The 115343-nt window shown below is 37.3% G+C and carries 117 protein-coding genes and 1 pseudogene (2 of these 118 running past the window's edge); 49 read left to right on the top strand and 69 right to left on the bottom strand.

Annotated features, from left to right (window positions below):
* From ilvB to PSF86_RS07015, 5 genes are all read left to right on the top strand, one after another.
* Window positions 1–1709 carry the 3' portion of a biosynthetic-type acetolactate synthase large subunit gene (gene ilvB / locus PSF86_RS07035; protein ID WP_277899348.1) on the top strand. The gene continues 25 nt to the left of window position 1, outside the view, so the window shows 1709 of its 1734 coding nt (coding positions 26–1734); its start codon lies off the left edge, out of view; its stop codon occupies window positions 1707–1709.
* A 123-nt stretch (window positions 1710–1832) separates the two neighbouring features.
* Window positions 1833–2360, top strand: coding sequence for an acetolactate synthase small subunit (ilvN, locus tag PSF86_RS07030; RefSeq protein ID WP_277899347.1), 528 nt, complete (start codon window positions 1833–1835; stop codon window positions 2358–2360).
* A 39-nt stretch (window positions 2361–2399) separates the two neighbouring features.
* A complete protein-coding gene (ilvC, locus tag PSF86_RS07025; protein WP_277899346.1) occupies window positions 2400–3869 on the top strand; it encodes a ketol-acid reductoisomerase in 1470 nt (489 codons plus the stop codon).
* A 108-nt stretch (window positions 3870–3977) separates the two neighbouring features.
* Window positions 3978–5240: a threonine ammonia-lyase IlvA gene (ilvA, locus tag PSF86_RS07020; RefSeq protein ID WP_277899345.1), complete on the top strand. Its 1263-nt coding sequence runs from the start codon at window positions 3978–3980 to the stop codon at window positions 5238–5240.
* Between the two features lie 116 nt (window positions 5241–5356).
* On the top strand, window positions 5357–6958 hold the full coding sequence (locus PSF86_RS07015; RefSeq protein WP_277899344.1) for an NADP-dependent glyceraldehyde-3-phosphate dehydrogenase: 1602 nt from the start codon (window positions 5357–5359) through the stop codon (window positions 6956–6958).
* A 91-nt stretch (window positions 6959–7049) separates the two neighbouring features.
* On the opposite strand, the gene PSF86_RS07010 is transcribed toward PSF86_RS07015, so the two are convergent.
* Together PSF86_RS07010 and PSF86_RS07005 are read right to left on the bottom strand one after the other, a co-directional pair.
* A complete protein-coding gene (locus PSF86_RS07010; protein WP_277899343.1) occupies window positions 7050–7289 on the bottom strand; it encodes a putative signal transducing protein in 240 nt (79 codons plus the stop codon).
* A gap of 9 nt (window positions 7290–7298) precedes the next feature.
* A complete protein-coding gene (locus PSF86_RS07005; RefSeq protein ID WP_277899342.1) occupies window positions 7299–8015 on the bottom strand; it encodes a hypothetical protein in 717 nt (238 codons plus the stop codon).
* A gap of 473 nt (window positions 8016–8488) precedes the next feature.
* Here PSF86_RS07005 and PSF86_RS07000 point away from each other — a divergent pair, with 473 nt between their 5' ends.
* Complete coding sequence (locus tag PSF86_RS07000; protein ID WP_277899341.1) at window positions 8489–8917, top strand: SRPBCC family protein; 429 nt, start codon at window positions 8489–8491, stop codon at window positions 8915–8917.
* Here PSF86_RS07000 and gloA2 read toward each other — a convergent pair.
* The 7 genes from gloA2 to PSF86_RS06965 all read right to left on the bottom strand — a co-directional run bounded on the left by gloA2 (window position 8914) and on the right by PSF86_RS06965 (window position 16037).
* Window positions 8914–9309 carry an SMU1112c/YaeR family gloxylase I-like metalloprotein gene (gene gloA2, locus PSF86_RS06995; protein ID WP_277899609.1) on the bottom strand — a complete coding sequence of 132 codons (396 nt, stop codon included), beginning with the start codon at window positions 9307–9309 and terminating at the stop codon, window positions 8914–8916. The genes PSF86_RS07000 and gloA2 overlap by 4 nt on opposite strands.
* A 20-nt stretch (window positions 9310–9329) precedes the next feature.
* Window positions 9330–9992 (bottom strand): alpha/beta hydrolase, encoded by a 663-nt coding sequence (locus PSF86_RS06990; protein WP_277899340.1) that lies wholly within the window; start codon window positions 9990–9992, stop codon window positions 9330–9332.
* Window positions 9993–10011: 19 nt separating this feature from the next.
* Complete coding sequence (locus PSF86_RS06985) at window positions 10012–10335, bottom strand: magnetosome magnetite crystal formation protein family (protein WP_277899339.1); 324 nt, start codon at window positions 10333–10335, stop codon at window positions 10012–10014.
* A 61-nt stretch (window positions 10336–10396) separates the two neighbouring features.
* On the bottom strand, window positions 10397–11665 hold the full coding sequence (locus tag PSF86_RS06980) for a dihydroorotase (RefSeq protein ID WP_277899338.1): 1269 nt from the start codon (window positions 11663–11665) through the stop codon (window positions 10397–10399).
* On the bottom strand, window positions 11662–13572 hold the full coding sequence (locus PSF86_RS06975) for a BatA domain-containing protein (protein WP_277899337.1): 1911 nt from the start codon (window positions 13570–13572) through the stop codon (window positions 11662–11664). Before PSF86_RS06975 ends, PSF86_RS06980 begins: the two co-directional genes overlap by 4 nt.
* Before the next feature lie 95 nt (window positions 13573–13667).
* A complete protein-coding gene (locus PSF86_RS06970; RefSeq protein WP_277899336.1) occupies window positions 13668–15158 on the bottom strand; it encodes a S10 family peptidase in 1491 nt (496 codons plus the stop codon).
* A gap of 114 nt (window positions 15159–15272) precedes the next feature.
* On the bottom strand, window positions 15273–16037 hold the full coding sequence (locus PSF86_RS06965; protein ID WP_277899335.1) for a TIGR02757 family protein: 765 nt from the start codon (window positions 16035–16037) through the stop codon (window positions 15273–15275).
* 173 nt (window positions 16038–16210) lie between these two features.
* Between PSF86_RS06965 and recG the strand changes: the two genes are divergently transcribed.
* Complete coding sequence (gene recG / locus PSF86_RS06960) at window positions 16211–18313, top strand: ATP-dependent DNA helicase RecG (RefSeq protein ID WP_277899334.1); 2103 nt, start codon at window positions 16211–16213, stop codon at window positions 18311–18313.
* Between the two features lie 189 nt (window positions 18314–18502).
* Entirely contained in the window at window positions 18503–20929 is a 2427-nt protein-coding gene (pheT, locus tag PSF86_RS06955) for a phenylalanine--tRNA ligase subunit beta (protein WP_277899333.1), read from the top strand.
* Between the two features lie 95 nt (window positions 20930–21024).
* On the opposite strand, the gene PSF86_RS06950 is transcribed toward pheT, so the two are convergent.
* Window positions 21025–21684, bottom strand: coding sequence for an ABC transporter ATP-binding protein (locus tag PSF86_RS06950; protein WP_277899332.1), 660 nt, complete (start codon window positions 21682–21684; stop codon window positions 21025–21027).
* 167 nt (window positions 21685–21851) lie between these two features.
* On the opposite strand from PSF86_RS06950, the gene PSF86_RS06945 reads away from it, so the two are divergent.
* The 4 genes from PSF86_RS06945 to PSF86_RS06930 all read left to right on the top strand — a co-directional run bounded on the left by PSF86_RS06945 (window position 21852) and on the right by PSF86_RS06930 (window position 23812).
* Window positions 21852–22331: a hypothetical protein gene (locus PSF86_RS06945; RefSeq protein WP_277899331.1), complete on the top strand. Its 480-nt coding sequence runs from the start codon at window positions 21852–21854 to the stop codon at window positions 22329–22331.
* Window positions 22332–22344: 13 nt separating this feature from the next.
* Window positions 22345–22713, top strand: a complete 369-nt coding sequence (locus PSF86_RS06940) for a hypothetical protein (protein WP_277899330.1) — start codon at window positions 22345–22347, stop codon at window positions 22711–22713.
* Between the two features lie 157 nt (window positions 22714–22870).
* Window positions 22871–23467: a GTP cyclohydrolase I FolE gene (gene folE / locus PSF86_RS06935; protein WP_277899329.1), complete on the top strand. Its 597-nt coding sequence runs from the start codon at window positions 22871–22873 to the stop codon at window positions 23465–23467.
* 57 nt (window positions 23468–23524) lie between these two features.
* A complete protein-coding gene (locus PSF86_RS06930) occupies window positions 23525–23812 on the top strand; it encodes a hypothetical protein (protein WP_407933311.1) in 288 nt (95 codons plus the stop codon).
* 90 nt (window positions 23813–23902) lie between these two features.
* Here PSF86_RS06930 and PSF86_RS06925 read toward each other — a convergent pair whose 3' ends face one another.
* Complete coding sequence (locus PSF86_RS06925) at window positions 23903–26173, bottom strand: TonB-dependent receptor (protein WP_277899328.1); 2271 nt, start codon at window positions 26171–26173, stop codon at window positions 23903–23905.
* Between the two features lie 450 nt (window positions 26174–26623).
* The gene (locus PSF86_RS06920) at window positions 26624–26920 is read right to left on the bottom strand and encodes a DUF6787 family protein (RefSeq protein WP_277899327.1); all 297 of its coding nucleotides are present in this window, start codon (window positions 26918–26920) and stop codon (window positions 26624–26626) included.
* A 121-nt stretch (window positions 26921–27041) separates the two neighbouring features.
* Here PSF86_RS06920 and PSF86_RS06915 point away from each other — a divergent pair, with 121 nt between their 5' ends.
* Together PSF86_RS06915 and PSF86_RS06910 are read left to right on the top strand one after the other, a co-directional pair.
* Window positions 27042–28262: a sulfite oxidase gene (locus tag PSF86_RS06915; protein ID WP_277899326.1), complete on the top strand. Its 1221-nt coding sequence runs from the start codon at window positions 27042–27044 to the stop codon at window positions 28260–28262.
* A gap of 1 nt (window position 28263) precedes the next feature.
* Entirely contained in the window at window positions 28264–28749 is a 486-nt protein-coding gene (locus PSF86_RS06910) for a monoheme cytochrome C (protein ID WP_277899325.1), read from the top strand.
* 7 nt (window positions 28750–28756) lie between these two features.
* Here the strand turns inward: PSF86_RS06910 and PSF86_RS06905 are convergent, their stop codons facing one another.
* The 8 genes from PSF86_RS06905 to PSF86_RS06870 all read right to left on the bottom strand — a co-directional run bounded on the left by PSF86_RS06905 (window position 28757) and on the right by PSF86_RS06870 (window position 34977).
* Window positions 28757–29158 (bottom strand): putative quinol monooxygenase, encoded by a 402-nt coding sequence (locus tag PSF86_RS06905; RefSeq protein ID WP_277899324.1) that lies wholly within the window; start codon window positions 29156–29158, stop codon window positions 28757–28759.
* Between the two features lie 24 nt (window positions 29159–29182).
* Entirely contained in the window at window positions 29183–29668 is a 486-nt protein-coding gene (locus tag PSF86_RS06900) for a DUF6146 family protein (protein WP_277899323.1), read from the bottom strand.
* Window positions 29669–29760: 92 nt separating this feature from the next.
* Window positions 29761–30393 (bottom strand): DUF937 domain-containing protein, encoded by a 633-nt coding sequence (locus PSF86_RS06895; protein ID WP_277899322.1) that lies wholly within the window; start codon window positions 30391–30393, stop codon window positions 29761–29763.
* Between the two features lie 98 nt (window positions 30394–30491).
* Window positions 30492–31442 (bottom strand): D-2-hydroxyacid dehydrogenase, encoded by a 951-nt coding sequence (locus tag PSF86_RS06890; RefSeq protein WP_277899321.1) that lies wholly within the window; start codon window positions 31440–31442, stop codon window positions 30492–30494.
* Window positions 31443–31480: 38 nt separating this feature from the next.
* Window positions 31481–32545: a 3-phosphoserine/phosphohydroxythreonine transaminase gene (serC, locus tag PSF86_RS06885; RefSeq protein WP_277899320.1), complete on the bottom strand. Its 1065-nt coding sequence runs from the start codon at window positions 32543–32545 to the stop codon at window positions 31481–31483.
* A gap of 315 nt (window positions 32546–32860) precedes the next feature.
* Window positions 32861–33439, bottom strand: a complete 579-nt coding sequence (locus tag PSF86_RS06880) for a hypothetical protein (protein ID WP_277899319.1) — start codon at window positions 33437–33439, stop codon at window positions 32861–32863.
* Window positions 33440–33481: 42 nt separating this feature from the next.
* Window positions 33482–33784, bottom strand: coding sequence for a nucleotidyltransferase family protein (locus tag PSF86_RS06875; RefSeq protein WP_277899318.1), 303 nt, complete (start codon window positions 33782–33784; stop codon window positions 33482–33484).
* 131 nt (window positions 33785–33915) lie between these two features.
* The gene (locus PSF86_RS06870) at window positions 33916–34977 is read right to left on the bottom strand and encodes an acyl-CoA reductase (protein ID WP_277899317.1); all 1062 of its coding nucleotides are present in this window, start codon (window positions 34975–34977) and stop codon (window positions 33916–33918) included.
* Between the two features lie 175 nt (window positions 34978–35152).
* Between PSF86_RS06870 and PSF86_RS06865 the strand changes: the two genes are divergently transcribed.
* Window positions 35153–35503, top strand: coding sequence for a 4Fe-4S dicluster domain-containing protein (locus PSF86_RS06865; RefSeq protein WP_277899316.1), 351 nt, complete (start codon window positions 35153–35155; stop codon window positions 35501–35503).
* Between the two features lie 85 nt (window positions 35504–35588).
* On the opposite strand, the gene PSF86_RS06860 is transcribed toward PSF86_RS06865, so the two are convergent.
* Window positions 35589–36119 carry a hypothetical protein gene (locus tag PSF86_RS06860; protein ID WP_277899315.1) on the bottom strand — a complete coding sequence of 177 codons (531 nt, stop codon included), beginning with the start codon at window positions 36117–36119 and terminating at the stop codon, window positions 35589–35591.
* 339 nt (window positions 36120–36458) lie between these two features.
* Between PSF86_RS06860 and ychF the strand changes: the two genes are divergently transcribed.
* The 4 genes from ychF to PSF86_RS06840 all read left to right on the top strand — a co-directional run bounded on the left by ychF (window position 36459) and on the right by PSF86_RS06840 (window position 43323).
* Window positions 36459–37550 (top strand): redox-regulated ATPase YchF, encoded by a 1092-nt coding sequence (ychF, locus tag PSF86_RS06855; RefSeq protein ID WP_277899314.1) that lies wholly within the window; start codon window positions 36459–36461, stop codon window positions 37548–37550.
* A 227-nt stretch (window positions 37551–37777) separates the two neighbouring features.
* Window positions 37778–38695 (top strand): DMT family transporter, encoded by a 918-nt coding sequence (locus PSF86_RS06850; RefSeq protein ID WP_277899313.1) that lies wholly within the window; start codon window positions 37778–37780, stop codon window positions 38693–38695.
* A 100-nt stretch (window positions 38696–38795) separates the two neighbouring features.
* Window positions 38796–40649 carry a DNA topoisomerase IV subunit B gene (locus PSF86_RS06845; RefSeq protein ID WP_277899312.1) on the top strand — a complete coding sequence of 618 codons (1854 nt, stop codon included), beginning with the start codon at window positions 38796–38798 and terminating at the stop codon, window positions 40647–40649.
* Window positions 40650–40701: 52 nt separating this feature from the next.
* Window positions 40702–43323, top strand: coding sequence for a DNA gyrase/topoisomerase IV subunit A (locus PSF86_RS06840; protein ID WP_277899311.1), 2622 nt, complete (start codon window positions 40702–40704; stop codon window positions 43321–43323).
* Here the strand turns inward: PSF86_RS06840 and PSF86_RS06835 are convergent.
* The 3 genes from PSF86_RS06835 to PSF86_RS06825 form a co-directional block, all read right to left on the bottom strand.
* The gene (locus PSF86_RS06835; RefSeq protein WP_277899310.1) at window positions 43320–43784 is read right to left on the bottom strand and encodes an MgtC/SapB family protein; all 465 of its coding nucleotides are present in this window, start codon (window positions 43782–43784) and stop codon (window positions 43320–43322) included. The two genes, PSF86_RS06840 and PSF86_RS06835, sit on opposite strands and share 4 nt — an antisense overlap.
* 90 nt (window positions 43785–43874) lie before the next feature.
* Window positions 43875–44258 carry a hypothetical protein gene (locus tag PSF86_RS06830; RefSeq protein ID WP_277899309.1) on the bottom strand — a complete coding sequence of 128 codons (384 nt, stop codon included), beginning with the start codon at window positions 44256–44258 and terminating at the stop codon, window positions 43875–43877.
* Entirely contained in the window at window positions 44259–44687 is a 429-nt protein-coding gene (locus PSF86_RS06825) for a helix-turn-helix domain-containing protein (RefSeq protein ID WP_277899308.1), read from the bottom strand.
* Window positions 44688–44991: 304 nt separating this feature from the next.
* On the opposite strand from PSF86_RS06825, the gene PSF86_RS06820 reads away from it, so the two are divergent.
* From PSF86_RS06820 to PSF86_RS06805, 4 genes are all read left to right on the top strand, one after another.
* Entirely contained in the window at window positions 44992–46125 is a 1134-nt protein-coding gene (locus tag PSF86_RS06820; protein WP_277899307.1) for a M14 family metallopeptidase, read from the top strand.
* Between the two features lie 100 nt (window positions 46126–46225).
* Window positions 46226–46705 carry an Lrp/AsnC family transcriptional regulator gene (locus PSF86_RS06815; protein ID WP_277899306.1) on the top strand — a complete coding sequence of 160 codons (480 nt, stop codon included), beginning with the start codon at window positions 46226–46228 and terminating at the stop codon, window positions 46703–46705.
* Between the two features lie 98 nt (window positions 46706–46803).
* On the top strand, window positions 46804–49392 hold the full coding sequence (locus PSF86_RS06810) for a phosphoenolpyruvate carboxylase (protein WP_277899305.1): 2589 nt from the start codon (window positions 46804–46806) through the stop codon (window positions 49390–49392).
* 189 nt (window positions 49393–49581) lie between these two features.
* The gene (locus PSF86_RS06805; protein ID WP_277899304.1) at window positions 49582–50460 is read left to right on the top strand and encodes a YihY/virulence factor BrkB family protein; all 879 of its coding nucleotides are present in this window, start codon (window positions 49582–49584) and stop codon (window positions 50458–50460) included.
* A gap of 19 nt (window positions 50461–50479) precedes the next feature.
* On the opposite strand, the gene PSF86_RS06800 is transcribed toward PSF86_RS06805, so the two are convergent.
* Window positions 50480–51169 (bottom strand): LOG family protein, encoded by a 690-nt coding sequence (locus PSF86_RS06800; RefSeq protein ID WP_277899303.1) that lies wholly within the window; start codon window positions 51167–51169, stop codon window positions 50480–50482.
* 61 nt (window positions 51170–51230) lie between these two features.
* The gene (gene uvrA, locus PSF86_RS06795; RefSeq protein WP_277899302.1) at window positions 51231–54083 is read right to left on the bottom strand and encodes an excinuclease ABC subunit UvrA; all 2853 of its coding nucleotides are present in this window, start codon (window positions 54081–54083) and stop codon (window positions 51231–51233) included.
* Between the two features lie 381 nt (window positions 54084–54464).
* Between uvrA and PSF86_RS06790 the strand changes: the two genes are divergently transcribed.
* Window positions 54465–56147: a leucine-rich repeat domain-containing protein gene (locus tag PSF86_RS06790; protein WP_277899301.1), complete on the top strand. Its 1683-nt coding sequence runs from the start codon at window positions 54465–54467 to the stop codon at window positions 56145–56147.
* Window positions 56148–56186: 39 nt separating this feature from the next.
* On the opposite strand, the gene PSF86_RS06785 is transcribed toward PSF86_RS06790, so the two are convergent.
* On the bottom strand, window positions 56187–57080 hold the full coding sequence (locus tag PSF86_RS06785) for a helix-turn-helix domain-containing protein (RefSeq protein ID WP_277899300.1): 894 nt from the start codon (window positions 57078–57080) through the stop codon (window positions 56187–56189).
* Between the two features lie 181 nt (window positions 57081–57261).
* Between PSF86_RS06785 and PSF86_RS06780 the strand changes: the two genes are divergently transcribed.
* From PSF86_RS06780 to trxA, 10 genes are all read left to right on the top strand, one after another.
* Window positions 57262–57999 (top strand): carboxymuconolactone decarboxylase family protein, encoded by a 738-nt coding sequence (locus PSF86_RS06780; protein WP_277899299.1) that lies wholly within the window; start codon window positions 57262–57264, stop codon window positions 57997–57999.
* A gap of 51 nt (window positions 58000–58050) precedes the next feature.
* On the top strand, window positions 58051–58527 hold the full coding sequence (locus tag PSF86_RS06775; protein ID WP_277899298.1) for a cupin domain-containing protein: 477 nt from the start codon (window positions 58051–58053) through the stop codon (window positions 58525–58527).
* A 15-nt stretch (window positions 58528–58542) separates the two neighbouring features.
* Window positions 58543–59523 carry an aldo/keto reductase gene (locus tag PSF86_RS06770; protein WP_277899297.1) on the top strand — a complete coding sequence of 327 codons (981 nt, stop codon included), beginning with the start codon at window positions 58543–58545 and terminating at the stop codon, window positions 59521–59523.
* 20 nt (window positions 59524–59543) lie between these two features.
* Complete coding sequence (locus PSF86_RS06765) at window positions 59544–60368, top strand: DUF4440 domain-containing protein (RefSeq protein ID WP_277899296.1); 825 nt, start codon at window positions 59544–59546, stop codon at window positions 60366–60368.
* On the top strand, window positions 60361–60966 hold the full coding sequence (locus PSF86_RS06760; protein ID WP_277899295.1) for a flavodoxin: 606 nt from the start codon (window positions 60361–60363) through the stop codon (window positions 60964–60966). The genes PSF86_RS06765 and PSF86_RS06760 overlap by 8 nt, the downstream gene beginning before the upstream one ends.
* Window positions 60967–61383 carry a helix-turn-helix domain-containing protein gene (locus PSF86_RS06755; RefSeq protein WP_277899294.1) on the top strand — a complete coding sequence of 139 codons (417 nt, stop codon included), beginning with the start codon at window positions 60967–60969 and terminating at the stop codon, window positions 61381–61383.
* 649 nt (window positions 61384–62032) lie between these two features.
* Entirely contained in the window at window positions 62033–63844 is a 1812-nt protein-coding gene (locus PSF86_RS06750) for an SLC13 family permease (protein ID WP_277899293.1), read from the top strand.
* A 154-nt stretch (window positions 63845–63998) separates the two neighbouring features.
* Entirely contained in the window at window positions 63999–65351 is a 1353-nt protein-coding gene (locus PSF86_RS06745) for a dipeptidase (RefSeq protein WP_277899292.1), read from the top strand.
* A 100-nt stretch (window positions 65352–65451) separates the two neighbouring features.
* A complete protein-coding gene (locus tag PSF86_RS06740; RefSeq protein WP_277899291.1) occupies window positions 65452–65733 on the top strand; it encodes a DUF3817 domain-containing protein in 282 nt (93 codons plus the stop codon).
* 129 nt (window positions 65734–65862) lie between these two features.
* Window positions 65863–66162 (top strand): thioredoxin, encoded by a 300-nt coding sequence (gene trxA, locus PSF86_RS06735; RefSeq protein ID WP_277899290.1) that lies wholly within the window; start codon window positions 65863–65865, stop codon window positions 66160–66162.
* 5 nt (window positions 66163–66167) lie between these two features.
* On the opposite strand, the gene PSF86_RS06730 is transcribed toward trxA, so the two are convergent.
* The gene (locus PSF86_RS06730) at window positions 66168–69059 is read right to left on the bottom strand and encodes an FAD-binding and (Fe-S)-binding domain-containing protein (protein ID WP_277899289.1); all 2892 of its coding nucleotides are present in this window, start codon (window positions 69057–69059) and stop codon (window positions 66168–66170) included.
* An 81-nt stretch (window positions 69060–69140) separates the two neighbouring features.
* Between PSF86_RS06730 and PSF86_RS06725 the strand changes: the two genes are divergently transcribed.
* A complete protein-coding gene (locus PSF86_RS06725; RefSeq protein ID WP_277899288.1) occupies window positions 69141–69635 on the top strand; it encodes a hypothetical protein in 495 nt (164 codons plus the stop codon).
* 129 nt (window positions 69636–69764) lie between these two features.
* Complete coding sequence (locus tag PSF86_RS06720; protein WP_277899287.1) at window positions 69765–70874, top strand: TlpA disulfide reductase family protein; 1110 nt, start codon at window positions 69765–69767, stop codon at window positions 70872–70874.
* A gap of 103 nt (window positions 70875–70977) precedes the next feature.
* Here the strand turns inward: PSF86_RS06720 and PSF86_RS06715 are convergent, their stop codons facing one another.
* The 3 genes from PSF86_RS06715 to PSF86_RS06705 all read right to left on the bottom strand — a co-directional run bounded on the left by PSF86_RS06715 (window position 70978) and on the right by PSF86_RS06705 (window position 73366).
* A complete protein-coding gene (locus tag PSF86_RS06715) occupies window positions 70978–71490 on the bottom strand; it encodes a tetratricopeptide repeat protein (RefSeq protein WP_277899286.1) in 513 nt (170 codons plus the stop codon).
* Window positions 71491–71952: 462 nt separating this feature from the next.
* Entirely contained in the window at window positions 71953–72639 is a 687-nt protein-coding gene (locus PSF86_RS06710; protein WP_277899285.1) for an SIMPL domain-containing protein, read from the bottom strand.
* Window positions 72640–72718: 79 nt separating this feature from the next.
* The gene (locus tag PSF86_RS06705; RefSeq protein WP_277899284.1) at window positions 72719–73366 is read right to left on the bottom strand and encodes a rhomboid family intramembrane serine protease; all 648 of its coding nucleotides are present in this window, start codon (window positions 73364–73366) and stop codon (window positions 72719–72721) included.
* A gap of 180 nt (window positions 73367–73546) precedes the next feature.
* On the opposite strand from PSF86_RS06705, the gene PSF86_RS06700 reads away from it, so the two are divergent.
* The gene (locus tag PSF86_RS06700) at window positions 73547–74428 is read left to right on the top strand and encodes a lysophospholipid acyltransferase family protein (protein WP_277899283.1); all 882 of its coding nucleotides are present in this window, start codon (window positions 73547–73549) and stop codon (window positions 74426–74428) included.
* Here the strand turns inward: PSF86_RS06700 and PSF86_RS06695 are convergent.
* From PSF86_RS06695 to glmM, 4 genes are all read right to left on the bottom strand, one after another.
* Window positions 74425–75213, bottom strand: a complete 789-nt coding sequence (locus PSF86_RS06695) for an endonuclease/exonuclease/phosphatase family protein (protein WP_277899282.1) — start codon at window positions 75211–75213, stop codon at window positions 74425–74427. The genes PSF86_RS06700 and PSF86_RS06695 overlap by 4 nt on opposite strands.
* Window positions 75214–75358: 145 nt before the next feature.
* Window positions 75359–75535 carry a DUF1572 family protein gene (locus tag PSF86_RS17800; RefSeq protein ID WP_277903985.1) on the bottom strand — a complete coding sequence of 59 codons (177 nt, stop codon included), beginning with the start codon at window positions 75533–75535 and terminating at the stop codon, window positions 75359–75361.
* Window positions 75536–75593: 58 nt separating this feature from the next.
* Complete coding sequence (locus PSF86_RS17795) at window positions 75594–75794, bottom strand: DUF1572 family protein (RefSeq protein WP_277903979.1); 201 nt, start codon at window positions 75792–75794, stop codon at window positions 75594–75596.
* 63 nt (window positions 75795–75857) lie between these two features.
* Window positions 75858–77246, bottom strand: coding sequence for a phosphoglucosamine mutase (glmM, locus tag PSF86_RS06685; protein WP_277899281.1), 1389 nt, complete (start codon window positions 77244–77246; stop codon window positions 75858–75860).
* 186 nt (window positions 77247–77432) lie between these two features.
* On the opposite strand from glmM, the gene PSF86_RS06680 reads away from it, so the two are divergent.
* Genes PSF86_RS06680 through PSF86_RS06670 form a run of 3 tightly spaced genes read left to right on the top strand, consistent with a single transcriptional unit; the run spans window position 77433 to window position 80457 of the window.
* Complete coding sequence (locus PSF86_RS06680) at window positions 77433–78017, top strand: acyl carrier protein phosphodiesterase (protein WP_277899280.1); 585 nt, start codon at window positions 77433–77435, stop codon at window positions 78015–78017.
* A 22-nt stretch (window positions 78018–78039) separates the two neighbouring features.
* Window positions 78040–79707, top strand: a complete 1668-nt coding sequence (gene ggt, locus PSF86_RS06675; RefSeq protein WP_277899279.1) for a gamma-glutamyltransferase — start codon at window positions 78040–78042, stop codon at window positions 79705–79707.
* Between the two features lie 42 nt (window positions 79708–79749).
* Window positions 79750–80457: a hypothetical protein gene (locus tag PSF86_RS06670; RefSeq protein WP_277899278.1), complete on the top strand. Its 708-nt coding sequence runs from the start codon at window positions 79750–79752 to the stop codon at window positions 80455–80457.
* 181 nt (window positions 80458–80638) lie between these two features.
* On the opposite strand, the gene PSF86_RS06665 is transcribed toward PSF86_RS06670, so the two are convergent.
* Window positions 80639–80782: a hypothetical protein gene (locus PSF86_RS06665; protein WP_277899277.1), complete on the bottom strand. Its 144-nt coding sequence runs from the start codon at window positions 80780–80782 to the stop codon at window positions 80639–80641.
* Between the two features lie 590 nt (window positions 80783–81372).
* Window positions 81373–82020: a hypothetical protein gene (locus PSF86_RS06660; RefSeq protein WP_277899276.1), complete on the bottom strand. Its 648-nt coding sequence runs from the start codon at window positions 82018–82020 to the stop codon at window positions 81373–81375.
* Window positions 82021–82483: 463 nt separating this feature from the next.
* Between PSF86_RS06660 and PSF86_RS06655 the strand changes: the two genes are divergently transcribed.
* Complete coding sequence (locus tag PSF86_RS06655; protein WP_277899275.1) at window positions 82484–83314, top strand: N-acetylmuramidase family protein; 831 nt, start codon at window positions 82484–82486, stop codon at window positions 83312–83314.
* A gap of 179 nt (window positions 83315–83493) precedes the next feature.
* Entirely contained in the window at window positions 83494–84081 is a 588-nt protein-coding gene (locus PSF86_RS06650) for a hypothetical protein (RefSeq protein WP_277899274.1), read from the top strand.
* A gap of 1 nt (window position 84082) precedes the next feature.
* Here PSF86_RS06650 and PSF86_RS06645 read toward each other — a convergent pair whose 3' ends face one another.
* The 4 genes and pseudogenes from PSF86_RS06645 to PSF86_RS06630 form a co-directional block, all read right to left on the bottom strand.
* Complete coding sequence (locus PSF86_RS06645; protein WP_277899273.1) at window positions 84083–84928, bottom strand: 5-oxoprolinase subunit C family protein; 846 nt, start codon at window positions 84926–84928, stop codon at window positions 84083–84085.
* On the bottom strand, window positions 84912–85646 hold the full coding sequence (pxpB, locus tag PSF86_RS06640; RefSeq protein ID WP_277899272.1) for a 5-oxoprolinase subunit PxpB: 735 nt from the start codon (window positions 85644–85646) through the stop codon (window positions 84912–84914). The genes PSF86_RS06645 and pxpB overlap by 17 nt, the downstream gene beginning before the upstream one ends.
* Entirely contained in the window at window positions 85639–86367 is a 729-nt protein-coding gene (gene pxpA, locus PSF86_RS06635; protein ID WP_277899271.1) for a 5-oxoprolinase subunit PxpA, read from the bottom strand. The genes pxpB and pxpA overlap by 8 nt, the downstream gene beginning before the upstream one ends.
* Before the next feature lie 136 nt (window positions 86368–86503).
* Window positions 86504–87210 (bottom strand): annotated as a pseudogene (locus tag PSF86_RS06630) (ATP-binding protein); the annotation flags it as partial.
* A 47-nt stretch (window positions 87211–87257) separates the two neighbouring features.
* Here PSF86_RS06630 and PSF86_RS06625 point away from each other — a divergent pair.
* Together PSF86_RS06625 and PSF86_RS06620 are read left to right on the top strand one after the other, a co-directional pair.
* A complete protein-coding gene (locus tag PSF86_RS06625; RefSeq protein ID WP_277899270.1) occupies window positions 87258–87647 on the top strand; it encodes a hypothetical protein in 390 nt (129 codons plus the stop codon).
* 217 nt (window positions 87648–87864) lie between these two features.
* Entirely contained in the window at window positions 87865–88395 is a 531-nt protein-coding gene (locus tag PSF86_RS06620) for a hypothetical protein (RefSeq protein ID WP_277899269.1), read from the top strand.
* Window positions 88396–88431: 36 nt separating this feature from the next.
* Here the strand turns inward: PSF86_RS06620 and PSF86_RS06615 are convergent, their stop codons facing one another.
* From PSF86_RS06615 to PSF86_RS06520, 20 genes are all read right to left on the bottom strand, one after another.
* On the bottom strand, window positions 88432–88878 hold the full coding sequence (locus PSF86_RS06615; protein WP_277899268.1) for a lysozyme: 447 nt from the start codon (window positions 88876–88878) through the stop codon (window positions 88432–88434).
* Complete coding sequence (locus PSF86_RS06610) at window positions 88865–89194, bottom strand: hypothetical protein (RefSeq protein ID WP_277899267.1); 330 nt, start codon at window positions 89192–89194, stop codon at window positions 88865–88867. Before PSF86_RS06610 ends, PSF86_RS06615 begins: the two co-directional genes overlap by 14 nt.
* A 4-nt stretch (window positions 89195–89198) precedes the next feature.
* Window positions 89199–89615, bottom strand: coding sequence for a hypothetical protein (locus PSF86_RS06605; RefSeq protein ID WP_277899266.1), 417 nt, complete (start codon window positions 89613–89615; stop codon window positions 89199–89201).
* A gap of 125 nt (window positions 89616–89740) precedes the next feature.
* On the bottom strand, window positions 89741–90817 hold the full coding sequence (locus tag PSF86_RS06600) for a BACON domain-containing protein (RefSeq protein ID WP_277899265.1): 1077 nt from the start codon (window positions 90815–90817) through the stop codon (window positions 89741–89743).
* On the bottom strand, window positions 90810–92546 hold the full coding sequence (locus PSF86_RS06595; protein ID WP_277899264.1) for a tail fiber domain-containing protein: 1737 nt from the start codon (window positions 92544–92546) through the stop codon (window positions 90810–90812). Before PSF86_RS06595 ends, PSF86_RS06600 begins: the two co-directional genes overlap by 8 nt.
* Before the next feature lie 2 nt (window positions 92547–92548).
* Window positions 92549–92971 (bottom strand): hypothetical protein, encoded by a 423-nt coding sequence (locus tag PSF86_RS06590; protein WP_277899263.1) that lies wholly within the window; start codon window positions 92969–92971, stop codon window positions 92549–92551.
* Between the two features lie 143 nt (window positions 92972–93114).
* Window positions 93115–93618, bottom strand: coding sequence for a DUF6712 family protein (locus PSF86_RS06585; protein ID WP_277899262.1), 504 nt, complete (start codon window positions 93616–93618; stop codon window positions 93115–93117).
* A 3-nt stretch (window positions 93619–93621) separates the two neighbouring features.
* On the bottom strand, window positions 93622–95310 hold the full coding sequence (locus PSF86_RS06580; protein WP_277899261.1) for a phage portal family protein: 1689 nt from the start codon (window positions 95308–95310) through the stop codon (window positions 93622–93624).
* Window positions 95307–95612, bottom strand: coding sequence for a hypothetical protein (locus PSF86_RS06575; protein WP_277899260.1), 306 nt, complete (start codon window positions 95610–95612; stop codon window positions 95307–95309). Before PSF86_RS06575 ends, PSF86_RS06580 begins: the two co-directional genes overlap by 4 nt.
* 105 nt (window positions 95613–95717) lie before the next feature.
* Window positions 95718–96230, bottom strand: a complete 513-nt coding sequence (locus PSF86_RS06570; protein ID WP_277899259.1) for a hypothetical protein — start codon at window positions 96228–96230, stop codon at window positions 95718–95720.
* Window positions 96231–96301: 71 nt separating this feature from the next.
* Window positions 96302–97204 (bottom strand): hypothetical protein, encoded by a 903-nt coding sequence (locus tag PSF86_RS06565; RefSeq protein ID WP_277899258.1) that lies wholly within the window; start codon window positions 97202–97204, stop codon window positions 96302–96304.
* A 2-nt stretch (window positions 97205–97206) separates the two neighbouring features.
* Window positions 97207–98262 (bottom strand): XkdF-like putative serine protease domain-containing protein, encoded by a 1056-nt coding sequence (locus PSF86_RS06560; RefSeq protein ID WP_277899257.1) that lies wholly within the window; start codon window positions 98260–98262, stop codon window positions 97207–97209.
* A gap of 57 nt (window positions 98263–98319) precedes the next feature.
* Window positions 98320–100260 (bottom strand): coiled-coil domain-containing protein, encoded by a 1941-nt coding sequence (locus tag PSF86_RS06555; protein ID WP_277899256.1) that lies wholly within the window; start codon window positions 100258–100260, stop codon window positions 98320–98322.
* Window positions 100239–100397, bottom strand: a complete 159-nt coding sequence (locus PSF86_RS06550; RefSeq protein WP_277899255.1) for a hypothetical protein — start codon at window positions 100395–100397, stop codon at window positions 100239–100241. Before PSF86_RS06550 ends, PSF86_RS06555 begins: the two co-directional genes overlap by 22 nt.
* Window positions 100398–100399: 2 nt before the next feature.
* Window positions 100400–102460 (bottom strand): hypothetical protein, encoded by a 2061-nt coding sequence (locus PSF86_RS06545; protein ID WP_277899254.1) that lies wholly within the window; start codon window positions 102458–102460, stop codon window positions 100400–100402.
* The gene (locus tag PSF86_RS06540) at window positions 102457–103425 is read right to left on the bottom strand and encodes a hypothetical protein (RefSeq protein WP_277899253.1); all 969 of its coding nucleotides are present in this window, start codon (window positions 103423–103425) and stop codon (window positions 102457–102459) included. Before PSF86_RS06540 ends, PSF86_RS06545 begins: the two co-directional genes overlap by 4 nt.
* The gene (locus PSF86_RS06535) at window positions 103425–103922 is read right to left on the bottom strand and encodes a hypothetical protein (RefSeq protein ID WP_277899252.1); all 498 of its coding nucleotides are present in this window, start codon (window positions 103920–103922) and stop codon (window positions 103425–103427) included. Before PSF86_RS06535 ends, PSF86_RS06540 begins: the two co-directional genes overlap by 1 nt.
* A complete protein-coding gene (locus tag PSF86_RS06530) occupies window positions 103916–104365 on the bottom strand; it encodes a hypothetical protein (RefSeq protein ID WP_277899251.1) in 450 nt (149 codons plus the stop codon). The genes PSF86_RS06535 and PSF86_RS06530 overlap by 7 nt, the downstream gene beginning before the upstream one ends.
* 15 nt (window positions 104366–104380) lie before the next feature.
* Entirely contained in the window at window positions 104381–105091 is a 711-nt protein-coding gene (locus tag PSF86_RS06525; protein ID WP_277899250.1) for a hypothetical protein, read from the bottom strand.
* 56 nt (window positions 105092–105147) lie between these two features.
* Window positions 105148–106431 (bottom strand): terminase large subunit domain-containing protein, encoded by a 1284-nt coding sequence (locus PSF86_RS06520; RefSeq protein ID WP_277899249.1) that lies wholly within the window; start codon window positions 106429–106431, stop codon window positions 105148–105150.
* Between the two features lie 84 nt (window positions 106432–106515).
* Here PSF86_RS06520 and PSF86_RS06515 point away from each other — a divergent pair, with 84 nt between their 5' ends.
* Window positions 106516–106731, top strand: a complete 216-nt coding sequence (locus PSF86_RS06515) for a hypothetical protein (protein WP_277899248.1) — start codon at window positions 106516–106518, stop codon at window positions 106729–106731.
* A 72-nt stretch (window positions 106732–106803) separates the two neighbouring features.
* On the opposite strand, the gene PSF86_RS06510 is transcribed toward PSF86_RS06515, so the two are convergent.
* From PSF86_RS06510 to PSF86_RS06480, 7 genes are all read right to left on the bottom strand, one after another.
* Window positions 106804–107538 (bottom strand): hypothetical protein, encoded by a 735-nt coding sequence (locus PSF86_RS06510; protein WP_277899247.1) that lies wholly within the window; start codon window positions 107536–107538, stop codon window positions 106804–106806.
* Between the two features lie 94 nt (window positions 107539–107632).
* On the bottom strand, window positions 107633–108169 hold the full coding sequence (locus tag PSF86_RS06505) for a tyrosine-type recombinase/integrase (protein WP_277899246.1): 537 nt from the start codon (window positions 108167–108169) through the stop codon (window positions 107633–107635).
* Window positions 108170–108341: 172 nt separating this feature from the next.
* A complete protein-coding gene (locus tag PSF86_RS06500; protein ID WP_277899245.1) occupies window positions 108342–108803 on the bottom strand; it encodes a terminase small subunit-like protein in 462 nt (153 codons plus the stop codon).
* A 124-nt stretch (window positions 108804–108927) separates the two neighbouring features.
* On the bottom strand, window positions 108928–109416 hold the full coding sequence (locus PSF86_RS06495) for a hypothetical protein (RefSeq protein WP_277899244.1): 489 nt from the start codon (window positions 109414–109416) through the stop codon (window positions 108928–108930).
* A gap of 297 nt (window positions 109417–109713) precedes the next feature.
* Window positions 109714–110211 carry a sigma-70 RNA polymerase sigma factor region 4 domain-containing protein gene (locus PSF86_RS06490; protein WP_277899243.1) on the bottom strand — a complete coding sequence of 166 codons (498 nt, stop codon included), beginning with the start codon at window positions 110209–110211 and terminating at the stop codon, window positions 109714–109716.
* Between the two features lie 487 nt (window positions 110212–110698).
* On the bottom strand, window positions 110699–111238 hold the full coding sequence (locus PSF86_RS06485; RefSeq protein ID WP_277899242.1) for a hypothetical protein: 540 nt from the start codon (window positions 111236–111238) through the stop codon (window positions 110699–110701).
* 107 nt (window positions 111239–111345) lie between these two features.
* Window positions 111346–112665 carry a hypothetical protein gene (locus PSF86_RS06480; protein ID WP_277899241.1) on the bottom strand — a complete coding sequence of 440 codons (1320 nt, stop codon included), beginning with the start codon at window positions 112663–112665 and terminating at the stop codon, window positions 111346–111348.
* Between the two features lie 210 nt (window positions 112666–112875).
* Between PSF86_RS06480 and PSF86_RS06475 the strand changes: the two genes are divergently transcribed.
* Window positions 112876–113031, top strand: a complete 156-nt coding sequence (locus PSF86_RS06475; RefSeq protein ID WP_277899240.1) for a hypothetical protein — start codon at window positions 112876–112878, stop codon at window positions 113029–113031.
* A gap of 203 nt (window positions 113032–113234) precedes the next feature.
* Here PSF86_RS06475 and PSF86_RS06470 read toward each other — a convergent pair whose 3' ends face one another.
* Window positions 113235–113816, bottom strand: coding sequence for a hypothetical protein (locus tag PSF86_RS06470; protein WP_277899239.1), 582 nt, complete (start codon window positions 113814–113816; stop codon window positions 113235–113237).
* 53 nt (window positions 113817–113869) lie between these two features.
* On the opposite strand from PSF86_RS06470, the gene PSF86_RS06465 reads away from it, so the two are divergent.
* The 3 genes from PSF86_RS06465 to PSF86_RS06455 all read left to right on the top strand — a co-directional run.
* The gene (locus tag PSF86_RS06465; protein WP_277899238.1) at window positions 113870–114586 is read left to right on the top strand and encodes a hypothetical protein; all 717 of its coding nucleotides are present in this window, start codon (window positions 113870–113872) and stop codon (window positions 114584–114586) included.
* 2 nt (window positions 114587–114588) lie between these two features.
* A complete protein-coding gene (locus tag PSF86_RS06460; RefSeq protein ID WP_277899237.1) occupies window positions 114589–114981 on the top strand; it encodes a hypothetical protein in 393 nt (130 codons plus the stop codon).
* 190 nt (window positions 114982–115171) lie between these two features.
* On the top strand, window positions 115172–115343 hold the 5' portion of the coding sequence (locus tag PSF86_RS06455; RefSeq protein WP_277899236.1) for a hypothetical protein. It continues 92 nt past the right edge of the window; the window shows 172 of its 264 coding nt (coding positions 1–172); the start codon lies at window positions 115172–115174; its stop codon lies beyond the right edge, outside the window.

Here is a 115343-nt window from a genome sequence, read left to right as displayed (position 1 = left end):
AAGAAAGCAAAACCGGAAAAAAAATAAGGATTTCCGGAGCAGAAGCAGTTATACACTGTTTACTGGCTGAAGGCATAGAAACCGTTTATGGATATCCCGGAGGTGCCATTATGCCAATTTATGACGAGCTTTACAAGTTTCGTGATAAATTGCACCATGTATTAACGCGTCATGAGCAAGGGGCAACACATGCTGCCCAAGGTTATGCAAGAGTTTCGGGAAAAGTGGGTGTCGCCATGGCCACGTCTGGTCCGGGAGCTACCAATTTAATTACCGGAATTGCAGATGCGCAAATAGATTCTACGCCCATGGTTTGCATAACGGGGCAAGTGGCTCGCCATTTATTGGGGTCCGATGCCTTTCAGGAAACCGATATTGTAGGCATTTCCACGCCGGTTACCAAATGGAATTATCAAATTACAAATGCTGCCGAAATTCCTGAAATTATTGCAAAAGCATTTTACATTGCCCGTTCCGGTCGCCCGGGACCTGTTTTGATTGATATTACCAAAAATGCTCAGTTTGACGAGTTTGATTTCGATTATCAAAAATGTACCGCTATCCGAAGCTATAAACCCGCACCGGTTGTAGACGAAAGTAAAATTACCGAGGCTGCCGAAGCGATCAACAAGGCAAAAAAGCCCATGATTGTTTGGGGGCAGGGTATTATTCTTGGAAAAGCAGAAGAAGAATTAAAAGCCCTTGTTGAAAAGGCTGGAATTCCTGCTGCTTGGACTATTCTCGGAGCTTCGGCGTTGTCGTCCAGTCATCCGCTAAATGTTGGTATGGTTGGAATGCACGGAAATTATGGTCCGAATATCCTTACCAATGAATGCGATTTGTTAATTGCCCTTGGCATGCGTTTTGACGATCGCGTTACCGGAGATTTGAGTACTTATGCCAAGCAGGCCAAAGTTTTGCATTTTGAAATTGACCCAGCCGAAATCAACAAAAATGTACATGCCGATATTCCGGTATTGGGGAATGTAAAAGAAACCTTGGCAAAGGTACTTCCTTTAGTAAATGAAAATAAGCACGAGGCATGGCATAATGAGTTTAAGGAAAAATATAAAATTGAGTTTGATAAAGTCATTAAAAACGATTTGCACCCCAAAAAAGAGGGGTTGACCATGGGCGAGGTGATCGAGCAAATCAACCAAGCCTCCAACCATGAAGCCGTAATGGTTTCAGATGTGGGCCAACATCAAATGATTGCGTGCCGTTACGCCAAATTTAACACCACAAAAAGCAATATTACTTCCGGAGGTCTTGGAACCATGGGGTTTGCACTTCCCGCTGCCATTGGTGCCAAAATGGGTGCGCCCAAACGCGAAGTGGTTGCGGTAATTGGCGATGGCGGTTACCAAATGACCATTCAAGAACTGGGCACCATTTTTCAAACCAAGGTTCCTGTTAAAATAGTGGTATTGAACAACGACTTTTTAGGAATGGTACGCCAGTGGCAACAGTTGTTTTTCGACAAGCGTTATGCTTCAACCGAAATGACAAACCCTGATTTTGTTACTATTGCCGAAGGATATCATATTCAGGCCAAAAAGGTAACCAAACGTGAAGACCTTGCCGCGGCCGTTGAAGAAATGATGGCTTCCCCGCATGCATACTTTTTAGAGGTACGCGTGGAAAAAGAAGACAACGTATTTCCGATGATACCCACCGGGGCTTCGGTTTCTGATATTCGTTTAAGTTAAATATGGAAGTTATAAAGTTGTAAAGTTGAAAGTTATAAGGTGGGGTGTATGAAAAATGAAAGAAGGAACCACTGCGTAACTTTGTAACCACATAACAACCTTGAAAACAGTTAAAACAAAAAAATGGAAGAAAATAAAACATTCACCATATCGGTTTATTCTGAAAATAACGTAGGATTATTAAACAGAATTTCCGGAATATTCTTGAAGAGACACATTAATATAGAGAGTTTAAATGTCTCTAAATCAGAGATTGAAAATGTTTCTAAATTTACCATCGTTGTGAACACTACAGAAGATTGGACACGTAAAATTGTCGGGCAAGTAGAAAAGCAAATAGAAGTAATAAAAGCATATTACCACACCGATGAAGAAACCATTTTCTTGGAAACAGGTTTGTTTAAAATTGCTTCAAACTTATTGTTCGACGAGCGTCAAATCCAAAATATCATAAAAGACAATCATTCGGATATCGTTACCGTTTCTCCCGACTTTTTTGTTATCTCAAAATCGGGCAGGCGTGAAGAAATTGAAGAAATGTACGAACAGTTAAAACCTTATGGAATTATGCAGTTTGTACGTTCTGGAAGGGTTTCGGTATCAAAATCAGAAATGCAGATTTCAAATATTTTAAAAGAATTTCAACTATAAAACTTAATAAAAACAACAACTAAAATTTAATAGAAAAAAATGGCAAATTATTTTAATACACTTTCACTTAGACAACAATTAGAGCAGTTGGGCGTATGTGAATTTATGGATATTTCGGAGTTTAGTGATGGTGTAGAAAAGTTAAAAGGTAAAAAAGTAGTTATTGTAGGTTGCGGTGCGCAAGGGCTTAACCAAGGATTGAACATGCGGGATTCCGGCTTGGATATTTCGTATGCTTTGCGTGAAGGCGCCATTAAGGAAAAAAGACAATCTTTTGTAAATGCCTCGGAAAACGGATTTAAAGTCGGCACATATGAAGAATTGATCCCGACGGCCGACCTTGTTTGTAACCTAACGCCGGACAAGCAGCACTCCAATGTGGTAAGTACTATTATGCCTTTAATGAAAAAGGGATCAACGCTTTCCTATTCGCACGGTTTTAATATTGTGGAAGAAGGAATGCAAATTCGCGAAGATATTACCGTTATTATGGTGGCTCCAAAATGCCCCGGTTCCGAGGTAAGAGAAGAATATAAAAGAGGTTTTGGTGTGCCTACGCTCATTGCCGTTCACCCGGAAAACGATCCGGAAGGAAAAGGTTTAGACCAAGCCAAAGCCTATGCCGTTGCTACCGGAGGACACAGGGCAGGGGTGTTGCGTTCTTCTTTTGTTGCCGAAGTAAAATCGGATTTAATGGGCGAACAAACCATTCTTTGCGGGTTGCTTCAAACAGGTTCGATCCTTTCTTTTGATAAAATGATTGAAAAGGGTATCGAGCCGGGGTATGCTTCAAAATTAATTCAATACGGATGGGAGACCATTACCGAAGCCTTAAAATATGGAGGTATCACCAATATGATGGACCGTCTTTCCAATCCTGCCAAAATAGAGGCGTTCAAGATTTCAGAAGAATTAAAAGAAATTATGCGTCCGCTTTTCCAAAAACACATGGATGATATTATGAGCGGTCATTTCTCTAAAACCATGATGGAAGACTGGGCAAACGACGATAAAAACCTGCTTACTTGGCGTGCCGAGACAGGGGAAACCGCTTTTGAGAAAACCCCAGCCGGGGACGTGGCCATTTCTGAGCAGGAATATTTTGACAATGCGGTATTAATGGTTGCTTTTGTAAAATCGGGCGTAGAACTGGCTTTTGAAACTATGACCGAAGCTGGAATTATAGAAGAATCGGCATATTACGAGTCGTTGCACGAAACCCCGCTTATTGCCAATACCATTGCGAGAAAGAAATTATTTGAAATGAACCGGGTAATTTCCGATACGGCCGAATACGGTTGTTATTTGTTCGATCATGCATGTAAGCCTTTGTTAAAAGACTTTATGAAAAAAGTGGACACCAACATTATAGGTAAACCATTTGCAACCGGCAACGGCGTTGATAACAAAGAGTTGATAGAAGTCAACGACCAAATACGCAATCATCCCGTAGAAGAAGTGGGAGCATGGCTGCGTACATCTATGACCGCTATGAAAAAGATTGTATAACGCCCCACCCGGCTTCCCCAAGGGGAGGAAATGGTTTGGGTAAAAAATTAAATGCCACTTTTATAAGTCCCCGTCCCGTTGGGCGGGGTTATAAGTGGGCCAGTATATATGGAAACAACAACAGTTTACATACCAAAATTAGAAAATGTAAGAAAAGCTGCTGCAACGCTCAATGGTGTTGCGGCAGTTACGCCTTTAATACACAGTATTCGGTATTCAAAAGAATTTGAAGCGAATATCATGATGAAGAGAGAAGACCTTCAAGTGGTCCGTTCGTATAAAATTAGGGGCGCTTACAATAAAATAAGTTCGCTTACCAAAGAGCAGCGTGAAAAGGGAATTGTATGCGCATCCGCAGGGAACCATTCGCAAGGAGTGGCTTTTTCCTGTAAGGAATTAAAAATAAAGGGTACTATTTTTATGCCTTCGCCAACACCCAAACAAAAAATCGAACAGGTTCGTATGTTTGGCGAAGATTATATTGATATTGTTTTGCAAGGCGATACTTTTGACGATGCCAACAAAGCGGCCATTGCAGAATGTACGCGATTGGGCAAGACTTTTGTGCACCCTTTTGATGACGAAAAGGTGATTGAAGGCCAAGCCACGGTAGGACTTGAAATTTTGGAACAAACAAAAAAAACAATCGATTATGTTTTTGTTCCCGTAGGCGGTGGCGGATTGGCATCAGGACTTTCCAGCGTTTTTGATGTCTTGTCGCCACAAACCAAAATAATCGGGGTAGAGCCCGAAGGTGCGCCTTCGATGAAAACCTCAATGGAAAATAAAGAAAATACCGAACTGGGCAATATCGATAAATTTGTAGACGGAGCCGCCGTACAACGCGTAGGCGACAAAACCTTTGCTATTTGCCGGCAATTTCTAGATGAAATGATTACCGTTCCCGAAGGGAAAGTATGCCAGGAAATATTAGATCTATACAACAAAGACGCCATTGTGGTGGAACCGGCCGGAGCACTTACCTTATCGGCATTGTACCAATACAAGGATAAACTTAAAGGCAAAAACGTGGTTTGTGTGGTAAGCGGCAGCAATAACGACATTACCCGTACCGCCGAAATTAAGGAGCGTGCCCTGTTGTATGCAAACCTAAAACATTATTTTATTGTACGCTTTCCGCAAAGGGCAGGTGCCTTAAAAGAATTTGTAGCCGAAATTTTAGGTCCGAACGACGATATTACGCATTTTCAGTACACAAAAAAGAACGCAAAAGAGAATGCTCCAGCGGTTGTAGGAATTGAATTAAAGTCGGATGCCGATCTGGAACCGCTAATTAACAGGATGAAGACCAGAAACTTTTTCGGGGAATATTTAAACAACAAACCCGACCTGTTTCAGTATTTGGTTTGATTAGCAATGCACAATAGATTTTTCTGATAACTGTTGAATCTTAATTTCATAATCACGAACTTTATCGTTATTATGATTAACGATTAATTCAGCATAAATAAAAACCAAAAAACACTATGGAAGCCAAAACCAAGACATTTAATAAAATCCCCGAAACATACCAGATAAAATCGCCCATACATCAAAACACCTATTTAGTTGGGGGGCAGTTAAAACCATGGAAAGGAAAAACCACCGAGGTTTATTCAACCATTTCTTCTACCGAAGAATACAAGCCCACTTTGCTGGGAAGCATTCCATACATGGGCGAACCCGAAGCCAATGAGGCTTTGCAGGCCGCCGCCAATGCCTTTGACAAAGGAAAAGGACTTTGGCCAACCATGAAAGTAGCCGACCGCGTGGCGTGCATGGAAAAGTTTGCAAAGCAAATGGTAACCAAGCGCGATGAAGTAGTAAAATTATTGATGTGGGAAATCGGTAAAAATTTACCGGATTCTGAAAAAGAATTCGACCGTACCGTTGAATATATTTATGATACCATTGAAGACTATAAGCAATTAGACCGTGATTCGGCTAATTTTAAAAAACGCGATGGTATTTATGCACATATCCGTCGTGGCCCATTAGGAATTGTTTTGTGTTTGGGCCCCTATAATTATCCGCTAAACGAAACATTTGCGTTGCTAATCCCTGCCTTAATGATGGGGAATACTGCCATTTTTAAACCTGCAAAGCACGGAGTTTTATTAATTACACCACTTTTAGAAGCTTTTAGGAGCAGTTTCCCGAAAGGCGTGGTAAATATTGTATTTGGACGCGGACGCGAAGTTGCGGCCCCGATTATGAAATCGGGAAGGGTAGACGTGCTGGCGCTTATCGGGAACAGTAAATCTGCGGTGGCGCTTCAAGATCAACACCCCTATAAAAACCGCTTACGGCTCGTGCTGGGCTTGGAAGCTAAAAACCCGGCTATTGTTTTACCGGATGCAGATCTGGACCTGGCCATAAACGAGTGTATTGCCGGAACTCTGTCGTTTAATGGGCAACGCTGTACGGCCCTAAAATTGGTATATGTGCACGAAGATATTGTAGATGAATTTAATAAGCGTTTTGCAAAAAGGGTAGACGAATTAAAATTTGGAAACCCTTGGGACGAAGGCGCTAAATTAACGCCACTGCCCGAACCCGATAAGCCTGCTTATATTCAGGGATTAATTGACGATGCTGTTGGAAAAGGCGCAAAAATAATCAACAAAAAAGGAGGCGAAACTACCGAGAATTATATATTTCCAGCGGTATTGTACCCGGTAACCGAAGCTATGCGTGTTTATCAAGAGGAACAATTTGGCCCCGTAATACCCATTGTGCCTTTTAAAAAGATAGACGAACCCATAAACGATATAGCCGACTCCAATTACGGGCAACAAGTTAGTCTCTTTGGTGCTGATATTAGAAAACTGGCGCCACTAATCGATACGTTGGTAAACTTGGTTTGCCGTGTTAATTTAAACAGCTCATGCCAAAGAGGGCCGGATATGTACCCGTTTACCGGAAGAAAAGATTCTGCCGTTGGTACTTTGAGCGTGCACGATGCATTACGTTCGTTTTCCATTAGAACTTTTGTGGCTTCAAAAGACAACGAGTATAACAACCGTATTTTAAATGATTTATTGGGAAGCAAAGCTTCTAATTTTGTAAGTACCGATTACATTCTTTAAAAAAGAAACGAGGCTCGAAAAACAATTAACTGCTTTTTAGGCCTCGTTTTTTATGTTGTCAATTATTTGTGAGGATTGATTAAAATACAGATCAACCTTCCTTTAGGTCTTTTTCAACTTCTTGAAATATTTGCATTGCTTTTGCATGCTCGTCTTTATGCACAAAAACCTGCACTTGGTCAACTACCGATGGCCCAAAACCTGCCAGACGGCCAGATTCGGTTTCGTTTTTTATTACGGGGTTAATAGTTGCGGCTTTCAACCTTTCTTCCAGTAAACCTGCTTGGATACTACTTCCGGTATAGATCCTTATGTAATCTTGATTTTCCATATTTTAAAGTTAAGCATTAAAATATTTACTTTTCCATATGGCATAGTTAAAATTTTTACCGAGCGCAACCCCATAAAAAATGGTAATGCTGGCAACCATTTTAAACATAAAAAAGAACAATATCCAGAAATAGGAGCTGTTTTTTTCGTGGGTAAACATTTCTATTGGCATAAGAAGCGTTAACAGCCAACTAACAAGCAGCACCAAAATTGTAAGCGTTATAAAGTTCCTGAAAGGGAGCACCAATAACTTTCTCAATGGGTGCAGGTCGTTACCCCACTTGTGCACAAGGTAAAAATAATCGTTGCCCAGCGGAGCAAAAAGCAAAGGGTCGTCTGCATTTTCCAGTTTGAACAATTTTGATGGTGCTATAATTTTAAACCCGTTTAGGGTGGTTTTATGTTCTTTCTCCAATTTTTTTATGGAATATATGGCTTCCTGCGGAAACTTTCCCTTAAAATATTTTGAACTTAAAAAACGTAACCGGTAATCGATGCATATTTTTTGAATCTGATTTATATGATAAATTTTCCCACTTTCCAAAAGGTCAAAATTAAAATCATTGTGCTCTTTTTCTTGTGGGTCGGCCAATGTTTTGGAAATGGCCTTATTTTTTGCAGAATCTTCCTTTAAAATTGCGCGCACCTGTTTTAAAACATCGTCTTCATTTGTGGTTTTGTTCCTGTAAACCTTTAGTCTTTCTTCAATATTTGTTCTTTTCAGCATAAGGATTTGCTTATTTCACTAATTGGTATAGAGATGGTATTTCAAAAAAAACAGTAAAATCCCTGTTTTTTAATCCTATCGACATAGAAAATTCAGTAAAGGCTATTAGTGGGTATTTTCAAAATTACTAAATAATAGGCACGCTACAAGATTATGTTTAAAGAATTTAGCCTTTGCATACGTTAAAAAAATAGTAAACCAGCACCGTTTTTAAAACCATCTGGACAGAAGTTGCGTATATCTTACTAAATAACACAGACCTTAAGTAGTTGTAAAAATCCGATAACGGGAATTAATTGCTTTGAAAAGAGAAAATGGGGCGCATAAATTAAATGCGCCCTTTTGTTTTTTTAAATTGTTGCATAGATAATTTAATTAAATTTGAAAATATTTCTGATTGTCTACTATTTGGTCATTACCTTATGACTGATTAGGGATATTCAAAATACTTAATAGTAACCAACCATAACAGAATGGAAAACATTGAATTGATCAATTACATAAAAACCCCTGTCTCCATTGTTTACAATGCACTTGTTTCTGAAGAAGGCTTGAGCAATACGTGGACCAAAAAGTTGAAGGTAAAGCCAGAAGTAGGATTTGTTAATGAGTTTGACTTTGATGAAGACTACCTCACCCAAATGAAAATACTTGAGCTGAAAGAAAACCAAAGAATAGTTTGGGAATGCATCGCTTCTGATGATGAATGGGTAGGAACCCGTATTATTTTTGACCTATCTGAAGAAAAGGGAGTCACAAAAATTATCCTTAGACATGCCGACTGGCGGGAGCTTACAGATTTTTATAGGTGGTGCAACTACAATTGGGCAATGTTCCTGTTTAGTTTAAAAACATATTGCGAAAAAAAGAAAGGGCTTCCATTTCAGGAAAGGGAATTTTAATTTTCAACGAATTCTTCATATAATTCTATGGGCAATTTGTCGGGATCGTTAAAAAAGGTAAAACGTTTTCCGGTGTGTTCGTCCGTCCGGATTGGTTCTGCCGTAACGCCAAAATAGTGCAGTCTTTTTATGGCTTCGTCAATATTGGTCACTTCAAAAGCCAAATGCCTTAATCCGTTTGCTTCGGGCTGCGAAACACGTTTTGGGTGATTGGGAAAGGAGAAAAGTTCTATAATGTATTCTCCGTTTAATGCCAGATCCAGTTTAAACGAGTGCCTTTCTTCGCGAAATATTTCCCTGACAATTTCCAGCCCCAAAATTTGTGTGTAAAAATGCTTGGATGCTTCATAATTGGAGCAGATAATAGCGATATGGTGGATTTTTTTTAAGATTTCCTGTTATTTTTTGAAGTTTACAATCGTTCCTTTAGCCAATTATTGAAGGCATAAAAATTTTGAGGAGCCACCCCGTGTCCAACCGGATATTCTTCATATATAAATTTTACATCCAGCCCCTTTAAAAAAGGAGAGGTTTTTCTGGCCCATTCAACGGGAATCACTTGGTCTACAGCACCATGCGAGCAGTAAAACTGCAAAGAAGACAAATTGTTGTTTTGGTAGCCTTCTTTTATTATTTTTTCGTTTACATATCCGCTCAGGGCAATAACGTTCTTTATTTTTTCAGGATACGACAGGGCCACCGCGTAGCTTAAAATGGAGCCTTGGCTAAAACCGAGCAGGGTAACATTATTTTTGTCGAGGCTGTATGCCTTAACGGCTTCATCTATGAAATTTGAAATGGATTCTCGGGATTCAACAGCTTGTTTGTCATCGCTCCATTTGCCGTCTTCGGCATCAAAATGAATGGCGTACCAAGCATGTCCGTATGGCATTAAGTTGAAGGGAGCCCTTACGGAAATAACAAAAAGCTCGCCGGGAAGCTCGGAAGCGAAGGAAAACAGATCGTCTTCATTACTCCCATATCCATGAAACATAAATAAAACAGGGGGATTTTCTTTTTTTACTGAAGGTTCTTTTACAATATGATATAACGATAATTCTTTTGTTTGAAGCATAAAAGTTTACGTGTTTTAGTTATTTAATAAATGTAAACCACTTTTGAAAATAAGTGCCCACCAAAGGGACTTCAATGTACTTTTCCTGCAACATGGTTACAAACCCGTATAGCCATAAAATAACAACAAACAAATACAACGCAGATGAAATCATCCATGAATTAAAATAACCGATAAAGTACCCCAAAATAAAGAAAAGCATGTTTAGCCCAAACGCCTGGCGGATATGAAAACGGGCAAACGGGTCTTGCTTTTCCATGTTCATAACAATGGCTATAACCGTACCAAAAATGGTTATGTAGCTTATTATGGCTGTTGTTTTTCCTTCGGGTTTTATTTCCATGGCTAAATGTTTTGTTGCTTAAAAAAATCTTTTTACAAGAGGTGCAAACCTTTTGTATGTATTAGCAACTATACGTTATTTTTAATATTAATTGTCCGTTTGCTATAATGCCCAATGCAAGACCTTTTAGGCTCTGGCCAATAAAAGCACTGTTTTTGGAGGTGGAATGTATGTTTTGGTTTTTAAAAACATAAGTTTTATTAGGGTCAAACAAGGTTAAATCTGCCTTAACGCCTGGCTTAAAGCCTTCGCTTTTAATTCCAAAGCGTATTTTTCCTTGGGTAAGGCTTTTTATGGCAGTTTCAAGGGGAACTGCTTTTTGCAATGCGCCAAAGGCACTCTCCAGTCCAATGGTTCCATATAAGGCATGATCGAATTCCACCTTTTTGTTTTCCACATCTATTGGGTTATGATCGCTGGTTACAAAGTCTATAATACCATCTTTTAGCGCTTTTAACAAAGCCTTGGTGTCATTTGCAGTCCGCAAAGGCGGGAGGACTTTGTAGTTGGTGTCAAATTCGGTAAGGGCATCATCGGTTAAAAATAAATTGTGTATGGCCACACTGCAACTTACGTCCAGACCTTTCTTTTTGGCTTCTTTTATCAGGGCTACCGATTTTGCGGTAGAAATGGTAGGGATGTGTAATTTGCCTCCCGTATATTCCAAAATAAATAAATCGCGGGCTATTTGTAGCTCTTCGGCAAGCGCCGGAATTCCCTTAAGCCCTAATTTTGTTCCCACTGCTTCTTCATTAACCACACCTTTTCCCGCTATTTTATTTTCCTGCGGAAAAGAAATTACAAGTCCATCAAAATTTTGAGCATATTGAAGTGCAATTTTTAAAAGGTTGGGGTTGGTTATTGCCTTTTGATAATCACCAAAAGCAACCGCTCCCGCATTTTTCATATCAAAAAGTTCGGCCAGATCCACACTTTCACTATTAACGGTTAGAGCGCCAATGGGATAAAGTGCTGTGGGTTTTCCGCTTGCTTTGGCCTTTAAAAATCCAATATCGGCGTTTGTATCGGCAACCGGATGTGTATTCGGGTTTACTGCCACGGCCGTAAAACCGCTTAAAGCAGCCGTTTTTAGGCCGTTTTCTATGGTTTCCCGTTCTTCGTGCCCGGGTTCTCCAAAACTCACGCTGCTGTCAAACCAGCCTTCGGAAACATGAAGGCCTTTAACATCTATTACTTTGGCGTTTTTAGGCGCCTTTAATTGGTCTTCAATTTTTTTAATTATACCGTCTTCAATGAGAATGTCTTTTGTTTGCAGGTGGTAATCACTGTTGGGAGCTACTATTTTAGCGGACTTTACGAGGATATTCATTTAAAATATTTTAAGATGAGCAGTTCGATACAAAAACATACCAATGCAAAAATAACAAACCATTTCCAAAGCGCATTTACATTGTTTTCACTTTTTATATTTTTAAATACATCGGCAATATCGGTATATGTATTTGTTGCATTTAAATTATTAAGATCAAGATAGTTTAACTTACTCTCGTTACGGTTGTAGTTATAGCTTAGGTTTAAAATAGCCTCGTTACCGTTGTTTACCGAATAATTCCCAGCTTCGGCTGGTAAATCGGTCGTGGTAATGTTTACATGGTGGGTAAAAGTTTGCTGAAGCGGAATAAAAGAGGTTTCCTTGTTTTTCAAGGTCACAATTTGATCGTTGCCCAATGTAGCCTTTACGTCAAATTGATTGTTTTCCCCAATGGAATAATACAGATTTGGCAACGCCAGGCTCTGTTTGGCCATATTGTAAAAAACTGGTACGATAAGCGGGGAGCTTTGAAAATTGGTGGTATTTGTATTTAAGGGCGAGCTAAAAAGATATACATGATTGTTTTCCAATAAAAAAGGCGATCCGTCGGCAAAGGAGATAACTTTGTTTGAATTTCCGGTTATTGCATAGGAAAGCTTACTTTTTGGGTATTGAAAATTAACTACTTTTTTTTCAAAAACCTGTTGAAACAACGGGTGCTCAAATGCAATTTGAGTGATAAGCTGTTCTTGTTTTTTTGTTCCTTCAACAGAAATCCTAGATACTTCACTAAGTAACTGATTGTATGTTTCTTGGTTTGCCTTATTTGAAGCTATTATACAAACATAAATTCCTTTTGATACAGCACTTTTTAAAGCCATAATAAGTGCATTCGGAATGTTTTCAACCTCATTTAAAACAATAAAGTTTTGATTTGGGAGACTATTGTAATCTATTGCATCAACAGGAACCGAAGCATAGTTAAATTCGTCTTCAGTAAATATTTTTTTAAGAAAAACATCGGCTGCTCCATTAATGGAAAGCACGTTCAGCTTTTCTTCTTTATTGATGGAAATAAAGAGCGTATTGTCGTATTGCAGGCCATTATCGTCAATGCTTATTCTTCCTTTTAAAACTCCGTTGGGAACGGTAAAACTGGCAATGCCTTTGTTGTTTGAAAAACTCACCGCTGTTTTGGCAATTAAATTATCATTGTTGTACAATGCAATTGGCGTATTGCCATATTCGTCATTGGTACTCAGCAGTACTTCAAGATTGTAACCGTTTGTTTCCTTTTCTTTAATATATGCACTGTCTATTGCTATATTTTCTTTGGAAACTGGCGACAGCTGGACATAGCGGCTTTCAATATTGCTATCTTGAAGCGTATCTGGTTTTCGTTGTTGAAAATCGGAAATAACGACAAAGTTCTTAATTGAATTTTCGCCTTTAAAATATTGTTGCCCTTTAAGGAATATTTCGTTAAGCGGTAGTTGCGTACTGGAATACGAAGTAGCCAAAAGTTCGTTTTTAATATCGTTTACCTGAATATTTTGGTAGTTTTCGGTATTGGTAAACAAAGAGAAAGTCTCGTTTGCCGGGATGTTGCCAATAAATTCGTTAATGGCCCTTGTTAAAAGGGGCCCTTGCGCCCCTTTAAGTTGCATGCTAAAAGAATTATCGAGGTAAACAACCGTTTCCTTGGTGGTATCCACAATATTCCTGTTGGCCAAATAAGGCTGTGCAAAGGCGGTAATAATAGCGGCAAAGGCCAACATTCTTGTAAGAAGGATGAGCCATTTTTTTAGTTGCGAGCTTTTTCTGGTTTTTTGAGCGAGCTGTTTTAAAAATTGAACATTGGTAAAAGTTTCTTTTTTAAACCTCCGAAGTTGAAACAAATGGATAATAATGGGAATAAGAAGTAAAAAAAGGGCCCAAAGAATTTCCGGATGTTTAAACTGCATTCCTTTTAATTATTAATCTATTCAAAAGTACATAATTTTTTTTCAGAGGAAATATATAATTACGCTTCATTTACTACATACATGGTTATCCTGACTTACTTTGTGTATTTAGCAGCTTTTCCTTCACCGGAGGTAGAAAGTATAAATTCCCTAACATGATCGTTGGCTGCTTTTAAATCCTCGCTTCGCAAATACATCATATGTCCGCTTCTGTAACCTTTAAAATGAAGCCTGTCTTTCATTTTTCCAGATGGATCCAATTGCCACATGCTGTATTTGGTGTTAAAATAAGTACATGCCCCGTCGTAATATCCGGCTTGGTATAACACTTGTAAATACGGGTTTTCTGCCATTGCCTTGCGCAGGTTTTCCCGTGTGTTGTCATTTTCCAGATTCCAAGGATGTACATCGCCGAACATTTGGTAAGGAACATCGGTTTTAAACTTCAGTTCTTCCTGTAAATAGTAATTTATGGCCGGCGTAAACGAGTGTAGCCAAGAAGTAAGCTCGGCATTATAGTCGGGGCGTGTGCCTGCCGCCATTTTATCGATCCCCAAATAGCGGGAATCCAGCCTCCCAACGGTATAACCTTTGTCGCGCAATAGTTCTTTCCAAAAAAAAGATGTAGGAACATCTAGGTTGTGCTCTAAAATAGAAGCTTCAGAAAGCCCCGAATACACAGCCATTTGTTTGGCGACCTCCTTTTTTTCAGCTTCCGAAATAAAACCGCCCTTTGCAATTGCCGGAATTAATGTGTTTATGGTATACTTTTCTACTTCTGGTAAAATTTCCAATAAATCTTTTTGTTGCAATTCAGCTCCTAATGCTTTTTGGTGCCATGCAGCCGCTGTATAGTAGGGTAAGTTTAGCGCCGAGGAAACCGGGCTGTCGGCACGCAAGACCTTATAATCGGCGGGCGAAACCATAATAACCCCATTGAGGTACATCCATTCTCTTTCCTGCAAGGCCAATGAAAGTCCGGCAACACGGGTGCCTCCATAACTTTCGCCTATAATATATTTTGGGGAGCGCCAGCGGTTGTTTCTTGTAACAAAAGTGGTAATCCAGTCTGCTAAATATTTTATATCGGCATTGATGCCAAAGAATTTTTCCTTGTCGGGATATTTTCCTTCTTTATTGGCAACCATTCGTGAATATCCAGTATTAACCGGGTTTACATAGACTATGTCTGCAATGTCAAGTATGGAATTTGGATTGTCTTTTACGCCATATGGCTGAATGGGGTATCCTTCATCGTCAATATTTAAAACTTTCGGGCCGGTGTAGGCAATATGCATCCAAACGGAAGCAGAACCGGGGCCACCATTGAACGATATAATCAAGGGCCGGTTGGTGTTATTTTCAATATCGGTCCTGTAATAATACGTATGAAAAAGAGTGGCAATTGTATTCCCGTCTTCATCCCAAACGGGCAAGGTTCCCGTATTGGTGCTGTAGTTTACTTTTTTGCCTTTTATGGTAACCTGATGCGTGGTTGTAATTATGGTATCAACGGGTATTTTACGGTCTTGTGCATGGATAGATAGAATACACAATAAGCTTATACAAAAAAATAGTCTTGGCATGCTTTATTAGTTGGGTTAGTAATGTTTTTTAGATGATGTAGCAACGTACAGAACAAATTTACATTCTTTTTGCAAAAAACTATGTTAAACAGTATTAATCCGCAAAAAATACAATCAAAAGCCTTCAAAAACACCAAGTCCAAACAGGGCAAAGTCGTATTTAACAGGGTCTAAGGCGTCTAGTTTGCGTAAATTATTATCCAGTTCGGCCAGGGCCTTTGCATCGTTTTGTTTTCTTTTTAGCAAGCCCAGTTTTCTGGCCACGTTGCCAGAATGTACGTCAAGCGGACAAGAAAGCAGGGCAGGGGAAATGTCTTTCCAGATCCCAAGGTCAACGCCGCAATTATCGTTACGTACCATCCAACGTAAAAACATATTGATGCGTTTTGCCGAAGATCCTTTTAGCGGATTTGAAATATGCTTTTGGGTACGCGGGAGGTGTTCCATTTCAAAAAAGACTTCTTTAAATTTGGCAATGGCTGGTTGCATGGAAGTGTTGGTGGCGTGTTCTTTAAAAAGAGTTTCCATTCCGCCGCGGTTTAAATATATATGCTGAAGGCTTTTTACAAACTGAATAAAATCGTGCCCGTTAAAAGTGCGGTGCACAAAAGGCAAAAGGTTTTCTAATTGATTTTCATGGTGCCCCATAACAAAATCGTAAGGGGAATTACCCATGAGTTTCATCATTTTATCGGCATTTTTAATAATGCTTTTTCGGTTTCCCCAAGCTATGGTTGCGGCCAGAAAACCGGCTATCTCGATATCTTCCTTTTGCTTAAACTGATGCGGAACCTGAATGGGATCGGTTTCTATAAAACGTGGATGATTGTAATATGCTACTCTCTCGTCGAGAAATTCTTTTAATTCGGATTTTTTCAAATGTACGATATTGATTTGCGACAGTACTTTTCTGCAAAGGTATTAACCAGAGCTTCAATTATTAAATTGTAAGGTTGTTTTTTTCTTCCAAAGAAATTCATTTTACCATCCGGAAACGGCCAACGGATTTAAAAAACTTTTAAACTTTACAACTAACTCCTATCTTCGTGTTTATGAATCCTAGTTTATTACAAACCCCAATCGATTATTTAAAAGGTGTTGGCCCCAACCGGGCCGATTTGCTCCGTAAAGAACTTGGAATCCATACTTATCAAGATTTAATAAACTTATTTCCAAACCGTTATATAGATAAAACCCGGTATTATAAAATCAACGAGTTACAGCGAAACAATGCAGAAGTACAGATAATTGGCAAAATAACCCACATAAAAACCGTTGAACAACAAAAGGGAAAACGTCTTGTAGCCACTTTTATGGATGAAACGGGACAAATGGAGCTGGTTTGGTTTCGTGGCCATAAATGGATACGCGAAAGCCTAAAAATAAACCAGCCGTATGTTATTTTTGGGAAGACCAATTGGTACAATGGCTTTTCCATGCCGCACCCGGAAATGGAATTGTTGGCAGATCATGAAAAAAGCCTCCGTACGGCCATGCAGCCCGTTTATCCTTCTACTGAAAAACTTACCAATAAAGGAATAACCAACAGGGTGGTAAATAAATTGATGCAACAGCTTTTTGTAGAAACAAACGGGAAATTTTACGAAACCCTTTCTGCCGAGCTTTTGGAAGAACAAAAACTTATTTCAAAGAGCAAGGCATTGTTCAATATACATTTTCCACAAAGTCAGGAATTACTGTCGAAAGCACAATACCGCCTAAAATTTGAAGAATTATTTTACATTCAGTTGCAACTTATTTCAAAGAATTTAAGCAGGAAAAGTAAAATAAAAGGTTTTAATTTCGATCAGGTCGGGACTTTGTTCAATACTTTTTATGCCGAGCACCTTCCTTTTGAGCTCACCAATGCCCAGAAAAGGGTAATAAAAGAAATACGCAACGATTTGGGGAGTAATGCACAGATGAACAGACTGTTACAGGGCGATGTGGGCTCTGGAAAAACCATTGTGGGGTTAATGACAATGCTATTGGCCATAGACAATGGGTTTCAGGCGTGTTTGGTGGCGCCCACCGAGATTTTGGCACAACAGCATTACAACGGTATTGAAGCTTTGGTTAAAGAACTTGGCGTAAACATAAAACTGCTTACCGGGTCGTCTAAAGCGTCCGAAAGGAAGGAAATTCATGATCAACTGGAAAATGGGGAACTACATATTTTAATTGGTACCCATGCAGTGCTTGAAGATAAGGTGCAGTTTAAAAACCTTGGACTGGCCATTATAGACGAGCAACACCGTTTTGGGGTGGCGCAACGGGCCAAACTTTGGCATAAAAACGCCATCCCGCCACATGTTTTGGTAATGACGGCCACGCCCATTCCGCGAACTTTGGCCATGAGCTTGTATGGCGATTTGGACATTTCGGTAATAGATGAGCTCCCGCCCGGGAGAAAATCCATAAAAACGGTACACCGCTACGATAGTAATCGCTTGAAAGTATTTAGGTTTATAAAGGATGAAATAAAAAAAGGGCGGCAAATCTACATTGTTTATCCTTTAATCCAGGAATCCGAAAAACTTGATTACAAAGATTTAATGGATGGTTATGCAAGTATTGAACGCGAGTTTCCAAAGCCAGAATACCAAATATCTATCGTGCACGGGCAAATGAAATCCTCTGACAAAGATTATGAAATGGAACGTTTTGTAAAGGGCGAAACCCAAATTATGGTAGCCACAACAGTTATAGAAGTTGGGGTAAATGTGCCAAATGCCTCCGTTATGATAATAGAAAGTGCCGAAAGATTTGGCCTTTCGCAATTGCACCAGCTCCGTGGAAGGGTTGGGCGGGGGGCAGAACAGAGCTATTGTATTTTAATGACCGGGCACAAATTGTCCAGCGATTCCAAAACAAGGCTCGAAACCATGGTGGGCACAAACGATGGTTTTCAAATAGCAGAAGTCGATTTGAAACTCCGGGGACCCGGAGATTTGATGGGCACCCAGCAAAGTGGTGTGCTAAACCTAAAAATAGCCGACATTGTCAAGGATAACGATATTTTAAAAACAGCACGGTACTATGCTGTAAAAACCTTGAAAGAAGATCAAAATTTAATGCTCGAAAAAAACAAAATCCTGCGCTATACATATCAGCAATTGGCAAAACACAAGAATATTTGGAATTATATAAGTTAAGGTTATCTATTATAAAGCGGATTATTATCTTTGCACTTCAAATAAAATAACCTATTAAGATGCAGAAGGGTATTTTATGGATAAAGGGGGATTCTATAAGAAGCATCAAAAAAGCAAAAGGGCTTTATAAAATTCACCTAAACAGGAAGATTTACAAAACAAAGTAGGATTTAAAAACAATAAGTACAGGTGAAAATATCTTATAATTGGTTAAAACAATTTATTCAACTTGATTGGGAAACAGATAAAACCGCAGAACTACTAACCGATCTTGGGCTGGAAGTTGAAGGAGTAGAGACTTTCGAGTCGGTTAAAGGCGGCCTTAAAGGTATTGTAGTTGGGCATGTGCTGGAATGCGAAAAGCATCCAAATGCCGATCGTTTAAAGCTTACCAAAGTAGATATCGGTACCGGCGAACCTGTACAAATAGTTTGTGGGGCCCCCAATGTAGATAAAGGGCAAAAAGTACCCGTTGCCACTATTGGCACTGTTTTGTATGATGAAAAAGGGGAACCTTGGGAAATAAAAAAAGGAAAGATTAGGGGAGAAGCTTCACATGGAATGATCTGTGCCGAAGACGAATTGGGCCTTGGGAAAAGCCACGACGGGATTATGGTGCTCGATGAAACACTTGTTCCAGGAACGCCCTGCGCAGAAATATTCAATATAGAAACCGATGCCGTGTTCGAGATCGGCCTTACCCCAAACCGCGCAGATGCCATGAGCCATCACGGGGTTGCACGCGACTTAAAGGCGGGGTTGTTGCAAAAGGATATCAACATGGAGCTTATTACCCCATCGGTAAGTAGTTTTCATGTAGACAACCGTACCCTGCGTATGGATATCGATGTAAAAAACAAAGAATTGTGCCCGCGTTATTGCGGGGTTACCATTTCGGGCATAAAAGTAGAAGAATCTCCAAGCTGGCTAAAAAACCGTTTAAAAGCCATTGGCATTACTCCAAAAAACAATATTGTAGATATTACCAATTATGTACTTCACGAACTTGGGCAGCCTTTGCACGCTTTTGATGGAAGTAAAATAAACGGCAATAAAATAATTGTGCAAACACTGGATAAAGGCACGAAATTTACTACGTTGGACGGTATTGAAAGAACATTGCACGAAGACGACCTTATGATTTGTGATGCAGAAAAACCGTTGTGCATTGCTGGGGTTTTTGGTGGCGAAAATTCTGGTGTAACCCAAAGCACCACCAATATATTTCTGGAAAGTGCCTATTTTAACCCTGTTTCCGTAAGAAAAACCGCAAAAAGACACGGCTTAAATACCGATGCTTCTTTTAGGTTTGAAAGAGGAATCGATATCGGTTCAACACATTATGCATTGTTAAGGGCCGCACTTTTGATAAAGGAAATTGCAGGCGGTACCATTTCAAGTGATGCTGAAGATTTTTATCCGAAGAAATTTGAAGATTTTCAGGTTTTTCTCACCTTCGAAAAGGTAAACAGCCTTATCGGCCAAAACATTCCCACGGAAACCATCAAGTCAATTTTGAGTTCCCTGGAAATTAAGATCAACAATGTAACCGAAACTGGAATCGGGCTCACCATTCCTTCGTACCGTGTAGACGTTCAAAGGGAAGTAGATGTTATTGAGGAGATTTTACGTGTTTATGGATATAACAATATTGAATTCACCCAAAAATTAAACGCTTCCATTGCAGGGACATCAAAGTTTGAAGATTACAAGCTTCAAAACATAATAGGCAATCAATTGGCCTCTTTAGGATTTTACGAAATCCTTGCAAACTCGCTCACCACTCCAAAATATATGGAGCTAAGCAACGACAATAAAGCCGATTATAACGTTAATATGCTTAACCCGTTGAGCAACGACCTTTCTGTAATGAGGCAGTCCATGCTTTTTAGTGGACTGGAAGCCATAAGTTACAACATCAACAGAAAGAGCAACAGCCTAAAACTGTTTGAATTTGGTAAAACATATCATCAATTTGACGGTAAAAGGGTTGAAAACAAACATTTAAGCATTCTTATTACGGGCAATCAAAATGGGGAAAGTTGGCGTCTGCAAAGCGAAAAAAGCGATTTTTTCTATTTAAAAGGCATCATTAACCGGGTATTGGAACGTTTGGGATTACCATTGCCAAAGTCGGAACCCGTTACCTCCGATGTTTTTTCTGAAGGCCTGAACTATAAAATAGGAAAAAGGAAGCTCGTTTCCTTTGGTATGATAAGCAACCGCATTTTAAAACATTTTGATATAAAACAGGAAGTTTTGTATGCCGATTTTGAGTGGGATGCCGTTATTGAACTGGCACAACAGCAACATATTTCCTTTACTGAAATAGCTAAATACCCAGAAGTAAAAAGGGATTTGGCGTTGTTGATCGACCAGAAAGTTAGCTTTGAAGAAATCTACAACATTGCCAAAAACAGCGAAAAGAAACTTTTAAAGGACATTAATTTGTTTGACGTATACCAAGGCGAGAAACTTCCGGAAGGAAAAAAATCGTATGCGGTGAGCTTTACCTTGCAGGACGACAACAAGACCTTGACAGACAAGCAAATTGATAAAGTAATGAAAAAGCTCCAAGGAAGTTTCGAACACCAATTGGGAGCTATATTAAGGTAAAACCAACGCCTTAATTACAATAATAAAATTAAATTATATGTCCGTTCTTGATTTTAATGTCGAGAACGGACACTTTTGTTTTTATGCAAGTAGTTTTAAATAATATTCCCATCGACCATGGTAAGCTTTCGGTCGGCCATATTTGCCAATTCTTCGTTGTGTGTTACAATTACAAACGTTTGCCCAAAAGTATCCCTTAGTTCAAAAAAGAGATTATGCAGTTTATCGGCACTTTCAGAGTCAAGGTTTCCGCTGGGTTCATCGGCAAAAACAATAGACGGGTTGTTAATAAGTGCCCTTGCCACCGCCACACGCTGTTGTTCGCCACCTGAAAGTTCGTTTGGCTTATGGTTTACCCGGTGCGAAAGTCCAAGAAAATCCAACAGCTCATTAGCGCGTTTTTCGGCCTCTTTGGGCGGAGTGCTTTTTATAAAAGCAGGAATGCAAACATTTTCCAGGGCGGTAAATTCTGGTAATAACTGGTGAAATTGAAAAATAAAACCAATATGCTCATTTCTAAACTTGGCCAGCTCTTTATCGTTGAGCTTGCTGGTTTCGGTGTTGTTTATTAAAAGTTGCAGTGCTTTATTTTTATCGGCTTTGTCCAGAGTACCAAGGATTTGTAATAATGTGGTTTTCCCGGCACCCGAAGTGCCTACAATGGAAATAATTTCCCCTTTACCTATGGTTAGGTCTACGCCCTTTAAAACCTCAAGAGAGCCAAATGTTTTATGGATACCGGTTGCTTTTATCATTCACTTAAATTATTGGAGTGCTAATTTACCCTCTTTTCCTTTTAAAAACAAAGTAACGCATTTTTATGGATGAATATTTATAAAGTTGGTGTTCGTAAAAATCAGCAATAAACCGAAAATAATTTTTGTTTTAAATATATTTTCTATTTTTAGAAAAAATTATCATTGTGTATAGAAGTATCGTTTTGTGGTTACTTTGTGTATCATTTTATTTAAATGGGCAAAGTTTCAATCACAGCAAGGCAATAGCATACAATGTAGCTGGAAGTTCTCTTTTTTGCGATGTTGGAGCTGCCATCAACAAAAAGAAAAACGAAAAATTAGGGCATGCCTTTTTGCGCGGTTTGTGGCAAGGGGCCATTGGCGGCACTGTAATTTATGGCAGTAAAAATATAATTCAAGGGTACGCAAACACCGGGAGTCCGCTGTATGCATGGAGCAGTAAACTGGTAAATGCCGCGGAGACTTCCATTACCGAAAATGCAGCGTCCAACATTAATTTTTGGGAAAGATGGCATTTAAACATAGGTTTTGCCCGCTTTGAATACAACCTACACCCCAAAAAAGATAAACGAAACTTTTATTTTAAAGTGATGCCGTTTGCGCTTACTTCAACATTCATTGTAGCACAAAAGGGAAATTTTTGATTTTTTCAAATCTGTGGGAACGGGAAATTTGATATTTTCTAGCAAGAAAGGTGTTGAATTAGATTATTATGGTAGGGCTTATGCCGGGACATTAATTTATAATTCTACGATGCCTAATAGTTTGCTGAATGGTGTTATTGCACATGAAATCGTTCATATATATCAAGTAGATGACTTTATTTCCGTTAATTCTTATATGGATAAATTAAACAATAATAGTAGGTTTTTTAACAGCAAAATTTTTGATTGGGTATACCTTGATATTAACTCACTTATTACAGTGGGAGCTTACAGCTTGGAGGGGATAAACAAACAATGTTATTACGATAATTATTTTGAATGGGAGGCTAATTTATTTTCAGAGAGGGATATATGCGACTAACCCATCAGCTATATGGTTAAAATTTAAAAGTCTATTTATTCAATTTAGCGTAGATTCCCCTGCAAGGTTTCTTCGTGATTTTTAGCTATATTTTCATAAAAAATGGTATCTTTTATTTTTAAATGATTTTTTTTTTAACATCAATATTTTACCGTCAATGGCATATAAAACTTTAGAGGAATACAATATAAAAGTAACCGACAGCGTGCGCGAACAATACAAAAACATTATAACTGATCTTGGTGAGGATATAGGGCGGGACGGATTGCTAAAAACCCCCGAACGGGCCGCCAAGGCCATGCAATTTTTAACACAGGGTTATCATCAAGATGCGGCCGAAATATTAAAAACAGCCATGTTCAAGGAAGATTACAACGAAATGGTTATTGTTAAGGATATAGAACTGTATTCGTTGTGCGAGCACCATATATTACCCTTTTTTGGCAAGGCGCACATAGCTTACATTCCCAATGGTTATATTGTAGGTTTAAGCAAATTGCCACGCATTGTAGACGTGTATGCCCGAAGGCTCCAGGTCCAAGAACGGCTTACGCATGATATCCTGGAATGCATAAACAATACCTTGAAACCACAGGGGGTTGCGGTGGTTATTGAAGCTTCGCATATGTGCATGATGATGCGCGGGGTGCAAAAACAAAATTCGGTTACCACCACTTCGGGATTTAGGGGCCAGTTTGAGAAAATAGAGACCCGGAATGAGTTTTTAAAGTTAATAAGCGCTGACTTAGGATAATATTCTGGCACTTTTATTGTTACTATTTATACATATGTATTTTAAATTATAACAGCTATGAAAGACAATAAGTACAAAAAATTATTTTTAGGACTTTTATTTGATGCCATCGGGATGCTTTCGTTTGCAATTCCCGGCATCGGGGAATTTTCAGATATTATCTGGGCACCCATTTCCGGTTGGTTAATGACACGGATGTACAAAGGCCGGATAGGGCAATCGGCAGGGGCGATTACCTTTATAGAGGAGCTGGTACCGGGTATGGACATTATTCCTACATTTACCCTTACTTGGCTATATACTTATGTAATTAAAAGGAAAGAGGCAAAAGTAGTGACTTCATAAAAAAATTAAACCCCGCTAAATAAATATATTTTGCGGGGTTTATATATAGGTTAGGGGGATTTACCATCCTATATATAAAAGAAGTTTATATTAAAAAGGCACACTTAAGCCTATATTGATATTTCTTCCAATATTATAAATTCCATCAGGTTTTAACCGTGATAAATGCGAAATGTATTCTTTGTCAAGTAGGTTGTTGGCGGTAAGTTTTATGGATAACGGTTGATTCCAGGGATTTATTGTAGCCCCTAAACCGATATTTACTAGCGAGTACCCACCAGTTCTAGTTTCAAATGTACCAACATTATTTTGATTGAACACATTCTGTAATGTTAAAAACGCATATTTTTTTGTTAATGCACCGTCTTTCATCTCCACCCGAAATGTATTGGTGAGCTTATTTGCCGGGATTAAGGGCAAGTATTCATCGGTATCGTCCAGTTTCCCGGTTACTGTTTCAAAGCTACTCTCAAAATGAAGCCAATCAAAAGGGTGGGGGTGCAGGTGGAAACCTACTTCCCCTCCGTACAGCCTGCTGTCGTTTTGTACATATTGATATACTGGCTGCCCGTCTATTTCATCGCCTGTGGGCTCCAAATAAATATAATCGCTTATTGCATTGTAAAACCCATTTATAAAGAATTCAAAATGCTTGTTTTCATATTCCAGTGAAACATCCGTTTGGAAATTCTGTTCGTTGGTAAGGTCCACATTTCCTATTTCAAATCTGTTAGCGCCACTATGGTTTCCATTAGATGCCAGCTCGGCTAAATTTGGTGCCCTAAAACCTGTAGCAAAATTAATACGTGCTATAATTTTTTCTGCAATCGTGGCTCTGTATCCCGCAGAAGCATTAAAGCTGTTAAAGTTTTTGTCAAATTCAGGGAAATAAGACTCTCCGCCCACTTCCCCGGTTTCTTTACCGTCTATAGTTCGGGTATCGTAACGAAGGCCTAATTGAATATCGCTTTTTTCCATATGGTAATGCGTGGTTGCCATAACCCCGAAATCTACCGTTGTTGCATCTGGGATTAGCATTTCTTCTCCAAAATTCTCATTGGTCTGGTGCATTCCCTGAACGCCAATAATGGTTTCAAAATTTCCCATTTTTGGTATGTGGTACAACACATTATAACTTAATGTATGGAGCCTCATGTCCAATGCAGCTTCATCGCCATGCTCGTGTTCTTCCCCTTCTTCGGCATGTTCGTGTTCATCTTCTTCATGATGATGATGGTCTTCATATTCCCTTCTATTATTGGCAATATACCCTAAAGTTACATCCAGGCTACTGTTATTAAAAAACAAGGTGTTTTTGGCACTAATAATATGGTTGTCTATTTCCTGATAAGGCAATAATAAATCACGGTCCCTGTTCTGTACGCCAATTTCCTCGGGAATACCAAGGTTGGATCTATTGTAATTGTAGCGTACATCGGTTTTAAATTTAGAATCCTGATAACCAAACCCCGATTTTATATCGTATTCATTAAATCTAGAATTAGTAGTATAAATGCCATTTCCGGCTTCATAATCGGCATGAGAACCATATGCGCCACGCACCAAAAACTTAATTTTATCTCCCGAGGCTTTAAACCCTGCATTGGCGGTTACCCCATTGGTATTGGTAAAATAATTAATGTTTGCATCGCCATCGGTTTTATTTTGCTGTGCATATTTTTCGGGGTTTAAATACAAAACGCCCCCCAGAGCGTCCGAGCCGTACAAAAGTGAGGCCGGGCCTTTTATTACTTCCACACTCTCTATACCCGCCTGGTTAATGCCGAGGCCATGCTCGCCGCCAAACTGCTGGTTTTCCAACCGGATGCCCTGCGTATACACCAAAACACGGTTAGAGCTAAGTCCGCGTATCACCGGTTTGCCAATGCCAACACCCGTGGTAACACTCTCTACACCCGATATGTTGGTAATCCCGTCTGAAAGTGTCATGGCTCCTTTTGTTTTAAGCTGTTCCAAGCTTTGGCGTTCTACCTTCATCACATTTTCACTTTGTAATTTATGGAAGGGGGTAGAAACAATAACTTCGTCCATTTCTATGGCCGAAGGTTGCAGTGTCCAGTTGTGCGTACTGTTATTATCAACCGAAATGGCCTGCGAAAAGGTTTTATAGCCAATGGTAGATACTACAATTTTATAATTTCCTTTAGGCACGTTTTCCAAAACATAAGTACCGTTTTCATCGGTATTGGTGCCTTTTTCCAATTGTGGCAAATAAATGTTCGCAAAAGGTATTGGCTGTCCGTTATCGGCATCGGTTACTGTTCCTTGAAGCTTGCTGTTTTGTGCGTATATTATAGATGTTATACTTATAAAAAGTATAGACAATACAATCTGTTTCATAAATTATTTAATGTTTATAATATTGATGTATGCTGAAGTTATCAGCAATATGAAAAAAATATAATTGTACCCCATATGATGCATATCGGGTAATTATATAAAAATGTTAGTTGTGTTTATGAAACAAGCGGGGGGCCCCGTAACGAGAAGTGAAGCTGTTGAAATTCACTTAAAAAGAAATAGTTGTTGAAATTTTGTTCTGACGGTAATTTTATAACGTGAAAAGTTATTTCTTCAGGGGTATAATTTAGCTGATTGGTATGATGAAATTTAAAAAGCTGGCACTCAAAATCTGTTTGATGAAAATGTGTTTTTAAATGTTCGTTACATTCAACGTGCGAATGTTCTATGAAAAAGTGCGAAAACTTTAAGGCAGAAGGGAGTAACAGTGCCGTAATAAGCACAAAAGAAAAAAATGCCACAAGTATGTTTTGTATCGGCTTCAACTTGTTATTTAATCTTAATTCCCATTTTGTTCAACATTTTCTTTTCAAAGTTCCAAAAAAACTTAAACTGACCAAAAATCCATCCAAAGAAAACCAATAAAACCTGGTATATGGGGAAGATTAACAAAATTCTAACAACCCAATACAATACGGGGTGGAGTGCATCGGGATGCAAACCTACAAATTCTGTAACAGGACCTGTAATTTTTGCAGATGTGGTGCCCGTTATTGCAAAAACAATAAATATTATAACAATCTGGAAATTAGAGGTAATTCCCCAACGTTTTTTTAATTTTTCCATGAAACCCTTCTTCAAAAGCAAATATAACTCAAATAATTAGCATAATGAAAGTCAAATTTTTCTACATTTTTATATTTCAAGTTTTCCAGAACTTCTATCTTTAGGGAAATTAATCAAAATCATGCGAAGGAGAGAATTTATTGGCAAGGCCGCATTGGCTTCTTTTACGTTAACCGCCGGAACTGGCATTGTTTATGGGGAATTAATGCCAAAAGGCTATGTTCCGCTTTTAATGCAGGATCCCGATCCTTTTAAAATGTTCAGTATCGACAAGGACATGACAGTTTTAAACGACCGCCCGTGGAACATAGAATCCAAGGCCCATTTACTAAACGACGCGGTAACGCCCAATAAATTTATGTTTATACGAAACAATGGATTATTACCCGAAGCCATTGATGTTGATACATGGACCTTGACCATTGACGGAGAATCTGCAAAACAAAAGAAAACATACACCCTTAACGAATTAAAAACCCGTTTTCCACAATATACATATCATTTAACATTGGAATGCGGGGGGAATGGCCGTAAAGAGTTTAATCCGCCCGCAAAAGGAAATCAATGGGGCGTGGGTGCCGTGCACTGTTCCAAATGGACCGGAATCCGTTTACGCGATGTCCTGGAAGATGTTGGCGTAAAAAACGATGCCGTGTACATTGGTTACCATGCCGCCGACATCCATTTAAGCAGGAGTCCCGACAAGGAACCCATTTCAAGGGGATGCCCCATGGAAAAAGCATATCAGGACGAAACATTACTGGCCTTTCAATTAAATGGGGAAGATATTCCATTGGCACACGGATACCCGTTGCGCTTGGTAGCGGGAGGTTGGCCTGCATCGGTTTCTGGGAAATGGGTGCAAAGGATAAGTATAAGAAACATAGTTCACGATGGTACTAAAATGATGGGCACTGCATACCGTGTGCCATGTAAACCTGTTGCCCCGGGAGAAAAAGTAGCCGATGAAGACATGTGCATTATAGAATCCATGCCCGTAAAATCTTTAATTACTTACCCAAAAACAGGAGCCCTACTTACATTGGGGCAAGAATTAACCATAAACGGCCATGCCTGGGCCGGGGAGTTGGAAGTGGCAAAAATGGAGTACTCCATTGATTTTGGCAGCACATGGCACGCTTGCGAACTAAAAGCACCTGTGAACCGTTTGGCCTGGCAACAATTTTCTGCCAATATTTCCTTTCCGCAGGAAGGATATTACGAGGTATGGGCAAAGGCCACCGATAGCAACGGAAAAAGCCAGCCCATGTTGCTTCCTGGATGGAATCCAAAAGGGTATTTAAACAATGCCTGTCATAGAATTGCCGTAAAAGTTAGTTAAAATGAGTAAAAAAGAAGACTTTTTACAGCAGTTAAAAACATTATCGAACAGTTTGGTATGGCTAAGCTCAATAATCCTTTTTATTGGCATTTTTATATTGGTTATGGCCTTAAATCCAGATATTAAGCTGTTTAAATCATCACCTGAAATAACCGAAGCGGATGTTGAAAAAGACACCATTGTTAATATAAACAGTAATGATATAAAAGATGGCATACATACCGAAACAGGTTTTGTAGCAGGGGATGGGCTTGATGAAGTAATTGGGAATTGCACCAATTGCCACTCGGCAAAATTGGTTACCCAAAATAGAATGAGCCGAGATGGTTGGTTGGCTACCATTCGCTGGATGCAAGAAACACAAAACCTTTGGGACCTAGGTGACCAAGAAGATATAATTTTGGATTATCTAGCAACTCATTATGCCCCGGAAGATAAAGGGAGGCGTGAAAATTTAATAGTGGAGGAGTGGTATGAGTTAAAATAGCTTTGTTTTATTGTTTATGGGCTGTTTTGGTGAAAATTAAACGCATCATCTTCGGGTCGATTGCTTTTACATCAACTAAATTAAGTGACATTACCATATTTTGGGTTTCGTTTTTATATTTTAAAAAATGAGGTGTTTTTAAGTGACTCAAATACGCATTTTTATCGGCATATATTTCCAAAATCCTAATTTTAGTCGAATCGCTTGCATAATACATTGGGAATATGGATAAAACACCGGACTCCAGCTTTAAAGATGCGTTTGCTTCTTCCATTAAGATTTTATGATACGATTGAATATATGCAGGGTTGATTTCTATTTCTGCGATACGGATCATTGGTTCGCTTTCTTGGGAAAAAAGGGGGAGGCTAATTAAAAACCCCGATAAAATAAGCAGCTTTTTAATCATGCAGGTGTTTTTTTGGTTGTTAAGTTACCGGATCCTCGGGAAAAAAGGCCCCAATCGCTGATTGTACTTTCTTTGGAAATATAAAAAATAGTTGTAGAGTTTGTAGTTTACTTCGTAACCGTAATCAATGTTGGGACTGTAATTTATTTGCATTTCGTATAAATTGGGATTGTACCGCTGCGGGTTTAGCACTCTTTGGTTCCAATTAATAACATAAATATTGTTTCGGGTCTCCATATATTCTTGCGAATAGTAACCTTCGGGCATGGCAATGCTATTGAGCCAAGTATAATAACCCGGATCGATAACTATAATTTCATATTCTGTACTGTCATTTGCTATTCTAACGGTGTCCTGTTCGGCATTTGTGGCATTAAAAGCTTCTTTTTCGGCTTCAGAAATATCCAGCTCCATTTCATCTTCAGTATTTGTTGAAGTTGAAGCGCTTTTCGTTCCCGAGCACGACCCTGCCAAAAATGATAAAACAACAATTGCAAATACATACTTCATATAAAACTCTTTTATATAAAGATACAAAAAAGTCGGATGCAGGCATCCGACCCTTAATGTTTCTAAAAGCGGTATTGATGGAACCCTTTTTCTTAACTATTTAAAAAATTCCCGAGAAGGCCTCCCAAACCACCTTTTTTCTTATTGGAGCCAATAACCATATCGGCAACGTCGTCCAAAACGCTTCCATCGCCATCGGTATCGATTAAAGAAGTGATAAGGCTTTGATTTTCTTGAGATTGGCCGCCAAGCATGCTTCCCAATAAACTCGACATATCGTTGGAGCCACTTATATTATTTTGTTTTGTTTGTCTGCCCAGATAGCCTAAAATAAGTGGAGCGGCCATTTTAAGTATGTTACCTACCGTTCCGGCATCTATTCCCGTTTTACTGCTCAATGCATTTTCTACGGAAGATTGCTTTCCGCCAAGAACATGGCCCAAGATGCCGGCGCCATCGTTTAAGGCCGACTGGTCTACGCCACCGCCAAAAAAACCACCTAAATTATCCAGAATACTTCCGTCGTGCTTGCTGTTGATAGCTCCCATAAGCCCTTGTGCACCTTCTGGTGTTGAGGCATTCTTTTTCATCGCTCCAGTTAGTAAAGGTAAAGCCATACTTAATAAATCTGAAGTTTTCCCTTCGGAAGTTCCCGTTTCATTACTGATGCCGCCAATTATCTGGCGGCCAATACTGCTGTCTAATAAAGATGCTAATCCTGACATGACTTTTTATTTTTTAAATTGATAAATATTTTCATCAAGATACAAAAAAAAGCCTCTCATTTCTGAAAGACTTTTAAAAATTATCAAGTATTACATCCTTATTTCAACAATGATGCAATTTGGTCTGCCAGTTCTACACCAATCCTGTCTTGTGCTTCTCCGGTTGCGGCACCAATATGCGGAGTAAGGGAGATTTTAGGGTGCATCAATACTTTAATGGCAGGCGTGGGCTCGTTTTCAAACACATCAATTCCTGCAAAGGCCACTTTGTTGCTGTCTAGGGCATCAACAAGGGCAACTTCATCTATAACACCACCACGGGCAGCGTTTACAATACCGATGCCGTCTTTCATCAATCCAAATTCTTTTTTGCCAAGAACATATTCTTTTTGGGCGGGTACGTGCAGGGTTAAGAAGTCTGCTTGCTTCAACACTTCTTCTTTAGAAACGGTTTCTATGTTGAAGTTTAGTTTTTGGCCATCGAAGAAATTTAGTTCGATGTTCACGTTTTCAATAAAAGGATCAAAAGCAACCACTTTCATTCCAACGCCAAGGGCAATTTTAGCAGTTTCCTGCCCAATTCTACCAATACCGATGATGCCAAGGGTTTTCCCCCTTAATTCGGTACCGGCCGCATATGCTTTTTTAAGTTGCCCAAATTTAGATTCTCCTTCCAAGGGCATATTTCTGTTGGCATCGTATAAATAGCGCACACCACCATATAAATGAGCAAAAACAAGTTCGGCTACCGAAGCAGAAGAAGCCGCAGGAGTATTTATTACATGAAGTCCTTTTTCTTTTGCATAGGCAACATCTATATTGTCCATGCCAACACCGCCACGCCCAATTAATTTAAGCGACGGGCAGGCGTCTATTAAATCTTTGCGCACTTTGGTTGCGCTACGCACCAAAAGTGCATCTATTTTGTTTTCGTTTATGTAGTTTTCAAGTTGTTCTTGCGCTACTTTTGTGGTAATAACCTCAAAACCTTTGCTTTTTAGGGCATCGACTCCGCTTTGGGAAATACCATCGTTTGCTAATACTTTCATTTATCTGTTAATTTATTCTGTATAAAACTTTTAATTTTTTAGGCCTTTCTTTCCAGTTCCTGCATAGCATCGACCAGTACCTGCACACTTTCTATAGGCAATGCATTGTACATGGAAGCACGGTATCCGCCAACGCTACGGTGACCATTAATTCCGTTTAGCCCAGCTTCTTTAGCCAGGGCATCAAAGGTATCTTTGTGCGCTTCGTCTACCAAATTAAAGGTGGCGTTCATTGGGGAACGGTCTTCTTTTGCCGCAAAACCTTTAAATAGTGGGTTTCTGTCGATTTCACTGTATATTAGTTCGGCTTTTGCATTGTTTCTTTTTTCAATTTCTGTAATCCCGCCAAGGTCTTTAAGCCATTGCAATGTTAACATGGACACATACACCGCAAAAACGGGCGGAGTATTAAACATGCTATCCTTTTCGGCATGCACGCGGTAATCGAGCATAGAAGGAATAGCTCTGTCTACTTTGCCAAGAACCTCTTCTTTTATCACCACAAGCGTAGTACCGGCGGGTCCCATATTTTTTTGTGCCCCGGCATAGATAATATCAAACTTGGAGAAATCCAATTGTCTTGAGAAAATATCAGAGCTCATATCGCAAACCAAAGGAGCCGATACTTTTGGAAAATCTTTTATTTGCGTTCCAAAAATGGTATTGTTGGATGTGCAATGGAAGTAATCTATATCTGAAGGGATTGCGTAGCCTTTTGGGATATAATTAAAATTGGCGTCTTTTGAAGAGGCCACTTCTACGATTTCTCCGAACAATTTTGCCTCTTTAATGGCTTTTGTAGACCAAGTACCCGTATTTAAATAGGCGGCTTTTTTGTTTAGCAAATTATAGGCTACATTTAAAAATTGAGTGCTGGCGCCCCCTTGAAGAAACAAGGCCTTATATCCCTTGTTTTGTAACCCTAAGTGTTCTAAAGCAAGCTCCTGCGCTTTGTCCATTACAGCTATAAAGTCTTTGCTGCGGTGGGATATTTCAATAAGCGAAAGATCGATACCGTTAAAGTTTAAAATGGCGTCTGAAGCTTTCTTTAACACCTCTTGGGGTAGAATGCAGGGTCCTGCACTAAAATTATGCTTTTTCATAAATGTCAGTTGTGTTTTTTATGTTTACAAAGTTGCTAATTTCTCGTAGAAAAACTGTTATCAAAAGTACAATTATTTTGTTAGATTGATAACAGAACAAACAGAGTTGTTACATTGTGCAGGCTTGAATTGCCAATTTTATAAAAATTTAAAACCAAACTTACTTTTAAACCTGTTTTCTGTTTCAAGTTGGAACCGGTTTTGTTTATTGGTTTTTGTTTTAAAACATTAAAAAAGCGGGTTTAAATTTACCCGCCTCCAAATAGTCTTGTATATGGTTAATTGATTTTAAAATATCGTTCTTGTATATAGGTTTTACTTGCTATAAAACCCAATTTCTTCTCTCATTAAACCCTCAATATCTTGCCATAAAACCTTCATTCTTTCATTTCTTTTTTCATAACCTATTGATTGCAAAATTTCTGTATTTTGATTTAAATTGCTAGACGACATTTGAGTTAATGCGCCTTGATACTCATTCATATAATCTTGGACTAAAGTTCTATATTCATTAATTTTTGGAAGTAATTTTCCGCTAGCAACTAACCTTAGTTTATTTAATTCTTGATAAACCATCATTAAGGACTCTGATGCATTTTTTGTGAGGTCGAATAATTTTTCATTAAATTTTATCATTGCATTATTACTTCTTTCTTCATCTCCGGAAATAATTTCACTCATTAAATCAATTTGAATGCCATAAATAGCATTTGGATCACTTCGCATATTTGCACTCATTTGATCCATTTTTTCCATAAAATTTGAATAGACTTCAAATCTTTTGTCAATTGCTCTATCGGATTTTTGATATTTTCTGTTTAGTCTAAATTGTATAATTCCCCAAATCCATCCTATTAAACCTAATCCAATAATTAAATAATCTTTTAGTTCCATATTTTTTTAGAGCTTACACATAATAAATATGCGTTTATTCTATCATCCATAGATTAATTGCTTGGTTTTATTGATACTTTTAATTATGTATGGGTTTTCAAGGCCTTCTTCGCTAACCAAATCTACCTCTCTTTTAAACAACTCTTTTAGACTATCTTTAAAATCAAAATAATTTAAAAATGCTCCTTTATGACCAAAAGGTTTAAGTCTCACCAAAAAATCAATATCGCTTTTCTGATTAAAGTCGGGCGTTAAAACCGATCCAAAAACGTACATTTTATCTACTTTGTACTTTATGCACAACGCTTTAAGTTTATCGATGTTGTTTTCTATTATCGGGTTCATATTAAATGCCTTTAATTCTCAAAATTAATAAAAAAAGCAAAATGAAAGTCACAATAATAACTCCATTTTTCACAATATCATGCCTTAACCATGATATGCCATGGAAACTAATATTAATGGAATGTACAGGTTTATAATTTCAGGAGGAAATCCAGCGTATCCACGCCATCGGCATAATCCCAAAGTTTTGGCTGCTGTGTTTTGCCAAATGCAACTTCGCCATCAACAAGCCCGTTTGCCACGGTACACTGTATTTTATCGGCGTCGTTTGTAAGTTTTTCCTTTATAGCTTCAACAGTAGTGTATTCTTCATAGAAAACCGTTGCAATGGGCGATGCATAGCCTTCGTCTTCCTTCAGCATTAAAAAACCGTTTTCCAAAATATTAAAAAGGCTCATTAAATACACGGCCTTGTTATAATCGTAATTGTTTGCATATTTATTTTCGTGGATAATATCGCCATATTTATAAACAGCCTTAAAAAATGCATCAAAATTATAATCTTTTGGAACAAACAGCTTGGAAACGCTTCTACAGCCTAGGCCGTAATACCTAAAAATGTCTTCGCCTAGGGCTTCAAGATCTGTTACGGACTCTTTTCCGGTTAGAACGGCAACCGAGTTACGGTTTTTGCGGATAATGTTGGGCTTGGCACCAAAGTAATATTCAAAATAGCGGGCGGTATTATCGCTTCCGGTAGCGATTACGGCATCAAAATTTTGTATTTTATCATCGGTAAAAGTTATTTTTCCTTTAAAAAAAGGCGCTACATATTCTAAATATTTAGAAAGATAGGGGAGCAGGTGCTTGTCGTTGGACGATTGCTTTACAACAACTTCGTGCCCCGAAATTAAAACTGATAAAAAATCGTGAAACCCCACCAACGGAATGTTCCCGGCCATAATAATAGCAACTTTTTTGGGGTGTACATCTTCGATTAAATAATTGGAAAGCCATTTTTTTAAATTTGAAGAAGATAAGGCTTCTCCCCAAGTGGTTAACGTAAATTGCAAATTGTTTTTAGTAAACCAGGCGTTGTTTTCTTCTGCCAGTTTTAATTGATGCTTAAACCCATCAAAGAAAATTTCGTTGCCCGCTATGGTTGCATCAACTGTTGGCGATTGACTGGAAAATTGATTTAAAAAAGCCCCAAGTTTAACAAAAGCGTTAATTCTGTTGTGAATGTCACTCATTATATTTGGTAAAAATTTTGTTTGTCTTTATTTTTGACACTGCAAATTTACAGAATTGAAACGAGGCGGTATTTTTTTCTCCTTAAATTTTAATAAAATGAAAGGTAAGGCCGTAAAATACGACTCGCATAATAAAGCGTTAGTTAAGGCTAACATAAAATGAAAAAGAAAAAGTATGGCTATTATTATAACAGATGAATGTATAAATTGCGGGGCTTGTGAACCAGAATGCCCAAATACCGCAATTTATGAAGGCGCAGACGATTGGAGATATAGCGATGGAACATCGTTGAACGGGGATGTTGTGCTTCCCGGAGGGAAATCGGTAAATGCGGATGACGCACAAGAACCGGTAAGCGACGAAATTTATTATATTGTTCCCGATAAATGTACCGAGTGCAAAGGCTTTCACGAAGAACCACAATGTGCTGCCGTTTGCCCGGTTGACTGCTGTGTGCCCGATGAGGACCACGTAGAAACCGAAGAAGAATTGCTCGGGAAGCAACAATTTATGCATCCAGAATAAATAAACGCGTACGTTTTAAAATGAATTGATATAAAAAAGGTGGTCCATTGTAGACCGCCTTTTTCTTATTTACGTATGTTTTATACTATTGTTGTTGAGCTGTGTATACGCGCTTAACTATTTTATTTTGGTCTTTGTCGTAATACTCGATAACAAAATTTGCATTACTATCAAAATAACCTATTCCGTTACCTTTTTCGGTTTCCACTATAAAATCATTGCTGGACGACTTATAACTGGTAGCTTTTAAGGTATTGTCGTTGCCGCCAATAATAAAACCTTGATTGCTCGGCGAAAAATCGCACTCAACCCCTTCACAGGTAAAAGATGCGTTGTTGTCTAGCACCGTTTGCACATTTCCATCTATAATGGTTTCATGTTTTGTTATTTTTACCGGAGAAGCTACTCTTTCCTGATTAATTTTGTTTCTATCGGCTTCACTCAAATTAATGTTCTGCTCCTTGCGGACCACAACACTCTGTTGTGATTGTTCTTCCCCTTTGTTGTCTTTAACCGTTGTAGTTTTTGTTACCGTTTCTTCCAGCACATCTTTATTTTGCGCAAAGGCAAAAGAAGTTGCCAGAATTAATACTGTTGATAAGATTAAACTTTTCATGTCTTTTTTTGTTTTGATTATATACTATAATATACGTGTTTTATATTGCAAAGGATGTTAATACCCTCACAATGAATGATAAGTATTTGTTAAGCCCGGGGCGATTAAACGTAAATAATAACAGTGTAATGTATTGACTATCAATTTTTTGATAATCATAAAATGATTTATGTATCAACGGAACCGAAAAAAGAAAAAATGCCCTCGCAACGCAAATGGTATAGCGCTGGCCTTACCGGTTTTGTTCCTTGTACAAGTTCTAATATTATCGATAATGCCCAGCATAGATTCTTAAAACTATTACCTATATTTGCACTCGCAAATTTCAAAAACTCATTCATGAAAGCCGGAATTGTAGGATTGCCAAATGTTGGGAAATCAACTTTATTTAACTGCTTATCTAATGCCAAAGCGCAAAGTGCCAACTTTCCGTTTTGTACCATAGAGCCCAATTTAGGGGTGGTAAATGTACCGGACAGCCGGTTGGAAAAATTAGAGTCGTTTGTAAACCCAGAGCGGGTAATGCCCGCTACCGTAGAAATTGTGGACATTGCCGGATTGGTAAAAGGAGCCAGCAAAGGCGAGGGGCTTGGAAACCAGTTTTTGGGCAACATACGCGAATGCAACGCTATAATTCATGTGCTACGTTGTTTTGACAATGACAATATTGTACACGTGGACGGCAATGTAAATCCTATTCGAGATAAAGAAACCATAGATATAGAGCTTCAGCTCAAAGATTTGGAAACAGTAGACAAACGTCTTGAAAAGGTAAACAGGGCCGCCAAAACAGGTGATAAAGATGCACAGAAGGAGCAAGCATTGCTTCAAAAATTTAAAACAGCCCTGGAAAGTGGTATTTCGGCACGTGCCGTTGATGTTAATGAAGACGAAGAGGAGTTTATGAAAAGCTTCCAGTTGCTTACCGCAAAACCAATTCTCTATGTATGCAATGTTGATGAAAGTGCGGCAAAGTCTGGAAACGCGCATGTAGACAAGGTTAAAGAAGCCATAAAAAACGAAAACGCCGAAGTAATTGTTTTGGCCGTTGCCACCGAGGCAGATATAGCCGAACTGGAAGATTATGAAGAACGACAATTATTTTTGGAGGACATAGGCCTTGACGAACCGGGCGCTTCAAAATTGATACGTGCTGCATATAAATTGCTTAACCTTCAAACATATTTTACTGCTGGAGTAAAAGAAGTAAGGGCTTGGACAATTTCCATCGGTGCTACCGCACCACAGGCTGCGGGCGTAATACACACCGATTTTGAAAAGGGTTTTATCCGTGCAGAAGTTATTGGTTATGATGATTATGTAAACTACGGAAGTGAATCCAAAGTAAAAGAAGCCGGTAAAATGCGTGTGGAAGGCAAAGAATATATTGTAAAGGACGGCGATGTAATGCATTTTAGGTTTAATGTATAAAACATCCAAAAAAGCACATAAAAGAGGTTTGAACTGCACCTACAGTTCAAACCTCTTTTTTTATGGCATCAACTCAAACCTATTTTAATCTATTGTTTTTTAATCGATTATGAGTTTTAAGCTGAATTGAATATTGTAGGATTATTTTTCGTTTACGGATAAAAAAAAGAAGAAATTATAATTTTACCAGTAATTCAATAGATCGCTTACCAAAAATTTATAAACCAATGATAAAAAACAAAAAGGGCTTTACGTGGATCGTCATTGCAATCGGCATTTTGGGCGTAATTCTTTTTTCGGCCAAAGCAGTTATGGTAAAATTGGCATATCAGTACAATGTAACTGCTGTTAATTTACTTATGTTCAGAATGTTATTTTCGTTGCCGTTTTATGTGCTGGTTTTGCTCTTTACCAAAAAAAGCGAACAAAAACAGGGAAAAAAAGAATATCTCTGGCTTGTTGTTTTTGGGATAATAGGCTATTATCTGGCCAGTTATTTCGATTTTATCGGACTTCAATATATAAAAGCAAGCATAGAACGTATCATTTTGTTTATCTATCCAACGATAGTGGTCCTGTTATCGCGCATTTTTCTAAAAAGACCCATCACCAAAGTCCAGTTAATGGCCATATTGCTTACTTATTTTGGGGTTGTGGTTTCTTTTTGGGACGAATTGGGCATAGAAGGCTCGCAATTTTTATTAGGGGCTACGTTTATATTTTTAAGCGCATTAACATATGCATCTTATTTAACCGGAAGCGATTGGCTGATACCAAAATTCGGGGTAACCCGTTTTACCTCGTATGCCATGATAATATCTTGTGGTGCCGTGGTTTTGCATTACCTTATTTTCGAGCATACAACTTTACTGGGTTACAACGCAAACGTATATTGGCTGGGGTTGGGCATGGCCTTGCTCTCCACGGTTATTCCTTCGTATTTGGTATCGTATTGCATTAAGGAAATAGGAGCTTCTAATTTTGCAATTTTAGGTGGATTGGGACCCATTTCTACCATAATTTTGGCTTCCATATTTTTGGGCGAACGTTTAACAATGCTTCAGTTGGGAGGCACATTATTGGTAATTGTAGGAATAATAGCCATATCATTAAACAAATCAACTTACAAAAAGTCAGGTTCTTAACAATTTCAGTAAAAAGCTTGTTAATTACTTTAGCAGTAAGGGGTTTCATATTAAACGATGAAACATTATATTAGCAACGAAACCCATTTCTAATATTTTTATGTCAGAAACTACTAAGTATACAGAAGATAATATACGTTCGTTGGATTGGAAGGAGCATATCCGTATGCGACCTGGGATGTACATTGGGAAATTGGGCGACGGCTCTTCTGCAGACGATGGTATTTATATCCTGATAAAAGAGGTGCTTGACAACTGTATAGACGAATTTGTCATGGGGGCCGGCAAAACCATTGAAGTTTCCATTCAGGGAAACAAAGTGATTATAAGGGATTACGGTCGGGGCATCCCGCTGGGAAAAGTAGTGGATGTAGTGTCTAAAATGAATACCGGTGGTAAATACGACACGCGCGCCTTTAAAAAATCGGTGGGATTAAATGGGGTCGGGACCAAAGCGGTAAATGCCTTGTCTACCTATTTTAGGGTCGAGTCTAACCGCGACAACAAATCCAAAGCCGCCGAATTCGAACAGGGAAACCTTGTAAACGAAGAAGAACTGGATGAAACCAGTAGAAGGAGGGGGACCAAAGTTTCTTTTGTGCCCGACGAGAGCATTTTTAAAAACTATAAATTCCGCAATGAATACATCGAGAAAATGGTACGTAATTACGTATACCTCAATCCGGGGTTAACCATTGTATTCAACGGGGAAAAGTTTTATTCGGAAAACGGTTTAAAAGATTTATTGGAAGATACCACCAATAAAGACGATATGCTTTACCCTATTATCCATTTAAGGGGAAACGACATAGAAGTGGCCTTAACGCATAGCAGGACTCAATACAGCGAGGAGTACCATTCGTTTGTTAATGGGCAAAACACCACGCAAGGGGGAACGCACTTGGCAGCTTTCCGGGAGGCTATTGTAAAGACATTGCGCGATTATTACGGAAAAAATTACGATGCTTCCGATATCAGAAAATCAATTATAGGGGCTATTTCCATTAAAGTAATGGAGCCTGTTTTTGAAAGCCAGACCAAAACAAAACTGGGCTCGACCGATATGGGCGGCGACCTGCCAACGGTAAGAACCTACATAAACGATTTTATTGGCACGCAACTGGATAATTTTTTGCATAAAAACCCAGAAGTTGCCGATAAGGTACAACGAAAAATATTGGCTGCGGAGCGCGAGCGAAAAGAACTTTCCGGTATTAGGAAACTGGCCAAGGAACGGGCTAAAAAAGCAAGCCTGCACAATAAAAAACTCAGGGATTGCCGGGTTCATTTGGGAGATACCAAAAATGAACGCGCACTGGAAACAACCCTGTTCATTACCGAGGGAGACTCTGCTTCGGGTTCCATTACAAAATCCAGGGATGTCAATACACAAGCCGTATTTAGTTTACGTGGAAAACCGTTGAATACCTACGGAATGTCCAAAAAAATTGTGTATGAAAATGAAGAGTTCAATCTTCTTCAAGCAGCTTTGAACATAGAAGAATCTATGGAAGACCTGCGGTACAACAACATTGTAATTGCTACCGATGCCGATGTTGACGGGATGCACATACGTTTGCTGTTAATTACCTTTTTCTTGCAGTTTTTTCCAGAATTGATAAAAGAAGGACATTTATACATACTCCAAACCCCGCTTTTTAGAGTGCGAAACAAAAAAGAAACTATTTATTGCTATAGCGAGGACGAAAGAAAAGCGGCCATTGAAAAGCTAAAGGGGAAACCCGAAATAACCCGATTTAAGGGGCTGGGTGAAATATCTCCGGATGAGTTCAAACATTTTATCGGCGATGATATCCGTTTGGACCCCGTAATGCTGGACAAAGCCATGTCCATAGAAAGTCTATTGGAATTTTACATGGGCAAGAATACCCCTGACCGGCAAAAATTTATCATAAATAATCTTCGAGTAGAACTTGATGTAGTTGAAGATTAAGTATTAAAAATCAATAGTTCATAAAATAAAAAAAAGAACCTGCTAATTTTGTATGGAAGAAAATACAGAACTCAATCCGGAAGAAAATAACAATCAGGAAACAATAACGCGCGTAGGCGGAATGTACCAAGACTGGTTTCTGGATTATGCATCATATGTAATTTTAGAACGTGCAGTACCCGCCATAGAAGATGGTTTTAAACCGGTACAGCGCAGAATTATGCATTCTTTGAAAGAACTGGACGATGGCCGTTACAACAAAGTGGCCAATATTGTCGGGCATACCATGCAGTACCACCCGCATGGCGATGCCAGTATTGGGGACGCCATGGTACAAATCGGCCAAAAAGACCTGTTAATAGACACCCAAGGAAACTGGGGCAACATATTAACCGGCGATAGCGCCGCAGCACCGCGATATATTGAAGCCCGTATTTCTAAATTTGGGCTCGAAGTAGTTTATAGCCCAAAAATTACAGAATGGCAACTTAGCTACGACGGAAGAAAAAAAGAACCCATCAACCTTCCGGTAAAATTCCCGCTTTTATTGGCTCAGGGCGCAGAAGGAATTGCTGTCGGGCTCTCCACAAAAATCCTGCCGCACAACTTTGTAGAACTTATAGATGCCTCCATTAAGCACTTAAAAGGAAAACGCTTTACTATTTACCCAGATTTCCCAACGGCCGGGATTATGGACGTTACCAATTATAACGACGGGAATAGGGGCGGAAAAGTACGTGTTCGTGCCAAAATCTCTCAATACGATAAAAACACGCTTGTAATCAACGAGATTCCATTTGGCACCAATACTTCCAGTCTGATAGATTCCATTTTAAAAGCAAACGACAAAGGGAAGATTAAAATAAAGAAAATTGAAGACAACACTGCTGCCGAAGTAGAAATTCTAGTGCATTTGCCATCGGGGATCTCCCCCGATAAAACCATTGATGCACTTTATGCCTTTACGGCCTGCGAAACATCAATTTCTCCATTGGCATGTGTAATTGAAGATAACAAGCCCTTGTTTATCGGGGTGAGCGAAATGCTAAGGCGCTCTACCGACAATACGGTACAATTACTAAAACAGGAGCTTGAAATTCAATTAAACGAGTTAGAAGAACAATGGCATTTTGCATCACTGGAACGTATCTTTATCGAGAACAGGATTTACCGCGATATCGAAGAAGAGGAAACATGGGAAGGGGTAATCAGTGCTATCGATAAAGGGCTAAAACCTCATATAAAACATTTAAAAAGACCCGTAACGGAAGAAGACATTGTTAGGTTGACCGAAATAAGGATCAAGCGTATTTCTAAATTTGATATCGATAAAGCCCAGCAAAAAATTGACGCCCTTGAAGAAGATATTGCAAAGGTGAAGCATCATTTGGGACATCTTATTGATTTTGCAATTGATTATTTCACTCATCTGAAAAAAACTTACGGTGAAGGACGGGAGCGTAAAACAGAAATAAGGATTTTCGACGATATTGAAGCGTCAAAGGTTGTTATAAGAAACACAAAACTCTACGTAAACCGAAAAGAAGGCTTTATTGGCACTTCCCTAAAACGGGACGAATATGTTTGCGATTGCAGCGATATAGACGACATTATTGTATTTACCGCTACCGGGGTCATGATGGTAACCAAGGTAGACACCAAAACGTTTATCGGGAAAGACATTATCCATGTTGCCGTGTTCAAGAAAAAAGACAAGCGCACCATTTACAACATGATTTACAAAGACGGTAAAGGTGGCGCTACTTATATTAAGCGTTTTTATGTGTCGAGCACTACCCGCGACAAGGAATACGACCTAACAAATGGCAAGTCGGGTTCTTATGTGCATTACTTTTCGGCCAACCCGAACGGCGAAGCAGAAGTTGTTACCGTTTTCTTGCGTCAGGTAGGAAGCATTAAAAAATTAAAATGGGATGTGGATTTTGCCGATATTATGATAAAAGGACGAAACTCCAAAGGAAATATCGTAAGCAAATATGCCATTAAACGCATCGAACTTAAAGAAAAAGGGGTTTCTACCTTAAAACCGCGCAAAATATGGTACGACGAAACCGTGCAAAGGCTAAATGTAGATGGGCGAGGCGACCTTTTGGGAGCGTTTAAAGGAGAAGACAAATTGCTTATAATCACCCAAAATGGAATAGCAAAAACGGTGACCCCAGAATTAACCATGCATTTTGAAAGCAATATGATTGTTTTGGAAAAATGGAACCCTAAAAAGCCTGTCTCGGCCATTTATTACAACGGCGAAAAAGAATTGTTTTACGTAAAACGGTTTTTAATTGAAAACGAAGGAAGGGAAGAATCTTTTATATCGGAACACCCAGACTCTCAATTGGAGATTGTTTCTACAGATTGGAGACCCGTGGTTGATGTGGAATTTACCAAGGAAAGAGGTAAAGAGCGTAAACCAAACATGGAAGTTAATATTGAAGAGTTTATTTCAATAAAAGGCATTAATGCTATTGGAAATCAGTTAACTAAAGAAAAAATAAATCAAATAAACATTCTAGATCCATTACCATTTGAAGAACCCGAAGAAGTCGAGCCAAAAGATATGGAAGTAAATGATGAAGAAAACGTTAGTGCCGAAAACGACAATGAAAATAACACTTCAAAAAAAGGGGACGATGGCCCAACATTATTTGATTAATCGTCGGTTCTTTTTTTATTTTTTTCAATTTTTGTGTCGACATACCCAAAAACTACATTTATAAGCACCACCAAGATTGTCATGAGGGCAAGTTCCACATAAAGTCCCGCGGCCGCCAAGCAACCGGCAGCAGCACTGCACCATATGGTGGCGGCAGTTGTAAGCCCTTTTATTTTATCTTCTTTTTGAAGTATCACGCCAGCACCCAAAAAGCCAATCCCGACAATTACCTGGCTTAATACCCTAGTAATATCCACCCCGAACTGGTGCTCGTACTGCAAGGAAATAATTACAAAAGTACAAGCGCCAATGGCCACCAAAGTATTTGTTTTTAAACCGGCACTTTTTCCTTTGTACTCCCTTTCCAAACCAATAAGCAGCCCCGATATAGTGGCGGCTGTTGTTTTAAGGATAAAATTGGGTGCATTTATGCTTTCCGTTATCAATTCAATACCAATCATACTTAAAAATATGAAAATTCTTAATATTCATATATTTAAATACGCACAAAATTGTTTTTATGAAGAAATTACCTAGGTCTGTGAAGGCTATTAAAGGTCGTTAATTTTGATAGCAGTACCTTTTTGTTTGTTTTTTTTATCCCCAACGGCAGAATACTCAAAAAGATAGGTATTCTTATTGGTCGTAAGGATTTTCATGTGTATCGCCTTGGCATCGTTTCTCGATTTTGGGTTTATTTTTTTCACAATAAACTCGCAATCGTTGATCCACCGCACTGTGTTGGAGTCTATTTCGTTTTCATAATAATCCACTTCAATAGAATCGTTTCTAACAAACCTGCTTGTTTTTTCTTCGCCGTTAATTTTATAGGTAAATTCGAATTCACCGGTTTTAAAATCGCTGCAATTTCTTTCGGTCTGGTAGCATGAAGAAAACATTAAAAAGCACAATAAAAACAATACAGGATACTTCATTTAGTTTGAATTTTTATATTCTTCAAAGGTACCATTCTTATAAAAGACTACAATGCGGGCAATTTCATTTTTTTGCACAGGACCCGATATTGTATCAATCGGTGCTTCATTTGCGGATTGTTGGTTATCTATTTCAGTATTTTCGTCCTCAGTACCTGCAAACAAGTTTGATGCAGTGGACGAAACTCCCTTTTCTTCAACTTCAGCAGGAAAACTTCCTTTTCCGTTAAGGAGCCAGTAAAGCTCTACTTCTGGAAAATTATGAAGAATTCTCATGATAAAATCCAAACTAGGATTGTTCCTTCCCGATAACAAATGTGAAATAGAGGAACGTTGCACCCCAATTTTATCTGCAAAAGCCGAAGCTGATAAATCGTAATAATCCAACACTTTTTCCAGCCGTTCTATAAATTCTTCCTTGTTTACCATTGTAAACCACGTTTTGATAGTAGCGAATGTTACAAATGTAAACATTATAACTGATTTATCCAATAATTAATGCAATATTAGTCTATTTATACTCAATTTTATATTTAGATAGTTACATTTAAATAATTGAAATATAGTAAATTAAACTAATTATATAAAAATCGTGAAATGTACATGTTAATCCGTATACAAATGGAAACAATTTGACATTGGAATGATATAAGGATAGTTTACATTTGTTACTTTATTTAGTTTACATCTGTGAACTAATATAATTTTACATTTGTAAACCTTAAAAGTAGCTATGGATTTAATTACCTTTTACACAACAGCATATTCAACTTATAAAGAGACAAAAATTACCGGTAGATATCTTACCCAACTGGATATTGAACCTATTTTAAAAAAATATGAGGCGGCTTTTAAAATTTCGCATATTGGCAATTCTGTTTTACAAAAACCCATTCACACCATATATATAGGCAATGGTAAAAAAAGGATTTTAATGTGGTCGCAAATGCACGGAAACGAATCGACCACGACAAAAGCCGTGTTGGATTTGCTTTGCTTTATACAAAACAATGAAGCTTTTCGCACCTATATTATAAACAACTTTACCTTGTGCATCATCCCGATGCTCAATCCAGATGGGGCTGCTGCATATACACGGGTAAACAGTAATGAAGTGGACCTTAACAGGGATGCACAAAACTTGTCGCAACCCGAAAGCAGACTTTTGCGCAATGTTTTTAATGAGTTTGAGCCTCATTTCTGCTTTAATCTGCACGATCAGCGTACCATATTTAGTGCGGGAAAATCCAGGCACCCGGCAACGGTTTCTTTTTTAACGCCTGCTGAAGACAAAGAAAGAAAGGTTACCGCCAACAGAAGGAAAAGTATGGAAGTCATTGCAGCCATAGATAAAATATTGCAAAAATTTATTCCAAAACAAGTAGGAAGGTACGACGACGGTTTTAACCTTAATTGCGTGGGGGATACGTTTCAATCGATGGGTGTTCCAACCATTTTATTTGAATCTGGCCATTTCCCAGACGATTACGAACGGGAAGAAACCCGAAAATACATAGCATATGCATTGGTTGCAGCTATTAATTATATTGGTGAAACCGAAATAACCGGCAAAAAATATCATGGTTATTTTGAAATCCCTGAAAACGATAAGCTGTTTTATGATGTCATTTTAAGGAAATTTCCTGTCAAAACTAAAAATGGTATTGAATATAAAGACATAGCAGTGTTCTTTAAGGAAACATTATTAAATGATAAAATAGAGTTTATCCCTTCTGTGGAGCATATAGAGCCACATTTACACTTTTATGGGCATAAGGAATTAACTATGAGTAAAATAGAAGTAGCGCCTGTTGAAATTGACAGGTTAAACAATAGTTATTTAACAGAATTTTTAAAGAAAATTTAAAGAAATTAAGGTTTTGTTAAAAAAATATTTAGCAAACGATTATGGATTATTCAATTTTTTTTATTTTTTTTGCTTATTCTTTAAAGATAATAAAATAACTATGGCGAAATTTAAATTAGACGAGGTAGACCATCAAATTCTTGACATGTTGATTGAAAATACCCGAACCCCCTTTACGGATATTGCAAAAAAACTTTTGATATCGGCGGGTACAGTTCATGTTAGGGTGAAGAAAATGGAGGATGCCGGCATTATTAAAGGCTCCTCACTAACTCTTGATTATGTTAAATTAGGGTATTCTTTTATAGCATATGTTGGAATTTTCTTAGAGAAAACGCATCAGACCAAGTTTGTTTTAGAGCGGCTAAACCAAATTCCTTACATAACAGTGGCGCATATTACCACAGGGAAATTCAATATTTTCTGTAAAATAAGGGCAAAAGATACAAAACATGCCAAAGAGATAATTTTCAAGGTAGACGATATTGACGGTGTATCCCGGACAGAGACCATGATTTCATTGGAAGAAAGTATCAATGATAAACGTAGGTTAATGCACACTATTTTTAACGATTTGTAAAATATCTGTTTAAAATCTATAATCAAGCCCTCTCAATACTTATTTTGAGAGGGTTTTTTGTACTTTTACGTGAAACCAAAATATTACAAAAATAGTATATGCTAAGAAAACCGAAAATAGACCGATTTAATGAAAGTGTATTATCCAGATATCAAATTTACAACAGTATTTTCATCACGCTCCCATTTGATGAAATAACAAATACTGGGGTTTTGTTGCCGTTATTTTCTGAAACATGTGAAAAAGGCTATGAGGAAAACAAAAACCCTTCAGAAATTGTAAGTCGTTTTTTTGATAAATATTACGAAAAACCTTCGGATGCTGATAAATTCGACCTTCTTTTTAGGTTTATTCAATACATAGAACGACAGGTTGTGTTATTTGACGCCATTGAAGACGCAACCTTTCCGGTGGTAAACAATATGGATGGCAGGGGAACCCTGCGAAATGTAAAAGAAGAAGCCGAGGCCAAAAACAAAATGGGCGAGTTAAAGTCGTACTTAAAACATTTTAAAGTACGTCCCGTTTTAACGGCACACCCTACTCAATTTTACCCGGGTTCTGTTTTGGGAATTATAACCGATCTGGCCGAAGCCATTCGTAACAACGATCTCAATTACATAAAAAAATTACTGGCGCAGTTGGGGAAAACTCCTTTCTTTAAAAAGGAAAAACCAACTCCATTTGATGAAGCCGTTAGTTTAATCTGGTATTTAGAACATGTGTTCTACCAATCTTCAAGCCAGATATTTAATTATATACAAAACAATATTTTTAGCGATGAAGAACTCAACAACCAAGTATTAAACTTAGGTTTTTGGCCAGGTGGCGACAGGGACGGGAACCCGTTTGTAACTACAGACATTACCCTGAAAGTTGCCGACAGGCTCCGTAGTACCGTTCTAAAAAATTACTACAGGGACGTAAGAAGGCTCCGCAGGAGGATTACTTTTGAGTTTGTGGACAAACTTATAACAGATCTGGAGTCTAAACTGTACGAAAATATCTTTTTAGAGAGTGGAAGAACTACCATTTCTGCGGAAGAAACCATGAATACTCTGCTCGAAATTAGGGAGATTCTTGTGGCCAAACACCAATCGTTGTTTGTAGAAGAAATTAACGACCTTATTAATAAAATGAAACTCTTTGGGTTCCATTTTGCAAGTTTGGATATACGTCAAGATTCCAGGGTACATCACAATGTATTATCCAACATTGTTAAAGAATCACTTGAAATGGGGCTGGATATCTTCCCTAAAAACTACGAAAAGCTTTCAGAAGAACAGCAAATAAAAGCCCTTGGAAAAGTTGTCGGGAAAGTAAACCCGAGCCTTTTTAAACACGAAATGAGCCGCGTTACGCTAGAATCCATTTATGCCATGAAAACCATTCAGCAAAATAATGGAGAGCTGGGCTGTAACCGCTACATTATAAGCAACAACGGAAGCGTTCTCAATGTTATGGAAGCATTTGCCATGATACGCATGTGCGATTGGGAACAGCCAACGGCAGATGTTATTCCATTGTTCGAAACCGTAGACGATTTAGAAGATGCCCATAATGTTATGGAGACCCTGTATACCAACAAATCGTATGCGGCACACTTAAAAAGACGCGGGAACAAACAGACCATTATGCTCGGTTTTTCCGATGGAACAAAAGATGGCGGTTATTTAATGGCCAATTGGAGTATTTACAGGGCCAAAGAAGCACTTACGGCAATTTCCCGTAAATATAATGTGAAAGTAGTGTTCTTTGATGGTAGGGGAGGCCCACCAGCACGTGGAGGCGGAAAAACACACCAGTTTTATGCTTCGTTGGGGCCAACTATTGAAAACGAAGAAGTACAATTAACCATTCAGGGCCAGACCATTAGTTCTAATTTTGGAACATTGGATTCCTGCCAGTATAATATGGAGCAACTTATAAGCTCTGGTATTGCCAACAACGTTTTTGCAGATGAAAAAGACAGATTGAGCGATGTAGACCGCGATACTATGAACCGCCTGGCCGAAATAAGTTACAAAGCTTATGTTGACTTTAAAAAGCATCCTAAGTTTTTACCTTATTTAGAGCGGATGAGCACCTTGAAATATTATGCCAAAACCAATATAGGAAGTAGGCCTTCCAAAAGAGGGAAGTCCGATAAGTTGGTCTTTTCCGATTTAAGGGCAATTCCATTTGTGGGAAGCTGGAGCCAATTAAAACAAAATGTACCCGGATTCTATGGTGTGGGCATTGCCATACAGGCATTTGTCGATAATAAGGAGTTCGACAAAGTACAATCGTTATACAACAATTCGGCATTCTTCAGGACCCTTTTGGAAAACAGTATGATGAGTTTGACCAAATCTTTCTTTAAGCTTACGGCCTATATGGAAAAAGACAAGGAGTTTGGTGCTTTCTGGAAAATTATCCATGAAGAATACGAGCGAAGCAAAAAAATGCTGCTCAAGGTAACCGGATATTCCGAACTGATGGAAGACACGCGTTCCATGCGGGCTTCTATTCAAGTAAGGGAGAAAATAGTATTACCGTTGCTTACCATTCAGCAGTTTGCACTTAGGCAGATCCAAGAATTACAGGCGTCCAAAAAAGAAGTAGACCCAGAATTGTTGGAAATATACGAACGCATGGTTACCCGCTCTTTGTTTGGTAACATTAACGCGAGTAGGAACTCGGCTTAAAAGCGTTTTTGACAAAGTTTGAATAATTTAAAAGCTGTTAAATATCTTTTGTGGATACTTTAACAGCTTTTTTCTTATATAAAAGATATATTTAAAATAAGATTGTCCGTAGTTCATTATACCAATACCGGGCAGGCAAACATTAATTATTCAGGGCTCATCTTGGTGGGCAAATTAAATTGTCTTTTTATGAAATTAAAAACGGGCTTTTCCATCATAAAAAAAACATTCAAGCATTGGTTAGACCTTGACCCCTTTGCAAAAAGCGCCATAATTGCCTATTATGCCTTGTTTTCCCTGCCTTCTTTATTACTGATTGTAATCTGGGTGAGCAGTATATTTTTTGGAAGGGAAGCCGTACAGGGCCATATTACTTCTGAATTTTCCGGTCTAATAGGTAGTGGTCCCGCTGAAGCAATAGAAAGCATGATTACCAGTGCCAGCATCAACAGCAATTCTACGCTGAATATTGTTATAAGTGCCAGTACGCTTCTTTTTGGTGCAACGGGCGTATTTTATCAACTTCAAAAAACCCTCAATATTATTTTTGAAGCAGCAGAAGACAATACCAATTTTAAAAAGATGGTGGTAGACAGGCTTATTTCTTTCGGTATGATTATGGCCATTGGTTTCCTACTTATAATTTCCTTGATAATATCGGCCGGCATTTCGGTATTGAACAACTACCTTAAAAATTATTTTCCCGAAATAACCGTAGCATTGGTCTCCTTCTTCAATTTTATAATTTCCTTGACCATAATAACCGTTTTATTTGCAGCTGTATACAGGTTTTTGCCAAATAGGAGGGTGCGTTGGAAAACCGCTTTTATTGGGGCCATTATAACAACATTGTTGTTTTTACTGGGAAAAACATTATTGGGATATTATTTCGGGCAGACAGCCCCGGCCTCGGTATATGGTGGCGCAAGCTCTGTAGTGCTTATATTATTATGGGTATACTATACGGGATTGATATTTTTTATGGGGGCAGAATTTACCATGGTGTATTCCGAGCACCAAAAAAATAAAAAGAAACCTGTTCCGGCCGTAGGGCAAGAACAGGTATAATTTTTTTGACCGTTTTGAGTTAGAAATTCGGACTCAAATTGTATTTTTTATAAAATGCATTGAGCACTTCTACCACTTCATCTTCGGTATCTACGACTTTGACCAAATCGAGGTCTTTAGGGCTTACATTGTTGTTTGCCTCCAATAAAGTTGTTTTTACCCAGTCCATCAATCCGCCCCAAAAATCGCTTCCCACTAAAATTATAGGGAACATGGCTATTTTTTTGGTCTGTATAAGTGTAATGGCCTCAAAAAGTTCGTCCAAGGTACCAAAGCCACCGGGCATGACCACGAAGCCTTGAGAATACTTTACAAACATAACCTTCCGCACGAAAAAATAATCAAAGTCCAGATTTTTATCACTGTCAATATACGGGTTGTCGTGCTGTTCAAAAGGGAGTTCTATATTTAGCCCCACAGAAGTTCCCCCGGCAAGGTGTGCCCCTTTGTTTCCGGCTTCCATAATTCCCGGTCCGCCACCAGTAATAACGCCATAACCGGCTTCTACAATTTTCTTTGCTATATTTTCTGCTAGTTGATAATATGCATGATCGGGTTTTGTACGGGCCGATCCAAAGATAGATACACAGGGGCCAATCCGACTTAGTTTTTCATACCCGCTAACAAACTCGCCCATTATTTTAAATATGGCCCATGAGTCGTTTGTTTTAATCTCGTTCCAACCCTTGCTGTGTTGTTCTTTTCTCATATATCAAAATATTTTGTTTGTTCATTCTATTTTCCTGCATGTTTTGGGTGCAGGAACATTTTTAGCCTTCTTGCATACTATTGGCCATGAGCTCTTTCTTTAAATAGGTGGCCGTATAGCTTTTTTTGTTGTTGGCAATCTCTTCTGGTGTACCCGTTGCAATAACCTTTCCACCACTTTTACCGCCTTCGGGGCCAATATCAATAATATGATCTACCATTTTTATTACATCCAGGTTATGCTCAATAATAAGTACTGTATTTCCTTTATCGGTAAGGGTGTTCAATACGCCCATTAATACGTTGATATCTTCAAAATGTAGCCCTGTTGTAGGCTCGTCCAAGATGTAAAAAGTATTTCCCGTATCTTTTTTGGATAGCTCGGTAGCCAATTTTACGCGTTGCGCCTCGCCTCCGGAAAGGGTAGTAGACTGTTGCCCAAGCGTAATGTAGCCCAAACCAACATCTTGCAATGTAGCCAATTTGCGGTGTATTTTAGGAATGTTCTCAAAGAAATTAACAGCCTCGTTAATGGTCATTTCCAGCACATCGGCAATAGATTTTCCTTTGTAGCGTATTTCAAGGGTCTCTCTGTTAAAGCGCTTTCCATTGCAAGTTTCGCAAGCCACGGTAACATCGGGCAAAAAATTCATTTCTATAACCCTTACGCCGGCACCTTGGCAGGTTTCGCAACGGCCGCCTTTTACGTTAAAGCTAAACCTTCCCGGCTTGTACCCGCGTATCATGGCTTCTGGGGTTTGCGTGAACAACGTGCGTATTTCACTAAACACCCCGGTATATGTAGCCGGGTTGGACCGTGGTGTACGGCCAATGGGCGATTGATTAATGTCGATAACCTTGTCTATATGCTCCAGCCCCTTAATGCTTTTGTATGGCATTGGGACTTTTACTGCATTAAAAAAATGTGCGTTTAAAATAGGGTAGAGCGTCTCGTTGATTAAAGTAGATTTGCCGCTTCCCGAGACCCCGGTAACGCCAATCATTTTGCCAAGTGGAAACTCTACGTTTACCTTTTTTAGGTTATTGCCCGTACATCCTTTTAAAACAATGGATTTTTTGTTTCCCTTCCTACGTTTTTTGGGGACTTCAATTTCTTTTTTCCCGGTAATGTAATCTGCGGTAAGGGTATGGTATTGTTTCAATGCAGCCGGTGGGCCTTCTGAGATGATCTCGCCGCCCATTTTTCCCGCTTTCGGGCCAATGTCTATTACATGGTCGGCTCGTTCTATCATATCCTTGTCGTGTTCTACCACGATAACGGAATTCCCGATATCCCTTAAAGATTCCAATGATTTAATCAACCGGTCGTTATCCCGTTGGTGGAGCCCGATGCTCGGTTCGTCCAAAATATACAAAACCCCTACCAGTTGAGAACCTATTTGCGTGGCCAGACGTATACGCTGTGCCTCGCCCCCCGATAAGGATTTAGAACTTCTGTTAAGCGACAGGTAATCCAGGCCAACATCCAGTAAAAAACTGATGCGAGCATTGATTTCCTTTAAAATTTCTTCGGCTATTTTTAATTGTTTTTCTGAAAGACTTTTTGGAAGCTCCTTAAAAAAAGTTGCCAGCTCTATCATGTCCAAAGAGGCCAGTTGAGCAATGTTTTTTTCGTTCACCTTAAAATAAAGCGATTCTTTCCGCAAACGGGTGCCGTTACAAGTTGGGCAATCTACCTTGTCCATATAGCCCTTTGCCCAACGGCGGATGGAACTGGAGCCACTTTCGTCGAACTGATTTTTTATAAAGCTTATAATCCCTTCAAAATCTATTTTATAATCGCGGGTAATGCCCAGTGTTTTGGATTCTATCGAGAATTTTTCATTTCCACCGTGAAGAATGACTTCCATTGCTTCCTTTGGAATATCCTTAATGGCATCGGTCAATTTAAAATCAAACCGTTGGGCTATTACCTCCAGTTGCTTGAAAATCCATGACTTTTTATATTCTCCCAAGGGGGAGATCCCGCCCGATTTTATACTTGAATTTTCATTGGGAATAATTTTTTCAAGGTTTACTTCATAAATACGCCCTAAGCCACTGCATGTTGGGCACATTCCCTTGGGGGAGTTGAACGAAAACGTATTGGGCTCTGGATTGGGGTACGAAATCCCCGAGGTAGGACACATTAAATTCCGACTAAAAAAGCGTACATCGCCATTGTCATTATCGATTACCATTAAAACGTCGTCGCCGTGGTACATGGCAGTATTTATGGTCTCGCCCAAACGCTTGGCCGTATTTTCGCTATTGTCTACCTGTAGCCTGTCTATTACAATTTCAATATCGTGAGTTTTGTAACGGTCCAGTTTCATGCCCTTTTCCAGGTCTTTTATTTCGCCATCCACCCGAACCTTAACAAAGCCCTGTTTGGAAATTTGTTCAAATAGCTCCCTGTAATGCCCCTTTCTACTGCGTATTATGGGTGCCAAAACATTAATGCGCTTATCCTTAAAATCGGCAAGGATTAAATCTCGTATTTGTTCGTCGCTATAGCTCACCATTTTTTCTCCGGTGTTATAGCTATACGCATCGGCGGCGCGTGCAAACAACAATCTTAAAAAGTCATAAATCTCGGTAATGGTGCCAACAGTAGACCGTGGCGACTTGGAAGTAGTTTTTTGCTCGATGGCAATAACAGGGGAGAGCCCGTCTATTTTATCTACGTCTGGGCGCTCCAAACCGCCCAGAAACTGCCGGGCATAAGCCGAAAAGGTTTCAATATAGCGGCGTTGCCCCTCGGCGTAAATGGTATCGAAGGCCAAAGAGGATTTCCCGCTTCCGGAAAGCCCCGTGATAACCACCAATTTTTCCCTGGGAATTGTAACATCTATATTTTTAAGGTTATGGACCCTGGCGCCTTTAACCTCTATATTTTCCTCAAAATTTGTCATACAAAATGCAAAACCACAAAGTTACGATTTTAAGTGGTAAAAGGGAAGCAAGTATGGTTTGTAATTTTATTAGTTAAAAAGATGGGCAATGGGTAATTGTTGAAAAAAAGAAATGTTATTGGCTAAATAGTCAATACATATTGCTTCAAATAAGTAATTAGGGAGGGACAATTAAAAATCAATTCATCAACCGGTGCTCTTTTGGGCTGTATCCGGCACTTTTATATACATGCGGCTAAAATATTACGGGTACTTAAAACCGAGTTTGGATGCTATTTCAAAAATGTTTCACACTAAAAAAAAGAACATATTGAAAATATATAATTATTTATAGTATATTCACATAGCCTAAACAATAAATTACTTTTCAACCAACTAACTATGAGAATCTTTTTCTACCTACTATTTACAGCCATCGTTACTATTTCATGTAATAAGGACAACGAAGAAATTAATACGCCTAAAATAACTACAAAAGTAGAAGGGAGGCAAGTATTTCAAATTGACTTTACAACTTTCAATCAAAAAAATGAATCAAAAAAAGCAACAAGCAGCCCCGATACTTTCTTTGCATTGATCAGCATTAACGATGCTAACGGCGACGCAGTTTTTACAAGGGAAAAAGTTGAAGTTTTTGAGCAAGGGGAAAAATATATAACCGAAGAAATAATACTTAAATCAGGAAGTTACAACTTAACTGAATTTATCTTGATTAATGCCGATAATATAGTAATTGCCATGACTCCCAAGGCAAATTCGGCTTTGTCTAAATCAGCTCAAAATACATTGCCATTTAGTTTTAATGTAAAAGAAGAAAAACTGACTATTACATCTACAGAAAATATAAGTACGGAGGGGTATACTGAGGCAGATTTTGGATATGAAAAGTTAGATATAGACTTCCCTGAAGCTACAGATTTTTTCAGCCTGATTGTTGATGAATCAATCATAACCACGACAAAGACTATTGTTATAAAATCAATTGCAAATTCAAATTTTAAAATAGATTGGGGAGATGGAACTACTGATGATTATTTTTCTGTAATAAGCAATACTACAGAAGATAGTGAACAAAACCATACCTATACAACTAAGGGGGTTTATACCATAAAAATAAGTGGGCCGCTAGAAGCCATACAAGAATTAAGATTTAATTGCAATGACGGGCAAAACGATTATCAAAGTAATTTAATTTCGGCAGATATAAGTAAGTTAAGCTTGCTTAATTATTGTGAATTTTATGCCGGCAAACTTACAACCTTAAATACCTCGAAGAATCCTGCTCTAGAACAATTATCGTTAGGATACAATCAAATAACCAATTTGAACTTTGAGAACAATCTTAAATTAAAAAATGTATTCCTAAGGTATAATCAATTAGCTGATATTGATGTTTCTAAAAATTTAGATTTAGAGTTTTTATGGGTAACCGGAAATTCTATTTCCAGTTTAAACATTTCTAATAATACAAACTTAAAAGTATTATTAGCTCGCGAAAATCAATTAAACACTTTAGACCTATCAAAAAATTTAAGCTTAAAAAGAATCGATCTATCTGATAATAAATTAAAAGAGTTAGATATTTCAAAAAACACAAGTTTAGAAGAAATAAACATTGGGAGAAATTTACTTACCGGTATTGATGTTTCAAAGAATACGGGGCTTATACGTATTGATTTATATGGAAATCAAATAGCTGCTATTGATTTATCGCTAAATGTTAAATTAAAAAACCTATATATAGACAGCAATCTTTTAAATGACATAGATTTATCTAAAAATCCAGAGATAGACCGTTTAATTATTGAGAATAATAATCTTACAGCGTTAGATATCACCAATAATCCTAAAATTTTTGATCTTCATATTGGCGGAAATCAATTTAACGACACTCAACTTGATGAATTAATATCCCTAATTTATGACCGAGCAGTTTTAAATTCAATTTTTGATGGTTATATAGATTTTAACAACAACCCTGGTTCTAATACCATAAATAGTACCACCACCGAGAAAATAAATGATCTAAAGACTACTTATAATTGGTCTTTCAATAATAACTAGGCTAGTGTTTTAAAAATGGGGAGGCAATTTCTAGAATATTCAATTCATCAACCGGTAATCATTAGGTGAAGCCCCTGTAATTTTCTTAAACATTTTACTAAAGTGTTGCGGGTACTTAAAACCAAGTTCGTAGGCTATTTCAGAAATACTTTTAGATGGATCGAAAATACGCTCCTTAGCAATACTAATTAGCTTTAATTGAATATGCTCCTGCGGTGACTTACCTGTTTCTTTTTTAATCATATCCCCCAAATAATTAGGAGAAATAAATAGTTGTTCAGCACAATAAGCTACAGACGGCAATCCCAGCTTTTCAGGCTTCTCCGAATGGAAATAATCATTAAGTAACTTTTCAAAACGGACTATAATATCTTGGTTTGCATTGGTTCGGGTAATAAACTGCCTGTCGTAAAACCGCACACAATAATTTAAGAATAATTCTATATTAGAAATAACCAGACTCTTGGTATGTTTGTCTATAAGTTGCTTCAATTCATGGTTGATTTTTGTAAATATATCTTTAATCATGTCTCTTTCGGGCACCGAAAGATGCAAAGCCTCGCTTACTTCATAATTAAAAAATGTATATTCCTGTATATGCTGCCCAAGGGCGGTTCCAAGAATAAAATCGGGATGGAAAACCAAAGCAATTCCTTTAGGTTGGTAATACTCGGCTTTGTTTTCGCCAATTACCTGTCCAGGGGCAAGAAAAACAAGTGTTCCCTCTTCATAATCGTAATAATTGCAGCCATAGCGAAGATCGCCACATTTTATTTCCTTGAAGAAAATTACATAAAAATTATAACGAAAACGGGTAAATTGTCTCGGTTTAGCTTTCGATAGGTCAATAATACCCACAAGCGGATGCAGTGCTTCGTTATTGTTAAAATCGCAGTATTGTTTTATGGTGTCGAAAGTGATAATACCGTCCATTTTTTTGTAATTTTTTTTAAATATAATACTTGTTATTCATTAAAAATCAAATATATACCTTAAAAAGTAATCTGTATTAGTATAACAGTAATTGGTATACATGAATAGCCTTCATGACTTCGGATATTTGTAACAAGTACTAAGAATTAGTTTTAAAGTACAAACATAAATTAAATAAATCATGCACATACCTATAGTTTTCTCAGCCTTTTCTTTTTTATTTTTTACAGTAGGGGTTATAAACCCTGTAAATGCTTCAGAAGGAACGTGGTTTCAAGAAACACTTACCGAAAAAGATAAATCGTTGATATTGGTAGCATCCTACACGGCCAATGGCAACTTAAAAAAACTAAAAAGCGCTCTAAATGATGGACTTGATAATGGATGGACCGTAAATGAGCTAAAGGAGGCCATTGTGTATTTATATACATATTGTGGATTTCCGCGTAGCATAAGAGGCCTTCAAACTTTTATTACCGTGCTTGACGACAGAAAGGCAAAAGGGATTAAAGATATATGGGGGCCGAAAGCATCCCCAATAAAAGATGAACGAGCTAAATACGACAGGGGAAAAGCAAACCTTTACAAATTGGTGGGCACAAAACTGGATGGGCCAAAAAAGGGATATGCCCAGTTTTCTCCAGAAATCGAAGTATTTTTAAAAGAACATTTGTTTGCCGATATTTTTGAGCGTGATGTGCTTACCTATAAAGAAAGGGAATTGGTAACCATCTCTGTTATTGCAAGTATACAAAAGGCCGAGCCCATGCTGCGCTCGCATATGAATATCTGTTTGATACAAGGCTGGACAGAAGCTCAGCTTCATGATTTTACTAAAATAATTAAGCATCGTGTTGGAAAGCAAGAAGGAAATGATGCCCAAACTGTATTGAATGAATTATTACAATCAAAAAAATAAGCAGTAAACGGGTTTATTGCCATTCATCAGCAACCCAAAAATTATAGAACCATGAAAGTCCAATTCGTTTTAATTATAAGTTTTTTAATAGGGTTAACATCCTGTACGGATACAAAAAATAAAAATTCAAAAAACACATTATCGCTCTATCCAAAAGGAGAAAAAATAAACAATAGCAACTTTGTCGGGACTGCTTATTTAACAGGCTTGATAATAGCAGATAGCATTAATAAAAACAGTGTTGGAAATGTAACTTTTGAACTCGGTGCCCGATCTAATTGGCACATGCATCCAAGTGGACAAATTTTGTTGGCAACCGGAGGTGTTGGGTATTATCAGGAAAAAGGAAGCCCCAAACGAATATTACGCAAAGGAGATGTTGTAAAATGTCCTGCCAATATTCCGCATTGGCACGGTGCAAGTGCAGAAAATGAGTTTGTACAGATAGCCATTACAGGAAGGGAAAAAGGGCCCACGAAATGGTTGAAATCTGTTACCGATGAAGAATATGCAACTGGCAATAAATAATTAAAATATAAAACGATGAAAAAAAGAATGTTGGGAAATAGCAGGTTAGAAGTGTCTGCATTAGGACTGGGTTGTATGGGGTTAACTTTTGGATATGGCCCGGCTACCGATAAAAAACAAGCAATTAAGCTTATACGCGAAGCTTACGAACAGGGAGTTACTTTTTTTGACACCGCTGAAGCTTATGGCGTCGCCAATGAACAATTGATAGGGGAGGCATTGGAACCTTTTAGAAAAGAAGTGGTGATAGCTACTAAATTCGGATTTAAAAACGGCGATTCCGGTCAAGGCCAGGACAGCCGTCCGGAACGGATTCGGGAGGTAGCCGAAAAATCGCTCAAACATTTAAAAACAGATGTTATCGATTTATTTTACCAACACCGGGTAGACGCCAATGTGCCTATGGAAGATGTTGCCGGAACTGTAAAAGACCTTATTAAAGAAGGAAAGGTAAAACATTTTGGGCTTTCGGAAGCCGGAGTAAATTCCATACGCAAAGCACACGCCGTACAACCGGTAACGGCATTGCAAAGCGAGTATTCGTTATGGTGGCGCGAACCCGAAAAAGAAATTATACCAACATTGAAAGAACTGGGCATTGGTTTTGTACCCTTTAGTCCGCTTGGAAAAGGGTTTTTAACAGGGAAAATCAATGCGGATACCGAATTTGATAAAACCGATTTTAGAAATATCGTTCCGCGCTTTAGCGAAGAAAACCGCAAAGCAAATCAGGCACTGGTAAATGTATTGGGAGAAATAGCAGCCCATAAAAATGTCACGCCAGCACAAATAGCCTTAGGTTGGCTGTTGGCACAAAATCCATGGATAGCTCCCATTCCCGGAACCACAAAACTACATAGGTTAACAGAAAACATAGGTGCGGCATCTATTAATTTATCGCTTACAGAATTATTGGAAATAGATAGTGCCTTTGCAAAAATAAAAGTACAGGGCGACCGCTACCCCAAACATTTACAAGAACGCGTAGGAAAATAATTAACTAACAATTGAAAAAGATGAAACATTTATTATTAATAGCAATGTGTATTGCTTCAACCACTCAAATAAGAGCTCAAGAAACCCCTATTTTTTCAAAAGGAGAAAAAGCCCCCAATGTGCACCATACGGGAGATGTATGGCTCAATCATATAAGCAGTGCCAACAATACCCATAACTACAATGTAGTTGTTGCTACTTTTGCGCCCAATGCCAAATTGGACTGGCATGTGCATCCGGGCGGACAACAGTTGTTAATTACCGAAGGAACCGGATATTATCAGGAGCGAAACAAACCAGTGCAAATAGTAAAACAAGGCGATGTAATTAATTGCGGTCCAGGGGTAGAACACTGGCATGCGTCAACCCCAACCACATCTTTTGCATATTTGGCTGTAACGGCCAATCAACCTACACAATGGTTGAAAAGTATTTCCGAAGAAACGTATCAAAATATAAATGTTGCCTCGGTTACCAGAGAAGAAATCAAAGAACTTTCTAAAAAGAAATGGCAATGGATGGCCGATAAAAATGTAAAGGAATTAACCAAACTTTTCCATAAAGACGCACAATTTGTACACATGGGAGGCGCTTGGGGAACAGATAGAGAACTTGCCATTATAGAAAGTGGCGGTATATGGTATAAAAAGGCAGACATCCATGAAGTAAACGTGGATGTAATAGGAGATACGGCAATTCTTTTAAACCGCATTACCCTGTTGGCAGAAGTAGGGGGTAACGAAGTAACCAATCCTTTTATGGTAACCGAGGTTTATAAAAAGCAAAATGGCAGCTGGAAATTGGCCAATTTATCTTTTGTTAAACTACTTACAAATAATGAATAAAACATTCAAAATATATTTTCTTTTACTAATAATAATCACTCCTGTGTTTTATTGTAGTTGTAATGCCCAAGAATCAAAAAAAGAAAACACTTTAATTGTTTACCTCTCGCGTACCAACAATACCAAGGCACTGGCAGAAATCATTCAAAAAAAAGTAGGAGGGGAGCTGGTGGCCATTGAACTGGAAAAACCTTACCCAGAAGACTATAAAGCCATAGTGGCACAAGTAGCAGAAGAAAACCAATCGGGTTACCAGCCGCCATTAAAAACGCAAATAGACAATTTTAACGCATACAACACTGTATTTGTAGGATTTCCTACGTGGGGCATGCAGCTACCACCGTCAATAAAGAGTTTTTTACATCAATATGATATGAGTGGTAAAACCGTAATTCCTTTCAATACCAATGCCGGTTATGGCGTTGGCAATAGTTTTGAAACTGTACACAGCATGTGCCCAAATGCAACAATCTTAAAAGGGTTTTCGACCAAAGGGGGGATTGAAAGGGACGGCATTTATTTTGTAATGGAGGGCGCCAAGAAAACAAAAGTCGAAGAAGAAGTTATAAAATGGCTACGGCAGCTAAAGTTATACTAGATGAAGGGCAGTAATCACCATACAGTCACAAGCATAGCAAACCAGCGTATTTCGAATGCCTTTTTTGTCCTTTTAAACAATGAGTTTTCTAACAAGGAGCTTAAAAACAGCCCTCGGTTAAGAACTCCTGGCGATTTTGCAAAACAACTAAACATCCATGTAAACCATTTAAACCGCGTATTAAAACAGACGGCACAAAAAACAACCAGTCAATTAATAAAAGAAAAGGTTTTAAAAGAAGCCAAATACCTATTAAAAGAAAAACATTGGAACATTGCCGAGATTGCATATGCCCTGGGCTTTAAAGAAGCTACACATTTCAGCAATTTTTTCAAGAAACATGCCCGTATAACGCCACAGGGTTTTAGAAAATGTTTGAATGTTGTATGTTATTGTTTGATGGATGTATGTTTATAGGAAAAACAAAAATTAAATTTGAACATATAAATTAGTTAGCAGTTATGTACAAAATATCTTGTTTATAGTAGCTGTACATTTAATGAAAAAAAAGCTGCCCGTTTGGGCAGCTTTTTTTTGAGGCTCAAAAGCCCGGTAGATACGTTACGGGCTTAACCGCATACGTAGAATAACCATCTGTATAGGTAATATACTGCTCGGGATACGTCCACTAACGTATCTGGACATATTCGGAACCCCGTCGGACACCGATTTATGCATGGTATTGAAAAAACAAAAAAGAGAGGGTTTGTAAAATCCTCTTTTCTTCAAGATAAACAAGGTTTTTTTCTAAACTGACATAGGCGTATGAATTCCAAAATACGTTTAAAACTTTTATAAAGGTGTATGTGCCGGGTGCGACAAGCTTTTAGCTTAATATTGACGGACTGAGAGAGGTTTAAAGGAAAAGGCGTTAATTTCTAAAGTATTTTTATATTAATGATTTGCACTATAATTTATATTATGTAAAATAGAATATTTTAAAACCCCTCTTGTTCATATAATAATGTCGGTTTTATGCCACTACATGTTAAATTACATACAAATACAAAACAGATACTAAAAATTCTAAATATATTAGAATGTATATCAAAACCAGCCCGTTGCCATGTCTGTAGAAATTATATATGTGTTTTCCGTTTTATTCTTGGTCGTACTATTTTTTGCGTTCGAGGTTTTTCCGGTAGATAAAATTGCATTCTTTATTATTGTAAGCTTGTTGTTGTTTGGCGTGGTATCTCCCGAAGAAGCCGTTAGCGGCTTTTCCAACAGTGCTACCATTACGGTGCTCTGCCTCATGATTATTGCCATTGCACTGGAACAGAACGGAATTATAAATATTTTGGCAAATGGCCTAAAAAAGCTTAAAGTATTGCCCATTTTACTGCTTATTCCTGCATTTATGGTTATTTCGGGCAGTATCTCGGCTTTTATAAGTACCACGGCGGTAGTTATTGTTTTTATTAAAATCTTGACAGAATTGTCTGCCAAATACAATATTCCGCGTTCCAAATTGCTGTTGCCCATTTCTTTTGCCGGTATTTTGGGCGGTAGTTGTACGTTAATGGGTACTTCTACCAACCTGATTGTTAACTCGGTAGCTACCAAATTTGGTGCCGAGCGCTTTACTTTTTTTGAATTTTCATTTTATGGGCTTATATTTCTGGGCATTGGTATTGTTTTTATTACCCTTACATCTTTTTTACTTCCGTGGGATACTTCTAAAAACTTAAACTCTGAATACGAACTGGACCAATACCTCACCAATGTTGAAATTGGCGACAATTCCGGCCTGATCGATAAAAAAATTGTCGATACCTTTCTGTACAACGATTTGGGCATTACGCTGTTAAAGCTTACCAGGAAAGGCATTTCCAATAAATCCCCCGGAAAATACATCACCCTTAAAAAAAACGATAAGCTCCTACTCTCTTGCAATATGGAGAACCTGGTAAAAATAAAAGGTACCGAAGGACTGGTTATAAACGAGTACGATGTTTCTGATGTTTCTGTTGATGATAATATTGAAATAGACCCGCAACAGAATACCATTGTAGAACTGTTGATGCTTCCCGGTGCACCATTATTGAAATATTCTATAGACGAGCTTAAAGGGCGCACTATAAACGGTGCCTTGCCCTTGGCCATTAAACGGCGTAAAAATATTACCAATGTAAAGGATAAATTGCTTAACATAAGCGTAGATAAAATAAAGCTCCGTGTTGGCGACCGCTTGTTGGTGGAAATTCCCGAAGGAAAGCTAAGCGAACTCTCTACCACCGAAAATATGACCGTTTTGCAGGAACATGCATCGTATGCTCAGGTATCCAAAACAAAAAAAATGCTTACTTTTTGTATCATGCTGGCAGTCATAGGCCTTGCGGCTTTCGGCGTACTTTCTATTCTTGCCAGCTCGCTTACCGGATGTTTTTTATTGTTGTTCTTTAACTGTATAGAACTTAGCAAGGTATACCAAAACATTAACTGGGAAATCATTTTCTTGCTTGCCGGGATGATCCCGCTCGGGATAGCCATGAACAACAGCGGTGCCGATGCTTGGGTTTCATCGCATTTACTGGAGCTTATTTCGGGAAAACAGCCCGTAATTATTATTGCGCTCTTATTTTTGTTTACCATGTTGCTAAGCGGGATTATATCCAATAATGCTACCGCAATTATTATGACACCCATTGCCATATCGCTCGCAACGGCCAGCAATTTACCGCTAAAACCGTTTATTTTGGCAGTTTTGTTCTCGGCAAACTTTAGTTTTTTCACTCCTTTGGGGTATCAAACCAATACGCTTATTTACGGTTTGGGGCTTTATAAGTTTAAGCACTTTTTAATTATTGGCGGTATACTGTCCATAATCCTTTGGGTTACTGCTTCCCTCCTTTTGGGGAAAATGATTCCGGGGTAATACAAGATGTATAATTTTTATGTGCATAAACTTCAACTTTTATATTTATGGGGCATCAAAATTGGCATTCACTTAAAATTAATGCAAGTTTTTGTAGAATCAGCTTAATAGTTATAAATTACAAGAACTAATTTCTAATCTATAACTCAAACCCATGCAAAAAATTAAATTCGGCCTGCTCGCTATTACAGCAATGGCCATGTTCTCCTGTAAACAAACCGAAAAAAAAGAAATTGCAGAAGTTTCTTTAACCAACGACCAGCTTATTGCCAAGGCAAAAGAAATTCAGCAACACATTATTACGCTCGACACGCATTGCGACATTAATGTTGACAATTTTACCGACTCCATTAACTACACTCAAGACCTGGACACCCAAATAACGCTCCCTAAAATGGAAGAAGGCGGTTTGGATGTTGCCTGGCTTATTGTATACACGGGGCAGGATTCGTTAAATGCCGAAGGCTACAAAAAAGCTTATGAAAATGCCATTTCCAAATTCGAGGCCATCCATAAACTTTGCGAAGAAATAGCCCCCGATAAAATCGGTCTGGCATTAACCTCCGATGATGTGCGGAGAATTCATTCCGAAGGCAAAAAAGTGGCAATGATCGGTGTTGAAAACGGGTACCCAATCGGGACAGACATTGGCAATGTTAAAAAATTCTACGACCTTGGCGGCCGTTACATGTCGTTGGCGCATCAGGGCCATAGTCAACTGGCCGACTCCAATACCGGGGAAAAAGACAGTATTTGGCTAAACAATGGCTTGAGCGAACTTGGCAAACAGGCAATTGCCGAGATGAACAAATACGGTATGATGATCGATGTTTCGCACCCTTCCAAAGAATCCATGCGCCAAATTATAGAGCTTACCAAAGCCCCGATCATTGCTTCCCACTCCTCTGCCCGAGCATTGAGCAACCACAGCAGGAACCTGGACGACGAGCAACTGGAATGGTTAAAAGAAAACGGTGGCATAATACAAACCGTGGCTTTTTCGCCATATGTAAACGTTAAAAAAGACAGTGTTTTTGATGAAGAAGTTAAAAAGGTACTTGCTATGGAAGCCGAAAAGGCAGGTTTTCCACTTTTAGAACGTGACAGCGTTATGAAAATGCCGGGGGATCAACGCAAAGCCTATTACGAAAAATATATAGCCATGCGAACCACTGCAAAACCAAAACTGGATTCCCTGAGTGAAGTTGCAGACCCGGTAAATGTTGTCGATTTTGTGGACCACATTGATTATTTAGTTGAAAAAATTGGCATAGACCATGTTGGTATTAGCTCCGATTTTGATGGTGGTGGTGGAATTTACGGTTGGAACGATGCTTCTGAAACCATAAACGTAACTAAAGAACTGGTTAAAAGAGGCTATACCGAAGAAGAAATTGAAAAATTATGGAGCGGAAACCTCTTACACGTTCTGGATGAAGTTGAAGCCATTGGTAAAAAAATCCAGGCCGAAGCTGAAAGTACAACTGAAGCAGATAATGTAAGCTAAGCACGTTTTACATACAAAAAGGGATTTAAACATACCTTTAACAATTATAAAGCATCGAAAATCAATTCGGTGCTTTATTTTTGCGTGAAAATTAAATGTTATGAACATCAAGAATTTTAGACTTATCAGCATATTGGAAGGAATTTCTTATTTGTTACTCTTTGGGGTAACCATGCCACTCAAGTATATGGCCGATTTTCATGGCCCGAATAAAATTATCGGAATGATTCATGGAATCCTTTTCATTACATATGTAGCCATGGCTTTGGTACTTCAACGCAAACAAAACTGGTCGTATGCTACCTTGTTCATCATTTTAATGTGTTCTGTCGTTCCGTTCGGTACATTTTGGATGGAACGCCGTTATTTACGTCCCGCATAAAGAAAAAAGACTTTTTCCGGACAACCAAAATCCTCTAATTTTTCGTACATATTTTGTGCGTAACAAGCTTATTTTTACAAATTATTGACCAACAATTATTTACCCTATAACAAATAATTATAAAACAAGATGCAAAGTAGTTTTAAAGATATAATAAACGTAAATAAACCTGTTTTAATAGATTTTTATGCCGATTGGTGCGGCCCCTGCCAAACAATGATGCCTATTTTAACCGAAGTAAAAGAGAGCTTGGGTGAGCATATCAACATTATTAAAATAAACGTGGACAAAAACAAAGAACTGGCCAGCAAATTTCAAGTACGTGGGGTGCCTACTTTTATGGTTTTTAAAAACGGGGCATCGGTATGGCGCGGCTCGGGAGTAGTTTCTAAAAATGACTTGATAAAACTACTAAAAAGTTATGTTTAATGAAATCACTTTGAAGCATCCTCTAATGCATTTTTCAACAATGTAACCGGGTGTATGGCCTCTCTTTTGGTTCCGTCTTTTATTTGGTGCCGGCAACTGGTGCCATTGGCAACAATAATTGTATCTGGGTCTGCATTGCGCACGGCCGGAAAAAGTCGTAACTCCCCTATTTGCATGCTTACGTTGTAATGCTCCTTTTCATACCCAAAAGAACCTGCCATCCCGCAACACCCAGAATTAATCATGGTAACGCTGTAATTCTTTGGAAGGTTGAGTACATCAAAAGTAACTTTGGTATTGGATTGCGATTTTTGATGGCAATGTGCATGGTATTTAATGTTTTTTGCTTCTTCAGTAAACGGGTCCGCGGTAATATTTCCTCTTTTTATTTCTTCTGAAAGGAATTCTTCGACAATAAAACTGTTTAGTGCTACTTTTTTTGCATCAGGTTCATTATCGGCCAACCTTAAGTATTCGTCCCTAAATGATAAAATAGCCGACGGTTCAATGCCAATAACAGGACAATCTTTGCCAATCAAAGCTTTTAATTCGGCTATATTTTCATTGGCCAGTTTTTTGGCCTGCTTCAAAAAGCCTTTGGATATGAATGTGCGTCCGCTTTCTCCATAAAACAAACTCACGTTATATCCCAAAGCTGTTAATAAGTCAATGGCATCTTTACCAACATCTGCGTCCAGATAATTGGTGAATTCATCAATATAAAGAATAACCTTATTATTTTTAAATAATTCATTTTTAATGCTTTGAATGTGTTTATCAAAATTAAAACTTTTAATTTCAGGCAACGTTCTTTCGGGAGCGATATTCAACATTTTTTTTAACAGTACACTAGAAAATTTGTTGTTTGCTAATAAAGAAAAGCTGCTTCCCAACTTGTTCAAACGCGTATTAAAGGCAAAGGCTTTGTCGCGCAAAGACGGCGGATTATCTTTGTAGTATTGGTATAAAAATTCAGCTTTTAAAGTGGCCACATCAACATTGCTGGGGCATTCACTTCCACAGGCCTTACAGCTTATGCATAAGTCAAAAACTTCTTTTAGTTCTTTGTTGTTAAATTTATTCTGTTTGGTAGAAATTGTTAAGTACTCGCGTAATGCATTGGCGCGTGCCCGAGTGGTATCTTTTTCATTTTTGGTAGCATGGTAACTTGGGCACATTGCCCCGTTGGACAAGTGTGTTTTCCTACAATCGCCACTTCCATTACATTTTTCGGCAGCCCGGAGAATCCCAAGGGAATCAGAGAAATCCATCAAGGTCTCAACTTCGGGTTCCTCCCTGTCCGCTTCATAACGCAACGATGTATCCATGGGGGCTGCATCCACAATTTTCCCCGGATTGAATATATTATTGGGGTCAAAAGCCTTTTTAATACGCTTCAACAATTGGTAGTTCCCCTCGCCTATCATCAACTCCACAAATTCGGCCCGCACCCTTCCATCGCCATGTTCTCCGCTCATGGATCCTCCATATTTTTTTACCAAATGGGCTACATCGGTAGTAATTTGCCTAAAAAGCTGTACGTCTTCGCTTTTTTTCAGGTCCAAAATGGGTCGTAAATGCAATTCTCCTGCCCCCGCATGTGCATAATACACTGCATTTTGTTTGTATTTTTCCATGATGGCCGAAAATTCTGTGATGTAAGCGCTTAAATCTTCAATATTTACGGCGGTATCTTCAATACAGGCAACTGCTTTTTTATCGCCCACGATATTACCCAACAAGCCCAGTCCCGCTTTTCGCAATTCCAGTGCCTGGTCAATCTCGGCACCATAAAGCAACGGATGTGCATAACTTAGGCTATTGTCGAGTGTTTTCAGCAATGCCGCGGTTTTTTCTTCAAGTTTATTTTTATCATCATCCCTTAATTCCAACATTAAAATGGCTTGTGGGTCACCTTCAATAAAAAACCGGTTGGGCAATTGCGATTTGTTATTTTTTGTACAGTCCAAAATCACCTTGTCCATCATTTCGCAAGTAAATAGATCGTGCTGCATTACTTCGTAAACAGAACAGCAACAATCGGATACGCTTTTGTAATGCGCCGCAATCATTATCGCCTTTTTGGGCATGGGTGTATCTAGCTGTAATTTAAGCTTGGTAATAAAGACCAAGGTTCCTTCGCTTCCGGCAATAAGTTTGCACATGTTAAACTGACCAGCATTGGAGCTAAAAGGCTGTAGTTTCAACAATTCATCAACTGCATATCCTGTATTTCTCCTGTGAATTTCCGGTTTCGGAAAATTTTCGTGTATTTGTTCCTTAATGCCTTCAGTAGATAATTCATCATATATTTTTCTGTAGATATCTCCTTCCAATGTTTTAAGCCCAAGCTTTTGCTGAAATTCTTCTGCGGACAAAGATTTAAAAACAGCCTCGCTCCCATCACTTAAAACAGCCTCGATTTCTAAAACCTTATCGCGGGTAACACCATATTTTATTGATGTTGTGCCACTGGAGTTATTACCGGTCATACCCCCTATCATGCATCTATTGGAAGTTGATGTATTGGGCCCAAAGAAAAGGCCGTAGGGTTTTAAGTACAAGTTGAGCTCATCTCGGATCACGCCTGGCTCAACGGTAACGGTCTTTTGTTTTTCGTCGAGTGAAAGGATTTTGGTAAAAAATTTGGAAACATCCACCACAAGGCCCTCGCCTACACATTGTCCCGCCAGTGAAGTTCCTGCGGTACGCGGTATAATTGGCAAATTATTACCGTTGCAAAACGCAATAAGTAGCTTGATGTCTTCAAGGTTTGCCGGGTAAGCCACTCCAAAAGGAATAGCGCGGTATACCGATGCATCGGTTGCATAAATTGTTCTGTGAAGATTATCGAAAAAAAGCTTTCCGTTAAGCTTTGATTCTAAATCGGTTAACATATTTTTAGGAATATTTAACAAGACTGTGTCAACTTTAAGTTAAATTAGTACCGTATTTATTACAAATCAAAAACTAAATTTATGAAAAAGCTAATATTTTTTAGTGTTTTAGCAATAGGATTTGCAACAAGTGGGTTTTCCCAGGAAATTTCAAAAAATGCCCTCGGTCTTCGTTTAGGACAAGGCGACGGTTTTGGTGCGGAAATTTCGTATCAAAGAGCCATTGCGGCCAGCAACCGGTTGGAATTTGATTTGGGATGGAAAGACAATAGCCATTACGATGCTTTTAAAATTACGGGCTTGTACCAATGGGTATTCCCTATTGAAGGCGACTTTAACTGGTACGTTGGTGCCGGTGGTGGTTTAGGCGGATATGATCATGACGATGATTATATTGATGGTAATGACTATGATGACAGCGGAATGTTTGGTTTTTTGGCCGGGGATGTCGGCGTGGAATACAATTTTAATATTCCGTTATTATTGTCGTTGGACTTTAGGCCTGAACTTGGCTTTGGAGATTTCGATGATGATTTTGACTTTGATATTGCATTGGGTATCCGATACCAATTCTAAAAACATAATAAAGAAAAGCCAAAGAGCCCTGAAAATACAAAGTTCAGGGCTTTTTATTTGTTAATTGTCTTTAAGGATTGGAATGAAATTTTAACTTTGTAGGGAATAAAACAGTATAAATAGAAATTAATGAGAAAAATTGGAAGTATTCTTTTATTATTCGTTGCATTAGTAGCTTGTAATAAAACAAAGGATAACACATACAAAGTAACCGTAAACGTAGAAGGTGTTGAAGACGGAAAGAAAGTGTATTTACAAAAACCGGTAGATGGCCAACGCCCAGAGGTTCTTGATACATTGGAAGTTAAAGAAGGTTCTTTTGAGTTTTCTGGAGAAACAGAAGGCCCGGAAATGCATTACTTATATTTTGAAGGCATTCGGGGTGTTCTGCCTATTATTTTAGAAGAAGGAAATATTTCTGTTACGGCATACAAAGACAGCCTTAATTTCTCTAAAATTGAAGGAACCCCTTCTAACGAAGATTTTACGGCCTTTATACAAAGCTCAAGAAATATCCGCAAAAAAATGATGGATATTCAAAAACAAGGCATGGAAGCGCAACAAAAAGGCGACACGGTTACCTTGAACACTTTAAAAGAAACATTTGAAGAAGTACAGCAGGAAGCTAAAGATTACGAACAGGATTTTGTGGCAAACAATAAAGATTCGTACATCTCATTGTTGGTTATACAGCAAATGATGCGAACCAAGTCTAAAACCCCGGAAGAAGTAAACACGCTGTTCAAAGGTTTGTCAGAGGACATACGAAATACCGAAATGGGAAAATCCATTGCAAAAGAACTTGGCGATATAGACAAATTGGCCATTGGAGCCATAGCTCCCGATTTTTCTGCGCCCACCCCCGACGGAGAAACAATTTCCTTAAAAGAGTCTTTGGGAAAAGTTACCATCCTTGATTTTTGGGCTGCATGGTGCAAACCTTGCCGGGCCGAAAACCCCAATTTGGTAGCATTGTATAAAGAATACCATGACAAAGGATTAAATGTAGTAGGTGTTTCTCTGGATAGAAAAGCCGAAGATTGGAAAAAGGCCATTGAAGAAGATCAATTACCTTGGAAGCACATGTCTAATTTAAAATTTTGGCAAGATCCAATAGCCCAGTTATACAACATTCGTTCTATTCCGGCTACCTATATTTTGGATGAAGACGGAAAAATTATAGCAAAAGACCTTCGCGGTGAAGCTTTAAATGAAAAAATAGCAAGTTTATTGCAATAAACGGGAGACGGAATATAACTCAAACAAAAAAACGGGTTGCCAATTTTAATCGGCAGCCCGTTTTTGCTTGCTAATCCAATTTTTTATTATTTAAAGAAATATCCTATCGAGAATTGAATAACACGGTTACGTTATCCGAGGTAGAACTGTCAATAGGGAGTTTGATATTGGCCAATGCTTTTTCAAAGTACTTTTTTGTTTGCAGGCTATTGCTTTTTAAATAATAAGCACGCGCCAAATTGGTATATACATACACATTGAGGGAATTGTTTTTAAGCTTTTTGGAAATTGAATGTGCTTTTTTGAAGTAATACAAAGAAGAATCAATATCATTGCTTAAATAAAGGGTACCCATATTGTTAAGGATCTTTACCAATTGCACCGAATTGTTTTTCTTTGCCTGATACGCATAAACGTGCATAAAATATTCCATTACCCTGTCTTTGTCGTTGCCTTGGGCATAAATAATGGCCAGGTTGTTTTCCATTTTGGCCATTTCGGTATGGTTGCCCTGCTTTTTATAAATGGCGTAGGCTTTTTGATAATAATCCAAGGTTACATCCAAAACATCTTTTGATGAATACATTTCGATGGCCGTAATATAAATAGGTGTCAAAAAAGCTCGGGGTCGTTGGATTTCTTCGCTTCGTTTTCGGCCAATTCCTAATACGTAATGGCCCTTTCCTAGTCTGTGCCCATAAATTCCAAAGCGATTTGCTGGCTTAGCTCAATTCTCCTCTCAAGGTTTTCCGTAAGGTTTAAACTGTCTATCAATTTGCTTTGCGAGCTTTGGCAATAACCATACCCCACAACCAAAAGTATCAAGAAATATATTTTTTTAGCCCCATTGTACATTACTAAAGAAGATGTATTGCAAAATCTTCGCTTTGCGGAAATATTGAAAAACAAATTTCATTTGGCATTTTTAAAAAGAAGAGCCTAAGATATTAAAAAAGTGTGTTTTTTAATGGAATATGTCCTGATTTCTGTTTTTTTAACATGATTACCCTTCACCACAATAAAAAAAGGATTACTCTAATGGCAATCCCTTTTCTATTTTTTATATATGAAGTTGATGTTATTTCAGCTCAAAGGAAGCATTTATGGTAGCTTTTACGACCATTTCCCCGATTGCAATTGTGTTTTCGGCCGAACCACTGTCTGAAGCTTTCATCATTTCCATTCTGTATATAGGCTGTGGTGGCGCGATAGATCCCGATTCGGATATATTTATGGCCTTTCCAATGCTCTGGCCAATGGCCGCAGCATATTCATTCGCCTTTTCTTTCGCATCTTTAATCGCGGCAATGCGGGCCTGGGAGTTCAGTTCATCTATTTTATTGGACTTGAAAGTCACGCCATCGATCCTATTAATACCGGCATTCAAGAGCCCTTGTGTAAATTCGGCATATTTGCTTAAATCCTTCAATAAAATGGAGATAGACTGATTAGCCACGTATTTATATTCCTTGGTTTGATAATCGTAGTTTTTGTTCAGGTTGATATATTCGGTCTTTACATCTTTATCGTTGATTTTCATTGATTTTGTATATTTTAAAACTTTGTCGATGGCAGCATCATTATCGGCCTTAACCTTTTGTGCCGAATTCCCTTCGCTTTCCACACGGACTTTTATCAATACTTGATCTGGAACAACTTTTATGGTGCCTTCCCCTTCAACAGAAATAGAAGGCGTTGCCATTTGTTGTGCTTGTAAATTTGTAATACCCATAATTGCGATTGCTAAAATGATTATTTTTTTCATAAATCTTGCTTTTTGATTTTTACTATAAATTATTTGGTTTCTTTTTATAATAGCATACCATACCAAACACGGTGCCAAACTATATTTTTCCTGTTTTTTCCAGTATAAACAAAACAATAATCGGTATGGCGAGCAAGGCAACCATTAAAGGTTCTTGTGTAATGAGCGATGGGTTAAAGAGAAGTGTCATTACATAACCGCCAATGGCACCGCCAAAGTGTGCCGTATGACCTATGTTCCCTATACGCGCCTTCATCCCGTAGATAGAATATAGCAAATAGCCAATTCCAAAAATATAGGCCGGTATGGGAATGGGGATAAAGAAAAACGCTAACCGCATGCCGGGCTGCAATAAAATAGCGGCATACAGCACACCTGTTACTGCACCACTTGCGCCAACCGCACTGTAATGGTATTCTTCTTTATGGAAATTAAGCGACAACAAACTACCCGTAAGCAAACTTACAAAGTAGATTACCAAAAATTTGGGGTCGCCAAAATGGCGGACTACAATCGGGGCAAAAAAATAAAGCGTTAACATGTTAAACAGCAGATGCGTAAAATCTACATGCAGAAACCCGGAGGTCAATGTCCTTATGTGCTCCCCACGGCGAATGGCGCCTATGTTGAATTTGTAACGTTCGAAAAAAGAGAAATCATTAAAGCCTTTTATGGAAACCAATACGTTGGCGGCAATAATAACAATGGTTGCAATACTTAAATTCATAGACAACAAAAAGGTTTAGCATCAAATATAGCTATATTTCCTCTTTAACGGATGAGATTTTGACGCTAAAAATATAAATCCGGGTTTCATCTAAAAAAGTAGAACTGTAATTTTTTTTCCAATTTTTTAATAAATTTCCCATGAAAAAAAATTGTTTACATTTGCCAAAATACTTACTGGATGCAATTACTTATTTATTTGCTTACCTATCCCATTTTATGGTGTATATCTATTCTTCCGTTCCCTATATTTTACAAGGTTTCAGATGGTGTTTTTATGCTTTTGTACTATGTAATTGGATATAGAAAAAAACTGGTTTTAAAAAACTTAGAACTTTGCTTTCCCGAAAAAAGTGAAGCCGAACTGTTGGTTATTAGGAAGAAATTTTATCAACACATGTGCGATCTTTTCTTGGAGATGATAAAATCGTTGACCATGTCGCGTAAGGAAATGGACAAAAGGGCAGTATTCCACAATTTGGAATTGCTCGATAAATATGCCGAGGAAAATAAAAGCGTTGCCCTGCTTTGTGGCCATTATGCCAATTACGAATGGGTGCTTTCCCTTGGAAACCACATAAAACATAATGGTTATGGCATTTATTCACCATTAACTAATAAGTATTTTGACAGGCTCATAAAAAAAACCCGTAAAAGGAATGGCGGTGAGCTAGTTTCCAGATACAATACAGCCAAATTTATTTTAAAACATCAGCGGGAAAACCATTTGTCGCTATACGGTTTTGTAAACGATCAATCCCCACAGGTTCAACATACAAAATACTGGCGGGAATTTTTTGGTGTGAAAGTTCCTGTTTTTACTGCCGCCGAGACCTTAGCAAAGAAATTCGACATGGCCGTGGTTTTCTTTTGCGTAAAGAAAGTTAAACGAGGGTATTACGAAACTACCATCGTAAACATAACCGACAGTTCCAAGGATTTTCCCGATTATGAAATAACCGATATTTATTGGGAATACTTAGAAAAAGAGATAAGTAACCAGCCCGAATACTATTTATGGACGCACAACCGCTTTAAACATAGAGATAAAGCCCCTGACTAATCTCCGTTAGGATTAAAAACCAACGTTGTAACAACTACACAATGGTCGGTTATATATTCATCACAAACAACTTCGTAAGACAATTCTGTCCATTTCTCCGGTTGATTAAATAAAATATGATCAATACAAATGCGAGCCCCTGATGATGGATATGTTGGCATAAGTGCTTTTTTATCAGCAGGTTTAGTAAAAACTTCATATAACTTCTTCATAGTTTTACTATCAGGCTGAGAATTAAGGTCACCCGCCAAAATTGTGGGTAATTCTTCGTTTTTAAATCTTTGTGCCAATGCGTCAGCTTGCATTAAACGGTCGGTTTCATCCCGTTGATGATCAAGATGTGTAGCTATAAATTGAAGTTTATTTCCATTTGAAGTTTCAAAAATAGCAATTTGAGCAGCTCTAGGTTCAGAATCAGGTAAATGTGGTAAAGCCATATTTTCAGTTGAAATTAAACTGAATTTAGATAAAAGAGCCTCTCCATATTCACCACCATCATAATGCATCGCTTTGGCATAAAGAGGTAATAATTGAGTTCTGTATCCTAATTCTAGTGGGATATTGTATTTTTTACTACGGTTGGTCTTAAAATCAACTTCTTGCATGGCTACAAGATCAGGGTGATATTTATTTATAAAACCAGCAATAGCTTCCAGGTTAAAATCGCCCTTAGTAGTAGCTCCATGGAGAATATTAAACGACATTACCCGAAGTGTGTCGGGAGATTGTTGTGCATTAAGTGAAATAAAAATGATAAGAAATAAAGATAAAATAACGTTTTTCATTAATAAAGTTTATTGGTCTTTTTATTGGGTTTTAAAAATTCTTTGGTAAAATGTTCAGCATGTATTTCTTTTGAAAACTTTTCTGTATTATAGACTTTCGATTAGGAATAGATAAACTTTTCCATTGCTCATTTTTAATCATTTTTCATAGAAAAACAATCTGGCCAATATGATATGAATAATGAGCCAGTTGCCTGTTTATGGCTTCCATTAGACTATGGCCTTGATTACGGATGTAGATTTGTTGCTGAAAATTACTTTCATTGACTCTTTTTAAAGCATTAAATAAACATGCCCAGCCTTCCTTCCACTTTTTAAGCATCTCCTCTTCTGTAGAAATAACATCTTCAAACTCCAAATCGCGCTCCCGTCATTCTTTTTCACCATCTTCGATAAGGAAATTTGTCCACCGCGACAAAATATTCCCCCCATAAATGATTAACAATAATGGCAATAGAATTGCTTTCACCATTGTATTTCCAAAACAAGTCCTTTTCTTGCACTTGCCCAAAGGTTAACTCGCCCAGTTTTTTGTAATAGGCAAATTGTTTTTTTACGCTATTGATGTATTCTGTTTGCATCCTATAAATTTAAAACTTTTTATAGTGGGCTTTGAATGTTATACAATTTACGATAAATTAAAACTACAGCCCGGCTATTTTGCCTATTTCGGTAATAAACTTATCGGCAAGTCCATTAGCTTCTTGTTGCGATTTTGCTTCGGTGTAAATCCTAATAATCGGTTCGGTGTTCGATTTTCTCAAGTGCACCCAATTTTCAGGAAAATCTATTTTTACACCATCAACGGTGCTTATATTTTCGTTGGCATACTTCTCTTCCATCGTTTTTAAAATGGCATCTACATCTAGCTGTGGCGTCAATTCAATTTTCTTTTTACTCATAAAATACGATGGGTAACTATCGCGCAATTCTTTTACGAATATTCCTTTTTCGGCCAAATGAGTTAAAAACAAAGCAACGCCTACCAAAGAATCCCTTCCGTAGTGACTTTCCGGGTAAATAATACCTCCATTTCCTTCGCCACCTATAACGGCATTGTTTTTTTTCATTAAGGTAACCACGTTCACCTCTCCAACAGCTGATGCTTCATAATTTCCGCCATGTTTTTCGGTTATATCGCGTAAGGCACGAGATGATGACATATTAGAGACTGTGTTACCTTTGGTTTTCCCTAAAACATAGTCGGCGCAGGCCACCAATGTATATTCTTCCCCAAACATTTCGCCATCGTTACTTATAAATGCTAGACGGTCCACATCGGGGTCTACTACAATGCCCAAGTGGGCTTTTTCTTTTACAACCAACTCACAAATGTCGGTTAAATGCTCTTTTAAAGGTTCCGGATTGTGTGGAAAATGCCCGGTCGGGTCGCAATACAATTCTACGACCTCTACCCCCAGCTCCTTTAATAATTTAGGGATGGCAATTCCCCCAGTGGAGTTTACGCCATCTACAACCACTTTAAACTTGGCTGCCTTAATTTTTTTGGCATCAACTAAATCCAGATTTAAAACTTCGTCAATATGGATGTCGATATAAGAATCGTTTATGGTTACATTACCTAAATTGTCCACTTCAGCAAAAGAAAAATCTTCACTTTCGGCTATTTTCAGTATTTCTTTTCCATCGTTACCACTTAAAAATTCACCTTTATTATTCAGTAATTTCAAGGCGTTCCATTGTTTAGGATTGTGGCTTGCCGTAAGAATAATGCCGCCATCGGCTTTTTCCAACGGGACAGCAATCTCTACAGTAGGGGTTGTGGATAAACCCAGATCAATAACATCAATTCCAAGCCCGGTTAAGGTTGAAGAAACCAAATTTTGAATCATTTCCCCTGAAATACGGGCATCGCGGCCAATAATCACTTTTACATTTTCCTTTTGAAGCTGCTTTTTAAGCCAACTGCCATAAGCGGCGGCAAATTTTACGGCATCGACCGGGGTTAAGTTTTCTCCTGTTTTTCCGCCAATGGTTCCACGTATTCCTGAAATTGATTTTATAAGTGTCATTAATTATTTTTTTATTGAATTAAAATTAAAAAAGGTTCTATCAATAACGCTGTATTATCCATAAACGGATATAAAAACGTTATTTTCAGCAAATATAAAGGTTTATGGAGTTGTAAAGTTTAACTACATGTTTTTTTAATGAAAACGATCGCTTAAAAGTTTCATTATAAATCGTAATTTTAGAAAATGAATTTTCTAGCACATATTTATTTGTCCGGAGACAATCCAAAAATTAAAGTGGCCAATTTCATGGCCGATAGCATTCGGGGGAAAAATTACGAGCGCTATCCCCCCGATTTTAAAAAGGGTATTTTGTTGCACCGTGAAATAGATACTTTTACCGATGCACACCCAACAGTAAGGCAGAGCACCAAAAAACTGCACAAAAATTACGGCCATTACAGCGGGGTTATTGTTGACATTTTTTACGATCATTTTTTGGCAAAAAATTGGAGTGATTATTCGGATGTGCCCTTGGAAGTTTATGTAGACGGTTTTTATGATTTACTGGGCGAATATTACGAGATACTCCCCATGAACGTAAAAAAAATGATGCCGTATATGATTGCCGACAACTGGTTGCTCAATTATGCCAAGCTTGAAGGCATTTCCAAGGTATTGGACGGGATGAACCGGCGCACTAAAAATAAATCTAAAATGAATTTTGCCATACAGGACTTGGAAAAATATTATACTGAATTTGAAGCAGAGTTTACTTCGTTTTTTGAAGAACTGCAAGAATTCGCAGTCCATAAGTTAAAATCGCTTTAAACCAGCCTTAACCAAATAATATATGAAAAAACTACTCCTCCTTCTCTCCATACTTATAATCAGTTGTAAACCGGAAAAAGGGCTTGTTGCCGAAAGCGCCATGGTAGTTTCGGCACGTGCAGAAGCTTCCAAAATAGGCTCGGATATTATGAAACAGGGCGGTAATGCCTTTGATGCCATGATTGCCACAAAATTTGCCCTTGCGGTAGCGTATCCCTTTGCAGGAAACCTTGGCGGTGGCGGATTTATGGTCTACAGGCTTAATGACGGTCGAAATGGGTCCCTGGATTTTAGAGAAAAAGCCCCGTTGGCGGCCACAAAAAACATGTATCTGGATTCACTCGGCAACGTAATCCCCAATAAAAGCATTGTTGGGGCAACGGCCGTTGGGGTTCCCGGGAGTGTTTCCGGTCTTTTTGCAATTCATGAAAAATTTGGCACCCTCCCCATGGAAAAACTTATTCAGCCCGCAATAAATATGGCAAACCGCGGAGTTGTGGTTACAAAAAAGCAGGCCAATCGTTTAAAGCATTATCAAAAATTAATTAAAGAAGTAAGTGGCGATACCGTTTTGTTCGCTCATAATTTTAAAGAAGGAGATACCATAAAATACACGGCCTTGGCACATATCCTGGAAATTATTAAAGAAAAAGGAGAAGCTGGGTTTTACAAAGGAGATATTGCCGAAAAAATAGCCACTTTTATTCAAAAAAACGGTGGATTGATAACAAAAGAAGACCTGGCACGTTACAATGCCGTTTGGCGGGATCCAGTTGTGTTCAGTTATAAAGACTTAAAAATAATCTCTATGGGCCCACCGAGCAGTGGCGGAATTACCTTGGCCGAAATAATGAAAATGATAGCTCCATACAAAGTTGGTAAACTAGGGCACAACTCGGTAAAGGCCATCCAGTTAATTACAGAAGCCGAACGACGCGCCTATGCAGACCGAGCTTATTTTTTAGGAGATCCTGATTTTGTGGAAGTTCCTGAAAAAAAATTACTTAGCGATTATTATTTAAATGAAAGAATGAACAATTTTTCTTTTAAAGCCGCAACACCTTCTTCTGAAGTATCGCACGGAGAAATCGAAATTGTGGAAAGTAACCAAACAACGCATTTTTCCATTGTGGACACTTCCGGGAATGCCGTATCGGTAACCACTACGCTCAACGGTGCCTATGGATCAAAATTGTATTCTGAAGAGCTGGGCTTTTTCTTCAACAACGAAATGGACGATTTTAGTGCCAAGCCCGGTGTACCGAACATGTTTGGTCTTCTTGGTACCGAAGCCAATAGTATTGCCCCTGAAAAGCGTATGCTGAGCAGCATGACACCAACGATTGTTGAAAAAAATGGTAACTTGTTAATGGTTGTAGGTACCCCGGGCGGTTCTACCATTATTACTTCGGTATTGCAAACCATTTTAAATGTTTATGAATTTAATATGGGGATGCAAGAAGCTGTTAACCAGCCAAGGTTTCACCACCAATGGCTTCCCGATGAAATATTAATGGAGCCCAATGGCTTTGAAAAAGAAAAAATAGAAACCCTAAAAGCATTGGGATATCAAATCAACGAATCAAAAGCTAGGATAATTGGTTTAGTCGATGCAATTTTAGTGCTAAAAAACGGCACTTTAGAAGGCGGTGCCGATAAACGTGGAGACGATACCGCTATTGGTTTTTAATCCGTAAACTTGCCCCTAAAAGAGGATTTAAAAGTTTTAAATATGAACATATTACGTAAAATACTTAAACTATTTATTGGAATATTGCTATTTCTAATAATAATAAGCGTTGCCGTTTATTTTTTGTACAACGAGCCCGTTCCTGTTGGAAAGCAAGGTCCCGAGGCTGAAGCATTGGCACAGAAAATGCTAAAAGCCATTAACTATTCCAATTATACAAAAACTAGGTACATAGAATGGTCTTTTAACAATGTGCATCACTATAAATGGGATAAACAAGAACACCAAGCCGATGTAAAGTGGGATGATAAGCAGGTAAAACTCAACCTAAAAAATTACGGAAAGAGCGAAGTTTTTATAGACGGCGTAAAAATGCATACCGAACCCCGCCAAGAACTTATAGATAAGGCTGTAAAGTATTTTAACAACGACTCTTTTTGGCTGGTTGCACCGTTTAAAATAATGGATAAAGGGGTTGAAAGAAAATTAGTGACCCTGGAAAATGGCAAGTCGGCATTGTTGGTAACCTATACCGAAGGGGGAACTACACCGGGAGATTCTTATTTGTGGATACTAAAAGACAATGGCTTTCCCGAAAGCTTTAAAATGTGGGTTAAAATTATACCTATTGGCGGATTACAGGCCTCTTGGGACGATTGGAAAGTAATGGAAACCACCACTTACCTACCTTCAAAACACAAGTTTTTGTTTTTTACAATCGACATGGGAGACATTGAGGCTTATAATTAGTCAGTTTTTTAAGTTTAAAGTGTAGAGCATAGCGTTTAGTCACTTCGACGTAAGGAGAAGTCTCATGCTACGCTGTTATGTTGTTGAGAGTCCAGAGATTCAACAATTAACCATTAACAAATAACTAACAACTTATCCCTTACGTTTTTCCCTAATCACAAAACACACTAACCCGTCAATTTCACTCCAATTTACGTTGTTCCCGGGCATTGATGATAAACCCGATAATAAAACTGCCGTACATTACATAATTGGAAATCACCAAAATATACACATATACCGATGCCGAAAAATTGAGCTGCTTTGCAAAAATAAATATGGGCATGGTTACCAAATTAAAAAAAAGGATCCCGATTGTTATCCAAAACGGTAAAGTTTTATGAAAAGTTAATATTTTATCACTTTTCAATATGGTCATTAAATACAAAAAAATAGCCAATAATGTCAATATTACACCTGCATACATATGGGGCTGTAACCAAGATTCTAACAATTTTTCATAATGAAAAAGGCTGTAACAAACAAATAAAGAATATATGATAAGAAAAATATTAATTATTTTTTTGAAATTGGCGTCTTCATTAACAAGATTATAATAAATAAGGTAGCAATAAAACATTGCTAAAGAGTATAAACTTCCTAACCATACTGTTCCATTTAAAATATCGGGAAATGTATTTTCAAACCATTTTTTCAGAAATTTAAAAGCAGTAATTTCTGGGTACCTCCATACTACTACAGCTACAAGTTGGAGCAATTCTATAAAGACTGTTATCACCAATAACAAAACAATAATTTTAATTGATATTGATTTATTATTATACAGTGTTTTTATAGAATAAACTAAAGCTATAATTTCTAACAAAATAATTGACCTTTTTAAATAGAATTCTATATCTGAGGTCATACCATATTTTATTGAGGATAGGTTCGTGTCGGTGGGTTTCCAGAACCACTATAATCCAACGGATCTACACCTGTAATATCTTGTGCAGCATACAACGGTATTGCCAAGTTGGGCAGTACGCTTCCCTCCTCTTTTCCACTGCCCATATGTCCGGTTGGGGTAATAAAAGTGGTAAGGGTATTTTTCTTTCGGTCGTCCCCTACTTTTGGAAACACCCCAATATATATTCTAAAACCATCTACTTTCCCGCCACTTTTTTCTACGGTTTCCATAGAATTGTCAATATATGTCATTAATTCATCTACAGAATACCAGCTGGAAACAGAAAGTTCAAACTTTGGTTTTTTGGGCTTAAAGGTAACCGGTTCGCTTTGTTTTATACTTCTTCCACTACCCGTAGTATTTGCTTGCTGCTCTTGCAATTGCTTTACCAGTGCCTTGTAGTATTCCAGCGAATCGGACTGGGCAAAGAGCTCGTCCATGTCCTTTACATAACGTTTACTTAACTTTTCGGCAAGTTTTGGCGTTAACTTATGCTGGGAAAGGTCTACCGGATTGTATTCAACAAGGTTCCTTCCTTTGTTACACGATGCTAAAAAAACTACGCATAAACCCAACAGTAAGCCGTTGAGCCATTTTGGTTGATTGGTTCTCATTTTTACTTAATTTGGTTAGTTATCAATTATGTTAATTATAAATAGTTTAGGTGCTGAAAAGGCGTATAAATCAAGCCATGTTCATTATAAACCTATCCATACTACTAATATACTATAAAAAAATCAGTACCTTCATAGCTATAAAATTTCATATTGCAATATAATTAATTGAAAACAAATTAGTTACATTGTTTTCACCGTTTGTTTTCGGGGAAAATCCCTTACAAGAATTCGATTAAAAGTATTTAATCAACGATGTATTGCCATAAAGCAAAGAAACGGAGGCTTTTAGACACTTAATGCCTTTTAATTTTGCAACTGATAAAATGTTGGTTTTACCACAAATGCACCGAGTTAATGAAAAACACCATAACAAATGCATGTGGCAACCTTTGCTGTGTATTTATACTATGTAATGAGAGTTATGTTTTTCATTTTTATTTGAATTATACATTTTCAATCCATGAAAACACTCCGCTATAAATCGTACGATCCCGCTGTTTATTTACTGGAACAAATTCTGGTGAAACTGGGTTTTCCCGTTGTAATTTCCAATTACTTCGGAAAAGATACCGAAACCGCCGTAAAAAGCTTTCAGCTTAAACACGATCTGGTTATCGATGGCATCGTAGGGGTAAAAACATGGAGCAAATTGCTAGCCATTGAGAACACTCTTTTTAACAATACGGACAAACTTCTTTCTGAAAAAGATTTAATGGACTTTTCAAAGAAATTCAATCTGGATCTGGCCATTGTAAAAGCCATCAATGAAGTAGAAAGCAATGGAAAAGGCTTTTTAATTTCCGGAAGGGCAAAAATTTTATTTGAAGGCCATGTATTTTGGAAGGAACTTGAAAAACGCGGGATTTCTCCCGAAAAATACGTTTCTGCAAAAACCCGACACGTACTCTACCCTAAATGGACCAAAAAATACTATGTAGGTGGCGAAGGCGAATATTTGCGGTTGGAGACCGCCGCTTCCATACAAAAAAGCAAAGATTTCCATGATGCAGCCCATGCATCGGCTTCGTGGGGGGCTTTCCAGATTATGGGCTACCATTACAAAGATTTAGGTTACACCTCTGTAAATGCGTTTGTTGAGGCCATGCAAATTCACGAACGGGAACATTTACACGCATTTGGCATGTACTTAAAAGCAAATAAGCTCCTGCCTTTTCTACGGGAGAAAGATTGGGATGCTTTTTCAAGGGCCTATAACGGGCCTTCTTACAAAAAAAACCAGTATGACAAACGGTTAAAACTTTTGTACTTTAAATACACTGCCAAAAATTAATCGAACTCAGATTTTAAAGTTAATTTTTTCTACAATTTGTATTAAATTTTTATTAATCCAACCGCGGTTACACAAAAAATCGCTATCTTAATTCCATAGTTCCCTTCTTACAAAGAATCAGGTATTTTCCCCTTTCCTATTATACTTATTTATACCAAATTAGCAACATAAAAGCAGCAATGATGAATATTACTACCTCATATGTGGATATGTATAACCGCATACATACCAAAACCCATGCAACTGTTGGGAAAATAAAGGATTTAATTGAAAATGAAGATATTAGTGCTTCTGATGAATTATATACTTTTTTAAAGGAAATTGAAGATACCTTTAGACGGAATAAAATATCGGCGTTTACCGATATTGCTACGTATAGGATTGATTTACTTTCGTCCCGGATAGCATTAGATCAACGTGTGCCTCAAAAAAGCCATCAACTGGAAAAGGCAATGGCCTTGATTCCAGATATTACAAAAACGGTTCATGAAGCATTAAGGCCCATTAAAAACAGGATTAACGAGTCCAGGGTTATTATCAAGGAATTAATTTCCCAGGCGTACGACAGTAACATGGTGCAATATCACGAAGCAACGAATTTCTCTGATTTTATCAATGCTTTGTGGCGTTTGTTGTTAAATCACGACAACTTTAAAACCAAAGCCATCACGGTTTCGCAGTCCATTACCAATAACGATATTTTATATATTCTAGCAGAAGAAGTGCACCCAGGTAAAAAACCAGCCCCCAAAAAGGTGGTTGGCTAACTTATTGCTCGACTAAACTGAATAATATTTCTTCATGGGTCCTTTTTTGTGCCAATAGGGCAATTGCTTTAGCGGTAAGCTGTAATATTCTTGGGTAACCACCTGTTGTTTGTGCATCTTTCATTAGAATAATTAATTTCCCCGATGGCGTAAATTGTACCGTTCCCGGTAATGTTGAAGACGTGAGTATGGAATACTTATGCGGATAAAGTTGCTGTTTTAATTGACATGCCATCCGGCTGTTTTCCTTTGCGATATTGAAAATGCCATTTAACACCTGATATTCTTGTTCTTCCGTCAACAAATTAAACTCAGGACCTTTGTAGACTTCCAGTTCTTTTTCCTTAAAATTATGATCCATGCCCGGCAAGTTTTCCGGTGGTGAAAATGCTTTGTGTTTCGCTATGTTTAATGTTAGCCCAATGGTTAAATGAAATTTCTCAGTAATTGAAACATACCACGATCTGCTCCCCAAAACAACTTCGGTATCAAACCCGCCCTTAACGGCCAAATAGCAACGGATTCCGCTTTTTAGTTTCCCAAACCGCAATACATCGCCCGGAACAACCTTGTAAACCTCGTCGTTATAAATTTCATTGTTGTTGATGGAAGGCGACATAATTGCCCCGCAAACGGCAATATAGCTTTCTTCTTCAAAAAGAAGTTCGGGCCCTGTCATGGTAATTTCCATAACGGCAGCCGTTGGGTCGTTGTTCAATAATTTGTTGGCAAACCCAGCCGAAATGGCATCCATGACGCCACTTACGGGCACACCTTTGTCGCGGTATTGAAACCTGCCCATATCTTGAATGGTAGAATAGAAACCGGGTTTATTTACCTGTATCATCGAGTTCGTATGTTTTTAAATGAAAAATTTTGGCTTCTACCTGAATGCTAATCAGTTCATGCGTGGCCTTGTCTATTGGATAAAACTTAATTTTATCGCCTACGCCCACACCACAGGGATTCTCGTTTTTGAGATTAAAAACCTTTACGGGCGAATTGCCAATAATATTCCATCCACCTGGAGATTCCTGTGGATACATGCCGGTTTGCTCGCCCCCAATACCAACAGAGCCCTGTGGTATTTTTAACCTAGGCTTGCTTCGTCTTGGATGGTGCAAGGCTTTGTTCAATCCGCCCAAATACATAAATCCCGGTAAAAAACCAATACAATAAATGGTATACAATGGAGCCGTGTGCAGTTCTATAATTTGCGGTACCGACATCTTTTTTTCCATGGAAAAAGTTTCCATGTCGATGCCAAATTCGGCATCATAACAAACGGGAATATGCCATAATTTACGTTGGAGATTTCCAAAAATGTCTTTTTGTTTGTAAAGCTGTTTTAGCTGCTCGATTAATTCTTTATGCCGAATGGGCACTTGTGCAATTAAAGTAAGGGAGTTGTATGCCGGAACGATTTCATAACCATCCATGTTCAATAAGATTAATTTTTTGAACTTTAGTATATTGTTCAATACTTCCTCATTCACCATTCTTGGCCATTCCACCAACAATGCCTTATCCCCGTAGGGCCGGTATTCTAGTTTAAATCTATCCAATGGCAGTAGTGTATAAAGAGTTATATAGGTATTTTACAATCTGGGCGGCGTTTTCGGTATCAGAATGAACACAAAAAGTAGCAGCTTTTATAAAGAGCGATCTTCCGTTAATGGTCACTACTTTTTGATGATTCGCAATATCCTGCACCTGTTTTAAAATAGCATTTTTATCATGAAGCACCGCATCTGGAAGTGTTCTTTTTACCAAGGATAAGTCTTCGTTATAACTCCTATCGGCAAAGGCTTCATATAATATCTGGAATCCATTTTCTTGGGCAACATCGGCAATTATGGAATTATATGGAACATACAACAGTGCTCTTTTTTTATACATGTTAACAGCTTCCAAAAATGTGGTTGCCAAACGTTTGTCTCGGGCAATATCGTTGTACAGCGCACCGTGTGCCTTTATATGATGTAGTTTCCCGTTACATTCCTGTAAAACATTATCAAAATTTTCCAGTTGAAGAGAGATGCTTTCCTTTAAATCTTTTGCTGAAATATCAACAGATTTCCGACCAAAATTTTCCTTATCGGGATAAGACGGATGCGCACCAATGAGGATATTGTATTTCAACGCCAAGCTCACCACATCTTTCATGCTTTGCAAATCTCCGGCATGACCGCCACAGGCAATATTGCACGATTGAATATAAGGCATTATTTCGTTTTCATTGAAAGTACCCTCACCTAAATCGCAGTTAATATTTATTGTTTCCATTTTATCTTCAGGCAACATTAATCTGTAATTTATTGATTAAATAACTTCTATAATAAATATAACATAAGTTTTTGCTTTGGCTAAATAAATTTAGGATTATTAATATACAGGGGCTATGTTTAGTGTATTTGTAGCTTTACCCCAACCAACCATCCCTATCCAAGCTTCTGTATTGAATGGCCTCACTGATATGAACTGGCATTATTTGGGTTTCGTTTTCCAGATCGGCAATGGTACGGGAAACTTTAAGTATGCGGTCGTAAGCCCTTGCCGAAAGGTTTAGGCGTTCCATGGCTTTTTTCAGCAATGTTTTGGACTCATCGTCCAGCACGCAAAATTTTCTAATTTGCTTTGTTCCCATTTGGGCATTGTAATGAATGTTGGGAAGTTCATTAAAGCGTTCTGTGTAGCACCTTAGCGGCGGTAACCCTTTTTCTGATATCAATACTTTGTTCTCCTTTTCTTTCTTCCGAAAGTTTTTCAAACGGGACCGGGGTTACTTCAATATGAATGTCTATCCTATCCAAAAGCGGCCCCGATATTTTGCTTAAATACCGTTGCATTTCGGCCTGGGACGAAGTTACGGGGGCATCGGGGTCGTTGAAATATCCGCCGGGACTTGGGTTCATGTTGGCCACCAACATAAAACTGGAAGGATACGTAACTGTAAATTTTGCCCTGGAAATGGTAACTTCCCGGTCTTCCAGGGGGATGGCGTATAACTTCCAGTACGCTCCTTTTAAACTTGGGCAACTCGTCCAGAAAAAGCACGCCATTATGTGCCATGGAAATTTCGCCCGGCTACGGATAAGCACTGCCGCCAACCAAGACAACATCTGTTATTTTATTAAATGTATACATTTTTTATTAACAATTCAAATTATCAAACAATGAAAAAAGCATTATCATTAATTGCAGTTATTATGTTGCTTGTAGCTTGCTCCAAGGACGAAATCAACGATTTTTATTATTTGCCCGAAGGCAAACAACCTGAAAAAGAAGTAGTAAACATTGATACCATTGTTGGTATATGGAAAAATGAATCGGGGGATTTGCAAATCTTCTCAAATCAATTTCAATATACCAAAGTGAAAATTAATCAAGATTACCACTTTAAGGGCGGTACATGGGAAAAAATAGAGAAAGGTGTATACTTGGTACAATGGAAGGATGATGAAGGCTCACACACGTTAACAATTGAGGTTGAATTTTCCGATAACGGAAATACGATGGACTATAGTTATGGCGGTGAAACTTATAAAGCTATAAGGGATAAGTAAAATACTATCATAAAAAGAATATAAAGGGAGTAGGCTTTAAAAAAGTTTGCTCCTTTTTTTATTTAATTAAAAATCTGACTTGCATACTGTTAACGTTTCTCTGTTAATAACCTTTTAGTAGACATATTAACAATTTTTGTTAAAAACTTCTAAATTATATTTTTAATTATAATTACTCGTTTTTAGATATTTACAATGTATTTAAATTTATAAAAATATGTCGATAAATTATGAGAAATTATTAAATAATAATTTTGTGAAATATATTATTATAATACTCTTATTATGTTTAATAATTTTATGTGGTTTAGGTATAGCAACTGATAAGCACATAAAATTATTTGGCATTGAATTTAATGGTAATAATGAACAATTTAAAGAAAAAGAAAGTAAAAATATAAATACAAAAAATAACTCACATATTATTAGTGGTAATAATAATCAAGTGGGCGTAAATGGTGATGTCAATTATGGTATTCAACAAAGACATTTGGATAAAAAATTATTACAAGAAATTTTAAACAAACTACCAAATCACAATGCGAAAATCAGGTTTTGGTATGTGAGGGAGAATAAAGAATCATATATATATGGAAATGAGATATTTCAAACTTTATATAAATTAGGTTATCATAATATAAAAGCAAATGGTTGGTTTTTACCTGGTTGTTATGATAAAGTCCGATTAGAATTCGAAAAAGATAGTACCTTATTAATTAAAATATGCCCCGCTGGAAATATCAAATGATACTATGAGAGTGTAATTTGAAGTCTGTCCTCTGTTTCAAATATAATACATTTCAGCCTCTTCTTTCCTTCTCTTAACCAATCCTTTTAATACTTTTCCATTGGATTTATTCCATCTTGAGAACTGATATTTGATATTTTCATCAAAAGGATTTACATTAACTTTCTTGAGTAATGTACTTGACGCAAAAGCACCCTTACCCACATTATAACAAAAGCTTACCAAAGCATCAAATTGCCCTTGTAAGAGCGTTTTAGTTACTTTCTGATTAACATACTGTTCAAAACCATAAAGTACGTACAGAAACAGTCTATTTGCCCTTTCTTCACTTATGCAATCATCATTTAAAGCTACTTTTCTGCCATCTTCATAAAATGTATTACCATAACCGATAGTAGGGATTTCTGAGGGGCATAAATAAGGGCATAATCTTAATGCCTCATGCTTTTTTATCGCTTGTATTCCTTTCTTAGATACTTTCATTGGGTAGACATTTACAGTTTTTTTGGTAGTATTGAAGGCTCCTGTTACATTTCTGGATAAACTCCTTATGTTTCTGTAATTCTTCTTTGTAATCAGCTTCTATGTCCTGTAGTTGGCTTTCAAATCGTACTTTCATATCATCAATCATATCCTGATATATTTTTAAGTTCTTGCTCATGTTGTCCGCTTCGCTCCCAGCTATATCCGTTTCCTGTTTTTTAACGTTCAAAGCGGTTAAAATCCTGTCCTTGTTCCATGCTACCACCCCTGTAATGGCAGGTATCCCCCACTGCTGTAATATCTCTAATATGTTCATCGTCTTATAATAGTTTAAACCCCACGCCCACAATTATCTGTTTTTCTGAATTGTAGCCGATTGTGTAAATAGTTCTGTTTCTCTGTAGATATAATTTACCTGTTATAACAGGCTTTGTAGTTACGGTTGTTTCTACTCCTGTATATAAGTTAAATCCCTTTTGTTTTATTTCCCTCTCATTTATGGTGTACTTTACTTTCTGTTTGGTAAGATAACCTTGTACTTCACTCTCTACTTCTATGGTGGCTGTAGAGTCTTTATAAACCTCTCTGTACGTTCTTTTCGTTATGGCGTCCTCATACATCTTAATACGCTCTAAACTATCTGATAACTGCTTAAAATCGTTTAATAGTTTGGTGTTTACTGGATTTTCGATTGTAATAATCGAATCCTTGCCTTTTAATTTTATTGTATCGGTCAAAATGATAGGTCTTAAATCAATTGAATCCCTAACAAAAGTGTTTGAAACAGGCTGTATTGTCCTCTCCTGCCTTGTGAAAAGCAATAAAAGCAGTATAAGTATAACTATATATGGAAGATATTTTTTTAACATGCTGTAAGCCCATAGAATGTTTCATTAGCTTTATTCCAATACCTCGCCCATGAGCCATTTGAATACCATCCAGTGTCTGCCAATGTAGTTCCAGCATCATCTGTATATAAAACGGTGGCACCCGTCCATGTATAACCGTCTTCAATATAATAATCAAGCCTACTACCTACATTAGCATAGTTTGTACAGGCACTTGCAGCATCTGAACCAGTACTTACGGCTATTGCTTGTGTTTCTGGGTGAGGGTCTACTGGGTCACCGCCACCATCAGAATTATCTTCTTCACATTGTGTTAAACCGTAAAATGTTTTATTAGCTTTATTCCAATTTCTTGCCCATGCACCATTACTATACCAACCTGTTGGGGCAAACTCAGTACCTTCTTCATTGACATATAAAACATCTGCTCCCGTCCATGTATATCCATCTTTAATATAGTAATCAAGTCGCCCAGCTTCATTAACAAAATTCAAACAAGCATTTTCAGCGTTTGAACCAGTACTAACGGGCATTGATTGCGTATCAACTCCCGGGTTCGCATCTTGGTATAAATAGGTTGTATAGCTGTTTGCACCTCCATTTGAAGTTATGGTAAGTTCTACCATTCTTTGCTCTGGTGTATCGTTATAATCAATCGTGAAGTTTATCGTAGGTGCGTTACTTCCCGATGTTGGGGAGGCACTAAACCAACTGCCGCCAGTATCTTCCTGCCAATCAGGGTCTAATGGAGGGGGATAAATCCACCATTTAAAAAGTTTCCACGAAATAGTCCATGAATAACCCCCAGCATTAAAAACTTGTGCCGTTCCTGTATCTCCATCCCAATCTAAGCTGTTAATAAAATCAACCGTAAATATAGGATACTGCTTAACTCGTTGATACGGTACTAACCTATTGGTAGGGTAATTTGTGAGTAAGGACGTATCTAGGTTTTTGTAGTGTATATTTAGAGTTCCTCGAATGACACATAGTTTCCCGCCAACCGCTGGTATCTCAGGGAATAATAAATTATTATTTTCCATCCATACCAAGTCATCATGTGTAATTATCTGATTATATGCCCTACCCATTTTTTAACTGTTTTACTTCTTCGCTTAACTCTTTAACTGCGTTTATAAGTACAGGGATTAATTTGGTGTAGTTAACCGATTTCATACCTTCTTCACTATCATCTGTATTTACTGCAATAGGTAAAATTTCTTCAATTTCTTGTGCAATAACCCCTATATCTTCTTTATTGTTTTTCTTCCAACTGTAGGAATAAGTATTAATTTTTTCAAGCGTTTTCAATCCTTCAGTTAATGGCTGTATATTCTCTTTTAATCTTTTATCCGAATTTTCAAAAAATCCAGCAGCATAAACATTCCCAAAAAACCTACCATGTCCATTTCCTGCTTCTAAAAATATACTTGCAGTACCATTAGATGCTACATATAATCCCCAACTACCTGGATTAGTACCTAAATCTGTGGAATTTAAAAATGAAGCACTACTGCCTTGTGCATATCCGATACCGTACATGTTATTTAGTGTTTCTTCGTCTGGTATATATGATGAACCTATGGTATATATTGGATTAGTTTTTGCAGAATTATTACCTACTGTTTGATAACTGCCTTCCAAAAATCCTGCTACATGCGAATATCTTCTTATTCTTCCTGAAGATTTAAAATACACATCTCCACCACCAGTCAAATCGACGTCTCCATTTTGATTTATGGTAAATATATTAACACCATCTCCTGCACCTTGTTGTGCCTCTAATATGTTACCTGAACCTTGTTGAGTTATATAGAGTGGAGTACCTCCGTTTCTTCTAATCCAAGCATAACCTCCATCTGTTCTAGCGTTTTTTAATATATAGTTGCCATCGCTTTCTGCCTTCGTATAATAATTAGATGGGGTAAAATTTCCTGAATGCCATATTTGTTGATGCCTCCAAGCACTTCCAGTATAATCAGAAAAATATAAAGAGTTGTTATTTCCAGAAGGTTTATAAAAAAAGAAACTTCTATTATCGGAACCACCTCGTATCCCAAAGCTTTGCCCAAATTCAGTTGGAAAATTAGTTGAACCTGTGCTATTCGAGTAGTTAAAAAAAGTATTGCTTGGCAAATCTAATATGCTATTGGCATTTTCTGTTACTACTCCATATCCTGAATTTAATCCAGAACCAGCTAAAATTCTACCAGACGAAGTAATTGTGGCACCAGATATAGAACTAGTAACAGTTAAATCTCCTGTTAAAGTATCTGTTGTGTTAAGTAGATATTTTGAATCTGCTGTAGTGGTATTTATTTTATTTGAATTTAACCAGTCCAATGCATCATCTACATTGGTACCGCTAACACCAGAATCATTGGTTATCTGAGAGGCATCATAATCTCCCGTTACTGCCACAACATTACCTATCCTGCCAAATACACTTTCAACATCCCCAGAGCCTCCCCCACCTACTTGTACATATGAGCTTCCGCCCCATCTGTAGGTGAAGTTTGTATCTTTTGCTATATATATTTTACCCGTCTCCCCTACTGCTGGGAAGGCAGATAATGATGAATATTCCAAAACATCATCTACATAGGACGGTAAATAAGCACTATCTATTTTGGTTGAACTATTTAACGGGGTATAGCCATTTGCAATACCTTTTTCATTTATTGATTGAAAGTCAAGGTTTCCAATTTTTATCTTTTTGCTACTTCCTTGTGGCGAATCGCTTAAATCTGATACATCCACTATATGCAGCAAATCATTATTGTGGGGAGTTGTTAGCTCGTTTCTATCTGTTAACCTCATTTTTAATTAAAATTGTATAGTTCGTTATCCTGAAAAACGTGTAATATAAAATCTTGGAACTCGTATAATGTTGGTGAATACGGTATAAACCCTGCTTCTTCTAAATCATCGATATAAAAGCTTTCCTTTTCTTCCCTTCCTTCAAAATTGAAGGTATAGCCGTTAAATTCTGACTTTGCACCGCCTGTTACAAGCTTTACACTATCCACGGAAAGTCCATTTTCCAGACCAAAAATCTTATAGATACCATTATTGAGTTCCAAAATCACCCTAAACTCACTGTTTAAAAGGGCTTCCATTATTTCATTGGTTGGTCTGTCTAGCATTGGCAGCGTTATACTTATACTTTGCCCATAACTTTTATCGCTCCCTAGTGCTTCCCTGTAGCTATTACCGTCTGCCAGTAAATCGAATTGATAAATCATTGTTGCAGGAAATGAAACAAGTGTATTATCCGATATTTCATATTGAAACTTCTTATGAAACAGATAATTAGCTATATACATTCTCTTAACCCCTGCAATGTTATTTTTACAAGGCTCTTTTCTTCCTTTTGAAATTAAACAGCTCATAAATTCCAACCTCCCGTATATCTAAAGCTTCTATCAGGTGTTATATCATAATTTTCTTCTTGTGCCGTGGTGTACTCAGGTAAATTAACCGTACAAAGGAATTTTTGAAGTCTTTTTATATAGGCATCTGCCTTGTTTCTTTGGTTTTGAGCCAAATAATCTACCTCTGATTTATTGACCGCTTCCCCATTCTCTGGTTGGTGTTTGAATATACCCCCATTAGCCACATTATAAGAGGCTATAATTACATATTCAGCAGCAACGCTGTAAATTATAATTGGCTTTATATAGTCTTCATATAGGGCTTTATAATCGTTATCTAAGGCATTACTTAAATAATCTGAAAGTATCTTTTTATACAGCTTTGTACCAAGAATGGGTTCGATAACAAAAACCTGAACCTCTTTAATGACATGTAAGTATTTTGACACGTCTATATTTCCCCCTAATGGAGTTCCTTTTGTTAAATCTTCTGCTTTTATAAGTAGTGTAGTAGCCATTCGTTACTGTAATTTCCAATAGTTATTATTGCTTCCTGCTGTTTGTGCAACTTCTTTTTCGTTAATAGGTAATCTTGCATCATTTCTTTCCGAAGGCTCTAAATCCAAAATCATTTTCCTTGCCTCGGTAACAGATATTTTACCGTTATTTTTCTTCAAATAAATCTGCCTTTGCCAGAAATGGGCACAATTAACGCCGCCCTTGTATAGCCAAATGGAATAAGTATCGGCACCACCAGCACCAAAACCTTCATTAACTACCTTATCTTGTGCTAGTATTATATCTTCCTTTCTATAGACTTTATCAGCATTTACCATCTTACGGCAAAACTCTCTACTATTATCGCTTACAGCATTTGGGGCATATACATACCTTACTTTGAAAAGTTCATTATCCTGTTCTGAGGCACTTGCCCAACTAGATGAAAAAGTTTTTGCTAGTTTCAGTTCAAATGCCGTTGGGTCTTTTATTACTTTACTTTCATCAATGAGTTCCCAACCTTCCAAGCTTTTTATATCTTCCCCAACTTCGATTAATGCATCAGCTACAAATGAATCATCATAATGGGAATGTAATTCTACTTCTTCCCCTGCCTTGGTTGTTCCCCCGTCTTCTTTAGTAAAGCTTATCAGGGGTTTAAATTCCAGTTCGGTATCAATACCATTATATTTAACCACTTCATTAAAAGCGTCAAGTATCAGTTCCTGCTTTGGTTGTATAACTGTTGCATAACTTAGTTTAGATGCTGTTTCAAGTTCTTCTGCATTGTTACCAAGTCCTGTATTGTCCTTTATCCCGAATAACATAGGAGAAGTTACCCTATGCCCAACCATTATCTGCTTTCTAGCTTCTTCACACCAAAAATCCCATTGCTTATGATTTTCATTACTTGGAAAAGCTTCTATTGTCGCCTTAGTTTCGGCGTTATCATTAAACGATACTACAACATTACCAGCAGCAGAACTACCAGTAACTTTTTTCTTGATATCCCTTTCAATTTCATTCCTTACTTCCTTTTCTGGCACTCCATTATTTAGGTTGATTATAAAACCAGCAGATAGACCGTTACGGATATGATTGATTGAAAAATTGCTTATTTCTTCTTCCAGTTGTGCATACTGCATGCATGCCAAGTAATCAGGGTCAGCATAATAGTACTTCCCTGCCTTATAAGGCTCGATAACATATATTTCCTTGTCTTCTTTACTTGTACCAAATGCTGGGTAAGGTTCTGGTTTGTTTGAACTTGCTTTGCTCCAATCTTTACAGTACCAGTAAGTTGTTATTTCCCCTTCATCGTTCATTTTATTTGGGGCTATGGTTTGCCTTGGTATGTGATAAACCCCTGTTACCTTTCTAAGTGCCCCTTTACCTTTACTGTATATAACTTGAAAGGAAGCACTCCCGAACAATTCAAAATCATTACAAATCTTTCTGATATCCTTTGAAGGGAAAAGTTTTAAAATTGAATCATCTACAGCGGTTAACCCCTTACCATAAATCATTTCACTATACCCATTTATGATAGCTGCATTAGTTGGGCTACCGTTGTACCTATCTATTACATCATCAAAAAATGAATTGTTCTTACCATTTAAAACCCAATCCTTGCCCATTTCTTCCTTAATGGTGGGCTTCACATAGCTGTTAAGCTGTATTAAACTGATTTTATTATATTCTTTCTCGTTCATAAGGTTAATAGGTCTGGGTCAACTTTATAATTTTGAATGTCGTTTTGGTCTGTGATGAAGATTTTTCCCCTATACATTAGATTTCCATCCATATCTGATATTTCATAGGAATAGTTATCACCTTCTTTGAAGTCATGGGTGATTTCTGCTGTCATATATCCATCTAAGTAGGTTACAGCCGATGTATATTCATAAGATTTTTCTAAGAGCTCATCTAACAGCCATATAGTAACTGTATCAGCCTCATAACGGGGTATAAATAATAAGCTTTGAGGGGTATGTATAGGTTTTATTACGTTCATCGTTCTGCCTTTAGTTAATTAACCGTATAAGGCTAGTGATGGAAGAAGCATAAACAAAAAACCCCTGTCAGGACGACAAGGGAAAAATAAAAGAACTGCTATTTTTTATACAAGTGCCTTAAGTGCTGTTATAGTGGATTCGTCCAGGAAAGGGGCTAAATCTTTTTCCATTGCGGTCAAGGTCAGATTATACCCATTGAAATCTGTTTTTGCACCACCAGAATTTATATCCGTACCCGTTAAATCCATTCCTTCCGAAATACCAGCAGCTTGAAAATTGCCGTTATAATCTTCGATTACTATTATCGGTCTTCCCTTGCTCATTAAATCAACTTGCAAGCTGGTTTCTTTATCTAATTGCTTCAGGGCTAAAGTCAGGGTTTGAGTATTAACGTTTGTACCAGTGTTTCTGTCACTTACTTTATTTTGAGCAAAGTTGTTACCATCCGCCCGAAGTTCGTACTTGAAAGCTTCAGTTACATCTACATTAATAGCGATTGCCTCACCGTCCGTAATAGTAAAAGGGTCTTCCACGTAATTTATAAAGTAAGCAGCCCTTATACCACCTAAAGAATCTTTACATGGTTCTGTGCGTCCTGCTGTTATTAAACATGCCATAGTTTTATATTATTAAAAAAAGGCAAGCAAGCATTTGCCTACCTGCCTTTTGAGTTAATTATTTATTTTGATTAGTCTGCTGTTTCAGTAGATAAATACCATACGATTTCGGCAGAGTTGTAATAGCCAGTTCCACCAAAATAAGCTACTTTACCCCTTACTTGTCCAGAAAGTAATCCTATTTCATCTTCATCTACAACTGATACTTCGTTTGCATCATTTTCTTCATCGGTACCAAAAACTAGGTTAGTTTTTCTATAAACTACAATTGTATTATCGGGTAAACCACCGATTTCTTCAACTTTATAGCGTCCATAGACCATATCAAGCTCTTTACCGCCAAAACCTGCTCCGATTCCATTAGCTACCAAGTACTGGCTATAAGCTTCAGCAACATTAGAAGAAACTGCAAAAACTAAATCGGATTTCTTTTTGATTGAAGTTGGTACCGCATTTGATACTAATTCAAATTGTGAAAGTACATTTGCCTTTGTAATGGCAGCAGCAGCGGGTACGATACCGTTGTTAGCTTTGATTACATCATCATCTGCTGTAAATTGAGGGATAAAACCACCTATTTGACCAGTAGTAGCTGCGTTACCGTTCCATATCTCATAATCCAAGTTTTCAGCAGTATCAGCTAATTTATCAGCCTTGATACCATCCATCATTTCACTATCTAAACCGTTCCATGTGGCTCTGAAAGTATCTTTACATACTTGAAAATCATCTTTGATATGCTTTACTGTAAGTACATTTTCAGATAATACAACTGCACCTGCTGGGGTAAACCCACATGTATAGTCTACACGTCCATCGGTTGTCTGTATCTTTCTTAGGTTTAATTTGTATTTTACTTTAGGGGCTACTGTTACAAGTCCTCTACCTAAAGTATCACCTTCTTTAAATGAAGCGGTTAAAATCTTTCCGGCTTCACCTGCATAATTACTGTTTACTGTGTTAGTTGTTGCCATTATTAGCTATTTCTTAATCGGTTAAAAATTCGTTCTTTTGGGTTTGTTCCTGTAACTTCTTTTGATGCTAACTGTACAGGTGTGTGTTTAATAGGCTTGGTTGCTGGGGTTTCAGAAAGTTCAGCTTTCAAATCAGCAACTTCTTTTTCTTTATCTTCAAGTTGTTTGCTCAAACTAGCTTTATAAGCCTCAAATTCCGACTTTAAAGAGTTCAATTCTTTAAGGAGGTCTTCATTTGCAAGTTCAACTTCTTCTTCTGGCTGTGGCTCTTTTAATTCAGCTACCTTACCATCTGTTACAACTGCAATCATCCCTGTTTCAAGTTCATATTCGTTGTCCTGTAAAGTCTCTTTCATTTCTTCATCTGAAAATACAGGTGCATCCAAAGCAAGTAATTCACCTTCAAAATAAATGGTGATATCCCCTGCCTTGATTGAGCCAAGTTTTATTTCTTGATTTGAAAGCATTGCTTTTAATTCAGCAAATCCTTTTTTTAGTTCGTCTATTACGTTCATATCTGATTTTAAATTAATTTTCTCTAAGCTGAAAAGCCCATCAATTGAAAAGCCTTTTACTTTCCCACTCTTTACATAACTGTTCCATACCTCGTCACTATCTACTTTCATGGCTACCATCCAACTACCTACAGGATATTCAAAACCGTATTTTTTTGATTTGTCATGTTCTGCATCTTCGATAATCCAGCTTTCTACAACTGCAACACCATCAATTACTTCTTCGTGCTCAAGGGATGAATTGTTATTGAAGTGGTTTTTTAAAAAGGCATGGGCACCTTTTTTTATTTCTTCTTTGGAAAATGTGATATAGAACTCTCTACCTTCAACATTGCGGTAAATAAGCTTATCGGGTTGCATGGCCAGACCTACTAAAAGTCTTTGTTCTTCATCTATAGTAGATAATTGAGTGTGAAAGGTTTCGGGTTTTTCGTTCTCTTTAAGAGCCACAAACATACCTTCCATAGCAGGATTTTCAACCAAAGACAAGGCATAAATACCTTTATCTTCTTTTTCATTAAATATCACATTATATACTTCCATAAGCGGGGATTTATTTTTCGCCCTACAGAATTAACAGAAGTACTCTTTAAATGGACTTTAGAAGCTTGCTGTGGCTTGTATATTCCTGTCCAGTTCCTGTTGTGTGCTTACATCTTTACCTACCACATACGCCTTTACAGGGTTGTTATTTTGGTTATTTAAACTTTGTGCAATCTGATTTATACCTGTATCACCAACTATATTAAACGAAGGTGCATTTGGAGCAGAAGAAGAATTATTTGCCGATATTTCGCCTGAACTGTCTGGTGAAGCCCCACCACCTAATTGAGATATAGCCTTTTTGGCACTTAATACCGAATTTGCTATACCTAAACCTGCTGCAATAGAATTTATGGCTACAAATGGCATTCCCCCTGTTAATGGCAAGGCTGCTGCCGCTTTTGCATTGGCAACTCCTGTATTGGAAATGATTTTGGCAACGGATGCTACTTGTTCTGCAATAATCCCTGCTATGGCTAAGGTTTTATTCTTTTCTCCCAGTTGTTTTAAAATATTTGAAAATTGCCCCAATAAATCAGCTTCGGCATTAAGCACATCATTTTTGTATTCCTTTTCCTGTAATGCAATTTCTTCACGTTTTTTGGCTTCTTCTTTTTCGGCTTCCGTTCGCATCTTTTGATAATATGCAACTACTTCTGCCTTTTGTTGCTCGGAAGCTTCCAATGCTTCTAGTTCCGCAATCTTTCTTTCTTCTTCCAGTTCAAGTTTTTCAATCTCGCTTTCAGCTTCGGCATCTTCTATTTTCTGTTTAAACTCATCCCTGATAGCTTGTATTGATTCCAACCTTTTTAATTCATCTTCCTGTTCCTTTTTAAGCTGTTCTTCCTTAGCTTTTTTTTCGGCTTCCCTTTGTGCCTCGGCTTCTTTCTGGAATGCAGATATTTGACTGTTAAGGCTTCTCTGTAAATTCAGTCTTTTAGTTTCAAGCTGTATTACCTCTGCCTTTAATTGTGCTTCTTCTTTTAAGTCCTCTTTGGTTGATTTGGATAGTGAGTTTTCTGCTACTTTAGCGTTATATCTAGCTTGGGCAAGTGCTATTTCCCTATTGGTTATATTTTCTTCTATTGTTGCAGCCTGTTCTAAGAATTTAATTCTTTCACCTACATCATACTTTTCTTTTTCAACTGCCTTAGCCCTTAAATCTGCTACATCTCTACTGGCTCTGGCACGGGCAACTAATAAATCCCTTTCTTGTTTATCTGCTGCTGCTCGTATATTGGCTATTTCTGCGGCTCTTTTTGCATCTGCCTCTACTTCTGCGGCAAATTCTTTTACCTTATCTATGGCAGCGTTAAAACCGTTTACGATTTCTTGGTTGCGCTTGTTTATTACATCAACCGATTTTTCAATTTCGGTCTGTACTTCCTTTAGTTCTGTCTTTAACTGTTCGGCTTCTTCGGCATCTCCCGTAAATTCGTTCCATTTTATACGCATTGAAAGTATACCAGCTTCTACTCCTTTGGTTAGGATAGTCCAATTAGCTTTAAATCTGTCAATTACTTGCCCTTTAATGAACTCGTAGCCTGTTTCTAAAGCAGTTTTAAAATCTTCCCAAGCTTTCTGTGGGTTTTCAATAGAATCAATTACAACCTCACCAAAATCACTAAGAACATCCATAAGATTACCTACCACTGAACCTATTACACCCATCAGTTTAGCAAACTTATTTTGTCCTTCCTCACTAGATTTAAAGGCAGCCACTACAGAAGCAATAACCGTAACCAATAAACCAATACCAGAAGCTGCAATTGCAACACCGATACCTTTAAAACCTTTGGCAACACCTCCCAATGTTCCTATAAGGTTTTTACCTTTGGTTATAAGCCCACCAGTAAAATTATCAGCGGCATTAGTAACACCATCCAAAGAACCCTTTGCCTTTTTAGATGTTTTATCAATAGAGTTACCTAAATCATCTACATTTTTCTGTGCATTCTTTGTATTTACATCAATATCTATGGTTTTCTTAATTGCCATTTAAGTTTTCTTTTAGCTTGGTTGATTATTTCTTGGAAGGATTTGGGCAGTTCATTCTTTCCTTTGGCTATCTCTATTTCTTTAGAAATGCCATAATAGTTATCTGTTTGGAGTAATTTTAATATCTGTACTATCATCGTTAATATATATCGTTTAGCAGTTCCAATTGTGTTATATTGGTGGTAAGGTTTATTTCCATATTATTGATTATATAGCGTGTACCTGATATGATTACTTTATCATTTAGCTGTAACTTAGTTAATAGATATTCAGGTAGTTTGGCGGTGTATTTGTACAGCCTTCTTTGTGCTGAAAATATATCGGTTATATAATCTTCGTAATAGTTATTGTATAGCGTCTTTTCAAAGAGATAACCCGTATAGGTGTCTGTTTCAATTCCAAACGTTAAAGATTGATTACTACTGAAGTTACTATATCTTCTTTCATAGATGTATGGTACATTGCATTCATTTACTTCTGTTGTTCCTCCGCTTCCATTGTCTATTTGTATTGTATAGTCACCTAACCTAGTTTCAGTATTAAAAAACAAAATCGGTTTTGCGTCTGTTGGTTCTTCTTCCTCATCTACCTTGTAGCCATACTGGAAATTCGTTAAATCACTTGAATCTGCATCATATAGCCTTTCATATATCATCTGCTCGAATGGTAGTTTAATGCTGTATTCTTGTCCATCTACTTTTTCACCGCTACCATCAGTTACTATGTGTTGAAGATTTCCGTAGTATCTGTTGTTTTGGGTTTTAAACTGCTGTTGAAGAAACGTTTTTGGCTCTTCATACTCGAAATTAATTTCGTTTAAATACTCCTGATTTGAAATATCTACATTTTCAATACTTACATACTTGGTTATATCATATTCATTCCCATCAGCATACCAATTATTAAGGGTATCAACGTAATAGGAAGTATCTGAAGTAGGAATAACCACCAAGTTAAAGGCATTGATAATACCAGTTACAAAGTCCTTTACTTTCATATCTGGCATATTATCTGAAATAATAGCCCTAACCGTAATTGATGTCTGGTCAACATCATTTAGCTTGGTTGTGGTATAGCTCCTTGTTAGATTAGGCGGCATTACCTCAATGTATCTTTCTAATGTTATCCAAGTTTCAGCAGTAAATTGAAAGGGGGCATCTGCATTAATATAAAACTCAATATCTCTTTCATAGGGAATCGTTGGTACATCTTCCCAATCAATACCTGTACCATGACTTCCATTACCTGTTATTGTCTTTGATGTACTTATATTATTTGTAATATCACGTGCTGTTATCGTGTAAGTCACATTCTCATACCCTGCCGAGGGGGTGACCTTTGTAAAGTGGGATATATAACTTTGTCCTTCATGTGCCCCGTCATAGTCTACTTGTTGATGGTATTGTGTTGTACTGGATGAAGTTAGCTTTACATCATTCGCACTACGTAATACTACCCCATCTTTGGAATTACCAAGTGTCATATATAGATTGTAGAATATGCCTGTACCATTTATGAGTTCATCTGAAAAATCAATACCGTACACAGTTTCTATCTTATTAAAAATATCCCTTACCCTCATAGCAAGGGTAACATCCTGTATCTTGATAGGTTGTGAGGCTATATTTAGGACTGTTTCTGTGTCCGTTGTATCACCTGCATTTGCATTGTATAAAAATCTCCTTTTAGGTGAAATTGCCGTATAGACAAGTGCCTTAAAAAATATTCCTGTGTTTGTTACTCCCCCATAATCATCGTTATCAAAAGCTATTCTAAGCGTATCAGCATTGTATAAATGGTTATACTGGCTAAAGTCAACATCCTTTAATATATCATCCCCGAACAAATCAGTTAAACTAACCAAGTTGCCGAAAAATGTGATTTTATAACTTTCGGGCTTTCCGTTCTTGACGGTTACACCTTCCAGTCTTATCTTTCCCTCCTTAAATGGGATGCTGGATATTTCAATTTTAGCTGTTCTCTTTACCCTTGCATCAAAACCGTTTACAATAGAAGCGTTGTAATAATGCCTAAAAATCCTGTTGTTGTTTTGGGATGCAGGAACTGTAAAGCTTTGTGAATAATCGGTAAAAACCTTAGATATATCATTGATGTTCTGTACGCTCGAATTAATTACAATGTTCTCATCCTTGAACAAGTCCAGTCTTTCATTTTCTATATATATAGTGGTTTGCTTCATATTACATCAAAAGCATATTTGAATTTTATATTATGGCTTATTAACTTGTCTGTTTTACGTGTTTTAAACTCGTAAGAACTTGTATCTACAGTTAAAGGTATATGTGTGCCACCTTCCAACAAATACACGTGCTCAGACAGTAATAATTGCTTTACTGTTTCATTGTACCATTCAGGAAGGAAGCCCGAATTGAGTTCTAAATTTTCCCTTCCCGTGGTGTTATATCTCTGATATGTTCTGGTGTAAGGTTTAAACTCTTTGGATTCCGTTTTTAAGCTTTCTGTGGGCTTTTTAAAAAATGTCATTATCTCCCATGCTCCGTATTTGTTCAAAAACATTATGTCCTTTGGGGTGTACTTACATTCACTTTTTATTTCAAAATAGATTTCATTGCCTCCGATGGTTACTGTAAAATCATCTTCAAAATTTGATAAATCCAACCATATATTTTGTAGGTTGCTCCTTATTTCTGTTCCTGTTTGATAGTTATAATTTGTACCGTTTATATTGATTGTTCCTGCACTCTTTAATACTGGTATATTGAAGTAGCCTGATGCATTAACAACATAGTAATCATTGGATAGCAGTATCTTATTTGATGGTATATCTGGATTTTCTCCCTCCATAAAGTAGCCGTACCCATCTGTTGCAAATAAGCCTGTAAAGTTCTCGGTATCAACTGGCGTTAAATATGTTTGATAGATATTTACGGCAACAATATTACCTTCTATAGATTTCCGTACCCCTGTGGAACTGTAATATATAGGCGTATATACATAAAAGTCCTTTATAAGATTTGATATTTCAAATTCAATCGTAGATGGGGGTACATTTTTAAAAATGGTATATGTTGGGGAACCTGGCATACTTCCAGAAGTCCAACAATGTAAAGTCATGTTTACGGCCGATGTTGTACCAACTATTTTAGATGGGTGTATCGTGTATGGGGAGCGTGTTAAAATCATTACTTTTTCAATGTCTGTTTTAAAAATTTATCGGTATCAAGTGCAAAGGCTTCAATTACTTCTTCATCCAAATCCTTAAAAGCCTTCTCAAATGGCTTGGTAAAAAATAAACTTGGTTTTATGCCTTGTTCAAAAATCGATTTCGACAATAGATACTGTAATGATTTCCTGCTTTGAAATTTTCCTTTATTATCTCTGGGGGCAATCCCTTTTTTCTTAACTATCCATTTATCAAATACAGCTAATGGTGGGCGTTTGGTAGTATACTTGTATTCTGTATCATATTTCTTCTTAGTACCACTAACCCCTTTATCTTGGTACTGTCCGTACTCTTCCATTTCAAAGGATAATGAGAAGGACTGTTTATGTACCCTTAAATCATAGTCAATGCTGTTATAAAGCTTCTTACTTACCTTGGAGACATTGCTTTTTGATTCCCTCACTACTGTTTGGGCAAATTGGGATAATGCTTTTTTTGTGTTATTTGGAATTAACATACAGCTATCTCGGTATTTGGTATCTCAATGTCAAAAGTCATTGCCCACCCATCCAGTAAATTCATCCTACTTTCATAAAATGGTTCACATGTTGGGTTTTCACTTATAGCTACATCATTATCAAGCTTTACAATTGCTTTATACAGCCTGTTTAAAATGGCTAACATTGTATTCATGTTATCAATCTCATTATCATTGCCAACAAACTTTTCTTCTACTGTCTGGTTTCTCTTATCACGTATATCCATAGCAAAAACAGTAATGGAAAAACTGATTGTCTGTAGTCCTAAAGTGGCTGCTCCTGTCTGTATGTGCGTTAAAGGGTAGATGTTCTTTTTGTCTAAATCAACATCGGCAATATCACCCTGAGTAACCGTATTAACTAAATTATCGGCTTCTAAGGTTTCCTTTATAAGTTTAAGTACTTGAAAATAATTACGCATTTCTACTGTATTGTTTTAGTTCTGTTTCGGCTTTATCTTTGAGGTAGCATAAATGATTGAGGGAGGTATGAACGTTCTGTTTAACGACTGTCTCAATTCTGAGGTAATCCCCTCCACTGAGTGCGTCAATTGAGATGTACCAACCCCATTTGCTATTAAAGTTTCTTGTACTTTCTTTTGTTGTTCCCGTGCTACTCTGGGTAAATAGTTCTTGATATAATTCAGTAAGTCGTTGCCTATAGTCCAAAAAAAAAGCATTGAACCAATGACAATATCAAGGGGCATCTTTTTAAAAGCTTCGTTTGGCTCTCCTTCGTAAGCTTCTATTCTGTACTTCTCCCCTTTCTTTTCTGTGATGGGGCGGTAAAGAACGCTCATAGCTATATGCATCTTTTGCCAATTGCCTATATGCGTATCTAAGTCGATAAACTCACCAAGTGACATCTTGTCTAAGTTCGGGATGAAGCCGTAGGTTATACCATCTAATTTGAAAGTCTGTTTAAGTTCTGGGGTTTCGGATAGTACCGTTGTTATGCCATCAGTTATTTCAATGAAATCTTTTGATGGTATATGCTGTATATGAAGTAGTTCTACACCGCAAAATATCTGTATCATTTTTTCACGTATAAACTGTTCATCACTATCTTCTGCCACATCTAAAAAACGTTGATAACTTTTAAGTGTGATATCTTTTAAAGATGTGGGGATTGTTAAAGTTTGCTTCATGTTTGATTATTCCTTGATATAGAATTAACCGTTTGAAGTTGTGTGTGGGAGAAATTTTAACCTATATGATAAACCCCATAATTAGGGCGTAGTTCAAAATACATGCGCATCATCATTGCATCGCTATAGTCTGGTGAACGTCCTATTATTTTTTTAATGGCATCCTTGTTAAGTAGTTTTATTCTGTTGGTGTCAACCTCAGCAGGTAGTTTTATCTGTTGCAGTTCCTGTATAAGAAGTTCTTTTGTTTTGTAATTAATTGAAGTTATTGAAATAAGGTTACTGTTTATTATTTCAGCTAATTTGTAATAACATTGGTCTTTCAAGCTGGCAAAGTTTTGTTTCTCTCCTTTTACCTTTAGGGGACTGGCATTATTAACAAATCCTTTACATCCGATATGGTCACAAAGAAACCCTCCCACTCCATTTTCGTCTGCAATGATGTTAGACAAGTTTACGTTATATTTCGCCTGTAATTCTCTAATCTCTTTTGAGAGTTCAATTAATGTATTTTTAGCCAGTTCTTTAATCTCGATTACTTTAAGTCCATCCCATACATAAATTACAGATTTGTCTTTTCCAAGGCGTGCTACGTCTATAGTAATGTATTTTATACCGCCTCCAATTTGATTAGTAAATAACTTGCTTATACTTTCTTCATCAATTAATTGCCCTGCTTCTCCACCACCTTCGGCTAAGTATAATTCCTTAAATATCTTTTCTGGTAAATCCTTCTTTGCTTGTTCTACTTCTTCAAGGGATAGTATGCCAGCTTCAACTGCATCGTATGCATTAATAACGAACTTTTCGTAAGTACTATCTGTTTCGGCTTTTTCTGCTAGTAAGGTAAGCCAGTTACCTTGTCCTTTGTAGTTGGCAATAAGGATGCAATCCCCCTTAGTAGCTGTAAGAGTTGAACGTAAAGCAAACCAAGCTTCTTCTTTTGCTCTACTAGCTTCATCAAAAATAGCTGTCTTTACATCGTCACCGTACAAGTTATCTTCATTGTCAGCGGATTTAAAAGAAATAACAGCACCGTTAGGACAAGTAATGGTAAGGTTACTTTCATTTATGCTATATACCTTTGATTTTATCACCTTACGCTTCATGCGCTTAAAGGCTATCTTACTTTGTGAGTAAGTTGGAGAAACCCACCAGAAATTATCACCTTCCTTAACATCTGATTTATGGGCTTGTTCAAATAAGTACCATATACAACTGAATGTTTTACCGCACTTAGTACTGGCCAATACAATCCTAAATCTTGCTTTTGATTCTGGGTAAAGAAATGCTTTTTGGTAATCGGTAAGCTTTGGGGCTTTGATAGTTAATTTGCTCATAAGTGTTATTTATTGCACCTATGGAATTAACAGTATGTTGTGGCTGTTGGGGGAAATTGTTATCTTGAAAGAAATATTTTTACCATGGATTACTCAGAATTTTCATCTAACGTAAATTTCTTCTCACTTTTATGTAAAATAAAAGCTTTAAAATCCGTCTTGTCAGAAGAACAACAAGCTAAATACCATAAAAATTTATTAAATATTGTGGAAGAAAATATTGATACTATTGAAGAGGAGATACCCAAAAATAAAAGAAAAACATTTAGGGCGGTTGTTATGGCAACACTTGAAAATTAAAATGGACGCTAATTGAGGCGGTTTTGATGTTTATTTTTCTCATACTGCATGTTGATGGAGCTGGGAAAATTGTTAGTTTATCATATGAGTAATAGCTGCTGCACCTAATTGATATACATACTCCAACCCTTTTTCTATTAGGAATGGGGGAACATTCTTTTTTAAAACATTAACAAATGCGGTAAAAATTTTTCCTCCTGCAATTCTAGTTTTAGCATATATATCTGCAAATTTATCTAAAACTTGCTGTTTTGTATAATTACCAATATTTTCATCTAAATCTTTAACTGAATCTACGTATTCACCATCTTCAATATCTTCATTCTTTAATTCTAATAATAATTTACTTGTGAAAGATTTAATTGCAAGTTGGGCTTCATCATCAAAGGGTAAAGTCTTTGCATCAGGGTCAAGTGATATAAACTTTTCAAAAATATTATTTCGGTAATGGTTGAACATATTACTATTTGGATGTGGATTAAAATTTGAATGGTCTTTAATAAGATTAATCCAACCTTCCAAATTCTTTATTACCATTGAACTATCATAGGTTTGCTTTTTTATTCCATTGTCTATCCTAGACTTTGGAATGAACTCTATATTGTAACTAACTCTATTCCTTGCAAATTCAGGGGTAGATATAATCCATTTAAAACCCAATTCATTTTTTATATCTTCAATATGAATTATAAAAGAATCATCTCTTACAATTCTTATAAATTCAGAATTTTTTTCAACTACATTTCTTATATTAATAAAAGTGCTTACAATATTCTTTTTTAGAACGATTGGTATATTGTTATTCATCCCTTTGTACTTTATTTAACTTTAAATCATAAAATTAAGAGAAAAATACATGTACATATAATTCATACTACATTATTTATCAATTAGTTATCAACTACAAATTCAAATAGATATTATCCAGTTCTTCCTGCCTTATCCCTAGGTAAACTTTTGTCTGCTTAATAGTTACGTGGTTAAATAACTCATTGAGATATACCAAACTTCTTTCGCTTCCATTATCATTTTCCCATACCCTTCTACCGAATGCTTTTCTTAGTGAATGGCTTGTATATTTTCTGCCGCCGTTAAAATGTTCCTTCATCAATCTGTTAATCTGTTGTGTGCTGTATACAGAGTTCTTTTGCGAACGAAAACAATAAAAGTTATCTGGTTCATCTGTGAAGTGTTTCAGGGCGTTCTTAATATTACTGTTCACCGTTAGCTTTCTTCTTTTCCCTGTCTTACCCTCGACAATTTCAAATGATTCCTTTCTAAGCTGTTCGAATGTGAGAGTTAATAAGTCGCTAATTCTTAAGCCTAAATTAATGGCTGTAATAATTAATAAACCAAAGTTTTTATGTTTTTCTTCCTTTATTAATTTCATTCCTTTATTAAGTGCCGTATCGAATTCTAAATAAGTGCTTCCTGTCATAATAAAATGTTCATTTACATTAGTATTACGACAAATATAAACATTATTTTTTAATAAACTACCCTAACAACCTATAAATAAACAAAATGTTCATTTTCATATCTTTTTGAACATAAAAAAAGGATGCCATTTCTGACACCCTATAAAATGAACTCAATCAATAACTGTTTTCTTAATCATCCCCGAAGTCTATGTTGATATCAAGTGGTTTATCCCCACCTTCTAGTATATGGGTTGATTTGTCGCTGTATTTTTTGGCGAACATTTTGGACATTAACCATTTCCTTGTATCTACTCTTAGCTTATCTCTATTTACTACATGGTGGTTTATTATCTCTTTACCGTCCTTATCTGTAATTATATCGTCGGCTGTAGCATCTGCGATATCAAGTAGTTCTTCTGCCATTTTTTCGGCCCTAATCTCTATCGCACGGGAATATTGTTCCGCTTTTTTTGGGTTTTCGTCTATCCATTCATAAAATGTTGTCCAACTGATACCCTTCTCACTATATCCACTATTACCTTCATCCCCTTTATCAGCCTTAGATAATGCTGTACGTAATGTATCTCCCTTTCTAATGAATTGGCAAATATCATCTAGTATCTTATCTCTTTGTTCTTGTGTATATGCCATTATGCTAGTCCGTTATTTTGTTTGTACTCTTGTGTCTCTTCTATAGGTTGTTGTTTCTTGCTGTTCTTTTCCTGCGGCGGTTCTATAATTGTTTCTTTTTTCTTCTTAAATAATTTCATAGTATTTATTTTTTATGTTCTGCGGCGACTTTATCAATCATATCTATATACTTTTTCCATATCTCTCCGTTGCAAGTCCTGCAATTGTCTTTTGATATGCTCATGTTAAGTACTTCTTTAAGTAATAGTATGATAGTGTCCTGTTGCTTTGCTGTTATTGTATTTGTCTTTTTGATTTCCGTTATGGTACTATTCCATTCATTTAACTGTTCTTCGCTCATGCAGTTAGGCTTGTTATATGGGAATAACTGATTTAATTTCTGTTTTCTTTCTTCGCACCCGCAATCAATACCTGTCTTCTCGCTTACAAATTCAACTGCTTTTTTGATTCCTGTGGCGGTTGTTATCTTCTCTATGGTATCACCTAATCCTTTTGGGGCGAGTATCTTATCAATGTAAGCTTCTTTTGTCATCCCTACCTTGTACTTATGGTCGGGGTACATTTTTTTTATTTCTTTTACTTTGTATTGCTGTAGTTCTTCTCTATTTTTCATACTTAATTAACCGATATATAGGTTAATGGAAGAATTTTTATAATTTTAGATTATGCATTTGGATGGTTATAAGGACTGCTCTTACTATAAAAAATTTTTGGATAGCCAGGTTTGTGAAGTTGTAAATGAATTACTACCCCTTCATTTAAGCCCTAATGAATTCATAAAAAAGGCTATAAAACGCTATGTCGTAAACACTAGCGAAGTACTTTTACTTTGCCTAGAAGAAGATGAAGAACTTCTAAAAAAACATCGAGCAGAATGCGGAGTCAAACTTATAAAAAAAATAAAATCTCTTTAAACATCATCATTATACATTTCTTTTAGTTTATCTAGTGCACGATTTTTGTACATTCTTAAGCGGTCTCTACATACTCCTGTTTCCCTTTGTAAGCTTCTCTGTGATTGTTCTTGGTGTCTTAGTAGCACTTCCCTTTCTAAGTATGGAATTTCGTCTAATTTAGCTGATATATCTTGCCGCCATTCTAGTAGTTCGTTATCTTCGTAGGTCTGTGTACTAGACCAGTAATCATCATCCTGTAAGTACTCGTATTGCTTCTTTGCGGTGCTGTTATATAGATGGTTCCGTAGCATCCTGAAGATGTATCCAGTTGATACAAATTGCAGTTGTGGTTGGCTCTGGTCGCTTAGTCTCTCATGTAGCTTTATGTACATTTCCTGTACCATTTCATTTGCCTTATCATCATTTGCGGCGGCACCTAAAAGCTTCTTTGCCATAAGTACAAAGCGGTCATGCTCTTTGGATATATCTTGTAAGTTTGGGTTCATTTTCATAAGTAGGAACTTGTTATTACCTGTAGAATTAACAGGAATGGGTTTGTTTTGGAAGAATTTTTATAATTTGGTGGTATCTAAAATCACTATTATGAGAATTGAAAAAAATAAAGTTGCAACTTGGTATGAATCTTGGCTTGATGAAAGGAGTACCACTTTATTAAAAGTCTTTAAAAGATGCTGTAAACTAAGTAGTAATAATCCTATTACCTCATTAAATAACATAGAGTCAATAAGAATGAAAGTTCGATTAAAATTTCTTTCATACGAACAGTTAATACTTTCAAATTGCTTAGATTATGATAAGGTTAAACTTAAAAGGTACTTTATGAATTCTCTTCGTAATTTAGAATCAACTATTTGTCCATAAAGAATAAAACCCCGTTTAAGGACATCATCAACACTATCTAGTCCCAAATCATCCCCATAGCCTTCAAAAATCTGTTGGGGTGTCAGTCCTTTTAGATGAAGGTGAAGTAAGAGCATATCAGTTATTTTCATCATCTATGCCTTGTAAGAAATACTCAAGTGTCATTTTGGGTTCTTCGGGTTCATTCTTTTTTGTCTCTGAAGGAGCTGAAAAACACCCCTCTCCCCACTCTTCGGCTAGTTGTGCCGTGTTTTTTTCCCAGAACTTCTCTGGCATAGTGAGTTCACTATCGGGGTTTAGGAGTTCATGTACAGGTATAAGTACTCCCTTAGATGTATTACTGTCGCCACCTACTCTGTATCCGTCCCGTTTATAGAAATTCCTGGCCATTTCCTTAAGTTTTTTTGTAGGCATCACAAGCTTCATACCCTCCCACTCATTACCAAATTCAAAAACATAGTACTTTGCTTCGGATGTCGCTACCCCAGAGGGTTTGCCCCTGCCTTCAAATTCCAGAAAAATATTTGATGTTATACAGGTGCGTTTCTCATACTTCACTTCTATTTCTGATTTGTCCATCTTTAGGAAGGCCGCTACTTTATCCTCGGCTTCTTGTCCGATTTTCAGGTCGTATCTAAAATCACTATTACGCTTCATCTTCTTTGGTGTTTTGGTTGGTTGGTAAAATTTCTGCTTCTAGCTTCTCAAGCATTATTTTTTGTTTTTCGATTAATTTCTCGAGTTGGTTAAATGTTTCTTTCATTTTATGCTGCTTTTAGTTCTCGTTTTATTTCTACTTTGAAGCCTATTTTTTTGAATAAACCATTAACATAGGCTTCGACTTCATCTATTTTATCCTGTGGCACTGTAATGCTATCATGTTTGGTGAAAGCTAATATCCCTCTCCCATGGACTTCTTTTAATATGTTATCAATAAAGAGTTCGCTTTCCCATTCCTGCAACATTATACAAAACTGGTTATCCCCAAAGGTTCTTTTGTAGTCAAAAATAAATTTTGCTACTTCTGGATACTTTTTTTCAAACATTCTTGTATAACGGTTACTCTTTGTGTGGCGGCGGAAAAGTATCTGGAACATCATTACTTTAGCTTCTTCCCTTGTTATGTTTGATTCTTTTGCCATTTCATCATATAACTTACCTTTCTCAGCGGCTTTTGCAAAGTTTCCATCTATTATATCATTTTCTTTAAGAATGTGGCTTAAAATGGCTGGCTGGCTGTTTGCCAAATCTAGTTCAGCTAAGTTATTTTCTTCTTTAATGATTCCATATAACTCACTTTTCATATTTGTGAAATTTGTGTCGAGGCGGTTGTTTGTTTCGTTTCGGTTAGCATACAAAGTATCTTCACTCTTTAGGTTCTCGATGCTGGCGGTGTAAGATTTATATGCATCTTCTTTAGCCATTACCATTAACATTTCTGCATCTATAATGTAGAACCGTTTATTTTTTTCGACCAGCACCCTATTTGTTGCATCTGCTGTTACGGCAGCATCTTTCCACGTAATAAACCTATCTTCTACAAAACCATCTAAATCTATTTCCTGTACACGCCTGCACCCGCCCCATTTTACATCCTCAAAGGCAGGATAATCTGAAATGGACATATCGTCTATTATTTCATCACGCTTGGCATATAGCTTTGGGAATGGTATAGAAAGCTTCTTGAAATCGTTGATAAAGGCTTCTCTCTGGCTCAGTGCGGCTATTTCCTGCCCTCTGTTCTTGTATCTTCTGAAATAGCTGTACTTCACTACATCAACATCTTTATCCTGCCAGTATATCGGATTAATGAACCACTCCAACGCCTTACCTTCGAAATATACCCCACTATTATATATTATATTATAATCTACCAACAGATTAGCATATTTGTAATATTTACTACCTAAAGCTGATATCCAGTATGAAGCTGGGATAGCATCCTTTTCACTCTTTAGTATCAAATCGATAATCTGAAAGCACCTATGAAGTTGCACCCTGGAAGTTGTTATTTCTTTTATTTCCCGAACTAAGGATGTCGGGAGGACTACATTAGTAAAGTGTTTGGATTTTCTTTTAATCATTAAATGTTAAAGTTTTGTGTATTTCGTCGATTTATTTTTGTCAGAATTAAAATAGTTAGTAAATTTGCAAGGCATTTTATTCTTTTTTATTTGTCGCAAATATAGTGAATCCTTACACTATTTCCAAACTAGTTATTTTTTTAGGATATAACAGCTGTTAACCCTTTTGTAGCAAGGCTTACGGGATTGTAAAATTTAATAACTACACTTGTGAAACTAGAAAAAGATGATTTAGTACTGGTAAAAACTGACAATATCGGTGAATGTGGAAAGGTTAAATCTATCCATAATGATGGAACCGTTTTAAAAATAGAACTGGTAAGAAAGGATGAAGGCGGTAACTTAGTGGAGTTAGGAAATCTATAACAATAGAAAAGCTTGGTAAAAACCACTAAAATACTAGGAAGTGGTAAAAAAAAGTCAAAAATATCTATTTTCTAAAATCTTTATTTACATTACTTTTTAGTTTTCTTTTCTTTTACCTTACTCATCTATATCCATAATGTTCTGCCTTTTTTGTTAACCCCTATAAATACAGGGTGTTCCAAGGGGTGTTTTTACATAAATGTTTAGTGAATCGTATCAAGTTTCCCATTCTTGAAATTTAAAAAATAAATTTTCTCATCGGTTTCAATAGTATAGGATTCCCATTGTGCCGACCTACTAAATAACTCAACATTATAACCAGCGTTTTTGAAGTAGGATATTACTTCCTCTTTTTTCATCCCTATTTTTATATTTTCAATATCAAACTCATTTGATTCGTTCTCTTCTTTTATCTTAATAAATGGTGAAAGTAATTCAAGTATTTTTTCAGCAGCTTCATAATCAATTGCTGGGATATAGAAACTATCCAAATAAACAGTGTCGCCTATGTACATCCCACAGCAATCATCACCATTTTTACAAAATAGGTCAACAGATACTGTTCCATTCTCTATCACTATCTGCATATCCTTAATATCATCAAAAGCTATTTTGGTAAGCAATAATTTAACTCCATCCTTGTTGTAGCCGTACAAGATAAAATGATTGTCGTTGCTGTATGCTATTTCTTGTTCTTCCTCAACATACTTATTTATTTCACTTATAGGGAGTTTCTGAGAAAAGGTATTAAACGAAATCAAGAATAATAATAGTAAAAGTTTCATTGTTAGGGCGTTTAAAAATTTTACTAAATTTAGTGAATTCTAAACCAACATAAATGAATATCTACATAAAAGCCATGGAGATTGGCTCCGATAATCTTGATAACGGTATTACCTACCCTAACATGATAACAAAGTTAGAACAGGAACTTAAAACAAAAGATTCGGAATCAAAATATAAGGTATTGGTTTCTCCTGATAGCAAATATAATTTTGCTATGTGGTTTGTTGATAATTTTTCATGCCGTGATTTTGTTACTAATTATGGCAGCAATAATAGAGATTTTAAAACTTATATCAATCGATTTTATTTTTATATGCACGAGAATTTAATGTTAGAAGAAGAATTTCTGAAGGTTCAAAAACGTCCTACTGGCGTGAGAGAAGAATATAAAAATCAAAATAAGGATTATCAAACTACTATAGCGGTTAATAAATTTTTCAAGCAAACATTTTTCCTTAACGGCTCAACAAATAAACAGTATATAGATTATCTAGAACTAGTTGAATCCCGTGAATCATCACAAAAAGCACTAGAAAAAGCCGATGAATCAATTAAACTAGCCAAAAAATCAACAAACTTTGCAGGATGGGCATTGGTAATATCCATAATTACAGCGATTACATCTATAGGATTATCTATTTATCAGCTATCTAGGCCTATGCCAGACTATCCACAACCGCCATACGATGTAAATATTAATAAAACTTTAGATGTTAAGGTAGCCGAACCGATAGAAATAAAAAAAATTGATACAACCAAAATTAAATAGCTATGGCTAAATTTAAAATAACAGATAAACATAGATTAATATATCTTGACCTCTTTGAAGACAAGGGAACAGTTAATTTTGTTTGGTCAAGATTACCTGAACTATGTACTAAGCACAATTTAACCAAGCAAGAACATGAGGCAATAGTTAGAAATATCATTGATTTAGGACTTATTGAAAAACTAGGCTCCTCTTATAGGTTAAGTGAAGTAGGGAGAAAGGTTAAAGAACTTGGCGGCTGGTCAAATTATCAAAAATGGGTAAGTAATAATGAAGAACTTGAAGAGCAGTTAAAAAAATCTACTATTTCTACCAATATAACTACTAAATGGGTAGCATGGATTTCTTTAGGATTAAGCATAATAGCAATTCTAATTTCTTACTTCAAAAATTAATATGGGCAACTTAAATCTAATTATATTCACAATAGCATTTTCCTTACTTCTACACCGCCTATACAAGTCGAGAAAAATAGATTATAGCTTATCATTATAGGAGTAATTCTAATTTTTAAGGTAGTTTAATCTAAAAAAAGCGTATATAAATTTTTATTATCTTTACCGTATTAAATAATAAATTATTACTATGAAATTTTTAGACTCCCTAAAAGAAAAAGAAAAACTTGGTGAAGTTAGAATTGAACGTACAAGGTACACGCCAGAAATACTTGTTACCATTAGCAAAAACGGCATTAATAAGGCTTCTTATGTATGTAGAATAATAGAAAGTCAAGTATTTAGCAAAACTAATGAACTTT

Source organism: Galbibacter pacificus (assembly GCF_029603165.1).
Lineage (GTDB): Bacteria > Bacteroidota > Bacteroidia > Flavobacteriales > Flavobacteriaceae > Galbibacter > Galbibacter pacificus.
Note: the sequence above shows the minus strand (reverse complement) of the source record. Positions and strands in the feature narration are given on the sequence as shown.

Excerpts from the sequence above, each read along its gene's own strand:
- PSF86_RS06895 (WP_277899322.1), bottom strand. The coding sequence starts at position 30,393 with ATGTCAGGATTAGCATCTTTATTAGACAGCAGTATTGGCCGCCAGATA.
- PSF86_RS06975 (WP_277899337.1), bottom strand. The coding sequence starts at position 13,572 with ATGCAGTTTAAACATCCGGAAATTCTTTGGGCCCTTTTTTTACTTCTT.
- PSF86_RS06860 (WP_277899315.1), bottom strand. The coding sequence starts at position 36,119 with ATGAAAAGTTTAATCTTATCAACAGTATTAATTCTGGCAACTTCTTTT.
- glmM (WP_277899281.1), bottom strand. The coding sequence starts at position 77,246 with ATGACACTTATAAAATCAATTTCAGGAATACGTGGAACCATTGGCGGA.
- PSF86_RS06970 (WP_277899336.1), bottom strand. The coding sequence starts at position 15,158 with ATGCCAAGACTATTTTTTTGTATAAGCTTATTGTGTATTCTATCTATC.
- PSF86_RS06710 (WP_277899285.1), bottom strand. The coding sequence starts at position 72,639 with ATGAAAAAAATAATCATTTTAGCAATCGCAATTATGGGTATTACAAAT.
- PSF86_RS06705 (WP_277899284.1), bottom strand. The coding sequence starts at position 73,366 with ATGAATTTAAGTATTGCAACCATTGTTATTATTGCCGCCAACGTATTG.
- PSF86_RS06545 (WP_277899254.1), bottom strand. The coding sequence starts at position 102,460 with ATGAAGCAAACCACTATATATATAGAAAATGAAAGACTGGACTTGTTC.
- PSF86_RS06990 (WP_277899340.1), bottom strand. The coding sequence starts at position 9,992 with ATGCTTCAAACAAAAGAATTATCGTTATATCATATTGTAAAAGAACCT.
- PSF86_RS06660 (WP_277899276.1), bottom strand. The coding sequence starts at position 82,020 with ATGAGAACCAATCAACCAAAATGGCTCAACGGCTTACTGTTGGGTTTA.
- PSF86_RS06780 (WP_277899299.1), top strand. The coding sequence starts at position 57,262 with ATGCACATACCTATAGTTTTCTCAGCCTTTTCTTTTTTATTTTTTACA.
- PSF86_RS06905 (WP_277899324.1), bottom strand. The coding sequence starts at position 29,158 with ATGATTAAAAAGCTGCTTATTTTATCGGGGTTTTTAATTAGCCTCCCC.
- PSF86_RS06825 (WP_277899308.1), bottom strand. The coding sequence starts at position 44,687 with ATGGTAAACAAGGAAGAATTTATAGAACGGCTGGAAAAAGTGTTGGAT.
- ilvN (WP_277899347.1), top strand. The coding sequence starts at position 1,833 with ATGGAAGAAAATAAAACATTCACCATATCGGTTTATTCTGAAAATAAC.
- PSF86_RS06550 (WP_277899255.1), bottom strand. The coding sequence starts at position 100,397 with ATGATAGTACAGATATTAAAATTACTCCAAACAGATAACTATTATGGC.
- PSF86_RS06500 (WP_277899245.1), bottom strand. The coding sequence starts at position 108,803 with ATGGCATATACACAAGAACAAAGAGATAAGATACTAGATGATATTTGC.
- PSF86_RS06820 (WP_277899307.1), top strand. The coding sequence starts at position 44,992 with ATGGATTTAATTACCTTTTACACAACAGCATATTCAACTTATAAAGAG.
- pxpA (WP_277899271.1), bottom strand. The coding sequence starts at position 86,367 with ATGGAAACAATAAATATTAACTGCGATTTAGGTGAGGGTACTTTCAAT.
- PSF86_RS07005 (WP_277899342.1), bottom strand. The coding sequence starts at position 8,015 with ATGCTGAAAAGAACAAATATTGAAGAAAGACTAAAGGTTTACAGGAAC.
- PSF86_RS06865 (WP_277899316.1), top strand. The coding sequence starts at position 35,153 with ATGGCTATTATTATAACAGATGAATGTATAAATTGCGGGGCTTGTGAA.
- PSF86_RS06480 (WP_277899241.1), bottom strand. The coding sequence starts at position 112,665 with ATGATTAAAAGAAAATCCAAACACTTTACTAATGTAGTCCTCCCGACA.
- PSF86_RS06760 (WP_277899295.1), top strand. The coding sequence starts at position 60,361 with ATGAATAAAACATTCAAAATATATTTTCTTTTACTAATAATAATCACT.
- PSF86_RS06650 (WP_277899274.1), top strand. The coding sequence starts at position 83,494 with ATGATGAATATTACTACCTCATATGTGGATATGTATAACCGCATACAT.
- PSF86_RS06585 (WP_277899262.1), bottom strand. The coding sequence starts at position 93,618 with ATGGCTACTACACTACTTATAAAAGCAGAAGATTTAACAAAAGGAACT.
- PSF86_RS06555 (WP_277899256.1), bottom strand. The coding sequence starts at position 100,260 with ATGGCAATTAAGAAAACCATAGATATTGATGTAAATACAAAGAATGCA.
- PSF86_RS06535 (WP_277899252.1), bottom strand. The coding sequence starts at position 103,922 with ATGTTAATTCCAAATAACACAAAAAAAGCATTATCCCAATTTGCCCAA.
- PSF86_RS06765 (WP_277899296.1), top strand. The coding sequence starts at position 59,544 with ATGAAACATTTATTATTAATAGCAATGTGTATTGCTTCAACCACTCAA.
- PSF86_RS06615 (WP_277899268.1), bottom strand. The coding sequence starts at position 88,878 with ATGAAAGTATCTAAGAAAGGAATACAAGCGATAAAAAAGCATGAGGCA.
- PSF86_RS06620 (WP_277899269.1), top strand. The coding sequence starts at position 87,865 with ATGTCGATAAATTATGAGAAATTATTAAATAATAATTTTGTGAAATAT.
- PSF86_RS06530 (WP_277899251.1), bottom strand. The coding sequence starts at position 104,365 with ATGCGTAATTATTTTCAAGTACTTAAACTTATAAAGGAAACCTTAGAA.
- PSF86_RS07000 (WP_277899341.1), top strand. The coding sequence starts at position 8,489 with ATGGAAAACATTGAATTGATCAATTACATAAAAACCCCTGTCTCCATT.
- PSF86_RS06875 (WP_277899318.1), bottom strand. The coding sequence starts at position 33,784 with ATGAACCCGATAATAGAAAACAACATCGATAAACTTAAAGCGTTGTGC.
- PSF86_RS06720 (WP_277899287.1), top strand. The coding sequence starts at position 69,765 with ATGAGAAAAATTGGAAGTATTCTTTTATTATTCGTTGCATTAGTAGCT.
- PSF86_RS06655 (WP_277899275.1), top strand. The coding sequence starts at position 82,484 with ATGAAAACACTCCGCTATAAATCGTACGATCCCGCTGTTTATTTACTG.
- PSF86_RS06525 (WP_277899250.1), bottom strand. The coding sequence starts at position 105,091 with ATGAAGCAAACTTTAACAATCCCCACATCTTTAAAAGATATCACACTT.
- ychF (WP_277899314.1), top strand. The coding sequence starts at position 36,459 with ATGAAAGCCGGAATTGTAGGATTGCCAAATGTTGGGAAATCAACTTTA.
- trxA (WP_277899290.1), top strand. The coding sequence starts at position 65,863 with ATGCAAAGTAGTTTTAAAGATATAATAAACGTAAATAAACCTGTTTTA.
- PSF86_RS06560 (WP_277899257.1), bottom strand. The coding sequence starts at position 98,262 with ATGGAAGTATATAATGTGATATTTAATGAAAAAGAAGATAAAGGTATT.
- PSF86_RS07010 (WP_277899343.1), bottom strand. The coding sequence starts at position 7,289 with ATGGAAAATCAAGATTACATAAGGATCTATACCGGAAGTAGTATCCAA.
- PSF86_RS06925 (WP_277899328.1), bottom strand. The coding sequence starts at position 26,173 with ATGAAACAGATTGTATTGTCTATACTTTTTATAAGTATAACATCTATA.
- PSF86_RS06610 (WP_277899267.1), bottom strand. The coding sequence starts at position 89,194 with ATGAACATATTAGAGATATTACAGCAGTGGGGGATACCTGCCATTACA.
- PSF86_RS06930 (WP_407933311.1), top strand. The coding sequence starts at position 23,525 with ATGAAAGACAATAAGTACAAAAAATTATTTTTAGGACTTTTATTTGAT.
- PSF86_RS06725 (WP_277899288.1), top strand. The coding sequence starts at position 69,141 with ATGAAAAAGCTAATATTTTTTAGTGTTTTAGCAATAGGATTTGCAACA.
- PSF86_RS06505 (WP_277899246.1), bottom strand. The coding sequence starts at position 108,169 with ATGACAGGAAGCACTTATTTAGAATTCGATACGGCACTTAATAAAGGA.
- PSF86_RS06985 (WP_277899339.1), bottom strand. The coding sequence starts at position 10,335 with ATGGAAATAAAACCCGAAGGAAAAACAACAGCCATAATAAGCTACATA.
- PSF86_RS06890 (WP_277899321.1), bottom strand. The coding sequence starts at position 31,442 with ATGAAAGTATTAGCAAACGATGGTATTTCCCAAAGCGGAGTCGATGCC.
- PSF86_RS06600 (WP_277899265.1), bottom strand. The coding sequence starts at position 90,817 with ATGGGTAGGGCATATAATCAGATAATTACACATGATGACTTGGTATGG.
- folE (WP_277899329.1), top strand. The coding sequence starts at position 22,871 with ATGGCATATAAAACTTTAGAGGAATACAATATAAAAGTAACCGACAGC.
- PSF86_RS06900 (WP_277899323.1), bottom strand. The coding sequence starts at position 29,668 with ATGAAGTATGTATTTGCAATTGTTGTTTTATCATTTTTGGCAGGGTCG.
- PSF86_RS06565 (WP_277899258.1), bottom strand. The coding sequence starts at position 97,204 with ATGGCAACAACTAACACAGTAAACAGTAATTATGCAGGTGAAGCCGGA.
- ilvC (WP_277899346.1), top strand. The coding sequence starts at position 2,400 with ATGGCAAATTATTTTAATACACTTTCACTTAGACAACAATTAGAGCAG.
- PSF86_RS06510 (WP_277899247.1), bottom strand. The coding sequence starts at position 107,538 with ATGAATAACAATATACCAATCGTTCTAAAAAAGAATATTGTAAGCACT.
- PSF86_RS06805 (WP_277899304.1), top strand. The coding sequence starts at position 49,582 with ATGAAATTAAAAACGGGCTTTTCCATCATAAAAAAAACATTCAAGCAT.
- serC (WP_277899320.1), bottom strand. The coding sequence starts at position 32,545 with ATGAAAAAGCATAATTTTAGTGCAGGACCCTGCATTCTACCCCAAGAG.
- PSF86_RS06520 (WP_277899249.1), bottom strand. The coding sequence starts at position 106,431 with ATGAGCAAATTAACTATCAAAGCCCCAAAGCTTACCGATTACCAAAAA.
- PSF86_RS06920 (WP_277899327.1), bottom strand. The coding sequence starts at position 26,920 with ATGGAAAAATTAAAAAAACGTTGGGGAATTACCTCTAATTTCCAGATT.
- PSF86_RS06485 (WP_277899242.1), bottom strand. The coding sequence starts at position 111,238 with ATGAAGCGTAATAGTGATTTTAGATACGACCTGAAAATCGGACAAGAA.
- PSF86_RS06835 (WP_277899310.1), bottom strand. The coding sequence starts at position 43,784 with ATGATTGGTATTGAATTGATAACGGAAAGCATAAATGCACCCAATTTT.
- PSF86_RS06700 (WP_277899283.1), top strand. The coding sequence starts at position 73,547 with ATGCAATTACTTATTTATTTGCTTACCTATCCCATTTTATGGTGTATA.
- PSF86_RS06695 (WP_277899282.1), bottom strand. The coding sequence starts at position 75,213 with ATGAAAAACGTTATTTTATCTTTATTTCTTATCATTTTTATTTCACTT.
- PSF86_RS06470 (WP_277899239.1), bottom strand. The coding sequence starts at position 113,816 with ATGAAACTTTTACTATTATTATTCTTGATTTCGTTTAATACCTTTTCT.
- PSF86_RS06745 (WP_277899292.1), top strand. The coding sequence starts at position 63,999 with ATGCAAAAAATTAAATTCGGCCTGCTCGCTATTACAGCAATGGCCATG.
- PSF86_RS06575 (WP_277899260.1), bottom strand. The coding sequence starts at position 95,612 with ATGAACGTAATAAAACCTATACATACCCCTCAAAGCTTATTATTTATA.
- PSF86_RS06540 (WP_277899253.1), bottom strand. The coding sequence starts at position 103,425 with ATGATTTTAACACGCTCCCCATACACGATACACCCATCTAAAATAGTT.
- PSF86_RS17795 (WP_277903979.1), bottom strand. The coding sequence starts at position 75,794 with ATGCAAACAGAATACATCAATAGCGTAAAAAAACAATTTGCCTATTAC.
- PSF86_RS06730 (WP_277899289.1), bottom strand. The coding sequence starts at position 69,059 with ATGTTAACCGATTTAGAATCAAAGCTTAACGGAAAGCTTTTTTTCGAT.
- PSF86_RS06870 (WP_277899317.1), bottom strand. The coding sequence starts at position 34,977 with ATGAGTGACATTCACAACAGAATTAACGCTTTTGTTAAACTTGGGGCT.
- PSF86_RS06740 (WP_277899291.1), top strand. The coding sequence starts at position 65,452 with ATGAACATCAAGAATTTTAGACTTATCAGCATATTGGAAGGAATTTCT.
- PSF86_RS06750 (WP_277899293.1), top strand. The coding sequence starts at position 62,033 with ATGTCTGTAGAAATTATATATGTGTTTTCCGTTTTATTCTTGGTCGTA.
- PSF86_RS07015 (WP_277899344.1), top strand. The coding sequence starts at position 5,357 with ATGGAAGCCAAAACCAAGACATTTAATAAAATCCCCGAAACATACCAG.
- PSF86_RS06915 (WP_277899326.1), top strand. The coding sequence starts at position 27,042 with ATGCGAAGGAGAGAATTTATTGGCAAGGCCGCATTGGCTTCTTTTACG.
- PSF86_RS06815 (WP_277899306.1), top strand. The coding sequence starts at position 46,226 with ATGGCGAAATTTAAATTAGACGAGGTAGACCATCAAATTCTTGACATG.
- PSF86_RS06515 (WP_277899248.1), top strand. The coding sequence starts at position 106,516 with ATGGATTACTCAGAATTTTCATCTAACGTAAATTTCTTCTCACTTTTA.
- PSF86_RS06625 (WP_277899270.1), top strand. The coding sequence starts at position 87,258 with ATGAAAAAAGCATTATCATTAATTGCAGTTATTATGTTGCTTGTAGCT.
- PSF86_RS06645 (WP_277899273.1), bottom strand. The coding sequence starts at position 84,928 with ATGATACAGGTAAATAAACCCGGTTTCTATTCTACCATTCAAGATATG.
- PSF86_RS06680 (WP_277899280.1), top strand. The coding sequence starts at position 77,433 with ATGAATTTTCTAGCACATATTTATTTGTCCGGAGACAATCCAAAAATT.
- PSF86_RS06845 (WP_277899312.1), top strand. The coding sequence starts at position 38,796 with ATGTCAGAAACTACTAAGTATACAGAAGATAATATACGTTCGTTGGAT.
- ilvA (WP_277899345.1), top strand. The coding sequence starts at position 3,978 with ATGGAAACAACAACAGTTTACATACCAAAATTAGAAAATGTAAGAAAA.
- PSF86_RS06590 (WP_277899263.1), bottom strand. The coding sequence starts at position 92,971 with ATGATTTATCAATTCGATTTACTGGCAGACGGTAATAGCTACAGGGAA.
- PSF86_RS06775 (WP_277899298.1), top strand. The coding sequence starts at position 58,051 with ATGAAAGTCCAATTCGTTTTAATTATAAGTTTTTTAATAGGGTTAACA.
- PSF86_RS06570 (WP_277899259.1), bottom strand. The coding sequence starts at position 96,230 with ATGGCATGTTTAATAACAGCAGGACGCACAGAACCATGTAAAGATTCT.
- PSF86_RS06910 (WP_277899325.1), top strand. The coding sequence starts at position 28,264 with ATGAGTAAAAAAGAAGACTTTTTACAGCAGTTAAAAACATTATCGAAC.
- PSF86_RS06880 (WP_277899319.1), bottom strand. The coding sequence starts at position 33,439 with ATGGAACTAAAAGATTATTTAATTATTGGATTAGGTTTAATAGGATGG.
- PSF86_RS06850 (WP_277899313.1), top strand. The coding sequence starts at position 37,778 with ATGATAAAAAACAAAAAGGGCTTTACGTGGATCGTCATTGCAATCGGC.
- recG (WP_277899334.1), top strand. The coding sequence starts at position 16,211 with ATGAATCCTAGTTTATTACAAACCCCAATCGATTATTTAAAAGGTGTT.
- PSF86_RS06840 (WP_277899311.1), top strand. The coding sequence starts at position 40,702 with ATGGAAGAAAATACAGAACTCAATCCGGAAGAAAATAACAATCAGGAA.
- PSF86_RS06755 (WP_277899294.1), top strand. The coding sequence starts at position 60,967 with ATGAAGGGCAGTAATCACCATACAGTCACAAGCATAGCAAACCAGCGT.
- PSF86_RS06980 (WP_277899338.1), bottom strand. The coding sequence starts at position 11,665 with ATGAATATCCTCGTAAAGTCCGCTAAAATAGTAGCTCCCAACAGTGAT.
- PSF86_RS06790 (WP_277899301.1), top strand. The coding sequence starts at position 54,465 with ATGAGAATCTTTTTCTACCTACTATTTACAGCCATCGTTACTATTTCA.
- PSF86_RS06785 (WP_277899300.1), bottom strand. The coding sequence starts at position 57,080 with ATGGACGGTATTATCACTTTCGACACCATAAAACAATACTGCGATTTT.
- PSF86_RS06465 (WP_277899238.1), top strand. The coding sequence starts at position 113,870 with ATGAATATCTACATAAAAGCCATGGAGATTGGCTCCGATAATCTTGAT.
- PSF86_RS06580 (WP_277899261.1), bottom strand. The coding sequence starts at position 95,310 with ATGAACGAGAAAGAATATAATAAAATCAGTTTAATACAGCTTAACAGC.
- PSF86_RS17800 (WP_277903985.1), bottom strand. The coding sequence starts at position 75,535 with ATGCTTAAAAAGTGGAAGGAAGGCTGGGCATGTTTATTTAATGCTTTA.
- PSF86_RS06665 (WP_277899277.1), bottom strand. The coding sequence starts at position 80,782 with ATGCCCATATTTATTTTTGCAAAGCAGCTCAATTTTTCGGCATCGGTA.
- PSF86_RS06800 (WP_277899303.1), bottom strand. The coding sequence starts at position 51,169 with ATGAGAAAAGAACAACACAGCAAGGGTTGGAACGAGATTAAAACAAAC.
- PSF86_RS06950 (WP_277899332.1), bottom strand. The coding sequence starts at position 21,684 with ATGATAAAAGCAACCGGTATCCATAAAACATTTGGCTCTCTTGAGGTT.
- PSF86_RS06810 (WP_277899305.1), top strand. The coding sequence starts at position 46,804 with ATGCTAAGAAAACCGAAAATAGACCGATTTAATGAAAGTGTATTATCC.
- ggt (WP_277899279.1), top strand. The coding sequence starts at position 78,040 with ATGAAAAAACTACTCCTCCTTCTCTCCATACTTATAATCAGTTGTAAA.
- PSF86_RS06670 (WP_277899278.1), top strand. The coding sequence starts at position 79,750 with ATGAACATATTACGTAAAATACTTAAACTATTTATTGGAATATTGCTA.
- uvrA (WP_277899302.1), bottom strand. The coding sequence starts at position 54,083 with ATGACAAATTTTGAGGAAAATATAGAGGTTAAAGGCGCCAGGGTCCAT.
- PSF86_RS06490 (WP_277899243.1), bottom strand. The coding sequence starts at position 110,211 with ATGAAAATGAACCCAAACTTACAAGATATATCCAAAGAGCATGACCGC.
- PSF86_RS06830 (WP_277899309.1), bottom strand. The coding sequence starts at position 44,258 with ATGAAGTATCCTGTATTGTTTTTATTGTGCTTTTTAATGTTTTCTTCA.
- PSF86_RS06770 (WP_277899297.1), top strand. The coding sequence starts at position 58,543 with ATGAAAAAAAGAATGTTGGGAAATAGCAGGTTAGAAGTGTCTGCATTA.
- PSF86_RS06595 (WP_277899264.1), bottom strand. The coding sequence starts at position 92,546 with ATGAGGTTAACAGATAGAAACGAGCTAACAACTCCCCACAATAATGAT.
- PSF86_RS06460 (WP_277899237.1), top strand. The coding sequence starts at position 114,589 with ATGGCTAAATTTAAAATAACAGATAAACATAGATTAATATATCTTGAC.
- PSF86_RS06495 (WP_277899244.1), bottom strand. The coding sequence starts at position 109,416 with ATGAAAAATAGAGAAGAACTACAGCAATACAAAGTAAAAGAAATAAAA.